The 102,855-nt window shown below is 62.9% G+C and carries 89 protein-coding genes and 19 pseudogenes (1 of these 108 only partly in view); 44 read left to right on the forward strand and 64 right to left on the reverse strand.

Translation table 11 applies throughout. The features are described 5' to 3' along the window. Positions 1-194: the 3' portion of an HU family DNA-binding protein gene (locus GCU53_RS24775; RefSeq protein ID WP_152390207.1), read on the forward strand. The gene continues 79 nt to the left of window position 1, outside the view; the window shows 194 of its 273 coding nt (coding positions 80-273); its start codon lies beyond the left edge, outside the window; the stop codon is at positions 192-194. A gap of 335 nt (positions 195-529) precedes the next feature. Here GCU53_RS24775 and GCU53_RS24780 read toward each other — a convergent pair whose 3' ends face one another. Next, entirely contained in the window at positions 530-1,756 is a 1,227-nt protein-coding gene (locus tag GCU53_RS24780; RefSeq protein ID WP_152390208.1) for a YbfB/YjiJ family MFS transporter, read from the reverse strand. A 129-nt stretch (positions 1,757-1,885) separates the two neighbouring features. On the opposite strand from GCU53_RS24780, the gene GCU53_RS24785 reads away from it, so the two are divergent. After that, complete coding sequence (locus GCU53_RS24785; protein WP_152390209.1) at positions 1,886-2,758, forward strand: LysR family transcriptional regulator; 873 nt, start codon at positions 1,886-1,888, stop codon at positions 2,756-2,758. Between the two features lie 350 nt (positions 2,759-3,108). Here the strand turns inward: GCU53_RS24785 and GCU53_RS24790 are convergent, their stop codons facing one another. After that, positions 3,109-3,843 (reverse strand): DNA-binding protein, encoded by a 735-nt coding sequence (locus GCU53_RS24790; protein ID WP_152390210.1) that lies wholly within the window; start codon positions 3,841-3,843, stop codon positions 3,109-3,111. A 467-nt stretch (positions 3,844-4,310) separates the two neighbouring features. Further along, a pseudogene (locus GCU53_RS24795) lies at positions 4,311-5,225 on the reverse strand (transposase). A 466-nt stretch (positions 5,226-5,691) separates the two neighbouring features. Between GCU53_RS24795 and GCU53_RS24800 the strand changes: the two are divergent. Beyond that, entirely contained in the window at positions 5,692-6,396 is a 705-nt protein-coding gene (locus GCU53_RS24800; protein ID WP_152390211.1) for a ParA family protein, read from the forward strand. Continuing rightward, positions 6,396-6,758, forward strand: coding sequence for a stability/partitioning determinant (locus GCU53_RS24805; protein ID WP_152390212.1), 363 nt, complete (start codon positions 6,396-6,398; stop codon positions 6,756-6,758). The genes GCU53_RS24800 and GCU53_RS24805 overlap by 1 nt, the downstream gene beginning before the upstream one ends. 144 nt (positions 6,759-6,902) lie before the next feature. Here GCU53_RS24805 and GCU53_RS24810 read toward each other — a convergent pair whose 3' ends face one another. The 8 genes from GCU53_RS24810 to GCU53_RS24845 all read right to left on the reverse strand — a co-directional run bounded on the left by GCU53_RS24810 (position 6,903) and on the right by GCU53_RS24845 (position 12,821). Beyond that, complete coding sequence (locus tag GCU53_RS24810) at positions 6,903-7,346, reverse strand: hypothetical protein (protein WP_152390213.1); 444 nt, start codon at positions 7,344-7,346, stop codon at positions 6,903-6,905. A 63-nt stretch (positions 7,347-7,409) separates the two neighbouring features. After that, complete coding sequence (locus GCU53_RS24815) at positions 7,410-7,763, reverse strand: hypothetical protein (protein WP_152390214.1); 354 nt, start codon at positions 7,761-7,763, stop codon at positions 7,410-7,412. A 156-nt stretch (positions 7,764-7,919) separates the two neighbouring features. Then, complete coding sequence (locus tag GCU53_RS24820; protein ID WP_152390215.1) at positions 7,920-9,143, reverse strand: tyrosine-type recombinase/integrase; 1,224 nt, start codon at positions 9,141-9,143, stop codon at positions 7,920-7,922. Positions 9,144-9,419: 276 nt separating this feature from the next. Then, positions 9,420-9,623 (reverse strand): hypothetical protein, encoded by a 204-nt coding sequence (locus GCU53_RS24825; RefSeq protein ID WP_152390216.1) that lies wholly within the window; start codon positions 9,621-9,623, stop codon positions 9,420-9,422. A 60-nt stretch (positions 9,624-9,683) separates the two neighbouring features. Continuing rightward, the gene (locus GCU53_RS24830; protein WP_152390217.1) at positions 9,684-9,881 is read right to left on the reverse strand and encodes a helix-turn-helix domain-containing protein; all 198 of its coding nucleotides are present in this window, start codon (positions 9,879-9,881) and stop codon (positions 9,684-9,686) included. 166 nt (positions 9,882-10,047) lie between these two features. Then, positions 10,048-10,329, reverse strand: coding sequence for a hypothetical protein (locus GCU53_RS24835; protein ID WP_152390218.1), 282 nt, complete (start codon positions 10,327-10,329; stop codon positions 10,048-10,050). A gap of 608 nt (positions 10,330-10,937) precedes the next feature. After that, the gene (gene pcaF / locus GCU53_RS24840; RefSeq protein ID WP_152390219.1) at positions 10,938-12,143 is read right to left on the reverse strand and encodes a 3-oxoadipyl-CoA thiolase; all 1,206 of its coding nucleotides are present in this window, start codon (positions 12,141-12,143) and stop codon (positions 10,938-10,940) included. An 18-nt stretch (positions 12,144-12,161) separates the two neighbouring features. Next, positions 12,162-12,821 (reverse strand): alpha/beta hydrolase, encoded by a 660-nt coding sequence (locus tag GCU53_RS24845; RefSeq protein ID WP_152390220.1) that lies wholly within the window; start codon positions 12,819-12,821, stop codon positions 12,162-12,164. 65 nt (positions 12,822-12,886) lie between these two features. Here GCU53_RS24845 and GCU53_RS24850 point away from each other — a divergent pair, with 65 nt between their 5' ends. Beyond that, a complete protein-coding gene (locus tag GCU53_RS24850) occupies positions 12,887-13,483 on the forward strand; it encodes a hypothetical protein (protein WP_152390221.1) in 597 nt (198 codons plus the stop codon). Between the two features lie 135 nt (positions 13,484-13,618). On the opposite strand, the gene GCU53_RS24855 is transcribed toward GCU53_RS24850, so the two are convergent. The 8 genes from GCU53_RS24855 to GCU53_RS24890 form a co-directional block, all read right to left on the reverse strand. Then, entirely contained in the window at positions 13,619-14,674 is a 1,056-nt protein-coding gene (locus GCU53_RS24855) for a phosphotransferase family protein (RefSeq protein WP_152390289.1), read from the reverse strand. A gap of 507 nt (positions 14,675-15,181) precedes the next feature. Then, positions 15,182-16,594: an MmgE/PrpD family protein gene (locus GCU53_RS24860; protein WP_152390222.1), complete on the reverse strand. Its 1,413-nt coding sequence runs from the start codon at positions 16,592-16,594 to the stop codon at positions 15,182-15,184. Positions 16,595-17,040: 446 nt separating this feature from the next. Continuing rightward, on the reverse strand, positions 17,041-17,808 hold the full coding sequence (locus GCU53_RS24865) for a sodium:solute symporter family transporter (protein WP_152390223.1): 768 nt from the start codon (positions 17,806-17,808) through the stop codon (positions 17,041-17,043). Positions 17,809-17,862: 54 nt separating this feature from the next. Beyond that, complete coding sequence (locus GCU53_RS24870; RefSeq protein ID WP_152390224.1) at positions 17,863-19,521, reverse strand: acyl-CoA synthetase; 1,659 nt, start codon at positions 19,519-19,521, stop codon at positions 17,863-17,865. A gap of 207 nt (positions 19,522-19,728) precedes the next feature. Beyond that, positions 19,729-20,508 (reverse strand): SDR family NAD(P)-dependent oxidoreductase, encoded by a 780-nt coding sequence (locus tag GCU53_RS24875; protein WP_152390225.1) that lies wholly within the window; start codon positions 20,506-20,508, stop codon positions 19,729-19,731. Next, the gene (locus GCU53_RS24880) at positions 20,508-21,680 is read right to left on the reverse strand and encodes an acyl-CoA dehydrogenase family protein (RefSeq protein WP_152390226.1); all 1,173 of its coding nucleotides are present in this window, start codon (positions 21,678-21,680) and stop codon (positions 20,508-20,510) included. Before GCU53_RS24880 ends, GCU53_RS24875 begins: the two co-directional genes overlap by 1 nt. Positions 21,681-21,946: 266 nt before the next feature. Beyond that, positions 21,947-22,342, reverse strand: a complete 396-nt coding sequence (locus GCU53_RS24885; RefSeq protein WP_152390227.1) for a DUF6285 domain-containing protein — start codon at positions 22,340-22,342, stop codon at positions 21,947-21,949. Next, on the reverse strand, positions 22,339-23,394 hold the full coding sequence (locus GCU53_RS24890) for a phosphotransferase family protein (protein WP_152390289.1): 1,056 nt from the start codon (positions 23,392-23,394) through the stop codon (positions 22,339-22,341). The genes GCU53_RS24885 and GCU53_RS24890 overlap by 4 nt, the downstream gene beginning before the upstream one ends. A 575-nt stretch (positions 23,395-23,969) precedes the next feature. On the opposite strand from GCU53_RS24890, the pseudogene GCU53_RS24895 reads away from it, so the two are divergent. Next, positions 23,970-24,940 (forward strand): annotated as a pseudogene (locus tag GCU53_RS24895) (IS5 family transposase). A 176-nt stretch (positions 24,941-25,116) separates the two neighbouring features. On the opposite strand, the gene GCU53_RS24900 reads toward GCU53_RS24895, so the two are convergent. Beyond that, complete coding sequence (locus GCU53_RS24900; protein WP_152390228.1) at positions 25,117-25,377, reverse strand: transposase; 261 nt, start codon at positions 25,375-25,377, stop codon at positions 25,117-25,119. Positions 25,378-25,431: 54 nt separating this feature from the next. Here GCU53_RS24900 and GCU53_RS24905 point away from each other — a divergent pair, with 54 nt between their 5' ends. After that, positions 25,432-26,472, forward strand: coding sequence for an IS630 family transposase (locus GCU53_RS24905; RefSeq protein WP_152385914.1), 1,041 nt, complete (start codon positions 25,432-25,434; stop codon positions 26,470-26,472). Here GCU53_RS24905 and GCU53_RS24910 read toward each other — a convergent pair. Then, positions 26,426-26,977, reverse strand: coding sequence for an IS5 family transposase (locus GCU53_RS24910; RefSeq protein WP_152390229.1), 552 nt, complete (start codon positions 26,975-26,977; stop codon positions 26,426-26,428). The two genes, GCU53_RS24905 and GCU53_RS24910, sit on opposite strands and share 47 nt — an antisense overlap. Positions 26,978-27,097: 120 nt before the next feature. Between GCU53_RS24910 and GCU53_RS24915 the strand changes: the two genes are divergently transcribed. The 6 genes from GCU53_RS24915 (at position 27,098) to GCU53_RS24940 (ending at position 33,197) form a co-directional block, all read left to right on the forward strand. Beyond that, a complete protein-coding gene (locus GCU53_RS24915) occupies positions 27,098-28,195 on the forward strand; it encodes an IS630 family transposase (protein WP_152386009.1) in 1,098 nt (365 codons plus the stop codon). 527 nt (positions 28,196-28,722) lie between these two features. Further along, complete coding sequence (locus tag GCU53_RS24920) at positions 28,723-29,547, forward strand: alpha/beta fold hydrolase (RefSeq protein ID WP_152390230.1); 825 nt, start codon at positions 28,723-28,725, stop codon at positions 29,545-29,547. A gap of 63 nt (positions 29,548-29,610) precedes the next feature. Continuing rightward, positions 29,611-30,198, forward strand: coding sequence for a cysteine hydrolase family protein (locus GCU53_RS24925; RefSeq protein ID WP_244307266.1), 588 nt, complete (start codon positions 29,611-29,613; stop codon positions 30,196-30,198). A 79-nt stretch (positions 30,199-30,277) separates the two neighbouring features. Continuing rightward, a complete protein-coding gene (locus tag GCU53_RS24930) occupies positions 30,278-30,898 on the forward strand; it encodes a cysteine hydrolase family protein (RefSeq protein ID WP_152390231.1) in 621 nt (206 codons plus the stop codon). Positions 30,899-30,983: 85 nt separating this feature from the next. Then, entirely contained in the window at positions 30,984-32,039 is a 1,056-nt protein-coding gene (locus GCU53_RS24935) for an aldo/keto reductase (protein ID WP_152390232.1), read from the forward strand. Positions 32,040-32,096: 57 nt separating this feature from the next. Next, positions 32,097-33,197 carry an alkene reductase gene (locus GCU53_RS24940; RefSeq protein WP_152390233.1) on the forward strand — a complete coding sequence of 367 codons (1,101 nt, stop codon included), beginning with the start codon at positions 32,097-32,099 and terminating at the stop codon, positions 33,195-33,197. A gap of 186 nt (positions 33,198-33,383) precedes the next feature. On the opposite strand, the pseudogene GCU53_RS26835 reads toward GCU53_RS24940, so the two are convergent. From GCU53_RS26835 to GCU53_RS24970, 5 genes and pseudogenes are all read right to left on the reverse strand, one after another. After that, a pseudogene (locus GCU53_RS26835) lies at positions 33,384-33,628 on the reverse strand (oxidoreductase); the annotation flags it as partial. A gap of 29 nt (positions 33,629-33,657) precedes the next feature. Further along, positions 33,658-34,872 carry an L-dopachrome tautomerase-related protein gene (locus GCU53_RS24955; protein WP_152390234.1) on the reverse strand — a complete coding sequence of 405 codons (1,215 nt, stop codon included), beginning with the start codon at positions 34,870-34,872 and terminating at the stop codon, positions 33,658-33,660. 36 nt (positions 34,873-34,908) lie between these two features. Beyond that, a complete protein-coding gene (locus GCU53_RS24960) occupies positions 34,909-35,202 on the reverse strand; it encodes a putative quinol monooxygenase (RefSeq protein WP_152390235.1) in 294 nt (97 codons plus the stop codon). A gap of 13 nt (positions 35,203-35,215) precedes the next feature. Continuing rightward, positions 35,216-36,010, reverse strand: coding sequence for an SDR family NAD(P)-dependent oxidoreductase (locus GCU53_RS24965; RefSeq protein WP_152390236.1), 795 nt, complete (start codon positions 36,008-36,010; stop codon positions 35,216-35,218). An 87-nt stretch (positions 36,011-36,097) separates the two neighbouring features. Further along, positions 36,098-36,811, reverse strand: a complete 714-nt coding sequence (locus tag GCU53_RS24970; RefSeq protein WP_152390237.1) for a type 1 glutamine amidotransferase domain-containing protein — start codon at positions 36,809-36,811, stop codon at positions 36,098-36,100. Between the two features lie 98 nt (positions 36,812-36,909). Here GCU53_RS24970 and GCU53_RS24975 point away from each other — a divergent pair, with 98 nt between their 5' ends. After that, positions 36,910-37,845, forward strand: a complete 936-nt coding sequence (locus tag GCU53_RS24975; RefSeq protein WP_091014019.1) for a LysR family transcriptional regulator — start codon at positions 36,910-36,912, stop codon at positions 37,843-37,845. A 35-nt stretch (positions 37,846-37,880) separates the two neighbouring features. Here the strand turns inward: GCU53_RS24975 and GCU53_RS24980 are convergent, their stop codons facing one another. The 3 genes from GCU53_RS24980 to GCU53_RS24990 all read right to left on the reverse strand — a co-directional run bounded on the left by GCU53_RS24980 (position 37,881) and on the right by GCU53_RS24990 (position 39,749). Beyond that, positions 37,881-38,018: a hypothetical protein gene (locus tag GCU53_RS24980; protein ID WP_233094030.1), complete on the reverse strand. Its 138-nt coding sequence runs from the start codon at positions 38,016-38,018 to the stop codon at positions 37,881-37,883. Beyond that, a complete protein-coding gene (gene tnpA / locus GCU53_RS24985; RefSeq protein ID WP_152390238.1) occupies positions 38,015-38,338 on the reverse strand; it encodes an IS66-like element accessory protein TnpA in 324 nt (107 codons plus the stop codon). The genes GCU53_RS24980 and tnpA overlap by 4 nt, the downstream gene beginning before the upstream one ends. A gap of 379 nt (positions 38,339-38,717) precedes the next feature. Then, the gene (locus tag GCU53_RS24990) at positions 38,718-39,749 is read right to left on the reverse strand and encodes an IS110 family RNA-guided transposase (protein WP_167520133.1); all 1,032 of its coding nucleotides are present in this window, start codon (positions 39,747-39,749) and stop codon (positions 38,718-38,720) included. 537 nt (positions 39,750-40,286) lie between these two features. Between GCU53_RS24990 and GCU53_RS26385 the strand changes: the two are divergent. The 3 genes and pseudogenes from GCU53_RS26385 to GCU53_RS25005 all read left to right on the forward strand — a co-directional run. After that, positions 40,287-40,683: pseudogene (locus GCU53_RS26385) on the forward strand (IS4 family transposase); the annotation flags it as partial. Between the two features lie 113 nt (positions 40,684-40,796). Next, positions 40,797-40,985 (forward strand): type II toxin-antitoxin system HicA family toxin, encoded by a 189-nt coding sequence (locus GCU53_RS25000; protein ID WP_152390291.1) that lies wholly within the window; start codon positions 40,797-40,799, stop codon positions 40,983-40,985. 31 nt (positions 40,986-41,016) lie between these two features. Further along, positions 41,017-41,421 (forward strand): type II toxin-antitoxin system HicB family antitoxin, encoded by a 405-nt coding sequence (locus GCU53_RS25005; protein WP_040107336.1) that lies wholly within the window; start codon positions 41,017-41,019, stop codon positions 41,419-41,421. 488 nt (positions 41,422-41,909) lie between these two features. Here GCU53_RS25005 and GCU53_RS25015 read toward each other — a convergent pair whose 3' ends face one another. Beyond that, positions 41,910-42,962, reverse strand: a complete 1,053-nt coding sequence (locus GCU53_RS25015) for an IS630 family transposase (RefSeq protein WP_244307268.1) — start codon at positions 42,960-42,962, stop codon at positions 41,910-41,912. Between the two features lie 226 nt (positions 42,963-43,188). On the opposite strand from GCU53_RS25015, the gene GCU53_RS25020 reads away from it, so the two are divergent. Next, entirely contained in the window at positions 43,189-43,797 is a 609-nt protein-coding gene (locus GCU53_RS25020; protein WP_152390240.1) for a cupin domain-containing protein, read from the forward strand. Between the two features lie 89 nt (positions 43,798-43,886). On the opposite strand, the gene GCU53_RS25025 is transcribed toward GCU53_RS25020, so the two are convergent. The 4 genes from GCU53_RS25025 to GCU53_RS25040 all read right to left on the reverse strand — a co-directional run bounded on the left by GCU53_RS25025 (position 43,887) and on the right by GCU53_RS25040 (position 49,172). Beyond that, positions 43,887-45,161 (reverse strand): OprD family porin, encoded by a 1,275-nt coding sequence (locus tag GCU53_RS25025; RefSeq protein ID WP_152390241.1) that lies wholly within the window; start codon positions 45,159-45,161, stop codon positions 43,887-43,889. 164 nt (positions 45,162-45,325) lie between these two features. After that, the gene (locus tag GCU53_RS25030) at positions 45,326-46,672 is read right to left on the reverse strand and encodes a cytochrome c (protein ID WP_152390242.1); all 1,347 of its coding nucleotides are present in this window, start codon (positions 46,670-46,672) and stop codon (positions 45,326-45,328) included. Positions 46,673-46,683: 11 nt separating this feature from the next. Further along, positions 46,684-48,459, reverse strand: a complete 1,776-nt coding sequence (locus GCU53_RS25035; protein WP_040107339.1) for a GMC family oxidoreductase — start codon at positions 48,457-48,459, stop codon at positions 46,684-46,686. A gap of 2 nt (positions 48,460-48,461) precedes the next feature. Continuing rightward, positions 48,462-49,172: a gluconate 2-dehydrogenase subunit 3 family protein gene (locus GCU53_RS25040; protein WP_040107340.1), complete on the reverse strand. Its 711-nt coding sequence runs from the start codon at positions 49,170-49,172 to the stop codon at positions 48,462-48,464. A gap of 666 nt (positions 49,173-49,838) precedes the next feature. On the opposite strand from GCU53_RS25040, the pseudogene GCU53_RS25045 reads away from it, so the two are divergent. The 3 genes and pseudogenes from GCU53_RS25045 (at position 49,839) to GCU53_RS25060 (ending at position 51,590) form a co-directional block, all read left to right on the forward strand. Then, positions 49,839-50,884 (forward strand): annotated as a pseudogene (locus tag GCU53_RS25045) (alcohol dehydrogenase catalytic domain-containing protein). Positions 50,885-50,976: 92 nt separating this feature from the next. Continuing rightward, positions 50,977-51,257 (forward strand): annotated as a pseudogene (locus tag GCU53_RS25055) (type II toxin-antitoxin system RelE/ParE family toxin). Positions 51,258-51,290: 33 nt separating this feature from the next. Next, the gene (locus tag GCU53_RS25060; RefSeq protein ID WP_089169988.1) at positions 51,291-51,590 is read left to right on the forward strand and encodes a HigA family addiction module antitoxin; all 300 of its coding nucleotides are present in this window, start codon (positions 51,291-51,293) and stop codon (positions 51,588-51,590) included. Between the two features lie 65 nt (positions 51,591-51,655). Here the strand turns inward: GCU53_RS25060 and GCU53_RS25065 are convergent, their stop codons facing one another. Both GCU53_RS25065 and GCU53_RS25070 read right to left on the reverse strand, forming a co-directional pair. Continuing rightward, a complete protein-coding gene (locus GCU53_RS25065; RefSeq protein ID WP_152390243.1) occupies positions 51,656-54,352 on the reverse strand; it encodes a M10 family metallopeptidase C-terminal domain-containing protein in 2,697 nt (898 codons plus the stop codon). Positions 54,353-54,595: 243 nt separating this feature from the next. Continuing rightward, the gene (locus GCU53_RS25070) at positions 54,596-55,687 is read right to left on the reverse strand and encodes an MBL fold metallo-hydrolase (RefSeq protein ID WP_152390244.1); all 1,092 of its coding nucleotides are present in this window, start codon (positions 55,685-55,687) and stop codon (positions 54,596-54,598) included. A gap of 282 nt (positions 55,688-55,969) precedes the next feature. On the opposite strand from GCU53_RS25070, the gene vapB reads away from it, so the two are divergent. Both vapB and vapC read left to right on the forward strand, forming a co-directional pair. Further along, complete coding sequence (vapB, locus tag GCU53_RS25075; RefSeq protein ID WP_152390245.1) at positions 55,970-56,200, forward strand: type II toxin-antitoxin system VapB family antitoxin; 231 nt, start codon at positions 55,970-55,972, stop codon at positions 56,198-56,200. Next, the gene (gene vapC / locus GCU53_RS25080) at positions 56,200-56,634 is read left to right on the forward strand and encodes a type II toxin-antitoxin system tRNA(fMet)-specific endonuclease VapC (protein WP_152390246.1); all 435 of its coding nucleotides are present in this window, start codon (positions 56,200-56,202) and stop codon (positions 56,632-56,634) included. Before vapB ends, vapC begins: the two co-directional genes overlap by 1 nt. 12 nt (positions 56,635-56,646) lie before the next feature. On the opposite strand, the gene GCU53_RS25085 is transcribed toward vapC, so the two are convergent. From GCU53_RS25085 to GCU53_RS25130, 10 genes and pseudogenes are all read right to left on the reverse strand, one after another. Beyond that, positions 56,647-57,593, reverse strand: a protein-coding gene (locus GCU53_RS25085) for an IS630 family transposase (protein WP_152390247.1) whose coding sequence is annotated in 2 segments (ribosomal slippage) — positions 56,647-57,254 and positions 57,254-57,593 — 948 coding nt in all. Because the reading frame shifts where the segments join, the coding sequence is not laid out codon by codon here. Between the two features lie 201 nt (positions 57,594-57,794). Continuing rightward, positions 57,795-58,261 (reverse strand): annotated as a pseudogene (locus GCU53_RS26870) (M10 family metallopeptidase C-terminal domain-containing protein); the annotation flags it as partial. A gap of 97 nt (positions 58,262-58,358) precedes the next feature. Next, a complete protein-coding gene (locus tag GCU53_RS26395; RefSeq protein ID WP_152390248.1) occupies positions 58,359-58,556 on the reverse strand; it encodes a hypothetical protein in 198 nt (65 codons plus the stop codon). A 174-nt stretch (positions 58,557-58,730) separates the two neighbouring features. After that, positions 58,731-59,132 carry an ExbD/TolR family protein gene (locus tag GCU53_RS25100; RefSeq protein WP_152390249.1) on the reverse strand — a complete coding sequence of 134 codons (402 nt, stop codon included), beginning with the start codon at positions 59,130-59,132 and terminating at the stop codon, positions 58,731-58,733. A 1-nt stretch (position 59,133) separates the two neighbouring features. Continuing rightward, positions 59,134-59,844 carry a MotA/TolQ/ExbB proton channel family protein gene (locus GCU53_RS25105; RefSeq protein WP_152390250.1) on the reverse strand — a complete coding sequence of 237 codons (711 nt, stop codon included), beginning with the start codon at positions 59,842-59,844 and terminating at the stop codon, positions 59,134-59,136. Positions 59,845-59,894: 50 nt separating this feature from the next. Further along, on the reverse strand, positions 59,895-60,740 hold the full coding sequence (locus GCU53_RS25110) for an energy transducer TonB (protein WP_152390251.1): 846 nt from the start codon (positions 60,738-60,740) through the stop codon (positions 59,895-59,897). 88 nt (positions 60,741-60,828) lie between these two features. Then, entirely contained in the window at positions 60,829-61,764 is a 936-nt protein-coding gene (locus GCU53_RS25115; RefSeq protein ID WP_152390252.1) for an aliphatic sulfonate ABC transporter substrate-binding protein, read from the reverse strand. Beyond that, the gene (mgrA, locus tag GCU53_RS25120) at positions 61,761-62,804 is read right to left on the reverse strand and encodes an L-glyceraldehyde 3-phosphate reductase (protein ID WP_152390253.1); all 1,044 of its coding nucleotides are present in this window, start codon (positions 62,802-62,804) and stop codon (positions 61,761-61,763) included. The genes GCU53_RS25115 and mgrA overlap by 4 nt, the downstream gene beginning before the upstream one ends. A gap of 25 nt (positions 62,805-62,829) precedes the next feature. Then, the gene (locus GCU53_RS25125) at positions 62,830-64,158 is read right to left on the reverse strand and encodes an LLM class flavin-dependent oxidoreductase (RefSeq protein WP_152390254.1); all 1,329 of its coding nucleotides are present in this window, start codon (positions 64,156-64,158) and stop codon (positions 62,830-62,832) included. A 74-nt stretch (positions 64,159-64,232) separates the two neighbouring features. Further along, positions 64,233-66,497: a TonB-dependent receptor gene (locus GCU53_RS25130; RefSeq protein ID WP_244307272.1), complete on the reverse strand. Its 2,265-nt coding sequence runs from the start codon at positions 66,495-66,497 to the stop codon at positions 64,233-64,235. A gap of 210 nt (positions 66,498-66,707) precedes the next feature. Between GCU53_RS25130 and GCU53_RS25135 the strand changes: the two genes are divergently transcribed. Together GCU53_RS25135 and GCU53_RS25145 are read left to right on the forward strand one after the other, a co-directional pair. Next, complete coding sequence (locus GCU53_RS25135; RefSeq protein WP_152390256.1) at positions 66,708-67,751, forward strand: LacI family DNA-binding transcriptional regulator; 1,044 nt, start codon at positions 66,708-66,710, stop codon at positions 67,749-67,751. A gap of 867 nt (positions 67,752-68,618) precedes the next feature. Further along, positions 68,619-68,885: pseudogene (locus GCU53_RS25145) on the forward strand (reverse transcriptase N-terminal domain-containing protein); the annotation flags it as partial. Positions 68,886-69,035: 150 nt separating this feature from the next. Here GCU53_RS25145 and GCU53_RS25150 read toward each other — a convergent pair. Next, positions 69,036-70,016: an IS5 family transposase gene (locus GCU53_RS25150; protein ID WP_152385958.1), complete on the reverse strand. Its 981-nt coding sequence runs from the start codon at positions 70,014-70,016 to the stop codon at positions 69,036-69,038. 198 nt (positions 70,017-70,214) lie between these two features. On the opposite strand from GCU53_RS25150, the gene GCU53_RS25155 reads away from it, so the two are divergent. The 5 genes and pseudogenes from GCU53_RS25155 to GCU53_RS25175 all read left to right on the forward strand — a co-directional run. Further along, positions 70,215-71,252: an IS630 family transposase gene (locus tag GCU53_RS25155; RefSeq protein ID WP_152388121.1), complete on the forward strand. Its 1,038-nt coding sequence runs from the start codon at positions 70,215-70,217 to the stop codon at positions 71,250-71,252. A gap of 33 nt (positions 71,253-71,285) precedes the next feature. Next, entirely contained in the window at positions 71,286-72,320 is a 1,035-nt protein-coding gene (locus GCU53_RS25160; RefSeq protein ID WP_152390259.1) for an IS630 family transposase, read from the forward strand. Between the two features lie 22 nt (positions 72,321-72,342). After that, positions 72,343-73,119: pseudogene (locus GCU53_RS25165) on the forward strand (type II toxin-antitoxin system HipA family toxin); the annotation flags it as partial. A gap of 75 nt (positions 73,120-73,194) precedes the next feature. Then, entirely contained in the window at positions 73,195-74,274 is a 1,080-nt protein-coding gene (locus GCU53_RS25170) for an IS630 family transposase (RefSeq protein ID WP_208845541.1), read from the forward strand. A 265-nt stretch (positions 74,275-74,539) separates the two neighbouring features. After that, positions 74,540-75,031: pseudogene (locus GCU53_RS25175) on the forward strand (tyrosine-type recombinase/integrase); the annotation flags it as partial. 86 nt (positions 75,032-75,117) lie between these two features. On the opposite strand, the gene GCU53_RS25180 reads toward GCU53_RS25175, so the two are convergent. Beyond that, the gene (locus tag GCU53_RS25180; RefSeq protein WP_152386438.1) at positions 75,118-75,876 is read right to left on the reverse strand and encodes an IS5 family transposase; all 759 of its coding nucleotides are present in this window, start codon (positions 75,874-75,876) and stop codon (positions 75,118-75,120) included. A gap of 195 nt (positions 75,877-76,071) precedes the next feature. On the opposite strand from GCU53_RS25180, the gene GCU53_RS25185 reads away from it, so the two are divergent. The 3 genes and pseudogenes from GCU53_RS25185 to GCU53_RS25195 form a co-directional block, all read left to right on the forward strand. Next, a complete protein-coding gene (locus GCU53_RS25185; protein WP_152390261.1) occupies positions 76,072-76,527 on the forward strand; it encodes a helix-turn-helix domain-containing protein in 456 nt (151 codons plus the stop codon). Continuing rightward, positions 76,524-77,101: pseudogene (locus GCU53_RS25190) on the forward strand (VapC50 family PIN domain-containing toxin). Before GCU53_RS25185 ends, GCU53_RS25190 begins: the two are co-directional and overlap by 4 nt. 294 nt (positions 77,102-77,395) lie before the next feature. After that, positions 77,396-77,572: pseudogene (locus GCU53_RS25195) on the forward strand (tyrosine-type recombinase/integrase); the annotation flags it as partial. Positions 77,573-77,862: 290 nt separating this feature from the next. On the opposite strand, the gene GCU53_RS25205 reads toward GCU53_RS25195, so the two are convergent. The 3 genes and pseudogenes from GCU53_RS25205 to rhuM form a co-directional block, all read right to left on the reverse strand. After that, positions 77,863-80,232 (reverse strand): TOTE conflict system archaeo-eukaryotic primase domain-containing protein, encoded by a 2,370-nt coding sequence (locus tag GCU53_RS25205; protein WP_152390051.1) that lies wholly within the window; start codon positions 80,230-80,232, stop codon positions 77,863-77,865. Next, positions 80,225-80,770, reverse strand: coding sequence for a hypothetical protein (locus tag GCU53_RS25210; RefSeq protein ID WP_152390050.1), 546 nt, complete (start codon positions 80,768-80,770; stop codon positions 80,225-80,227). Before GCU53_RS25210 ends, GCU53_RS25205 begins: the two co-directional genes overlap by 8 nt. Before the next feature lie 5 nt (positions 80,771-80,775). After that, positions 80,776-81,220 (reverse strand): annotated as a pseudogene (gene rhuM / locus GCU53_RS26400) (RhuM family protein); the annotation flags it as partial. A gap of 628 nt (positions 81,221-81,848) precedes the next feature. Here rhuM and GCU53_RS25225 point away from each other — a divergent pair. After that, positions 81,849-83,123, forward strand: a complete 1,275-nt coding sequence (locus tag GCU53_RS25225) for an ATP-binding protein (protein WP_152390262.1) — start codon at positions 81,849-81,851, stop codon at positions 83,121-83,123. A gap of 465 nt (positions 83,124-83,588) precedes the next feature. Here the strand turns inward: GCU53_RS25225 and GCU53_RS25235 are convergent. The 4 genes and pseudogenes from GCU53_RS25235 to GCU53_RS25250 form a co-directional block, all read right to left on the reverse strand. Beyond that, positions 83,589-83,684, reverse strand: a pseudogene (locus GCU53_RS25235) (type II toxin-antitoxin system mRNA interferase toxin, RelE/StbE family); the annotation flags it as partial. Positions 83,685-83,701: 17 nt separating this feature from the next. Next, entirely contained in the window at positions 83,702-84,763 is a 1,062-nt protein-coding gene (locus tag GCU53_RS25240; RefSeq protein ID WP_152390263.1) for an RNA-guided endonuclease InsQ/TnpB family protein, read from the reverse strand. A gap of 96 nt (positions 84,764-84,859) precedes the next feature. Continuing rightward, positions 84,860-85,054, reverse strand: a pseudogene (locus GCU53_RS25245) (type II toxin-antitoxin system RelE family toxin); the annotation flags it as partial. Beyond that, a complete protein-coding gene (locus GCU53_RS25250) occupies positions 85,044-85,283 on the reverse strand; it encodes a type II toxin-antitoxin system RelB/DinJ family antitoxin (RefSeq protein WP_090624652.1) in 240 nt (79 codons plus the stop codon). The gene GCU53_RS25250 and the pseudogene GCU53_RS25245, both read right to left, overlap by 11 nt. Before the next feature lie 557 nt (positions 85,284-85,840). Between GCU53_RS25250 and GCU53_RS25255 the strand changes: the two genes are divergently transcribed. From GCU53_RS25255 to GCU53_RS25275, 5 genes are all read left to right on the forward strand, one after another. After that, positions 85,841-86,263: a DoxX family protein gene (locus tag GCU53_RS25255; protein WP_152390265.1), complete on the forward strand. Its 423-nt coding sequence runs from the start codon at positions 85,841-85,843 to the stop codon at positions 86,261-86,263. A gap of 48 nt (positions 86,264-86,311) precedes the next feature. Further along, positions 86,312-87,040: a pirin family protein gene (locus GCU53_RS25260; protein WP_152390266.1), complete on the forward strand. Its 729-nt coding sequence runs from the start codon at positions 86,312-86,314 to the stop codon at positions 87,038-87,040. Between the two features lie 106 nt (positions 87,041-87,146). Continuing rightward, on the forward strand, positions 87,147-88,103 hold the full coding sequence (locus tag GCU53_RS25265; protein WP_152390267.1) for a quinone oxidoreductase family protein: 957 nt from the start codon (positions 87,147-87,149) through the stop codon (positions 88,101-88,103). A gap of 672 nt (positions 88,104-88,775) precedes the next feature. Then, complete coding sequence (locus GCU53_RS25270) at positions 88,776-89,039, forward strand: hypothetical protein (RefSeq protein ID WP_152390268.1); 264 nt, start codon at positions 88,776-88,778, stop codon at positions 89,037-89,039. Positions 89,040-89,117: 78 nt separating this feature from the next. Continuing rightward, entirely contained in the window at positions 89,118-89,723 is a 606-nt protein-coding gene (locus tag GCU53_RS25275) for a 3'-5' exonuclease (RefSeq protein WP_152390100.1), read from the forward strand. Between the two features lie 548 nt (positions 89,724-90,271). Here GCU53_RS25275 and GCU53_RS25280 read toward each other — a convergent pair. The 3 genes from GCU53_RS25280 to GCU53_RS25290 form a co-directional block, all read right to left on the reverse strand. After that, positions 90,272-90,568: an HU family DNA-binding protein gene (locus tag GCU53_RS25280; protein WP_152390269.1), complete on the reverse strand. Its 297-nt coding sequence runs from the start codon at positions 90,566-90,568 to the stop codon at positions 90,272-90,274. Between the two features lie 51 nt (positions 90,569-90,619). Further along, positions 90,620-90,889 (reverse strand): transposase, encoded by a 270-nt coding sequence (locus GCU53_RS25285; protein ID WP_244307273.1) that lies wholly within the window; start codon positions 90,887-90,889, stop codon positions 90,620-90,622. Between the two features lie 286 nt (positions 90,890-91,175). Further along, complete coding sequence (locus GCU53_RS25290; protein ID WP_152390270.1) at positions 91,176-91,511, reverse strand: hypothetical protein; 336 nt, start codon at positions 91,509-91,511, stop codon at positions 91,176-91,178. A 422-nt stretch (positions 91,512-91,933) separates the two neighbouring features. On the opposite strand from GCU53_RS25290, the gene GCU53_RS25635 reads away from it, so the two are divergent. Next, on the forward strand, positions 91,934-92,095 hold the full coding sequence (locus tag GCU53_RS25635; protein ID WP_167520131.1) for a hypothetical protein: 162 nt from the start codon (positions 91,934-91,936) through the stop codon (positions 92,093-92,095). Between the two features lie 70 nt (positions 92,096-92,165). On the opposite strand, the pseudogene GCU53_RS25295 reads toward GCU53_RS25635, so the two are convergent. Further along, positions 92,166-92,906 (reverse strand): annotated as a pseudogene (locus GCU53_RS25295) (IS630 family transposase); the annotation flags it as partial. Here GCU53_RS25295 and GCU53_RS25300 point away from each other — a divergent pair. Both GCU53_RS25300 and GCU53_RS25305 read left to right on the forward strand, forming a co-directional pair. Next, positions 92,903-93,082, forward strand: a pseudogene (locus GCU53_RS25300) (SDR family oxidoreductase); the annotation flags it as partial. The pseudogenes GCU53_RS25295 and GCU53_RS25300 overlap by 4 nt on opposite strands. 76 nt (positions 93,083-93,158) lie before the next feature. Continuing rightward, positions 93,159-93,599, forward strand: coding sequence for an SRPBCC family protein (locus GCU53_RS25305; RefSeq protein WP_152390295.1), 441 nt, complete (start codon positions 93,159-93,161; stop codon positions 93,597-93,599). Positions 93,600-93,803: 204 nt separating this feature from the next. On the opposite strand, the pseudogene GCU53_RS25310 reads toward GCU53_RS25305, so the two are convergent. Next, positions 93,804-94,454: pseudogene (locus tag GCU53_RS25310) on the reverse strand (RNA-guided endonuclease InsQ/TnpB family protein); the annotation flags it as partial. 158 nt (positions 94,455-94,612) lie between these two features. On the opposite strand from GCU53_RS25310, the pseudogene GCU53_RS25315 reads away from it, so the two are divergent. After that, a pseudogene (locus GCU53_RS25315) lies at positions 94,613-95,826 on the forward strand (RNA-guided endonuclease InsQ/TnpB family protein). Between the two features lie 101 nt (positions 95,827-95,927). Here GCU53_RS25315 and GCU53_RS25320 read toward each other — a convergent pair. The 3 genes from GCU53_RS25320 to GCU53_RS25330 form a co-directional block, all read right to left on the reverse strand. Further along, positions 95,928-99,101, reverse strand: coding sequence for an efflux RND transporter permease subunit (locus GCU53_RS25320; RefSeq protein WP_152390271.1), 3,174 nt, complete (start codon positions 99,099-99,101; stop codon positions 95,928-95,930). After that, on the reverse strand, positions 99,098-100,336 hold the full coding sequence (locus tag GCU53_RS25325; protein WP_152390272.1) for an efflux RND transporter periplasmic adaptor subunit: 1,239 nt from the start codon (positions 100,334-100,336) through the stop codon (positions 99,098-99,100). The genes GCU53_RS25320 and GCU53_RS25325 overlap by 4 nt, the downstream gene beginning before the upstream one ends. Positions 100,337-100,423: 87 nt before the next feature. Beyond that, on the reverse strand, positions 100,424-101,368 hold the full coding sequence (locus tag GCU53_RS25330; RefSeq protein WP_152390273.1) for a LysR family transcriptional regulator: 945 nt from the start codon (positions 101,366-101,368) through the stop codon (positions 100,424-100,426). Between the two features lie 183 nt (positions 101,369-101,551). Between GCU53_RS25330 and GCU53_RS25335 the strand changes: the two genes are divergently transcribed. Beyond that, positions 101,552-102,574: a zinc-dependent alcohol dehydrogenase family protein gene (locus GCU53_RS25335; protein ID WP_152390274.1), complete on the forward strand. Its 1,023-nt coding sequence runs from the start codon at positions 101,552-101,554 to the stop codon at positions 102,572-102,574. A 42-nt stretch (positions 102,575-102,616) separates the two neighbouring features. On the opposite strand, the gene GCU53_RS26840 is transcribed toward GCU53_RS25335, so the two are convergent. Further along, entirely contained in the window at positions 102,617-102,778 is a 162-nt protein-coding gene (locus GCU53_RS26840; protein WP_425278180.1) for a hypothetical protein, read from the reverse strand. Between the last annotated feature and the right edge of the window lie 77 nt (positions 102,779-102,855).

Genomic DNA, 102,855 nt, shown 5'->3' on the forward strand with positions numbered 1-102,855 from the left:
CCTTTACCGCGACTATCACCAGCGCCCTGCAGCAGGGCGAGAATGTCGCCCTGGTTGGTTTCGGCACCTTCGAGGTGAAGGAGCGCGCCGCCCGCGAAGGTCGCAACCCGCAGACCGGGGCCGCGATCCAGATCGCTGCCGCCAAGCTGCCGGGCTTCAAGCCAGGCAAGGGCCTGAAAGACGCCCTGAACTGACTCCCTGCCGGCATAACCCTGCATTGAGTGCTGGCGCCCAACCGGGGACATCCATCCCTGGATGGGAAGGGCGGGCTTGAACAGAAAGGGCCAGGCGGGCGAGAAAGGTCGGTTACCACTCTGGCTGCGACCCCATGATATTGAAGTGTTGAAGCGCTCACGCGTTGAAGTAATGAAGCATTGAAGCCAATGCGTATTGAAGCATTCATGTGGCCCAATAAACCGAGCCGATATTTTTCGGCTCGATTCGGTAGGGGGCGAGCACCGGTGCACCATTGGCTCCGGACTGACTTGGAAACAAGGGCGAGGCCGGAAAACGGCGGCAGAACGCCCTCCTATGCCTCCGGTGCCACGTCGGCTCCAGTGGAGGGGCGGAATATTTCCTTGAACACCAGCAGCAGATCCAAGGCAAGGGCCAGGCCAATGGCGCCCATGGCGACGGAGAACAGCAGCGCGTAATGGCCGTGGCTGGCGGAGAACAGCGCCGAATAGGCGTAGCCGGCCAGGGCCTGGAAGCTCGCGAAGGACACGGTGGCACGGCTCCAGGTAGCGTTCTGCTGGTGGTGGTCGGCAACCAGCTGGTGTACGCGGGCCAGCGCCAGCGGCACTATGCCGGGCGGAAACGAACCGATCACCAGCGCCGCGACGGCCAGCAGGCGCAGGTCGGCGACCGTCACCAGTACCGCGAGAGCGCCGGCCTGGGTCAGCAGCACCAGGCGGATTGCCGAGCGCGCGCCCAGGCGGTCGGCCAGGAAACCGTACACCACCGGCCCGACGATGGCGCCCACCCCGTACAGCGTCCAGATCAGCGCGCCGCTGTGGCTGCCGGCACCGAGGCCGCGGCTGACGTAATCGACCAGGAACATCATCGGCGCCACCAGGCCGGCGGCCATCAGGGCGTACTGGGCGAACAGCACGTAGAGGCCCATCGAGCTGCGCACGTCGGCTGCGCTCGAGGTGGCCGGCGTACGCGCCTTTTCCAGAGGCCAGCCGAACCAACTGGTGGCAGTCAGCAGCAACGCTACCCCGCCCAGGCCCAGCCAGGCCTGCAACAGACCGAAGGAGAGCAGGAACGGCACCAGGCTGCCCGAGCCGGCGATGCCCAGGCCGACGCCGAGGAAGATCGCGCCGCTGGCCAGGCCGCGACGGTTCGGCGCGACATGCGGCAGGATGGCGCTTGTCGCGAGCACCATGATCACTCCGCCGGCGATGCCGGACAGCAGCCGCCAGCCGAAAAACCAGGCCATGGACAGCGGTACGGCGCAGGCGAAGAACGACAGGCTCACCAGTACCATCATGGCGCGCAGCACCCCGGTGCTCGACCAGCGGGCGGCGAGCGGCCGTCCTCCCAATGCTCCGATGAGGTAGCCGGCGAGATTGGCCGCCCCCAGGTAGACCACTGCCGATGGGGAGAACCAGTGCGCGTCGATCAGCGCGGACACCAGCGGTGTGTAGGCGAAGCGGGCGAGGCCGATGCCGACCAGGCTGGCGCACAGGCCGGCCCAGATCGGCAGCCATGGGGAGGTGCGGTTGGCCGTGAGGCTGGAGCATTCGGCATTCATGATGACCCCTTGCGTCTGTCGAGAAGCGCAGTCAGTGGCGATGGGGGGAATCATAGAAGCACCGAGCAATGAAATAATGCAGCAATTTTCATTCGTACAGATGCAGATTTGCATCATAGGGAGATCGACATGAACTGGGACGATACGCGGATCTTTCTCGCCCTGTGCCGCGAGCAGACCTTGCGGGGCGCGGCCCGGGCGCTGGGCGTCGACCAGGCCACCGTCGGGCGCCGCCTGGCCTCTCTGGAGCACGCTTTGGGCGCTACCCTGTTCCTGCGCACCTCCCGCGGCTACAGCCTGACGGCCGCTGGCGAAGTGGCGATGGCCGCAGCGCTGAACATGGAGTCCTCGGCCGCCGAGCTGCAGCGGCAGATCCTCGGCATGGACGACCGCATGAGCGGCGTGGTGCGGGTCACCACCACCGACTCGTTCGCCATCGATGTCGTCATCCCGGCGATCGCCCGCCTGCACCAGGCGCAGCCCGGCATCGAGGTGCAACTGCAGGCCTCGACCCAAATGCTCAACCTGAGCAAGCGCGAGGCGGACATCGCGGTGCGCACCCTCAAGCCGGAGAACCCCGATCTGATCGTGCGCCGCGTCGCGCGCTGGAGCAGCGCCATCTTCGCCTCGGCGGCCTACGTGCAGGCCCACGGTGTGCCCGAGCCCGGCACGGCGTTCGCCGGGCATGACCTGGTGCTCTATCAACCGTATCTGGACAGCGGCAAGGAGGTGATGCTGGGGTCCGAACCGATCACCCATGGCCGCATCGCCATGACCTGCACTTCCGGCCTGCTGGTGCGCCGCGCACTGATCAACGGTCTGGGCATCGGCGAGGTCCCGCTATCGTTCGGCGAGGCCGACGGTCTGGTGCGTCTGTGGCCCGCACGCGCATGCCCGCCCTACGACATCTGGCTGGTGACCCACAAGGACGTGCGCCATACCGCCAGGGTCCGTGCGGTCATCGACATCATCGCCAAAGCATTCGCTGCAGTATCCGGCTGAGCCTTCGTCACCCGGCTGCCAGCTATACCGGATCGAGGCAGAAAATATCGGCTGGGTTTATCAGGATAGACAGGAGGAGTGGTGATCCTTTGAGGTGAACGACCGCTGGGTTGTCTCAAGTCCGGTAGCCGGCCGGGAATTATCGTGGTGCGCTCGAGTTCGCCCCGGATCTCCTTGGGCTGGAAGGCTCTGCTCCGATCGTATTGTCGCCCTCTATGTAATCCCGGACGGGCAGAGTGCATCCAAACACGGCATTCCCACCCAAGAGATCCTGGGCCCGGGTGGAGGGGCTTTGACCATCGCCCAGCGTCCGGCTCCCCTTGGAGCCACCTGCCGAACCATTTTCCTTCTCACGTACTCGTCGGCGCTCCACCTGATCGGGATGTTTTGCCGGAGGATTTGGAGGGTTTCAATGCCGCCAGCAGGGCGTCGTTCTGCACTCTGAGGGTGTCCAGTTCGCCACGCATCCGGGCCGCCTCCTCGCCCCTGGCCTGAGCCTTCGCCAGTTCGTCCCGCAGCTGCTTCAGCTCGGCGGTGTGCTGCTCGCGGGCCATTCGGGCCGCCTGTTCGGCGGCGTTCAGACGCTCCCGGAGCTGGGCCAGCTCGACGGCCTGGCTCTGGCATTGCGCAAACCCCTCCGTCAGGTGCTCCTGGGTCGCCGCCAACTCGCCCTTTACGCCGTCCAGCTGGTGCTCCAGGTCCTCGACGGTCAGGGCCGCATCGGCCAGCTCCCGCTCGGCCTGCTCGCACTGCTCGCCGGCAGCCCGGACCACCTCTCCCACGCGCCGTTCGGCCGCCTTCACCGCCTTGTCGTTCAGCTCGACCGCCAGGGCCGCCAGGCGCTCGGTCAGCGCTCGGGTGACGGTCGCCAGTTCCTCGGCCACTTCCACCGGCAGTTCGGCCACCGGCGCCGCCTCGGTGACGGACAAGCGGGCCAGGTGATCATCCCAGACCTGTTTCAGCCGGTTGGGGTTGCCGCCGCCTACCTTCTGCCGCAGGGCGAAGCCGGTGACGTTGCGGCCGGCGGCCTGCAGGGCTTCGCCGGCCTGGACGATCTCTTCGAGGGTGTATTCGGCGGGGCGCATGGCGATCGATCTTCAATCGGCTGAGGTTGAACGCAGCATAGCGAATAACAAAACAAACAAATAAACAAATTAAAGACGGAAATCGGCAGGCCCTACACCGGCACCTGACCCTCGATCTGCCGGCGGCGCTTGGCAGGCTCGTCACGGACGGCTGCGCTCAGTCCGGCCTGCTTCTCACCAGAGCTCGAGCCCATAGAGGCGTACCGTTCCAGCACCCGCAGAGGTGTCGGTGATCGGCCTCGTAGCGTGCGGTGCGTTTGAACTGCATGACGGGATTGGGATTCCGAGAAGTCGAACGGGCTTCTGCTGACGGGATGGCCGGGTGGCGGATGCCTGTCACTGGCCAGTCGTCAGAGACACTTCTGGGGCGGGTCAGGCCAACAGCTCTCCCCTGGCTGCCAATGGTATCTATTGATATCTATTGGTAGATATGAGTACCTGTAAAGAGCTATCAAGAGCTATCCATTTCAAGGCCTTTTGCTTTTTGAGGCCTTGATTAGGCGGTCGCTGGAGACATGGGCGCGAGCCGTCGCGGCATCGACCCAGGCCTTGGGCTTATCCACCTTGGGGCCGCGCTTGCTGGTGGCCACCTGGCTGGGCTTGATATGTCGTGCCAATTCCAACAGGCGCTGTGCCAGTGTGTTGGCCGAATCGTCGGCCCAGGCGGACCAGTGCTCCACCGGCAGCGCGATGAGCATCCCCTCGTAACGGCTTCTGACCTGGACCGCCAGGTGGTAGGGGGAAGCCTCCCAGCCCTCGGGAAGCTGTTCGCGATGAGCCTGTTCCACGCTGCGCTTGAGCACCGCCAGGAGGTTGTAGGCCAGCACCGCCACGGCAAACCCCAGCAGCGCCGCCCGGGGATGGCCCAGGCTGCAGCCCTTCGTCCACCGCGATGGCCTGCTCGCGCGTTCGCCCCGTTGCCGTCCTCTCGGCGTCCTGCCAGGTGCCTTGCCGAACGAGGGGGGGATGCTTGGCGTGCTGGCGCACGATGAAATCGGCCCGGGCCTGCTGGAGCGACTGGAGAATCGCGCGCGTGCAGAAATGCCGGTCGGCCATCCACAGTTGCCCCGGCCGGGCACTGTCCAATAGCGGCAGGACGCCAGTGCGCTCGCTCTCGTAGGCGTCCTCGCAGACCGCCAGATCGGTCACCAGGTCGAGGTCGGGGTCGTAGACCACCAGCGAATGCCCCGGCATACGGGCAGGTTGTCTATCTGGCGTGCGGCGGCGTGCAGCGAAGGGCGCAGTCCCAGGGAAACCAGCGACATCAGCCCGACGACGGTGGAAAACAGCAGCTCGCGTGGATACTGGCGTTGCCGGTGGGCCTCGAACACTTCGTCAACCCAGGCGGCTGGCATTGCCCGCTCCAGCGCCAGAGGTGCCATGACGCTGGCCGGGGCCTGCCTCTCGAACCGCGCCAGAACTGCATCCCACATCGCCTTGCTCGCCTGATCGATTATCGGGAGAGTTTACGCAAAGACCTTGAAAGGGCTGCTATCAAGAGCTACCAAGAACTACCATGAGCCATCAAGAGCTACTAATAGCTATCAGTAGCAATCAAAAGATACCAAAAGATACCAAAAGATATCTTTACAGATAATGTTGCTCGGATTGGCTCGTGGAGTGAACGGGCGAGGCGTTGCTCGCGCCATTGGCCCCATGACCTGCTGGCGCCATCCCCGGAGTCCGGGCCTGCCACTTTCCCAGTATCACCTGATAACCTGGCTACGCTAAAGTAGCTCAAGATTTCTTTTGATAGAAAAAGATAACTTTTTATATTCATTGATATTTATAGGAACTCTTATCTATCTTTAGACTGCTTTGAGTAGCAATAACTATCAGGAGATATGAATGCCTACGACGATCTTTGTGAGCCCCAAGGGCGGTGTGGGTAAGACCACCTCGGCGCTGGCGCTCGCGACGCAGCTGGCGAAGAAGGGCGCCGCCGTGACGGTGATCGACGCGGACCCGAACTACCCTATTCAGAAGTGGGCGGAAGGCGGCCACTGCCCGGAAAACCTTCGCGTCATTTCGGGTGTCACGGAGGACAACATCTCCGGCAGGATCCGTGAAGCTGCTGCCATCGACCCGTTCGTGATTGTGGATCTGGAAGGGACCGCGGCGAAGATCGTGATTCATGCGTTGCAAGAGGCAGATTTCGTCGTCATCCCCATGCGCGGATCCTGGCTGGACGCACAGCAGGCGGGCAGGGCGGTCGCGCTGGTTCACGACCAAGAGATGGCGGTGCGGCGACACGTCCCGGGCTACACGCTGCCATACTCCGTTTTATTGACCTGCACCCCACCCGCGTATGAGACGCGCAACACAGCAGCACTGAGGAGGAGCTTGAAGGAGCGCGGCATACCGCTTTTCGCCACTGAGATGACCGAGCGCGAAGCCTTCCGCTCGATATTCTTCTTCAAGCGCCCGCTGGAGGCGCTGGACTCCGCTCAGGTGCCTGGCATCGAAAAGGCCATCGCAAACGCCGAGGCGTTCGCTGCTGAGGTGATCGAGAGACTGTCCGACAAGGTCAAGAGCAGTGAGGTGGCATCGTGATGGCTGGGCATGAACGTGATGGGGACGCCGACCGCGACGACCCGTTCGCCAATCTAACGACGTTCAAGCCGAAGGCACCTAGTGAGGTGCGCCAGGCGAGAGCGCTAGATGAAGATATCCAGAAGATAGCCAAGGATAACAACTTCCCGTCGCGCCAGCCGCAGACCCCAGAGCCGGAAGCGGTTAAGCCCGGCAAGCGCCGTCGATTCAATTCGTCGGGGCCGAAGGCGCAGCTCAACATCAAGGTCCCCCTTGAATGCCATGCGCGCTTCTACCGAATGGCCGAAGAGCGAAATATCCGCGTGCTGGGCGATCTCCTGGAGCAGGCGCTTGATGCCCTGGAGCAGCAGGATAGCCGGTAGGGGGCGTCAAGCGAGAGGGAGGGGAGGATGTCAACCGGCTGGTCTAGGCACCCAGGCCTCAAGCGTCACTATCTGTCGCTGCTACTCGGGGATTTGGCCATGGCGGGTTGGCAGGGCCGGCGAGCGCCAGCCCGGAGGGGGCGATCACTCGAAAGAGGTTTGGACTTGTGCCTGAGCCAGGATCTTCTGGCGTATCCGTTGGGTTTGAGCCTCTCCGGCGGCAATTCTGGCCGCCAAGGCACCATTCAGCTGGTCGACGAAGTAGGCCAGGTTGCCGGGGGTTTTCGAGCCCCAGAAGGCGTGCCATTGGGCCTTGCATTGCGCCTGAAGCGTGGGCGGCAGCGCGTAGTAATCCTTGCGAACCTTGCGCCACTGCCGTGCATACAGGTCACGCATCCTCTGCACACTGCGCCGGTTTCGCTCGTCCCTGAGCCGCTTTTCTTCGTCCCACGAGTGCTGCTCCTGGGCGATCTGGTCGGCGAACAGCGGCATGGCCTGCTGCTCGCGGGCCAGCTTGCGATTGAAGGCGGCTTCCTTGCGGGAGGTGTAGGTGATCGCCTCGTGGCGCTCGGCGCGCTTGAACTGCATGACGGGTTTCCTCGGAGTTGAACGGGCTTCTGCTGACGGGATGGCCGGGCGGTGGAGTGCCCGTCACTGGTCGGTCGCCAACGGGACTTCCCCCAGTACGCACCAGGCGATTTCGTCGTGATCGTTGCTCAGGCGGCCGATGATTGCGCTTTCCCATTCGTCCGGATCGGGAATGCAGAGGCCATCCTCGTTGGTGAGGCGCAGCACGCACCCATCCGGCAAGGTCAGGTCCAGCGCCCTGCAGTCGCCGCCGGTCCAGACCTCCTCGAAGCCGTAGGCGACCACGGGGTCCACTTCGTAGCGGCCACAGGGCGAGAGGTAGGGGTTGCGAATTTCGTCGCCCTTGTGAATGAAGGCCAGCAGGGCGGGATCGTAGGGGGCCTTATCGTTCCGGCCGGATTCGCTGATCAGGTACATGGTTTCGCTCTCGTGACTGGCAGCTACTTGCTGCAGGCCTTCACGTTGCCATGGTCACGGGAGAACCCAAATCGGGCGCGGCGGCCCGGGCGCGATGGGCGGGCAGGCCGGTGGCGCTCGGGCAGTGGAGCCTGCTGCCAGCGGGAAAGATTGTCCTCACTCGCCGCCGGCGGGCTCCGATACCGACAGCGCCTTGAACACCACCTCGCGCTCGAAGGTGCCCAGGAAGGCGGACCACTCCTCCATCAACGCCCGGCGCTTGTCGAGCAGATCGCCGCGGTTGTAGGCCGCCTCCACCTTGCTCTCCAGGGTGTGCGCCAGCGCCATCTCGCAGACCTCGCGCGGATGGTTGGTCTGCTCGGCGGCCCAGGTCCGGAAGGTCGAGCGGAAGCCGTGGGGCACGCAATTCTCGGCCCCGGCGGCATCGAGTACGCGGCGCAAGGCGTTGCCCGGGAGAGGGCCGGTGCGCCGCGAATTGAGGAAAACAAAATCCCGGTGATTGCCCCGCACCTGTTCCAGGACCTCGAGCATGGCCTCGGTGAGCGGAACCCGGTGAGCGCGTTTGGCCTTCATCCGGTGGGCGGGGATGGTCCAGATCCGGGCGTCCAGATCGAACTCCTCCCAGCGGGCGCCGCACACCTCGCCGTTACGGGTGGCCGTGAGGATCAGCAGTTCACAGGCACGGGCGGCCGGGCTCGGCATCCGATCGAGCCGGTGCAGCAGCGCCGGTACCTGCTCGGCCGGCAGGGCGGGGAAGGGCAGGGTGCTGCGCTTGTGGCGCGGCAGGAGCTTGTCGAGGTGGCCACGCCAGCGCGCCGGGTTCTCTCCCGTGCGCAGCTGGCGGGCCTTGGCGGCATCGAGGATCAGCTCGATGCGGTTGCGCACCCGGGTGGCGGTGACCGGCGTCGTCGACCAGATCGGCGCCAGCACATCGAGCACCAGGTCGGTGTCGACCTGCGCCACCGGCAGCTCGCCGATCCGGGGGTAGACGTGGGTGCTCAGGCTGTTGCGCCATTGCACCGCATGGCGTGGGCTCCAGGACGGGGCGTGGGTGCGCAGGAACAGCTCGGCCTCGGTCTTGAAGGTCGTGCCCTTGCGCCGCTTCGCCCGCGCCTCGTGCTGCAACTGGTGACGCTTGCCGAGCGGGTCGATGCCTTGGGCCAATTCCAGGCGCGCTTTATCCGCGGCCAGTCGGGCATCGCGCAGCGAGACCGCCGGGAAGGAGCCCAGCCCCATATCGCGGCGGTCACTCTGGAAGCTGTAGCGGAACACCCAGCTTTTCGTCCCGCCGGCGGTGACCTTCAGGAATAGGCCCCGGCCATCCTGGTAGGTGCCGGGGGCGGTGGTTTCCTTGACGAGCTTCGGTGTCAGTTTGCTCATATGGGTTCAACCGGGTGGGTGAGCGATGGCATCGCTGGAAGGGATTCGCAGGGGGAATCTATTGGTGGCTGGCGCAGATCCAGCCGCACTGTACGCAGATCGTTTATCCTCGTACAAATCACCTATAGGCTGTAGTAATTGGGGATTCTACCCGCTGCCTGCAGGGCAGTCCCACAGTTTCCCCCACGCTGGAAATCCTCGATCGGGACCGGCCCGCTGGCGCGAGAAAAGCACCCAGTCAGGAGGAAGCCCCCGTTCTCCCGCCGGCCTCTTCGGTCAATGGGGCGAGCGCTTGCCGAGGGCTCGGCCGATGCGAAACGCCACCCAGGCCCAGTAGTCGAGAACCGTGTCGTCCTCGCCGATCGAGAACGCCCAGGTCGTCTTGTTGAATAGCGGATGCTCGCTTTTTCCGGCCTGGCAATATTTCTCTTCCAACTGTTCAGCGCCCAGGCCGGCATCGTTCAAATAAGGGGTAATCAACTCGGCCTCGCTCGGAAGTTTCTTTTCACCGATCCGGAAGGCCAGCCAGGCCGGATTGACCTAGATAAAGCGGGCAATCTTTTCGATATCGGGGAGGGTGGGCTGAGTCGAGCCATTGACATAGCCGGAGAGCACTTGCTCGGAAATACCTGTACCCATCGAAATATCCTGCCGAGTGTAACCAGCTCCATAAAGGCAGGCCTTCAGTCGATTGGCGAAACCCGAGCTGGCGCAACTATCAATAATAAGGTGAGACACTTTGAAATCCTCGCTGTCCGTGCGAGTTTCAGTTTCGGTGGCCTAAGGAAAAACCCAAGTTTTTTTGCCTGCTCAGCCCCCAAAGCTATTATTCAATAAAAGATCGCCTCCAATCACCCTGTCTCTATCAAGATAGCTATCTATGAATTTACCAAGTTGCTTTTGATCAAGCATTCAATGCGTAAAGCAAGACACTACCAACCATGCAAACGAAAAAAGGGAGGCTCTTTTCAAATACCACCCAGATAACTATTCCAGTAAGGAACACTATGATCATAGTGATCCTCACCAAAGCCTCTCCAAGCTCAAGCATAAATGCATCTGCAAGTGACACCAAACCCAACGCCGCAATAGCAAAGTACATGGTGTTTGCTTGTTGCTCTTTGAGCATTTTTTGGATTTTCAATTTTATTGACTGCATTTTTGCTTCTTGATTCATACGCTTCAAAGATTTAGTTTCGTTTTTTTTTAAACTGCCACCAAGTATCTTTTTATAGATGTTTTAGATATTGCTGGCGATCACGCAAAATCCATAGCCAAATGCAACTGACCAGCAAACGGGCCTAGTCCACCAAGTTTTAGTGTCGACCTCATGCTTTTCAATTCCTAAATCCCTCAACCTTGATTCATTTATCTCCAGCAGTAGATATGACGCTGCCGCCGGTGCTAGGACTCCAATCCATAGAATGAATTCTTTAGTCTGCATCAGGCGAAGAGAAGCGAGTGCCGAAATCACAAATATTCCGGCCAGCAAAACACTATTAATCCGGCAATACGAAAGCACAAATAAGGCTCATACCAGTATCGGCATATATCCTTGATTTTCAAGGAGAAACCAAAATACAGAAAGTGCCCTATTGTATTGCCGGATTAATACCAGTGGTTTTTTATTCCTGTGTTCATTATTTGCTGCGAGCAGCACCTTTATATTTACCGGATAGGTTCCGGCATGGCATGAAATTATTGAAGGCGGTTTCATTGGCATCGGGCTGTATAGTATGTCCCGCTGGAGAAGTCCCAGCGGGACAAGCCTGCATCAGCAGACAAAATTGTCAATCAACAACGCTCAATAATCATGGCGATGCCTTGGCCTACACCGACGCACATGGTGCAGAGCGCGTATCTTCCCTGACTGCGATGCAGTTGATTAATGGCGGTCCCCACTAGACGGGCGCCACTCATTCCCAGAGGGTGCCCTAAAGCAATGGCGCCACCGTTAGGGTTGATACGGCTATCATCGATATCCAACTTCAATTTTTTCATCACTGCTAGTGCTTGGGCAGCGAAGGCTTCATTGATCTCCAGAACATCCATCTGATCAAGCGTCAATCCAGCTAGCTTTAATACTTTTTCAACCGCAGGTACCGGTCCAATCCCCATGATCCGAGGTTCAACCCCTGCGCAGGCACAGGCAACGATACGAGCTCGCGGCTGTAAGCCATGCTGCTGCACACCCTTCGCCGAAGCCAGTAATAATGCCGCGGCACCATCGTTGACGCCGGAGGAATTTCCGGCAGTGACACTACCGTTTTCCTTGCGGAACGGCGTTGACAGACGCTGCAAGCTTTCAAAGGTGGTGGCGCGCGGGTGCTCATCCTGATCTACAATGACGGTGCCTTTATGCTTGAGCGTAATTTCAACCGGCACAATTTCCTCCGTAAAAACCTTCATCTCGGAAGCATGCGCATATTTCTCTTGGCTACGCAGTGCAAATAAATCCTGCTCATCACGGCCAATTCCAAACTGTAATGCCACATTTTCTGCGGTTTCCGGCATTGAATCGGTACCGTATACTTCCTGCATTCTTGCGTTAATGAAGCGCCAGCCAATGGTTGTATCGTAAATTTCCGCCTGACGGGAAAAGGCGATTTCAGCTTTAGGTAAGACCAACGGTGCGCGCGACATAGATTCGATACCGCCAGCGATCAGCAAATCCGCTTCCTGGGATTTCAAGTAGCGGGCCGACATAGCTAACGCGTCCATGCCTGATGCACATAGACGGTTGATTGTAGTGCCGGGCGTGCGGGTGTCAAAGCCTGCTAGTAACAGACTCATCCTTGCGACATTGCGATTATCTTCTCCCGCCTGATTTGCGCAACCTAAAATTACATCGTCCAGCGACAGCCAATCAAGATTAGGGGTACGGCTTTTCAGCGCGCGCAGTGGTAAAGCAGCCAGATCATCAGCACGAACCGAAGCAAGAGCGCCAGCAAACTTTCCGATGGGTGTACGAATATAGTCGCAGATAAATGCATCAATCATAAATGTTACCGTTTTAGGTCAGACTACAAGAGAGGAAGAAAGTAGTGCTCTGGCAAGCTCGATCTCACGATCGAAAACCAAATGCTCTCTTTGCACAAAAATTTCTTCTGTTACCTGAGCGCCAAGGCGCTCAAAATGACGTGCCGTCTGTCTTACTCGGCTTTCGGGCACCCAACTGTCGGTATCACTCCCAGTGAGCAAAACTGGCATGTCTTGCAAACAATGGCTGGATGGAGTGTCATTAGTAATTTCCGGCCCGAAAAGCCCACCGGTAAACAAGATGGCACCTCCAAGCCGCCGACGAAATTGATAGAAATATTGACTGGCAATACAGGCACCCTGCGAAAATCCCATCAGCCAGATATTTTTGGCATTGACACCAAAATCAATCAGATAATCAATTAAGTGGTTAATATGGGACAGAGCATTATCGAGAAAGGGTTGATTTTCTTCTATTTCACGAAGAAACCCGTGGGGATACCATGTTTTACCAGGCGCTGAAGGCAGCAAATAAGAAATGTCTTCCAGATTCAGTCGCTTTCCGAGCTGGTAAATATCTTCATTTGATTGCCTGCGACCATGCAGTAAAATAACCACTTTGCTGCTTTTGGTTAATTCAGCTCCGTAATGTTTGACAGGATAATCTTTATCAGCAAAATGTTTTTCTACAAAATTCATAGCCTATCTCCTTAAGAAGTATTTCACAGAGAGCCCTGAAGTCATTATGCAACTTGTCGAGCATAATGACTTACAATGACCAAGGTGGCGGCTGCGGCCGGACTGCTCATATGCACAAGGGAGCGGTTGTGGGTTTCGTCGAATTCCAGCGCCTCGGCAGGCAGATTATTGAATTGCACCCCTTGCGCCCAGCGGGCGAGCTGCTCGGAAAAGGCTGTTACGTTACTTCCTTGATGGGACATTTTAACTCTCCTGATGGTGATCGACTGGCCAGCCAGCCGCCGTCGACCGGCAGCAGTGCTGCCAGTGATATCGGTGCCGACTTCGCCGCAAAGCAAGTGATCATAATGAACTACACATTGTTGCAATGTTCGTCTCGAAAGTATCCCAAGTGCGCAATAGGTTTGCCGAACGAGGCCAGTTCCAAAGGTAGAAAGGCAAGAAAAACCGTCCACGCGTTTGCCTTGGGAAGTTGCTGTCATTTCATTTCAACTGCCAAGGTCATTCACCTTCAGAAACAAGCCCAAGAGGTGCGGACGGGTCGGGAAGCCAGTCGTCCCACAAAGATCCTGAAGGTCATTGAGGGCTTTGCGGTCCAGCTTGAGGTGCTGTTCTGTGACCATGAGGAGACGACCCAAAGTATCTCTGGGGCGGGTAACTAGCCGACGCGGCGATGCCGAATGCCAAGGCGACCATGAAGGTTTCATAACGCAATTCTTTGGGGAGGCTCGGCAGAAGCGCTTGCAGCAGGGTTTCGCGCGCGATTTTCAACAGCTCGCTGGCATCGAGTCGGCCATTCATACATGCAATCCTTGAGTCAGTCGGAGGAGGTCGTGTTCCAGTTCCGGAATCAGCCGGCCGGTCAGAGCCAGCTCCAGCGAAGCCTGCTCGCCGGACAGGTGCCGCTGCGCCTGCTGCAGGGCGATGACCGCCCAGCGCAGGTAGGCCATCACCTGCCAATACGTCAGCTCCACGGCTTCCAGGCGTCGGCCCGACTCCTGTTCATAGCCACCCAGGAAATCTTCGAGGCGGCCGATTCCGCCGGCTTGCAGATCGGGCCTGGCGAAACGCCAACAGCGGGCAGTGAACCAGCCGATGTCTTCTCGCGGATCGCCCCAGCCGGTGAACTCCCAGTCGAGAATGCCGCTCAGCTCGCCGTCATGGACCAGATAATTGCCGGTTCGGTAATCGCGATGAATCAGACAGAGGGCCATGGGTTCAGGCGCGTGGCGCTCGCACCAGCGCAGCCCCCACTCCAGCACTGGCAAAGCCTGCGGCAAGGTGTCGAGAAAGCTGCGATAGGACTGGATGGTGGCCAGGGCTGGCGAGCCGTCCGGCATGGGCAGAAAGCCGCCCAGCTCCAGGCGCGGCGGCTGGATACGATGCAGGCGCGCCAAGTTAGTGCCCAGAGCATGGGCCAGCCGGCGATTGCCCTCAGCGCCGCTGGCGGCGCCGGTCAATACATGGCCCGCAGCAATCCCGGGGAGCATTTCCATCAGGAAAAAAACCCGGCCGGTTACGCCAAGGTCCTCGCAGAGCCACAGCGGCCGCGGTACCTTGACGCCCGCCTGGTGGACCAGCGAGAGGACATTGAATTCCTGCGACCGGCTCAGGCTAGCCTGCACCACCGAAGGAGAGTCGGTCCGCAGCACCCAGCGATGGCGCCCCTCGAACGGTCCGCCGTCCAGATGGACCTCGAGCAGCCAGTTTTCCTGAATGGCGCCGCCGGAAAGGCGCCGCTGGGTCTCGATGGAGGCTCGCCTCGCCAAGGCGCTGGCGCAGATGAAGCTTTCTAGGGCGGCCGTCGCCAGCACGCTTTCTTCGACGACGACCGTATTGTTCAAATTGCTCATGAGAGACATCCCTGCCTGCATTCTTTCTGGAAAGACTCGGCTTCCTGCCGTTGCAGCGTTATTAGAGTACTAGACGAACTTTCGGGCTGTCGAGCCAGAAATTCTGTCAAGGGGCAGTGCAGCAATGAAGTGCGACTGATGACCATGACAGGCTAATCTTGCAACTTCATCGTCGCACGAGTGCCTAGCCGAGCGGTTCGCCGAAAGCATGGACTGAGCCAGCCCTGCACACAGCGCCGGGGCTACCAGAAGATGGGCTTTAGGCAGAATTAAAGCGGCGAGAGGGTGAATCTCGCCGTTTTTCGTAATTTCTACGTCTTCTCGTGGGCCATCGTCCTGAGGAGTCGCACTCTGCGAGATCCCTTGGTATTACGCCTGTGCCGATCTGTCGACACAGGCGTAATAAAGGAAAGGGCTTTCCCAGCAAGCGGTCAGTGGGCAAGCGCCCAAATCCATGTAAGCGGTAGCCAACAGCCCCTGATCAGCGCACCCCTCCCATCAGAGGCGTCATGAGTGCACTCCCCCTACGGTCAGGCCGACCAACTGGCCGGCGTCGTTATGGGTGTCCATTTCCATCACCGCGGCGATCAGTGCATCGCGCTGGGACGGGTTCAGCAGGTCCGAGGCGTTGTCGTGGAACTTGCCGAGGATCTCTGCTTCGCTCATGGGGTTCTGCTTCGAGCCGCGGTTGTGCTCCTCGATGGTGCTTACCAGGCGCCCATCACGCAGGAGGATGCGGACTTCCGCCTGGAACCGCTCCGGGCCCGGATAGCTGGGGTCGGGCAGGTAGCGCACGCGCTGGGCGATGGCCTGGACGAAGGGATCGGCCAGGGTTTCCGGCGCGTAGGAGTGACGATCGATGCGGCCTTTCACCAAGGCTTCGGCCAGGGTGAATTGAAGGCTGACGCGGCCGTGGGAATCCGAGCGCGGAAAGTGCTTTTCATCCAGAGGTTCGCAGAAGACGCCCACCTGATAGGGCGCGATGGGGCATTCGATGAATTCCACCTGATCCGCTTCGATGCCGTGCTCCTGGCGCAGGCGCAGAATGGCGTCAATGTAGGGATGGATTACGTGGGCCACTGGATACGGCTTGAACGAGGAACTCTGGCTTTCCCAATGCTCGCCGAGCGCCGCCACAAGCTGCTCGTAGTTTTTCGGCGCCTCGGCCGATTGCAGGTGCGATTCCATCAGGCCGAAGCGGCCCTCGATCACTTGCGCCGGCCCCGTGGTACCACAGCCGGCCAGCATCGCGGCGTGGATGCCCGATTGGGCAGCCCAGCCTGGGTGCAGGAACTTGGTCTGGGTGCCGTCGACCCAGCATGCCAGCAGGCCGGAGGCAAAGCTGCCGCAGATGCCGGCGGCGTTGCGCAGTTGCTGCACATCCAGCCCATACAGCTTGCCGGCCAGATAGGTGGCGCCGAAAGGGGCGAACAGGGCGGTGGGGTGAAAGCCGCGCTTGTGGAACTGCTGCGGCGAGATGCTGCCGATGCGGCAGGAGATCTCGTTGCCGATGGCAAGGGCAGTGATCAGGTCGCGGCCGCTGACGGTGCGCGACTCGGCGATGGCCAGGGCGGCGGCCACAGCCGGACTGCTCATATGCACAAGGGAGCGGTTGTGGGTTTCGTCGAATTCCAGCGCCTCGGCCAGCGCGCCGTTGACGAAGGCGGCGCCGCTGACGGAGCTGGCGGTGCCGCAGCCGAAGAAATGCGCTTCGCCCTGAGGATACAGCGCGGAGATCGCCTGGCGCACCGACCGGCCGAACGGCGTGCCATGTCCGGCCAGGGTCAGGCCGATCACATCCAGTACGCGGTACTTGCTATCGCGCACCACCTCGGCAGGCAGATCATCGAATTGCACCCCTTGCGCCCAGCGGGCGAGTTGCTCGGAAAAGGCTGTTACGTTACTTCCTTGATGGGACATTTTAACTCTCCTGATGGTGATCGACTGGCCAGCCAGCCGCCGTCGACCGGCAGCAGTGCTGCCAGTGATATCGGTGCCGACTTCGCCGCAAAGCAAGTGATCATAATGAACTACACATTGTTGCAAATTCGCCTCGAAAGTATCCCAAGTGCGCAATAGGCTTGCCGAACGAGGCCATTTCCAAAGGTAGAAAGGCAAGAAAAACCGTCCACGCGTTTGCCTTGAGAAGTTGCTATCATTTCATTTCAACTGCCGGTGTCATTCACCTTCAGAAACAAGCCCAAGAGGTGCGGACGGGTCGGGAAGCCAGCCGTCCCACAAAGATCCTGAAGGTCATTGAGGGCTTTGCGGCCCAGCTTGAGGTGCTGTTTTGTGACCATGAGGCGGCGGCCCAAATTAGCCGGAGTGGGTAACGTCCCAGGCTGCGGTAGTTGCAAATATCCAAGTCAATGAGCGGCAGCTACCGAGGCGCCGATGCCAGTCTGTCCGCGGATATACTGGTCATCAAAAGCCGCCTGCTCGGCCTTAGCCCTGACGGAATCATCCAGCCGGGAAACCACAATCGCGCTGAGGAAGGCCAGCGGCATCGAGAACAGTGCTGGCTGGGTATAAGGGAAGACGGCTTCAGCGAAACCGAACACGTCCACCCACACCGACTTCGACAGCACCACGAAGGCAATCGCGCTGACCAGTCCCAGATAACCGCCTGCCAGCGCCCCGCGTGTAGTCAACCCGCGCCAGAACATGGATAGGAACAACACCGGGAAATTAGCCGATGCGGCAATGCCGAATGCCAGGGCGACCATGAAGGAGACGTTGGTGTTTTCGAAAACGATGCCCAGTCCGATGGCGATTACTCCCAGGCCCAGAGTGGCAAATTTGGTGACGCGCAGTTCCTGCCCTTCGCTCGCCGTGCCCTTCTTGATGACCCGCGCGATTCTGTCGAACTCGCCATTTGCCCGGTAGACATAAAGGCCCGCCAGCAGGCAAAAGAAGACGAAAAGGAACATTCCTGCCACGACGCCAAAGGTGAGGTTGGAGGTTTCAGAAAGGCGGCGGCCGATCAGCTCCGGCCATAAAGTCACCAGCCCCATGTAGCCATAGAAGACCACCAGGATGGCCACGAACAGGCGGACCGTGAGTCGGTTGCGCTTGGTCACCAGTTCAGTGAAACGGGAATGACGACGGATACGTGCATACAAGGGATTCGACATGGAAATCTCTCGAAAAATACTTGCTGAAAATTATTATTGGAACGCATGCCAAAATTAATGCTCGGTTTCAGCGGGAGTCTCCCTGGCAGCTTTCGCCCATTCTCGAAGTATGAATTTCTGGATTTTGCCGGTGGCAGTCTTCGGCAGCTCGACCAGCGAGACCTGCCGCGGGGCTTTGAAATGCGCCAGCCGCGAACGACACCAGACGATCAGATCCTCGGCTTGTACCGTCTCGATCGCATCGGCGCGCAGGGTGACGAAAGCGTATGGGGTTTCGCCCCAATGCTCGTCCGGACAGGCTACCACTGCCGCCTCGACGACGCAGGGATGCTGGTAGAGCACCTCCTCGATTTCCAGCGAGCTGATGTTTTCGCCGCCGGAAATAATGATGTCCTTCGAGCGGTCCTTGATTTCTACATAGCCATCCGGATGCAGCACTGCTAGGTCGCCGGTATGCAGCCAGCCGCCAGCAAAGGCCGCCTGGGTCGCCTCGGGACTATTCAAGTAGCCCTTCATCACGGTGTTGCCGCGCACCACCAGTTCGCCCAGGGTGCATCCATCGGCGGGCACCGGCTCCAGGCTGTCGAGGTCGAGCACTGTGGCCTCGTCGAGCATCGGGTGGGCAACACCCTGGCGAGCCATGAACACTGCGCGTTCGGCCAGCGGTAGTTCGTCCATGCCCGGTTGCCAGAAGCAGAGGGTGCTGGGGCCGTAGCTTTCGGTCATACCGTAGGCGTGAGTGATACAGAATCCACGTGCCTCCATGGCCGCGATTACCGCGCTGGGCGGGGCTGCGCCACCGGTGATCAACGCAACCGGCTGGTCGAAGCGGCGTGCGAACTCTTCCGGGGCGTGGATCAGCATGGACAGCACCACCGGTGCCGCGCTCATGTGGGTGACGCCATGCTCGGCAATCGCCGCGTAGATCGGCCCGGCCTGGACCTTGCGAAGGCAGACATGGGTGCCGCCGGACAGGGTCACCGCCCAGGTGTGACTCCAACCGTTGCAATGAAACATCGGCAAAGTCCACAGATAGACGCTACGCGGACCCAACTGAAAGGCTAGTGCACCCGCGCAGGCATTGAGGTAGGCGCCGCGGTGATGCAGCACCACGCCTCTGGGGTCTCCGGTGGTACCCGAGGTGTAGTTCAGGGCGATCGACTGCCACTCGTCCTCAGGCAGCGAGAGCGGCCGTGCCGGATCGCCTTGGACTAGGAAAGCCTCGTAATCCAGTTCACCGATCAGCCTGCCGCCTGCCGCCAGGGAGTCGTCGACATCGATCACCAACGGACGCGTTTGCAATCCGGCCAAGGCTTGCTCCACCGTATCGCTGTATTCGCGGTCGCAGATCAGCACCTTGGCTTCTGAGTGCTGGAGAATGAAGGCGATGCTCTGCGGTTCCAGACGGATATTAATGCTGACTAGTACCGCACCGGCGCCAGGGATGCCGTAATGCGCCTCGAGCATCTCCGGAACGTTGGGGGCCAGCACGGCCACCCGATCGCCGACCTTCACCCCGGCCTGGACCAAGGCACTGGCCAGCCGACGGCAACGATCGTACAGTTGGCGGTAGCTGTAACGGCGTTCGCCATGAATCACCGCGGTGCTCTCGGGATAGATGTGCGCCGCCCGCTTGAGAAAGGAAACCGGCGACAGCGGCACGTAATTGGCAGCATTGCGCGGAAGGTCAGCATCGAGGATCGAGGGGATCATGCGCTTAGCTCTCCTGCAGCAGCGCAAGCCACCGGCTGCACGGTGGCTTGAGTGAGCGCCAGGCTGCAGGCACGCTGGCCGGCATCAAGCACGGGCAAGGCAATCTGAGGTTTATACATGCAATGCTCCTGGCCGTTCAGGCGGTTTGTTCTTGTCTGGAGCTGGCATAGCCTGCTCCGCACATTTAGCAACAGCAGCGATATGGGCTTACAAGCCGCTGCAAAGATGCCCTCTATCCACGACTATTTCGGAACCTGTCATAGCCTTTCCGGCATCGGAAGCAAGGAGCAGCAAGGCGCCGTCGAGGTCGCTGCGCTCGCAGAAACGTCGGCTCGGGATACGTGAGCGCAGCTTTTCTCCCGCCTCGCTGCGTAAGAAGTCGGTGTTCAGTTCGGTCATCACGTAACCGGGAGCGATCGAGTTGACACGAATGCCGTGGCGGGCCAGTTCCAATGCCATGGAGCGGGTGAGCTGGCTCAGCCCGGCCTTGGCCACCGAATAAGGTCCGACGGCGCCGGCGACCCGGCTGGCGAGGATTGAGGTGATATTGATCAGGCTGCCGCCGCGCTGCTCGGCGACCATCTGCCGCGCCGCCTCCTGGGCAACGATCCAGGCGCCCTTGAGATTGGTATCGAGGATCGCGTCCCAGTCTTCGTCCTGATAGGCAAGGGCGTTCTTGGTGTCGCTGATGCCGGCGTTGTTCACCAGGATGTTCAGCGGACCCAGCTCTTCGCGGACTGACGCCAGGCAGGCATTTACCTCAGACCGTCGCGTCACATCGAGAGCGAAGGCTCGCGCCCGTCCGCCGTCGGCCTCGATCTCGGCGACCAGCGACTGCAGCTGATCGACGCGCCGCGCCGCCACCGCCACTTCTGCACCGGCGGCCGCCAGCGTCTGGGCGAAATGCCGACCGAGTCCGCTGGAAGCACCAGTCACTAGCGCACAGCGACCGCTGAGATCGAAGAGCTTGGCAATCGACGGCTGCATCAGACAGCTCCCATATGGCGGTCGAGAATTTTCTTCGCTAGGCTCATGCGATGCACTTCGCTTGGGCCGTCGTATATGCGGAACGGGCGGATGTCGCGGAAGATCCGCTCGACCACGGTTTCGCCGGTCACGCCACGGCCGCCGAGAATCTGCACGCAGCGGTCTACCACTCGCCACAGCGATTCGGCGCTGATCACCTTGGCTATGCTCGAATCGCTGTTGGCGCGCAGCCCTTGGTCGAGGACCCAGGCGCAGTGCCAGATGGCCAGGCGGGTGATGTGCAGGTCCATCTGGTTGTCGGCCAGCATAAAGCCGACGCCCTGGTGCTCGCCCAGCGGCTTGCCGAATGAATCGCGGGTGCGCGCGTAGTCACAGGCGATATCGTGTGCGCGCCGCGCCGCGCCCAGCCAGCGCATGCAGTGGGTCAGCCGCGCCGGTGCCAAGCGCACCTGGGCATAGCGGAAGCCCTTGCCGATCTCGCCCAGCACATCGCTGGCCGGCACCCGCAGGTTGTCGAAGCGCAATACCGAGTGGCCGCCGGTGAAGCAGCTGTCAAGGGAGTGCAGTTGCCGCTCTTGGATGATGCCGGGGCGTTGCATGTCGGAGAGGAACATGGTCGCACTGCCATCGTCCATACGCGCCATGATGATCACGAAACTTGCCCCGTCTGCACCGGTGATCAGCCATTTGAGGCCGTTGATGAGATAGTCGTCGCCGTCCCTGACCGCAGTGGTGTTGAGCATCGATGGATCGGAGCCAGAGCCCGGTGCCGGCTCGGTCATGGCAAAGCAGGAACGACTGAGCCCCTGCACCAGCGGCCGCAGCCAGCGGTCTTTCTGCGCTTCGGTCGCGACCACATCCATCAGGTGGATATTGCCCTCGTCAGGGGCGTGGATATTCATCGCCACCGGGCCCAGCGGCGAGTAGCCGGCTTCCTCGAAGACGATAGCCTTGGCCACATGGCTCAGCCCCTGCCCGCCCATTTCCCTGCTTGCATGCGGGCATAACAGGCCGGCGTCACGGGCCTTCTCGATCAGTTCCCGACGCAACGCTTCAGCAGGACCGTGGGATGTCTGCCGGGCATCGGCTTCCATCGGAATGACCTCGCTTGCGATGAAGCGGCGGGTTTTCTCCTGCAGGGCGAGCAATTCGTCTGTAAGGGTGAAATCCATAGTTGTCTCTTCCCGGCACGCGGCCGTTGTCGATTGAAAAAGCTCCGCTCAACCCGCCACGCCGTCGGGACGGGTGTAAGCCGCGTAGCTATGCTCCATGACCGTTTGTTTGTCTGGCCCAGGGATAGTCCGAACAGACCGCCCGATTGAACGGGACCGAAGACAGCGCTTCGGCCAGTCGCTCCACCTGTTTTACCCCGTCAGCCGATCGCAGAAAGCTGCGCGGATTGCCGGTGCCGCGCTGGCGGGCGGGCCGGCTTCGAGGACTAGAGCGCATTGCCGAGCACCTTCGGATTGCTGATCGAAAGCTTGGCCCTGGTGATTCGTTCGAGCACGCTGAGCAGCGCCTCCTGCCGAGCGTCTGCAGCATCGTAGTGCCCTGCGCGGATGGCCTCGGCAAGCTGTCGGCGAGCGCTTTCCAGCGCCGCATCCGTCGATTCGGCTGAGACAGGAGCCTGTTGGTCGCCCAGGGCCCGCAGTTCGAGGAGTTCCTGACGCTCGGCCGCGGCCCCCTGCTCGTATTCCCGCTGGGCAATAGCCATGGCGTTGGCGACCATGAAGGTTTCATAACGCAATTCTTTGGGGAGGCTCGGCAGAAGCGCTTGCAGCAGGGTTTCGCGCGCGATTTTCAACAGCTCGCTGGCATCGAGTCGGCCATTCATACATGCAATCCTTGAGTCAGTCGGAGGAGGTCGTGTTCCAGTTCCGGAATCAGCCGGCCGGTCAGAGCCAGCTCCAGCGAAGCCTGCTCGCCGGACAGGTGCCGCTGCGCCTGCTGCAGGGCGATGACCGCCCAGCGCAGGTAGGCCATCACCTGCCAATACGTCAGCTCCACGGCTTCCAGGCGTCGGCCCGACTCCTGTTCATAGCCACCCAGGAAATCTTCGAGGCGGCCGATTCCGCCGGCTTGCAGATCGGGCCTGGCGAAACGCCAACAGCGGGCAGTGAACCAGCCGATGTCTTCTCGCGGATCGCCCCAGCCGGTGAACTCCCAGTCGAGAATGCCGCTCAGCTCGCCGTCATGGACCAGATAATTGCCGGTTCGGTAATCGCGATGAATCAGACAGAGGGCCATGGGTTCAGGCGCGTGGCGCTCGCACCAGCGCAGCCCCCACTCCAGCACTGGCAAAGCCTGCGGCAAGGTGTCGAGAAAGCTGCGATAGGACTGGATGGTGGCCAGGGCTGGCGAGCCGTCCGGCATGGGCAGAAAGCCGCCCAGCTCCAGGCGCGGCGGCTGGATACGATGCAGGCGCGCCAAGTTAGTGCCCAGAGCATGGGCCAGCCGGCGATTGCCCTCAGCGCCGCTGGCGGCGCCGGTCAATACATGGCCCGCAGCAATCCCGGGGAGCATTTCCATCAGGAAAAAAACCCGGCCGGTTACGCCAAGGTCCTCGCAGAGCCACAGCGGCCGCGGTACCTTGACGCCCGCCTGGTGGACCAGCGAGAGGACATTGAATTCCTGCGACCGGCTCAGGCTAGCCTGCACCACCGAAGGAGAGTCGGTCCGCAGCACCCAGCGATGGCGCCCCTCGAACGGTCCGCCGTCCAGATGGACCTCGAGCAGCCAGTTTTCCTGAATGGCGCCGCCGGAAAGGCGCCGCTGGGTCTCGATGGAGGCTCGCCTCGCCAAGGCGCTGGCGCAGATGAAGCTTTCTAGGGCGGCCGTCGCCAGCACGCTTTCTTCGACGACGACCGTATTGTTCAAATTGCTCATGAGAGACATCCCTGCCTGCATTCTTTCTGGAAAGACTCGGCTTCCTGCCGTTGCAGCGTTATTAGAGTACTAGACGAACTTTCGGGCTGTCGAGCCAGAAATTCTGTCAAGGGGCAGTGCAGCGTTGAAAAAGCGCTAAGGGCTGTTGATGTTTCGAGCCAGGAACGCTGGTTTCGAGCAGCAACGCTACCGGGCTGGCGGATGAACTTGCCGGTGATCTGGTAGAGCAAGTCACCGACGAGCATCGGCTGGCGGCCAGGAGCTTCGGACGCAGCAAAGTATCCAAGCGTGCGGCTCGTCACAAGGCCAAGCAGGCTTGGGGGATCAAGTGATAACATGCATCCCAGATCGTGTCGAGAGAGGACCCTTCGCCCTGTTCAAGGCCGGCAAGGAGCTGTGGCGGGAGTTTCACGCAACGTGAGATAGTGACCATTCTTGTCCGTGCCTGGCTTCCTTGCCCACGATCATAGCGGTAATGCTGCTGCCAGTGTTTTTCGCTAGGGAAACCCTGAAGAAGACTTTCTGAATCTGATGAAATACGCCGATCCCGTTGCCCGAGTTTGTCGATGAAGTAGATGACCTTTGCCGATGCCGAGTACGCCGGCAAGCGCAAGCAGACCCGCAAGGAGTTGTTCCTGATCGAGATGGATCAGGTGGTGCCGTGGAAGGGCCTGATTGCCCTGATCGAGCCGCATTATCCGAAGGGTGAAGCGGCCGTCCGGCCTATCCGTTGATGGCGATGCTGCGCGTGCACCTGATGCAGAACTGGTTCGGCTACAGCGATCCGGCGATGGAGGAGGCGCTGTACGAGACCACGATCCTGCACCAATTTGCTGGGCTGAGCCTGGAGCGTATCCCGGACGAAACCACCCTCCTCAACTTCCGTCGCCTGCTGGAGAAGCATGAGTTGGCGGCAGGGATTCTGGCGGTGATCAATGGTTACCTGGGCGATCGAGGCCTGTCGTTGCGCCAGGGCACCATCGTCGATGCCACGCTGATCCATGCGCCGAGCTCGACCAAGAACCAGGACGGCAAGCGCGATCCCGAGATGCACCAGACGAAGAAGGGCAACCAGTACTACTTCGGCGCCAAAGCGCACATTGGCGCCGACGATGAATCGGGCCTGGTGCACAGCGTGGTGGTCACTGCGGCCAATGTCGCGGACATCACCCAGGTCGGCAAACTGCTGCATGGCGAGGAAAACGTGGTCTGTGCCGATGCCGGTTATACCGGGGTTGAAAAGCGCCCCGAGCATGAAGCTCGTCAGGTCATCTGGCAGATCGCGGCTCGGCGCAGTACCTACAAGAAACATAACAAGCGCAGCGTGCTCTACAAGCAGATCCGCAAGATCGAGAGAGCCAAGGCACAGGTACGAGCGAAGGTCGAGCATCCGTTCCGGGTGGTCAAGCGCCAGTTCGGTTACGTGAAGGTACGCTTCCGGGGCCTGGCGAAGAACACCGCGCAGTTGGTGACGCTTTTCGCGCTGTCGAACCTGTGGATGGCGCGCCGACATTTACTGGCGAATGCAGGAGAGGTACGCCTGTAATGCGGGAAACGGTCGCTGCGACGTGCTCGCGGTGGCTAAAAAACGCAGAAACGAGCGGGTGATCTGATCGTTTTTGATCGATTCTTCGCTTTCAAAGTCGGCGGGGGCTGAAGTCAGCCAGAAATACATGACTACTTCAGACCATCTCTAGTGGGACACTAGGCCCTGTTGACGTATCAGCGTAACCACAGCAGAGCAGCAGCGAAGGTCAGCATGGACTGGAAATGGCTGGCCTTCTTCTCATACCGCGTAGCGATCCGTCGGTAGTGCTTCAACTTGCCGAACAGGCACTCGATGAGGTGGCGTTCCTTATAGAGATGCCAGTCGCAGGAGCGCTGCTCAAGCCGGTGACTCCGGGGCAGAATCACCGCCTGAATCTGACGCGCCTCCAGCCATGCCAGAAGCTGGTTGGCGTCATAGCCCTTGTCGGCCAGCAGCGCCGACGTACTATTAAGGTGGCCCTTAAATAGACGTCTAGTTAGACTTCAGGCATGGAAAAGATCGACGCCCGCAAACTGACCGCAGAGAGTCGCAAGCTGCTTCGCCAGATAGTGATTCGCCTGCGCCAGCAGTCCAACATGAAAGTCGAGGAGTTGGCCTCGGTCACCGGTGTGCATCCGACCACCATCAAGACTTGGCTGACCCGTGCCAACCGCGAGGGCGCGCAAGCCCTGGAGGAAAAGCGTCGGGGGCGCCCGGCGGGCGCCTGCCGCAAGCTGACGCCGGCCGACGAGCAGTGGCTGCGCGAGCAAATCGTCGAGCAACCCCCGCAGCAGCTGCAGTTGCCGTTTGCCCTGTGGACGCGCCCGGCCATCAAGGCGCTGGCCAGGGAACGCCTCGGGATCGAGCTGCAGGACCGGTTGATCGGCAAGTATCTCAAGCGCTGGGGGTTTACGCCTCAGCGTCCCGTGAAGCGGGCGCAGGAGCAGCGGCCGGAGGACATCGAGCGCTGGCTGAAGCAGACCTACCCCCAGGTCAAGGCGCGCGCCGCTGCCGAAGGAGCGGTGATTCACTGGGGGGACGAAACCGCAGTCAAGGAGGATGCGAACTGGATACGCGGCTACGCCCCCAGGGGCCAGACGCCAGTGCTGGCGACGCCCACTCGCTGGCACAAGCTGTCGATGATCTCCGCAATTTCGCCCCGTGGCGAGGTGGCCTTCCAGATCGTCGAAGGCAGTATCAACGCGCTGCGTTTCATCGACTTCCTGAGCCGCCTCGTTGAAGGGACACCGCAGAAGATCTTCCTGGTGGTCGATAACCTGCGCGTCCACCATGCCAAGGTGGTCAGCGAGTGGCTCAGTGACAAGCAGGACAGGATCGAACTGGTGTTCCTACCACCCTATGCGCCCGAGTCCAATCCCGACGAGTACCTGAATCGGGATTTCAAGACGGCGCTGCGCAGCGGCCCGGTCAGCCATGACAAGGCCAGCCTGCTGGACAAGGCGATGGCTTTCATGAACACACTCGGCAGCTTGCCCGACAAGGTCATGGCCTATTTCCAGCATCCTGCAGCACGCTATGCCATGGCGTGAATTTAAGGGCCTGATTAATAATCCCCTCCAGGAGCGGGACTGCCTGGGTAATATCGGCCGCCTGGCCTCCCGTCAAAATGAAGCGAATCGGCAGACCCAACGCATCGGTCAGCGCATGGATCTTGCAACCAAAGCCGCCGCGTGAGCGCCCCAATGCCTCCTCGGAAGCCGAACTATGGGCCGCTCCTGCCGCGCAGGCATGGGCACGGATAACGGAACTGTCGATGCAGACATGCTGGAGGTCGGCCTCAAGACTGAGTGCCGAGTGGAGCTTGTCCCAGATGCCGAGCCTGCACCAGCGCGAAAAGCGCTTGAAGACGCTGTTCCAAGCTCCGAAGCGGCTGGGAAGCATCCGCCATTGGGCACCGGTGCGCAGTATCCAAAACACCGTTTCGACGAACCGGCGGCAGCTTGGGGCCTTCAGCAGTCGGGCACCCTTCGTGGTGCTCAGCAGAGTTTGTATCCGTGCCCAAGCGTTATCGCTCAGCTGGCTTCTGTCGATCATGGCAAAAGCCAAATTTTAGCGCTGGGCTTACGTCAACAGGGCCTAGTGTGGTGAATCACAACTACTCAGGATAAGACTTGTCTACCGCGGAGCTGACAGAGTTTTTTCGGAGGGCATGCGATGAAAACAGGCCGCCCAGCCGTTCGGATCGAACTGACCGAACAAGAGCATGCCGAACTCACCCGCCGCCGAGCCAGGCACAAGGGGCCTGCCGATATGCAGCTGCGCGCCGAGATCATTCTGTCCTGCGCTCGAGGCGAGTCCGGCTCTTCCATTGCTCGACGGCTCGGCATTACGGCGCAAACCGTTTCGAGGTGGCGCCTTCGCTTCGCCCGTTTGGGCCTGCAAGGCCTCAATGACGAGCCGCGCTCAGGCCGCCCACGCAGCATCAGTGATGAAAAGGTCCAGGAAGTGGTCGACCGGGTGCGGCAGACCCGGCCCGACGATGCCAGCCATTGGAGCTCGCGCCGGATGAGCAAGGCCACCCATATTTCACCGGCGAGCGTACAGCGTATCTGGCGAGCCTTCGGGCTCAAGCCTCACCTGGAGCACACCTTCAAGCTGTCCACCGATCCTGCCTTTGTCGACAAGGTGCAGGATATCGTAGGGCTCTACCTGAATCCGCCGGATAAAGCGCTGGTACTGTGCGTCGATGAGAAAAGCCAGATCCAGGCGCTCAATCGAACACAGCCGGGGCTGCCGCTGGAGCCTGGGTATCCGGCGACCCGTACCCATGATTATCAGCGCCATGGCACGACGTCCTTGTTTGCCGCCCTGGATGTGGCCACCGGCGAGGTGATCGGACGTCTCAAGCGCCGTCACCGCAGCGCAGAATTCCTGGAGTTTCTCAGGGCCATCGAGGAAACGGTCGAGAGCGACAAGGCCATCCACCTGATCATGGATAACTATGCCGTGCACAAGACCGACAAGGTGCGCGCCTGGCTTGTCGCGCACCCGCGTTATCACGTGCATTTCACCCCGACGTCCGCGTCATGGCTGAATCTGGTGGAGCGCTTTTTCTCGATGCTCACCCAGAAGTGGATAAAGCGCCAGGCCCATACCAGCGTGAAGGATCTCGAGCAGTCCATCGAGTATTACCTGGCGACCTACAACCAGAATCCAAGGCCCTTCCGCTGGCGTAAGGGAGCAGGTGAAATCCTGGCCTCTGTCGGCAGGGCTGCTCGAGCCTTGCAAAGAAATAATGAAGCGAACTTGTGATTCACCACACTAGGTCTCATGCCAAAAGCCTCACTGAAAGCCGAACGCAATGTTCGCTCGCTGACGCCTGTCGCCTTGCATAGGTCAGCCAGTCGTAAGGGTTTGCCTTCCCTGTCTGGAAGCAGCTCGAGCACCTTGCCAATGATCGCTTCCCGCGAGGTGTGGCGTCTGCTCATGCGGGATGGGGTAAGCCTGGTTCGAGGTAACGGAACCTTAGCCTTGGTCATGTCCTTGATCGGGTGGGTTGGTATAGGCCTTCAGGCTGCGCCAAGCCTGCTTGGCGCACTACGTAAAACAGGCAAAGAGAAGAGATGACCGACCAGAGGCATACGGAACGTTTGAACCGCCCGGTGCCCAGCCCGGACCATGACGTTCGCTTGCCGATTTTACGTAGCCGCTGGGCAGCAGTCTCCGCAAGAATCCCCCACGACTCGCTATTCGCTGCATCGTCAATCGGCACTCTGGGGGGGCATGGAACAGCCGTTCCCACTCCCGCTCCTCAACGACGCAATGGAGAGAGAAAGATCATGAGTACCATCACCACCCGCGACGGCACGCAGATCTATTACAAGGACTGGGGGTCGGGTCCCGTGGTCGTCCTCAGTCATGGCTGGCCACTGAACGCTGATAGCTGGGAATCCCAGATGTTTTTCCTGGCCTCCAACGGCTATCGCGTGATCGCCCATGACCGGCGCGGGCACGGACGCTCGAGTCAACCCTGGAACGGCAACGAGATGGACACCTACGCCGACGACCTGGCGCAACTCCTCGACACCCTGGACGTCGAGGATGCCTCGCTGTTCGGCTTTTCCACCGGTGGCGGCGAAGTGGCCCGCTACGTCGGTCGCCATGGAACCCGACGTGTCGCCAGGGCGGGGCTGATTTCCGCCGTGCCGCCGCTGATGGTCAGGACCGAGGCCAATCCTGGCGGGCTGCCCATTGCGGTATTCGACGAGATGCGTGCTGCCTCTCTTGCCGACCGTTCGCAGCTCTACAAGGATGTCGCCAGTGGCCCCTTCTTCGGCTACAACCGGCCGGGCGCCAAGCCTTCCCAAGGCGTGATCGATGCGTTCTGGCTGCAGGGCATGATGGCCGGGCACAAGAATGCCTATGACTGCATCAAGGCCTTCTCGGAAACCGACTTCACCGAAGACCTGAAGAAGATCGATATCCCGACCCTGATCCTGCATGGCGACGATGACCAGATCGTGCCGGTGGATGCGGCCGCCCGGGCCGCAGCGAAGCTGGTCAGTCATGCCAGACTGGTGATCTACCCGGGTGCGCCGCACGGCATCACCGATACGCACAAGAAAAAGCTCAACGCCGACATGCTGGCGTTCCTGCAGGGTTGAATATCTGCCCTCCATTCGTGCCGATAGCCTTGTCCATCGGCCCCTCAGCAGCAGGAGAAGATCATGAGTAGCATGAACGCCAGCAGGAAGGCACTGATCGTCGTCGACATCCAGAACGACTATTTTCCCGGCGGCAGATGGACGCTCAGCCATGTCGAGAAGGCCGCCGGTAAAGCGGCCCTGATGATCGACGCCTTCCGTGAAAGTGGGGACCTGGTGGTGCACATACGCCACGAATTCCCCAGCGACGATGCGCCGTTCTTCCGGCCCGGGTCCGAAGGTGCGCAGATCCATCGTGGTGTGCTCAACCGCCCGGGCGAGCACGTGGTGCTGAAGCACCACATCAACTCCTTTCGCGGGACCGACCTCAAGGCAGTGCTCGACCGCCATGGCATCGATGAAGTGGTGGTGGTCGGCAACATGAGCCATATGTGCGTGGACGGCATCACCCGGGCGGCAGTCGACTTCGGCTACCGGACCACGGTGCTGCATGACGCCTGCGCCACGCTCGACCTGGAGTTCAATGGCGTGAAAGTCCCGGCGGCCCAGGTGCATGCCGCCTTCATGGCCGCGCTCGCCTTCGGCTACGCCTCGGTCGTGTCCACCGCCGACTATCTGAAGACATGTGGGTCATCGCATCCGGCGACCTGACCCCAACGGCCATAGGGAGCGCCAAGGACGACCCCTGGGGGGACTGGTGCCCCCCTACCCTGACTTGCAGGAGCACAGAATGAACGCAAGCATCTACTCCAGAGACGATACGGGCCTGCTGCTCGTCGACCCCTACAACGACTTTCTCAGTGATGGCGGGAAGCTGTACAGCTTGGCCAAGCCAGTCGCCGATGCCGTGGATACTCTGGCCAACCTGTGCGCGGTGGTCGGCGCCATGCGCCGGGCCGGCATCCGGATTTTCTATGTGCCGCACCACCGGGCCCGGCCCAACGACTTGCAGAGCTGGAAGCATCCGAGCCCCTACCAGCTGAATGCGAGTCATGCACAGGTGTTCGCTGTCGACAGCTGGGGTGGAGAGTGGCATCCGGACTTTCAGCCCCAACCGGGCGATATCGTGGTCCATGAGCACTGGGGCGGAAGCGGCTTCGCCAATACCGACCTCGATTTCCAGCTAAAGCAGCATGGCATCGAGAAGGTTGTGGTGGTTGGGATGCTGGCCAACACCTGTATCGAGTCCACCGGCAAGTTCGCGGCGGAGCTGGGCTATCACGTGACCTTGGTTCGCGACGCCACGGCGGCATTCAGCGCCGAAGCCATGCACGCCGCCCATGAGATCAACGGACCGACCTACGCTCACGCGATTGTCAGCACTTCCGAGCTTCTTGCCGCATTGCACTAGGATTCAGCGCCCCGGTTTTAAAAATTATGATCGCAATATAAATGCAGGCGCGCCCCGGTGTGCCGACAATCAGGGAGAGAGTTGCATGCGTTACATGACCTTCGGCCGGAACACCGGCCTGCGCGTTTCCGAGCTGGCGCTGGGCACCGGCAACTTCGGCACGGGCTGGGGCTACGGCACCGAGCGCGACGAGGCGCGGCGGGTGTTCGACGGCTACGTGAAGGCCGGCGGCAACTTCATCGACACCGCCGACATCTACCAGTTCGGCCAGGCGGAGACGCTGCTCGGCGAGTTCATCGCCGGCGACCGCGAGCGCTTCGTCGTCGCCAGCAAGTACGGCCTGGGCGCCTCGCCCGACGCCGGGGTCTCGCGCACCGGCAACGGCCGCAAGAACATGGTGCGCTCGCTGGAGGACAGCCTGAAGCGGCTCGGCACCGACTACCTCGACCTCTACTGGGCGCACACCGCCGACGGCGTGACGCCGCTCGAGGAAATCCTCCGCGCCTTCGACGATCTGCTGCGCGCCGGCAAGATCCTCCACGCCGGCCTGTCCAACTTTCCCGCCTGGCGCATCGCCCGCGCGGACCTGTTGGCCGAGCTGCGCGGCTGGGCGCCGCTGGCCGGCATCCAGTTCGAGTACAGCCTGGCCGAGCGCACGGCCGAACGCGAACTGCTGCCGATGGCCGAGGCGCTGGGCCTGGGCGCGGCGCTCTGGTCGCCGCTCGGCGGCGGGCTGCTGACCGGCAAGTACCGCGCGGGCACGACGGAAGGCCGCCTGAGCGGCCTCGGCACCCTGGTGCGTACCGAGAGCTCGCCGCACGAGACGGCGATCCTCGATGCCCTGCAGGCGGTGGCCACGGAACTGGAAGCCTCGCCGACCCAGGTGGCCATCGCCTGGCTGCGCGAGCGGGCGGCCCGCTCGAGCACCAGCCTGATTCCCATCCTCGGGCCGCGCACCCGCGAGCAGCTCGACGCGACCCTCGGCGCGCTGCAGCTCGCCCCGAGCGCGGAACAGCTCGCCCGCCTGGAGGCTGCCAGCGCCGTCGCGCCAGGAACGCCCCACGAGCAGATCGCCGGGCAGCTCCCGGCCGTCCTGGGCGGCCACCCGGACTTCCGGATGTCGACCATTCCCGTCGCCTGAGCAACCTGCGCCTCCATCACTTATCGAAACATCCGTCGACCTCGACAAGGAGCAAGCATGGCCATCGACAAGCTGCTGTCCCCCCTCCGCCTCGGCACGCTGACCCTGCGCAACCGCGTCGTCATGGCGCCGCTGACGCGCTCCCGGGCTGCCCAGCCGGGCGACGTGCCGACCGCCCTCAACGCCGAGTACTACGCGCAGCGCGCCGGCGCCGGGCTGATCGTCACCGAGGCGGCGCAGATCTCCTGCCAGGGCCAGGGCTATGCACTGACCCCGGGCATCTACTCGGGCGCGCAGATCGACGGCTGGCGCCGGGTGACCGACGCGGTGCACCGCCAGGGCGGGCACATCGCGCTGCAGCTCTGGCACGTGGGGCGCATCTCCCACGCCTCGTTGCAGCCCGGCGGCGGTCAGCCGGTAGCGCCCTCGGCGATCCGCGCCAACATGCAGACCTTCATCATCCAGGCCGACGGCACGCCCGCCCATCCGCCATGCGACGAGCCGCGCGCCCTGCGCGGCGAGGAACTCCCCGGCATCGTCGCCGACTACGCCCAGGGCGCCCGCAACGCCATCGCCGCCGGCTTCGACCTGGTGGAGATCCACGCCGCCAACGGCTACCTGCTGCACCAATTTTTAGCCACTGCCACCAACCGGCGCGACGACGCCTATGGCGGCTCCCGCGAGAGTCGCGCGCGCCTGGTGCTGGAGGTCGTCGATGCGGTGGTCGCCGCGGTGGGCGCCGAACGGGTCGGCATCCGACTGTCGCCCTGGATGCCCTACAACGACATCGAGGACGCCGAAGCCGGACCGATGGCGCTGTATCTGGCCGAGCAGTTGGGCCGGCGCGGCCTCGCCTACCTGCACCTGCACGAGGCCGAATGGATGGGCGTGCCGGGCTACCCCGAGGGCTTTCGCGAAGCCGTCCGCGCCCGCTTCCCTGGCGCCATCGTGGTCTGCGGCGGCTACACTGCGGCCCGTGCGGAAGCCCTACTGCAAACTGGACTGGCTGACGCAGTGGCCTTCGGCAGGCCCTATATCGCCAACCCCGACTTGGTGCAGCGCTTCGCCCAGGGTGCGCCCCTTGCCGAGGCGGATCAGGCGACCTTCTACGGCGGTGGCACCGAAGGCTATACCGATTATCCGGCTTGGGCTGGTTGAACTCGGTTACCTGTGAATGCTCCCCTCATCATGCTGCGCATTGATGTGACCGGCATTCCCGGTTTGCCAAGGGAGCTTCTGTCCTCCGGCAACTGCCCATCCTTACGGCGGGTCAGCTTGAGTTTCCAGGCCCAATAGGGGACCGCGATGTTGTAGCTGGCGTTGAGGTCACAGTTGTACCGCTTACCCCTGCCAGCCGGCGACCTGCGCCGGGGTATAGAGGCCGGGGATGAACACAAAGCCCTCCGCCTGCGGGAGATCGGCGTGCCCGCGGTGACAATGAGCCCGGCACTGGCGCGCTGGCTGTGGTAGAGGACATTCAGTGCATTCGGAATGCCGTCCGGATTGCGCACACGGGTCATCGGCGCCATCACGATGCGATTACGCAGGCGCAAGGGGCCGAGGTCGTAGGGCTCGAACAAGATGCTCATGGGATGCACAGGTTCCTGTTCAATAGCCGTCAGGGGGTCTTCGCCGGATGGCCGCTCAACGACAGGCGCCACAACTCGTAACGCTCCTCGCCGCGCTTGACCGATCCTGCGAAGTGCTGGCTCAGGCTGCTGGAGGTGAAGACCAGGTCGCCATCGGGCAGAAACGCGGGCGTATCCGGCCAGTGCACGCCCTCGTCTGAGGCGATCAGCGACATCGTCTTGGTGCGCGGTTCGTACTTGACGATGCCGTTGCGGGTGACGTCGGTGATGTAGAGCCCGCCCTGGGCGTCGGTGACGATGCCGTCAGTATTGCCGCCCACGGCACCGAGATCCTGCACGGCTTCGGCGATCTGCGCGTCGCTGGCATCGGCCTTGCGCAGGATCGCGGTCGGCAACGAATGGGCGCGCGTTCCGGTCGTCACTGTCCAGTACAGGGTGCTGCCGTCCGGCGACAGGCCGATGCCGTTGATGCCGATCAGCAGAGGTTTGCCCGGCCACACCTCGGCGCCGTGGGAAACGACTTTCACGCCGGGTTCGACCTGCAGGCTCGGATGCCGATCCAGCACGCGCCGGGTCTTGCCCGAAGCGAAATCCGCCACGATCAGGCCCACCCGGTTGTTCGGGGCGCTGCGCGAACCGCTGTCGGAGATGTAGGCCACGCAGCGGCGCTCATCGACGACGATGTCGTTGAGGAAGCTGCCCTTGCGGTCGGCCACGCCGTCCAGCGCGATGCGCTTGACCGTGCGTCCGGACTTCAGGTCCAACACCAGCACCTTCTGCGAACCGGCCGGCGCCTCGGCTTCGCCGGCGACGACGCCCATGTCCAGCGCCCACAGCCAGCCGTTCCTGCGGTCCACGTGGAAGCCGAGCACGTTGCGCAGGCTCTGCTCCGGCGCGGCCGTCACGGCGTTGCCCTGCGTGGACGGGAACGCGGTCAGTCGCGCCGGGCCGGTCTTGGCGCTGGTGTCGAGGATGCTCAGCGTCGCCGGCGCACCAGCGGAGACCAGGCGCGGCGTGCTCACGTAGGCCGTGCCCTGGGCGTCGAAGTGCAGGCCGGCGATCGGCGCGTTCACCGATGCGGCGAACGGCGCCGGGTCCGCGCCGTTGTTCGGTGTATCCCAGCTCACGCCGGCATAGCTGCGCCAGCGTTGCAGCGGCAGGGTGTCCGCGGCGCTTGCGCTGTTCGACAGGGTGACGAGGGTCGCCAGCGCGAGGGCGGCGAATCGATGGCTGCGATTGAACATGATGGTGTCCGATGTGATGGATGAAGGGGCGCGCGCTCAGGCCACCTGGTGCAGGTGCAGCAGTTTGAAGGTGCCGATCAAATGCCCCGCGTTGGCGCGGAAGGCGTCCATGTGCGGGCTTTGCATGTGGCGCTCCCAGGAGACGCGGTCGCGCCAGCGTTCGAAGAACACGACCTTGCCCGGCTCGCTGATCGATTCATGCAGTTCGTAGCTGAGGCAGCCGGGCTGTACGCGGGCGATGGCGACCAGTTCCGCCTGGGCCTTGACTAGGGCGGTTTCGTGGCCGGGCTTGGCCTGCACGAGCGCAACGACGACGAGAGGCGACGACATGGCGTTCTCCGGATCAGAGGATGGAGCGGAAGGTGCCGCCTTCGACGCGCACCGCCGCACCGTTGGAGGCGGCGCCGAGCGGGCTGGCCAGCAGCGCGACCATCGCCGCGATCTCGTCGGCCTCGATCATCCGGGCGATCAGCGAACTGGGGCGGTAGGTCTGGAAGAAGTGCGACTCGATTTCCGCATCGCTCATGCCCGGGCGCGGCGCCGTCTGGCGCAGGTACTCGACGATGCCCTCGGAGCGGGTGGCGGCCGGCAGCACGCTGTTGACGGTGACGCCGCTGCCCTTGGTCAGCTCGGCCATGCCGCGCGAGACGGCCAGCTGCGCCGACTTGCTGACGCCGTAATGCACCATGTCCGGCGGCGTGAACGCGCCGACTTCGCTGGAGACGAAGATCACCCGGCCCCAGTTCTTCTCCAGCATGCGCGGGAAGTAGTGGCGCGACAGGCGCACGCCCGACATCACGTTGACGTCGAGCATGCGCAGCCAGTCTTCGTCGCTGATTTCGACGAAGGGCTTGGCCTCGTAATAGCCGAGGTTGTTGATGAGGATGTCGGTGTCCGGCTGCGCTGCGATCAGTTGGGCCGCGCCCTGGGCGTTGCTCTGGTCGGACACGATAGCGGTGATGCGGCTGCCGGGGGCGGCCGCGGCGATTTCCGCCACGGCGGCATCCAGCTTGTCGCGGCTGCGTCCGGTAATGGTGACTGCTGCGCCTTCGCTGGCCAGAGTGCGGGCAATGGCCAGGCCGATGCCGGCGGTGGCGCCGGTGACGATGGCGGTTTTGCCGTTCAGTTGCAGGTCCATGGGATTTCCTCGGGATGTGTTTGCCCAAGCGCCCGCGGTGCGGGCGCTGTCGTGGCGTTGCTTCAGGTCAGGGGCTTTGGTGCCGGATCAGGCCTGCGCCGGCTGGCCGAGCAGCAGGTCGCGGATCGCCGCGCCGACGCCGGAGGCCGATTGCGGGTTCTGGCCGGTGACCAGGCGGCCATCGACGACGACTTTGGCCGTCCAGTCCGCGGCCGGGTGGTGCTGCGCGCCGCGCTGGGTCAGGGTGCTGGTGAGCAGGAAGGGTACGACCTGGTCGAGCTTGACCGCGCGTTCCTCATCGTCTGTGAAGGCACTGAGGTTCTTGCCGGCCACCAGGTAGGCGCCGTTGCTCAGGGTGACGTTGACCAAGGCCGCGGGGCCGTGGCACACCGCCCCGACCACGCCGCCGGCTTCGTAGATCTCACGGGTCACCCGCGCTACGTCGGGGCTGTCGGGGAAGTCCCACATCGCACCGTGGCCGCCGGCGAAGAAGATGGCCGAGTACTTCGACGGATTGACCTCGCCCAAGCGCTGGGTGTGGCGGATGGCGTCGCGGAAGGCGCTGTCGCTCCAGTAGCGTGCGTTGATTGTGTCGTCCAGGTTCAGGCCGTCGACCGGCGGTTCGCCGCCCTGGATCGAGGCGAACTCGACCGGGATGCCGGCGGCTTGCAGTACAGCCAGGGGGTGGGTGACTTCCCCGAGATAATAGCCGGTCGGCTGACCGGTGCTGCCCTTGGTGCCGTGGCTTGTCAACACGAACAGCACGGGCTTCGCGGGGTGATGAGTGGAGGTCTGGCTCATGGCAGTAACCCTGTGGAGAGGAGTGTGGCTACTTTATTCGGCACTTTTCAGGCGATAAACTGCCAGAGCAGAAAAATTTCTGTTCTTTTGAGGACAAGATGGGCCGGAAATTCGATTACCTGGGGGACGTGGAAGCCTTCATTGCCGTGGTCGAACACGGCTCTTTCACCGCCGGCGCCGTGGCGCTCTCGACCACGCCCTCTGTATTGAGCCGGGCCATCACGCGCCTGGAAACGCGCCTGGGGCGGCAATTGCTGCAACGGACCACGCGCCGCCTTGGCCTGACCGAGGCCGGGCGGCTGTACCTGGAACAGGCGCGTTCGGCCTTCACCCTGCTCGACGATGCCGAGCGCGAGGTGCAGGGCCAGGAGGGCGAGCTGGCCGGACGCGTGCGGTTGAGCGTGCCGACCACCTACGGGCACTACCGTCTGCCGCCGTTGCTGGCGCGCTTCGCCCGGCAATACCCGCGCGTCCAAGTGGAGCTGAACATCACCAACCGCAATGTTGACCTGGTTGCGGAAGGCTTCGATCTCGCCATCCGCCTCGGTCATCTGCCCGACAGCGGTCTGGTGGCGCGCAAGTTGGAGGATGCGGCACTGCTCCTGATCGCATCGCCCGAATACGTCCGGCGAGCCGGCACGCCGCAGACGCTGGAGGAATTGCGGCAGCACGTGTGCCTGCCATTCGTGATGCCGCGGACCGGCCGCCTCGCCCCCTGGGTATTCCGCGATGGCGAGCGGGACATCGACTGGCTGCCCAGTTCGTCCATCGAGATTTCGGACGATGTGCTGGGCGTGGTTTCGCTGGCCGAACAGAGCCTCGGCATTTGCCAGAGCTACGACTTCATCGTCCGCGAGCGGATGGAGCGCGGTCGCCTGGTGGAACTGCTGCCGCAGCTACGCGGACGTACGCGCCCCTTCTCCGTGGTGTATGCGCCACATCGTCGCCAATCCGCTGCGACTCGGGCCTTGATCGACCTGCTGACGACGAATGCGATTTCGGATGAGGATAGTGCTGGAAGCATGTTTTCATAGGTAGCCCCTGCGGGAAGACTCGCTATGAGTCCATTTCACGCCTTGGCGAACAGGTAGGCGTTGTGCGGCTTCGCCGCACCAAAGACGGCCACCACCCTGGCCAGCGCCGTTTCCGTACCGGCCCGCATGTCCAGCGGTTCGCTGGCGAGCCAGATGGCATCAACACGGGTCATTGCACTATCTCGCGCACGAACCGGGCATACCCCTCTGCATCGCCCGCAGGCCAGGGAACGGTCAAGGTTGTGCGCCGATGGGGGATATCGATGCGAATGTCCGCGCGGGAGGCATATCCGGCCCGCACAGGCGCATCCAGTGCAAGCGGGATGAACGCCGGCAGGGTCTCAACCTGGCTGCGTGCCGTGCGTATCCATTGATGGACAACAGTGGTGTTGATGCCGTGGCTCAATGCCTCGCTGGCGACGGAGGCGCCGGGCTGGCCACACTCCTGCACGACTTGAGCCTTGAAGGCCGTGGAATAGGAACGACGCTGCATGATTTCCCCGCTTGAAAAGGTGTCCACGATGAATAGGTGGACACCCTCTCTTAGCTTGGCGGGTTCAAGCCAGACGACTTGGCCAGACGTGTATGGACTCCTCCTCGTTTGCAAGCACGATGTTCGATGGTGGCGCAGGTACGACTGCCTACGTGTATCCGGTCTCAATGAGGATGCCGTTTCAGATAGGCATCGGACTCTGATGGGCTATTCGCGCGTCGGTTCCCATTCGCTTACACGAGCTCTTATGCTCCACGTCCGGCAAGGGGTGTCCCGACGTCGGTTCGACCTGTTCGCCATCTCACAGCATGCCCTGCAATCGTGGTGGTGACCTCCTTGCTCTCGGGGGCTCTCTCGGCGGCACGATACCGATCTTCGCTTACCCGGCCGCCAAGATAGGATCGTAGGTCGTCTCGTGTCGCGTTACCGCCCAGGCCACCCGTGCTGTCTTGTTCGCCAGGGCGACAATGGCGACATTGATGTGCTTGCGTGCCGCCAGGGCGTTCAGCCACTGGCTGAGCGCATCGTTTTTGGCGGCTGCATGGCGTAGTACCGCCCGGGCGCCGTGGACCAACAGCTTACGTACATAGCTGTCGCCGCGTTTGCTGATGCCCAGCAGTCGGTCTCGCCCTCCAGTGCTGTGCTGCCTTGGCGTCAGCCCCAGGGATGCCGCGAAATCACGCCCTCGGCGGAAGGCCCGGCCATCGCCCAGTGCGCCGGACAGGGCACTGGCGGTGAGCGGCCCGATGCCCCGCAAGGCCAGCAGCCGCTGGGCCACCGGATCGTCCTTGACGCTCCTGGCAATACGCTCGTCGAGGATGGCGATGCGGTCCTCCAGGTAGCGGAGATCCTCGGCCAGCCCAGCGAGTAGCGCACGGAAAGCCTCGGACAAGCCGTTTTCGGCATCCTCCAGCCAGCGTGGCAAAGCACATCGCAGCCGCTGGACGCCGGTTGGGGCGACGAGGCCGTACTCGCCGACCAGGCCACGGATCTGGTTGGCCTTCGCGGTACGCTGCCCAACCAGTTCCTCGCGGATACGATGCGCGGCCTGGATATCCTGCTGGGTGGCGGTCTTGACCGCCACGAAGCGCATGCTGGGGCGGCTCATCGCTTCGCAGATCGCCTCGGCATCGACTCGATCGTTCTTGTTGCTCTTCACGTAGGGCTTCACGAAATGAGCGGCAACGAGCCTGACGCGATAGCCACGCTGCTGGAGTTCCCGGGCCCAGTGATGCGAGGACGCACAGGCTTCCATGCCGATTTCAGCCTCGGTGGGGACCCGCTTCGATAGGGCTTCCAGCCACGTCTCGCGGGAGTATTTACCCTGCCAATGGACCTGGTCATGGCGGTCCACGCCATGCACATGGAACACTGACTTGGCGATATCGACACCGACCCGGGTAATGTTCATTGGGCTTCTCCTCAACCTGAAGATGGCTGGCGACTCACACCTGCCATCTTGGCGCATCGGCGCCGAGTGGGATGAGGAGGAGTCCATCCCATTGGTTACGGTATTGATGCCGTGGCTCAGGGCCACGCTGGCAACCGAGTTGCCGGGCAGGCTGCACTCCTGCACGACCTGCGCCTTGAAGGCCTTGGAATAAGAGCGTCGCTGCATGATTCCCCGCTTGAAAGCCTTGAAATGGTGTCCACGATAAATAGGTGGACACCATCTCTTAGCCCCGCGGAGTCACGCCAGATGGGATGCTCGGACGGTTACGCCCGGTCTCCTGCGGCGCAGCGTCTTGCCAGTCGCCCTCGGTCCCCCCATGCCACCACGGCTCCACCGCCTCGATCCGGGCCGGCTCGCCCAGCTGTGGCATCACCAGCCCCTCCGAGGCGTGCGCCAGCAGCACATCCGCTGGCTGGGACCATGAGTGCATCGCCAGGTTGAAGGTGCCCCAGTGCACCGGCAGGAAACGCCCGCTGCCCAGTTGCTCCCAGGCCTTCAGCCCGGGCGGCGCTGCTGGGGTTTGCCGTGGCGGTGCTGGCCTACAACCTCCTGGCGGTGCTCAAGCGCAGCGTGGAACAGGCGCATCGCGAACAGCTTCCCGAGGGCTGGGAGGCCTCCCCCTACCACCTGGCGGTCCAGGTCAGAAGCCGTTACGAGGGGATGCTCATCGTGCTGCCGGTGGAGCACTGGCCCGCCTGGGCCGACGATTCGGCCAACACACTGGCACAGCGCCTGTTGGAATTGGCACGACATATCAAGCCTAGCCAGGTGGCCACCAACAAGCGCGGCCCCAAGGTGGATAAGCCCAAGGCTTGGGTCGATGCCGCGACGGCTTGCGCCCATGTCTCCACCGACCGCCTCAATCAAAGCCTCGAAAAGCAAAAGACCTTGAAAGGGGTGCCATTTAAGCCCCGCACGGTGGTTGGCTGTGCTTTGGTGTGTATGGTGTGTGCTCGTTGTGCGCAGGTGTGTATAATGCACACCATGCAGCGCGAGGAGGCGATGATGCGAAGTCGGGAAGTGATCGAGCTGCTGGAGGCGGATGGTTGGTACGAAGTGGCGGTGAAAGGTAGTCACCACCAGTTCAAGCATCCGACCAAGCCGGGGAGGGTGACGGTTCCGCACCCGCACCCGAAATCGGATCTGCCGAAAGGCACCTGGCAGAGCATCCTGAAACAAGCCGGCCTCAAGTGAGGCCGATTACACCACCCAAGAGGGGGCGCACATGAAATATCCCGTCGTCATCCACAAAGAGCAGAGCAGCGACTACGGCGTGACCGTACCGGACGTGCCAGGCTGCTTCTCGGCCGGCGAGACGATGACCGAAGCGCTGGAGAATGTCCGTGAGGCGCTGGAGTTGCATTTCGAGGGGCTGCTGGCCGATGGCGAGCCGCTGCCGCAGCCGCAGGAGATCGATGTGCACGCGGCGAACCCGGACTATGCCGGCGGCGTGTGGGCGCTGGTCGACTTCGATGTGATGCCCTATCTGGGGAAGGCAGTGCGCTTCAACGCCACGCTGCCGGAGCACCTGCTGGCGCGGATCGATGCCTACGTGAAGGCCCATCCGGAGCAGAAGAGCCGTTCTGGATTTCTGGCTGAGGCGGCGCTGCGGGTGTTGCAGCACGCTTGAAGGGAAAGCTCGCCAGCGAGGGAGTGAGGGTGAACCAGACTGCACTTTGAGCGCATCGCCATTCCATAGTGCCGAGCGCCTGCTACCTTCGAGAAAACGAGACGCCAAGGAGGGCGCCGATGGTTATGGAGATCGTTGCTGTGGTCGTGGTGCTGGCATGCTGTCTTGTGGTGTTTCTGCTGCGGCCGGGGGGATGATTCGAGGCGGCAGGATCTTGAGGCCAGCCTGGATGCCGTCGACGACAATGGCCTGTTTTCTGGCTGGGACGAGCTATCGCCATCTGAGCGCACGAGACGCCTGAGCATGTATCAGCGGAGGGTGCTGGTGCGGCACGCCGAGCAGGAAAGAGAGTGGCTACGGGCCGGGTTGAGGGATATTGCGAAGGGATAGCGGGACGCAGGTTGGCTTTGCCGGGCCCGGGCTGCACAGTTCCGCATGTTTTCCTGACTTCTCGTGGCGCTATTTGCGAAGCATCACAAGGTTATTAATCAGGCCCTTAAATTCACGCTATGACATAGCGTGCTGCAGGATGCCGGAAATAGGCCATGACCTTGTCGGGCAAGGTGCCGAGTGTGCTCATGAAAGCCATCGCCTTGTCCAGCAGGCGCCTTGTCATGGCTGACCGGGCCACTGCGCAGCGCCGTCTTGAAATCCCGGTTCAGGTACTCGTCGGGATTGGACTCGGGCGCATAGGGCGGTAGGAACACCAGTTCGATTTTGTCCTGCTTGTCACTGAGCCACTCGCTGACCACCTTGGCATGGTGGACGCGCAGGTTATCGACCACCAGGAAGATCTTCTGCGCTGCCCCCTCCACAAGGCGGCCCAGGAAGTCAATGAAGCGCAGCGCGTTGATGCTGCCTTCGACGATTTGGAAGGCCACCTCACCACGGGGCGAAATCGCGGAGATCATCGACAGCTTGTGCCAACGAGTGGGCGTCGCCAGCACCGGCGTCTGGCCCCTGGGGGCGTAGCCGCGTATCCAGTTCGCATCCTCCTTGACCGCGGTTTCGTCCCCCCAGTGAATCACCGCCCCTTCGGCGTCGGGGCGCGCCTTGACCTGGGGGTAGGTCTGCTCCAGCCAGCGCTCGATGTCCTCCGGCCGCTGCTCCTGCGCCCGCTTCACGGGACGCTGAGGCGTGAACCCCCAGCGCTTGAGGTATTTGCCGATCAACCGGTCCTGCAGCTCGATCCCGAGGCGTTCCCTGGCCAGCGCCTTGATGGCCGGGCGCGTCCACAGGGCAAACGGCAATTGCAGCTGCTGTGGGGTTTGCTCGACGATTTGCTCGCGCAGCCACTGCTCGTCGGCCGGCGTCAGCTTGCGGCAGGCGCCCACCGGGCGCCCCCGACGCTTTTCCTCCAGGGCTTGCGCGCCCTCGCGTTTGGCACGGGTCAGCCAAGTCTTGATGGTGGTCGGATGCACACCGGTGACCGAGGCCAGTTCCTCGACTTTCATGCCGGACTGCTGGCGCAGGCGAATCACGATCTGGCGAAGCAGCTTGCGACCGTCTGCGGTCAGTTTGCGGGCGTCGATCTTTTCCATGCCTGAAGTCTAACTAGACGTCTATTTAAGGGCCACCTTAATAAGAAGATGCCGGCTGATCGCGCAGAACGCGCCGGTGCCGAAGCTCGGCTAAGACCTCGAACGCGGTTCGACTCCGCTTCTCATTAAACGCAGGCAAGCAGAAACTATGGCTCCATTGGTTTGTTTTTCGGACATTGGAGTCTATGTTTTTTTGAAACCGTTTTCATCAAAAGCAGGCAATCCCATGGCCTTCCTATCCCGTCGACATTTCAATCGAATGCTTTCCGGTCTTGGCCTGATGATTCCCGGCCAAGCGCTGTTCGCGGCCGCCACCAGCCCCGCAGGCGGCACGCCCCCCGAGACCTTGCTGCTATCGCGCAATGACTGGATCCCCAACAACGATCGTCTGCCAGTGCTGGTGTACCGTGGCGTATTCGCCGCGAACAGTAGCGATCTGGCGGCGGACTTCGAAGCGCTATTCGAGCGGACAGGCTGGCCGCCGCGCTGGCGCGCTGGCCTCTACGCCTATCACCATTACCATTCGACCGCCCATGAGGTACTGGGCATCGCCAGTGGCTCGGCGCAGCTGATGCTCGGCGGTCCTGAAGGCCGTACTGTGCAGGTCAGTGCCGGGGATGTCGTGCTCTTGCCTGCCGGCACCGGGCACTGCGAGCTCGCCTCGACCGACGATTTCCTGGTCGTCGGTGGCTACCCGCCGGATCAGCGGGTGGACAACTGCCGCAAGGCGCCTTCGCCGGCGGTCCTGCAACAAATCCGCCAGCTGCCATTTCCGGACAGCGATCCGGTCGTCGGCAGAAACGGTCCGCTGACACACCTCTGGCAGCAGGCTTGAGGCGATACAACACAGGTGCTTGGCAGTCGCCACTCTTCCGGTGACGGGTACTTGCCCGAGCCTGCAGGCAGAGCTCTTGTTTCGCGATCTCAGAACAGCGAGAGCGGATAGCTGACGATCAGTCGGTTATCGTCGAACTTGTTGTTGGCGCCCCAGTCGCGGCGCACCGTCGAGTTCCGCCAGCGCAGGCTCAGGGCCTTCAGCGGGCCGCTCTGCACCACATAGCTCAGCTGGGTTTCGCGGTTCCACTCCTCGCCGTCGTCGATGTTGCCGATGTGCACGTTGGTGCCCTTGAGGTAGCGGGTCATCAGGCTCAGCCCGGGAATGCCCAGGGCGGCGAAGTCGTAGTCGTAGCGCAGCTGCCAGGAGCGTTCGCGGGCGTTGTCGAAGCTGCCGTTGTAGGTGTCGTTGGCGGCGCTGCCGCCGCTGGTGCCGTTGACCCGCAGCCACTTGTCGTCGCCGGTGACCCGCTGCAGGCCGAGGTAGAAGACGTGTGCGCCGGTCTTCAGCGAGAACAGCCCGGAGAGCATCTTGTTGTCCAGCTCGCCGGCCTGGGCGCTGCCGTCTTCCTCGCCGTCGAAGTAGCCGAGGTTGGCGCCGAGGCTCCAGTCCTTGCCGAGCGGCTGGGTGTGGGTGAGCTGGAAGTAGCGCTGCTTGTAGATGTCCTCCAGCTGGCCGAACCAGGCGCCGACCAGCGTGCGGTTGTCGTTGAAGGCGTATTCGGCGCCGGCGAAGCTGAAGCGGTCGGAGGTGACCGTGGAATTGCCGACCCAGCTCAGGTCATTGAGGCTGCTGTCGTCGCGCGGGCTGTTGCCGCGAAAGCGCCCGCCGTAGACCGTCAGGTTCTTGATCTCCTTCGAGGTGAGCATGCCGCCCTGGAAGGTCTGCGGCAGCGAGCGGCCGTCGTCGGAACGCAGGATCGGCAGCGCCGGCGACCACTCGCCGGCCTTCACCTCGGTCTTCGAGAAGCGCAGCTTGCCGGCCACCGCCAGGCGGCCGAACTGGTCGGCCGGCGTGCCGTCCTTGCCGACGGGGAGCAACTGGGTGCCGCCGGTGCCCTTGCCGCCGTCGAGCTTGACCGACCAGAGGCCGAGCACGTCGAGGCCGAAGCCGACGGGGCCTTCGGTGTAGCCGGACTGCAGGTCGAGGATGAAGCTCTGGGTCCATTCCTCGGCCTTGCTGCGGGTGGCGCCGTCGTCGACGAAGTTGCGGTGGATGTAGAAGTTGCGCAGGGTCAGGGTGCCCTGGCCATCTTCCAGGAAGTCGGCCTGGACGGGCTCGCCGGGAAGCAAGCCCGCGATAACCAAGGGCAGTGCGGAAGCGAGGAGGCCGGAGCGCGAGGAGTCATTCCTGTTCTTCAGCATTATCGTGATGTTCCAGTGCGGGTTCGATGACGAAAAAAAGCTCGAGCGATCCCCTCCGCGGTGGCGGATATGTCGTGCGGCAGGGAAAGGCCCGACAGTTGCTGCCGGAGCCGTGGTCGAGCGCGAAGCGCTCCGGGCGCCCGGCCGGACGCCCGGAAGCCGCCTCAGTGCTGCGGCGCTAGCGCCGTATGGGGATCGGGGATCTGCCCCAAGGCCGGCACGTCGAGCTCCTCGCGCAGATACCTGACCTGCTCGGCGCTCACCGGCGGCGCCTGGTTACCCCAACTGGTGCGGATGAAGTTCACTACGTCGGCGACCTGCTGGTCGTTGAGCCGCCAGCTGAACGGCGGCATGGTGAAGGTCGAGGGCGCTTGATGGGTGGCCGGCAGGGTGTCGCCCTTGAGCACGATGTGGATCAGCGAGGTGGCGTCGTCGCCGTTGACCACCGGGTTGCCGGCCAGCGCCGGGAACACCCGGACGTAGCCCTGGCCGTCGGTGCGGTGGCAGGCTGCGCAGTTGTCGACGTAGAGCGCCGCGCCGGTCTTGCTGTCGTCGCCGTGATACAGCGCCTTGCTCACCTTGTCGTCGTAGGCGTACGCCGGTTCGCCGGGATTGCTCGCCGGCAGCGACTTCAGGTAGCGGGCGATGGCGGTGAGGTCCGCATCGGTCATGTATTGCATGCTGTGCACCACCACTTCGGACATGCCACCGAACACCGCCGTGCGGTTGGTGCGCCCGGTGCGCAGGAACTGCACCAGCTCGGCCTCGCTCCAGCTGCCGATGCCGGTCCGATGGTCGCCGCGCAGACTCTTGGCGATCCAGCCCTCCAAGGGCGCGCTGCCGGCCAGGAAGTCCGGGCCGTCGCTGGCGCTCAGGGCCTTCTCCTGCATACCGATGCCGCGCGGAGTGTGGCAGGCGCCGCAGTGGCCGAGCCCGTCGACCAGGTAGGCGCCACGCTCCAGCAGCGGGTCCTGGCCCTTGGCAGGCGCCGCGCCTTGGCCCCCGGCCGGCACGAAGTCCTTCACCGCGGGCGCGAAGGCCCAACGCCAGAAGGTCAGCGGCAGGCGCATCGACAGCGGCCATGGGATAGCGCTGTCTTTGTTGGCCTGCCGAACCGGTGCGACGCCCTGCATGAAGTAGGCGTAGAGCGCGCGCATGTCCGGCTCGGTGACCCGCGCGTAGGACGGATAGGGCATGGCCGGATAGAGGGTATAGCCCTGCTTGGCGATGCCGTGGCGTACCGCCAGGTCGAAGTCCTCGAAGCTGTAGGCGCCGATGCCGCTCTCCCAGTCCGGAGTGATGTTGGTGGAATACAGAATGCCGATCGGCGTCTCCATCGGCAGGCCGCCGGCGAACGGCTGGCCGCCCTTGGCGGTGTGGCAGGCCACGCAGTCGCCGGCGCGGGCCAGGTACTCGCCTTTCTTCAGCAGTTCCGGGTCGGCCGTCTCGGCGGCCGCGGCACCGAGCGCGAACAGGGCCGACAGGCCGAACAGGTATGGGGTCAGTTTCATCGTCGCGCTCCTCACGCCTGGACCAGCGGGCCGGGGTTCTTCAGGTACTGCTCGCGGATCGCCTTGGCCGACCAGTAGGCCAGCGCCGCCACTAGGCCGGTGGGGTTGTAGCCGGTGCCCTGGGGGAACGCCGAGGCGCCGATGACGAAGACGTTGTGCACGTCCCAGCTCTGCAGATAGCGGTTGACGGCGCTGGTCTTCGGGTCGCTGCCCATGATCGCGCCGCCGAGCAGGTGGGTGGTCTGGTAGACGCGGGTGTTGAAGTGGTCGCCGAAGTTCTTGACGTGGACGGCGATGGCCTTGGGATTCATCGCCTCGGCAATCTTGCGCATCTGCTCGGTGACGTAGCGCGTCATCTTGTACTCGTTTTCCTTCCAGTCGAAGGTCATGCGCAGCAGCGGCTGGCCGTAGGCGTCCTTGTAGGTGGGGTCGAGGTCCAGGTAGTTGTCGCGGTAGCTCATGTTGCTACCGTGGGCGTCCATCGACAGGGTGTGGGTATAGGCGTCCTTCGCCGCCTGCTTCCAGCCGCTGCCCCAGCTCGGCGCGCCGGGCGGCAGGCTCAGGCCGCGGATCGGCTTGCTGCCGGCCTGGTTGACCCAGAACGGCGAACCACCGACGAAGCCTAGCGGGCCGTGGTCGAAGTTGTCGGCGTTGAAGTCGTCCACCGCCACGCCGCCGCCACCGGTGCCGATGAAGGGGTTGGTATGCACATCGCGGTCGAAGAAGGCCTTGATGGTGGCCATGTTCTGGTAGGCGAAGTTCTTGCCCACCACGCCTTCGCCGGTGCGCGGGTCGTACGGCTTACCGATCCCGGATAGCAGCATCAGGTGCACGTTGTGGAACTGGAAGGCGCTGACGATCACCAGATCGGCCGGCTGGACGATCTCGCGGCCCTGGGCGTCGACGTAGGTGACGCCGGTGGCGCGCTTGCCGTCGCTGTCCAGGTTGACCCGAAGCACGTTGCTGTTGACGCGCAGCTCGAACAGTTCGCTCTGCTTCAGCGCCGGCAGGATGTTCAGGTTCGGGGAGGCCTTGGAATACATATAGCAGGCATAGCCGCTGCAGAAGCCGCAGAAGTTGCACGGGCCCATCTGCACGCCGTAGGGGTTGGTCCAGGGACCCGAGGCGTTGGCCGCGGGCATGGCGTAGGGGCGCATGCCGACTTCCTCGGCCGCCTTGCGGAACAGCTGGGCGGAGTAGACGTCCTTCAGCGCGGGCAGCGGGAAGTGGTCGGAGCGGTCCGGGGCGAAGGGATTGCCATCGCCGACCACCTGGCCCTTGACCTTGTAGGCGGTGCCGGAAGTGCCGAAGACCTTCTCGGCGAAGTCGAAGTGCGGCTCCAGTTCCTCATAGCTGACGCCGTAGTCCTGGATGGTCATGCCTTCGGGGATGAAGCCCTTGCCGTAGCGCTCCTCGTAGTGACTGCGCAGGCGCAGCTCCTCCGGCATGATGCGAAAGTGCACGCCGGACCAGTGCAGGCCGGCGCCGCCGACGCCGTTGCCGGGCAGGAAGGCGGAGAGCTGGCGATAGGGCAGCGCGGTGTCGTTGACTCCGTGGCGGATGCTCACGGTGCTCTTCGACAGGTCCTGGAACAGCTTGCCGCGGCTGTTGTAGGTCAGCTCGTCGAGGGTGTTGGGGTAGGCGCCATCGGGATAGGTGTCCTGGTGCGGGCCGCGCTCCAGGGCGACCACCTGCAGGCCCGCCTCGGTCAGCTCCTTGGCGAGGATCGAGCCGGCCCAGCCGAAGCCGACCACCACGGCGTTCACGGGTTTGAGTGTCGTCGCCATGTTCAGCCCCTCTCTCCGGAAATCGAAACCGGCGGGAAGGGATACTTCTCGCCACGGTCCACCCAGTCCATGAAGTCGGCGCGGGCGCCGGGGAAGCCCACCAGCTTCCAGCCGACCAGGCCGCGGTTGCCGCCGTGGATCGGGTCGGCGAAGAAGCCCTCGCGGGTGTTCTGCCAGAGCTGGCTGAACAGCAGGGTGGACGGCAGATCCTGCAGGTCGAGGTGACCGCCTTCCAGCTGGCGCAGCAGATCGTCCTGGCCGGCCGGCTCCAGCTCGGCGAAGACCTTGCCGTGCTGGCTCTGGCACCAGCGATCCAGCGCGGCGATGCCGATGCGGTAGATGTCACGCGGCACCAGCTTCAACTGGTGGCCGAACTCCGGCGCGGCGTCAGCGGAGAAGGGCGCCTGCATGTACCAGAGGTTGCCGTGGCCGTAGGCGGTTTCCAGCTGGCGGTCGATGAACTCCGGCACGCCGGCCTCGACTGCGCCGGGGCCGTTGGCATCGCTGGGAATCAAGCGGGCCACTGCGGCGTTGACGAAGGCCCACTCGGCGGCGGTGAAGAAGCGCGGCCGGTAAGGGTTCTGCAGGGTGGGGGCGGCCTGGCTGGCGGCCGTCGTCGCTACGCCATAGCCGGCCACGGTGATCGCCGGAATCACGGCCAGGGTTTTACGCAGGAAGTCGCGTCGGCCATTGAAGGCCTTGTCGTCGGGCATGGGACACCTCATTGCTCGCGGTAAATCCCAGTCGCGGTCTGGACTGGTCAAGTTGAACGAACTCGTTGCGCATCCCTGCATGACGAAAGGTTTCAGCCAGGAAACGGCGCGGCGCGGCCCGCTGACCGCGTGCGCACTGTTTCCGATAGAGATCCTTGGAGCTCCGCCGCGCGACGCTCGTTCTGGAAGGAACGGATTGGCCCGGAGGCCCCGTCGGCTAGCTCGCCCACGGCACGCCGCAGCGCTACTGCGCGGTTCTCGCCGCGAGCGTGCCGATAGCCGGGGCGAAAACGGATTTTCCAAGTGGGCCGTACAGCATCCGCAGCGGGCCGTGGCGGATGCCGCGTCGCCAAAAGCGCTCTAGCCGCAGACGAACAGGCGATGATCGTGCATGGATCTGAGCCTCTTCTTTCTGGCAGCGGAGGCTTCGTCCAGGATTGAAACCGATTTCATTGAACAATAAATCGATTTACCAAGCAACAAATTTGCCAAGATCGGCATGCCGCGCATAAATCGGCGGACGTGTCGCCCTACACAGCTAAGACAGCGCTGTCTTTAAAAAATGCTCGGAATACAGCCTTCGGGTAGTGATCGTCTGCAAAGCTGCCGTGTGGCCTGCCCGTCCCCTTATGCTGATGAGAACGAAGAGAAGGGAGGTGATCGCCGATGCGCGCCATGCTGCTCGAAGCGCTCGGTCAACCTCTGATACTGCGTGAGCTGCCCGATCCGCAGCTGGGGCCGGGCGAGCTGCGCGTGCGGGCGCCGCCTGCGGGGTGTGCCGTACCGACTTGCACGTGGTCGACGGCGAACTGCCGGCGGTGCGTGTCATCCCCGGCCACGAGATCGTCGGCCGGGTGGACGCCGTTGGGCCGAGCGTCGAGGGTTTCGCGCTCGGCCAGCGGGTCGGCATCCCCTGGCTGGGGCACACCTGCGGCCAGTGCTGGTACTGCCGGCACGACGCGGAAAACCTCTGCGACGCGCCGCAGTTCACCGGTTACACTCGTCCCGGCGGCTACGCCGAACGGGGGGGTGGCCAACGCCCGCTTCGCCTTCGGCCTGGACGAGGACGGCGACGACGTGGCCCTGGCGCCGCTGCTCTGCGCTGGACTGATCGGCCGGCGCTCGCTGGTCAAGGCCGGCCCGGTCCGGCGCCTGGGCCTCTACGGCTTCGGCGCCGCGGCGCACATCGTCATGCAGGTGGCGCGCTGGCAGGGCCGCGCGGCGTACGCTTTCAGCCGGCCGGGCAGGACTTCGCCCGCTCGCTCGGCACGCTCTGGGCCGTCGGCTCGGACCAGCTGCCGCCCGAGCCGCTGGATGCGTCGATCCTCTACGCGCCGGCCGGCGAGCTGGTGCCGGCGGAGCCTAGCTGTTTGGTCCCGGAAAGCACCAGAAGCCCGGCATCCTGCTTCGTAGCGTCCTGCCAGTCGCCCCGATCACCCCACGTCACCACGGCTCTACTACCTCGACCCGGGACGGCTCGACAGGTTCGCCCAGCTGCCGCATCGCCAGCCCCTCCGAGGCTTGCGCCAGCACCACATCTGCCGGCTGGGACCAGAGGGCATCGCCAGGTTGAAGGTGCCCCAGTGCACCGGAAGGAAACGCCCACTGCCCAGCTGCACCCAGGCTCTTGGCTTGAGTGCCAGCAATCAGCGCCGGTTGCACCTTATCAGTCGGGAGCCTCCCTATCCCTGGCAGGGGAAGAGCTGGCTTGAGCCGCTGCCGCCGCCCGCGCCGATTATAATGACGCATTGCGTCATATGACGTATCGCGTTATATTCTACTCAAACTTGAGCAAGCCTGCGTGATGATCAAAAGCTACAAGGACAAGCAGACGGAAGTGATAGCGAATGGGCTGGCGGCCCGGAAGCTGCCGCAAGACATGCAGAGGGCTGCTCTACGCAAGCTTCGCCAGCTCGGTGCCGCCAAGGTTCTGATGACCTGCGGATACCGCCAGGAAATCGGCTGGAAGCGTTGCACGAGGATCGTGAGGGGCAGCACAGCATTCGCATCAACGATCAATGGCGGATCTGCTTCCGCTGGGTCGATGGTAATGCACACGACGTTGAAATAGTGGATTACCACTAAGTGAGGTGGAGCATGAGGGTCCGTGAAGATTTGATGGCCGAGGCAACCGGCGAACTGTTGCCGAACATTCATCCGGGCGAGATCCTGATGGAGGATTTCATCGAGCCGCTGGGGCTGACCAAGAACGCGGTGGCGACAGCCATCGGGGTTCCGGCCAATCGTATTGGCGAGATTGTGCGTGGTTCCCGCTCAATCACGGCAGACACCGATCTGCGCCTATCACGCTTCTTCGGTACTAGTGAAGGCTACTGGCTGGCTTTGCAGAATGCCTACGATCTGGAGGAGGCCCGTCGGGCAGTAGACTACGACGGAATCCCCAGGCATGCCGCCTGAAAACTGGCAACGGAGTGACAGGAACGCCATCCGCTTCTGCTTCTAACGGACAGCGCCCTACACTTTCAGCTGACCTGCTCGATCTGCGTGGTGCCGATGATTTGGAGCTGGCCGGTCGAGTTGCCCACCGGGGTAAAGAGGAAAGCATCGGTGGAGAGCTGATCGACGTAATCGCCCTGCAGGGCAATCTCGAAGCGCTGTCCTTCGGCATTCGCCTCGAAGCTCTTGAGGTAGGTGAGGGTGCCGGCGCTGTTCACCTGCACCGCCAAGGTGCCGCCGTGGCCGTCGCCCAGGCTGGCGAAACCGAGCGCCGAGAGATCGATGCGGTCCTCGCCGGCGTCGAAGTCGAGGATCCGGTCGCTGAAGCCTTCGCTATCGGTGCGGTAGCTGTCCTCGAGACTCGAAAAGCGGAACAGGTCGGCGCTGCTGCCGCCGGCCAGGGTGTCGCGCCCGAGGCCGCCGTTGAGAATGTCGGCGCCGGCGCCGCCATGCAGATAGTCGTCGCCAGCCCCGCCGGCGAGGCTTTCCGCCGCCGGATGGCCGATCAGGCTGTCACCGGCCTCGGTGCCCTCGATGGCCACAGGTGCGAAGAGCACATTGTCGCTGTCGAGCCGGTTGACGAGGTTGCCGTCCAGGACGATCTCGAAGCGCCGTCCTTCGGCATCTACTTCAAAGCTTTTCAGATAGGTCCGCGTGCCGGCGTCGTTCACCTGCACGGCCAAGGTGCCATCGTGGCCATCGCCAAAGCCGGTGAAGCCCAGCGCCGAGAGGTCGATGCGGTCCTGGCCGGGATCGAAGTCGAGGATCCGGTCGCTGAAACCCTCGCTGTCGGTGCGGTAGCTGTCGTTGCGGGCCGAGAAGCGGAACACGTCGGCGCCCGTACCTCCGCTCAAGGTGTCGCGCCCGGCGCCGCCGTCGAGCAGGTCGTCGCCGCCAGCGCCATGCAGGCGGTCGTCGCCGTCCTTGCCGGCGAGGATCTCCGCCACCGGGCTGCCCTGCAGGTTGTCGCTGTCTTCGGTGCCCTCAAGAGCGACAGGCTCGAAGATCAGATTGCCGCTGTCGAGCAGGCCGGCGAAGTTGCCCTGCAGGGCGATCTCGAAACGCCGCCCCTCGGCATCCGCTTCGAAGCTCTTGAGATAGATAAGAGTGCCGGCACTGTTCTCCTGCACGGCCAGGGTGCCGTCGTGGCCGTCGCCCAGCCCGGTGAAGCCCAGCGCCGAAAGATCGATCCGATCCTGGCTGGGATCGAAGTCGATGATCCGGTCGCTGAGGTTTTCACTGTCGGTGCGGTAGCTGTCGTCGCGGGCCGAGACGCGGAACAGGTCGGCGCCCGTGCCGCCGTTCAGGCTGTCGCGCCCGGCGCCGCCATCGAGGACGTCGTTGCCGCTCTTGCCAAGGAGCCGCTCGTAGGCGTCGCTGCCGATCAGTACGTCGTTGTTGTCGTGGTTGCCCTCGAGCGTTAAGAGCAAATCCTCGGGCAGTGCCCCAAAAGTCTTATCGAGGGTGCCGTCGGCGTTCAGCCGGATCACGCTGAAATCGTACCTGCTCGAGTCGTAACCATTGCCGCTGGGGTTATAGCTATATCCCGACACCAGGATCTTGCCGTCGGACTGCACGGTCAGGCTGTGCCCTTCATCGTTGCCCCACGCGATATCGAAGATGGCCTTGCCGTCGCCGCTGAAGCCGGTGTCGAGCGAGCCGTCGACGTTCAGCCGGATCACGCTGAAGTCATAAGTAGCGTTGTCGGGGTTATAGCTCTGTCCAGCCAGCAGGATCTTGCCGTCCGGTTGCAGGGCCAGGCTATTGATTTGGGCGTAGCCTTTCCCGAGAGCGAAGCTGGCTTTGCCGTCGCTACCGAAGCTGGCATCGAGACTGCCGTCGGCATTCAGTCGAGCCACGCTGAATTCAGTGTCATAGCCAGGGTTATAGCTCCGTCCGGCCACCAGGATCTTGCCGTCGGGCTGCACGAGCAGGCTATTGCCCAGATCGTCGTTCCCATTGATATCGGCGGTGGCCTCGCCATCACTACCAAAGCTGGTATCGAGCGTGCCGTCGGCGTTCAGCTGGATTACGCTGAAGTCGAAATAGGTGCTGTTCTCGGAATAGTCATAGCTGGATCCCGCCATCAGGATCTTGCCGTCGGGCAGTACGGTCACGCTATGGCCTTGGTCGTCGCTATATCCGAGCTCGAAGATGGCCTTGCCATCGCTGCCGAAGCTGGTGTCGAGGGTGCCGTCGGCGTTCAGCCGGATTACGCCGAAGTTGTCATCGCTGCCGTTATCGCTCCGTCCAGTCACCAGGATCTTGCCGTCGGGCTGCATGGCCATGCTATAGACGTAATCGCCCCTCCCGAGATCGAAGGTGGCCTTGCCGTCGCTGCCGAAGCTGGTATCGAGACTGCCGTCGGTATTCAGCCGGATCACGCTGAAGTCGCCATTACTGCTGCCGCTCAGCAGGATCTTGCCGTCGGGCAGCACGGTCAGGCTACGGCCTTGGTTGCTTCCTCCGATATCGACGATGGCCTTGCCGTCGCTATCGAGGCTGGTATCGAGAGTGCCGTCAGCATTCAGCCGGACCACGCTGAAGTCATCATTACTGCTGACGGGGTTATAGCTCTGTCCGGCCAGCAGGATCTTGCCGTCCGGTTGCAGGGCCAAGTCATAGTTGAGATCGCTATGCCCTGCTATGTCTATCAGCATCTTGCCTGTGGCTGTGCGGGAAGTAGGGCTTGGCGCGTCATTGCTCGGTGTCGGGGTTTCCATTCAACAATCCTTTTGGGTTTTGGGGTGTTTTAACGAGCGTTTTAGAGGCGATCCGCTTCCACTTTGTTGCAGACAGAGGGAGAAGAACAAAGCTTTAAATGGCAAGAGGTGAGAGTTCTTGTGAGCCGAATGCTTTTTGTGGTGCTCTACAGGCTGTGTATGTAAGACCTTCGGTATTGTTCAAACGGCCTTTGTTGTTCATGGCAAAAGCCCGATTCGACACTGGGCTTGCGCCAGCAGAACCTATTCCTTCACGGGAAGCACCAGAAGCTCGGCGTCCTGCTCCGTAGCGTCCCGCCAGTCGCCTCCGGCTACCCCTCGCCACCAGGGATCTACCGCCTCGATCCGGGCCGGCTCGACCGGCTCGCCCAGGCGAGGCATGACCAGCCCCTCCGAGGCTTGCGCCAGCAGCACATCCGCTGGCTGGGCCCAGGGGTGCATCGCCAGGTTGAAGGTGCCCCAATGCACCGGCAGGAGACGCCCGCTGCCCAGTTGTGCCCAGGCCTGCAGGGCATTGTCCGGCCCCAGGTGAATATTCCCCCAGGCCGGATGGCAGGCGCCGACCTCGAGCATCACCAGGTCGAACGGCCCGAGCCGCCGGCCGATGTCGGCGAAGGCCGGCGACAGCCCGGTGTCGCCGCTGAAGAACACCGCATGCCGCTCGCCGCGCAGGGCAAACGACGACCACAGCGTCACGTTGCGATCGCGCAGCCCGCGTCCGGAGTAGTGATGTGCTGGCGCGGCGGTGATCGCCAGACCTCCCGGCAGCACGGTGCGTTCCCACCAGTCGAGCTCGACGATACGCTCGGCCGGCATGCCCCAGGCCTCTAGATGCAGGCCGACGCCGAGCGAGGTGACGAAGGGCACCCGCTGCTTGGCCAGCGCTTGGATGCTCGGGTAGTCAAGATGGTCATAGTGATCGTGGGAGATCAGCACCGCATCGAGCGGCGGCAGGGTCGCGATATCGACCGGCACCGGATGGAAGCGCTTGGGGCCGAGGAAGGGCAGCGGCGAGACGCGCGCGCCCCACACCGGATCGGTCAGCACCCGGTGGCCGTCGATTTCCAGCAGCACGGTCGAATGACCAAGCCAGGTGGCCCGCAGCCCGGTTTCGACGGGCCGGGCCCAGCTGGCGCATGGGTCGATGATGGGGAGGGGATTCGCCGGCGTGCGGCCCTCACCACGGAACAGGAAGTCGGCCAGCGTCGGCCGGCCCTCGGGTACGCGCTGCACGCTGGAGGGGTAGGTGTTCGCGAAGCCGCCGCCGGCATACTGCCGGGAGGCCTGTATGCGTTCGAGCCTCAGCCCATCGGCACGTCGAGCAGAAAACGCCATCTCGGATTCTCCTGTTTTTCTAAAAGAGGCTCATTTGGCCTTGAGCTTTGCCGCGTAGCCGCTCTACCAGGGCATGCGGATCATGGAGGATCGGCTGCAGCTGAAGCCGATAAATCTGGTTCGACACCCTTAACATGCGATCCCAGTCACCCCAAGTGTCCTTAAGCTGCTGGACGGTGCTGAAGTGCAAGGTTGCGCTGTAGAAGCATGTATATGCCATTGACATATCCAAGGCAGAACCTACCATGGGATATATGTTTGCCATATCCCACGAGGTGTACCATGGAACAAGGCTCCGTGTTCCTGAGCAATCGTAGTCAGGCGGTGCGCTTGCCAAAGGCTGCTGCACTACCTGACGGCGTGAAGCGCGTCGATGTTGTCGCGGTCGGAAGGGCCAGGATCATCACCCCGGCGGGCGAGTGCTGGGACAGCTGGTTCGATGGTGAGGGCGTCACTGCTGACTTCATGGCTGAGCGGGAACAGCCCGCCAACCAGGAGCGAGAGGCGTTCTGATGCTGAAGTTCATGCTCGACACCAACATCTGCATTTTCACCATCAAGAACCGGCCCCAGCTGGTTCGAGAGGCGTTCAACCGACACCATGGGCAGATGTGCATCAGTACGGTAACCATGATGGAACTGATCTACGGTGCGGAGAAGTCCTCAAATCCTGAGCGCAACTTGGCCGATGTTGAAGGCTTTGCGGCACGCCTGGAGGTGCTGAAGTATGACCAGGATGCAGCCGCACACACCGGTCAGCTTCGCGCGGAGTTGGCCAAGGCTGGGAAGCAGATTGGCCCCTACGATCAGATGATCGCAGGGCATGCCCGCTCACAGGGCCTGATTCTGGTCACAAATAACTTACGCGAGTTTGACCGAGTGCCGGGCCTCCGTGTTGAGGACTGGGTAGCCCCAGTGCTTGACCGTATGGACTCACCGCTTTGCTAGAGCATTTTTACCTTATTCCAATTCATATCCGGCTGCCTCGAAGTAGTGCCTGCAGTCCTGTGCAGAGAACTGCGCAATCGCCTCGCCAATGCTCTGCCACAGCTGCGGCACGGTCCGCGCCGCCGCCTTTCTCAGCAGTGCCTTGAGCTTGGAGAAGGCCATCTCGATTGGGTTCAGGTCGGGGCTATAGGGTGGCAAGTAGCGCAGTGTGGCTCCTGCGCCTTCGATGGCCTGGCGTACCCCCGCTACCTTGTGGGCCGGTAGGTTGTCCATCACCACGATATCGCCGGGCGTCAGCTCGGGTACCAGAACCTGCCCGACATAGGCCAGGAAGGCCGGGCCGTTCATGGCGCCATCGAGCACCCGCGGTGCGCTCAGGCCATCCAGCCGCAGGCCGGCGGTAAAGGTCGTGGTTTTCCAGTGGCCGTGGGCTATCGCGGCCCGGCAGCGCTCGCCGCGAGGGGCCCAGCCCCGCAGGCGGGCCAGGTTCGTCGAAGCGGCGGTTTCGTCGATGAAGATCAGCTTGTGCCAATCGAAACCGGACTGCTCCTCGATCCATCCCTGTCGGGCTGCCTGGACGTCCGGCCGTTGCTGCTCGGCTGCATGCGCCGTCTTTTTTTGAACGTCATGGCGTGCCGGTCGAGAAACGTCCACATCGTCGCCAGGCTGACACGGACGCCACGCTCCCGTTCGAGGGGCGCGGCGAGTTCGGCCAGCGTCAGGTCGGGGGTCTGCTCGAGCAGGCCGAGCAGGTAGTCCGCATGGGGATCGAGCCGCAAGCCCCGGGGCTTACCCTGTCGGCGGGCGACGAGCTCCCCGCCTTCCCGGAAGCGCCGTACCCAGACGATCGCTGTTGCCGTCCCGACGTCGAATCGCTCGGCGGCCTGCCGAGCCGACAGCCCACCCATGGCCGCGTCGACGACGCGCTGGCGAAGATCCGCACTGTATGCCCGAGCCATTCCGGTCCCCTTGTCCGAGGGGGAAAGGAGAACCGGAATGACCAGGAAGAGCAACCCCTGTATGTCGAATTCGTATTTTCTAAAAATGCTCTAGTCCTCAGCGTGAGCCGGTGCCTTCGTACAAAACATTTCCACATCCATTGGTGGAGAGGCGCCCAGTGTCTGGCGGGCACCCCTTCAAGGTTGGATGGAAATCCCCCTTCAGCTAGCCTGTTCAGGCTGCGCGATACCGGCCAACTCGATGGTCGCCGCCGGTGCGGCGAAGAGGAAATCCTCAGTAGAAAGATCGCCATGGCCGCCATCCAGGACGACCTCGAAACGCCGTCCCCCGCGTCCGCCTCGAAGCTCTTGAGGTAGGTGCGCTCGCCGCTCACCTGCACGGCCAGGATGCCGTCGCGGCCGTTGCCCAAGCCGGTGAAGCCGAGCGCCGAAAGGTCGATGCGATCCTCGACGGGGGCGAAGTCGTGGACCCGGTCGGCGAAACTTTCGCTGGCGGTACGGTAGCTGTCCGCACGATCCGAGAAACGGAACAGATCGGCGCCGTCGCCGCCGGTCAGGCTGTCGTGCCCGGCGCCACCGTCGAGGATGTCGTCGCCGCCGAGGAGCAGTTCGTCGATGTCGGCGTGACGGCGGCCGATCAGCTCGTCGTTGCCGTCGCCACCTTCGACGAGAACGATGCCATCGTCCAGATCGCCGAAATTCGTGTCACGACTACCATCGGCGTTTATGCGGATCACGCCGAAATCCCACTCCTCCGAGAGCTCATCATCTTCCAGGGTGCTTGATTCGGGGGAAGTGCCCTTCCGCCAGCAGGATCTTGCCGTCGGGCTGCACGAGCATGGCGTCGATGTTCCGGTCGTTGTCGTTGGGGCTGTAGGCACTCTTGTTATCCACGAGCACCTTGCCGGTGGCCGCGCAGGGCATGGAGGGTGGTACGTTACTGCTCGGTGTCGATGTAGTCATTCAACGGTCCTTGTGTCGTTTCTTGTTGACTTGGTGCTCTGCAGGCGCCTCGAGGCGGGATACCTTGGCGGTGGCCGACTGCGGGCCTGCAGCAGCCCTCCAAGACAGCCGCTCCGATCGTCGAGTTCCTACCCGAAAAATTTCTTACCAGAAAGCGCAAAAAGCCCCATATTTTTAGCGCGCCGTAATGACGGCGAGCTTGGTGATCCCCGCCCGCTCGATGGAGGCCATGGCCCTGGCCACCACGCCGTAGTCCACCTGATCGTCCGCCTGCAACTGCACGCGCAGCCCGGCGTCCGCCGCCTTGGCGGCCTGCAGGCTGCTTTCCAGCAGGTCGGCCTGGATCTCGTCCTTGTCGATGAACACCCTGCCCGTGCCGTCGATGCTCACCACCAGCGGGTCCTTGGTGTCCGGCGGGGCGACCGCCTCGGTCTTGGGCAGGTTGATGGGGATGCTGTTGGTCAGCATCGGCGCAGTGACGATGAACACCACCAGCAGCACCAGCATCACGTCCACCAGCGGCGTGACGTTCATCTCGCTGAGGACTTCGTCGCTTTCCTGGGTGGAGAAGGCCATCTCAGATCGCCTCCTTCACGTGTTGGACACCCTGGCTCCGGCCGGCGCGCGGATGCGGGATCACCTTGAAGGCGCTTTTCTGCGCCAGGCTGTAGAAGTCGTGGGCGAAGTCGTCGAGGTCCGCGGCGGCCAGCTTCAGGCGGCGCAGGAAGTAGTTGTAGACCAGCACCGCGGGCACCGCGACGGCGATGCCCACGCCGGTGGCGACCAGGGCGGCGCCGATCGGGCCGGCCACGGTTTCCAGGCTGGCCGAGCCGGCCGCGCTGATGCCCTTGAGCGCCTCCATGATGCCCCATACGGTGCCGAACAGACCGATGAAGGGAGAGGTGGAGCCGATCGAGGCGAGTACCGCGAGGCCGGACTCCAGCGAACGGCGTTCGCGCTGGATCTGCTGGCGCAGAGCCCGCTCGAGGCGGTCCTGGTGGTTGATCGCGTGGGCCAGGTCGTGCTGGCCGGGCTCCTCCTGGATGGCGGCGAAGCCGGCCTGGGCGAGATGGGCCACGGCGCCGGCATGCTGCTGCACCAGGTCGGCGGCGCTGTCCAAGCTGGGTGCCTGCCAGAAGAGTTTCTGCAGCCGGCGGTCCTGGTACTTGAGACGGGCGAACTGGATGGCCTTGATCAGGGCCAGTCCCCAGGTGACGACGGAAAAGCCGATCAGCACCCAGATGACGATGTGTTCCACCGAGGCGAAGGGATTGCTAAGCAAGTCCATGGTGAAGCGTCCTTGTGGTAAGCGTGATGAAGGAGCGGGGTGGCCGCCGGTTAGTTCAGCTTGAAGTCGATCGGTACGCTGACCCAGCCGTCCTGGGCCACGTCGCCGCGTTTGGCGGGCACGAAGCTCCAGCGCCTGACCGCGGCGACCGCGGCCTCGTCGAGCTGCTCGCGCCCGCTGGACTTCTGGACCCGGATCTCGCTCGGCCTGCCGCTGGCCAGCACGTGCACGCGCAGCAGCACGGTGCCCTGCCAGTTGCGGCGCAGGGCCAGGGCCGGGTATTCGGGCGCCGGGTTCTTCAGGTAGCCGGCGCTGGCCGAGGGCGGGGTGAGCGGAGCCTGAGCGGGCGAGGGCGCTGGCGCCGGAGCCGCCGGGGCGGCCTGTGCCGGCGCGGCGGGAGGTGCCGTTGGCGACGGTGGCGCCTCGGCCTTCGCCGGGGGCGTCGTGGCCGGCTTGGGTTCGGCCTTCTGTTTGGGCGGCTGGGGCTTGGGTTTGGGAGCCGGCTTGGACGGCGCCTTTTTAGGCGCCAGCTCCTCGACCACCGGAACCGGGGGAGGCGGCGGTTCGGCGGCGACCGGCGGCGAGGCGGCGGGCTCGGCCGGCGGTGCCGGGCTGCTGAACTCGATGGTCATGGGCGGGACCTGCACGGGGACTTCCGGCACGGGCGGCGTGGTTTGCTGGCCGAGCCAGTGCAGCGCTCCGGCGTGCAGCAGGACCACCAGCATGCCCAGAACCAGAACTTCGCTCCGACTCCACAAAGATCGATTGGCGACTCTAAAACGTGATGCTTTCAGTACCTGCGGTGGCGCTGCATTGAATGCTGGCGCCTTTTCCGAATGGCGTTCTTCATGCCTTGGCATGTAAGGCGCGCTGCCGGCGCTAAGGGCGTTTCCCATCGTCGAGTTCCATGAATTCAAATGACACGCGCACGAGTCGGGAGGTTTCCGGCCGTCCGGTCGATTGGCCGCCGTCGTACATTGCCGGTCATGGCCGCCAGACAGCCGCGGCGATATCTATCCGTTTCGGCAACAAGCGACTTTCCAGGAAGAGGTCGGCAGTACGCTGTTGGGCGGCGACGATTTCCGTACTCATGGGCAGGACGGACGATGCCGGGCGATGGCTGAACGTCCGCTCGATCACCGCTTCCGGCAAGCCGGTGAACGTGGCGAGCAGCCGGATGCTGCCGGCCCTGTCGCTCTGGAGCCGGCTTTCCGCCTGCCCCAGCTCATCCAGTACGGCTTTCACGAAGTCCGGGTCGGACTCGGCATAGGGGCGCGCCGCCAGATAGAACGGGCCGAGCAGCCCCAAGCCTTCGCCATTGGCCAGCAGGCGTGCGCGCCCCTCCAGCTCGACGGCCGAATAGAAGGGGTCCCAGATTGCCCAGGCATCCACGCGGCCGCTTTCGAAGGCAGCGCGGGCATCGGCCGGTGGCAGGTAGACCGGCTGGATATCCCCGAAGGACAGGCCGGCCGCCGCCAGCGCGCGCAGCAGCAGATTGTGCGCGCTGGAGCCCTTCTGCAAGGCCACCTTGCGCCCCTTGAGTTCGGCGACGCTACGAATCGGGCTGTCCGGCGCCACCAGAATCACCTCGGCCTGTGGCTTGGGCGGTTCGGCGCCGATATACAGCAGGTCGGCACCGGCCGCCTGGGCGAACAGCGGTGGAGTGTCGCCTGTAGAGCCAATATCCAGGCTGCCGATATTCAGTGCCTCGAGCATCTGCGGACCGGCAGGGAATTCGATCCAGTCGATGCGAGTTCGAGGAAAGCGTTTCTCCAGCAGGCCGTGCTGCTTGGCCAGGACCAGACTGCTCGACGCTTTCTGGTAGCCAATGCGCAAGACCGTCGGATCTGCAAGCGACACTTGGGCGAAAGCCAACAATCCAAACAGAAGCATGCTGAATCGGAAAGTCTTCATCTTCATGCCTGCCAGTCGCTCGAGGGCTTTTCCCAGAGATTGATACCGCCTTCGACGGCATGGCGGTCGATTTCGGTCAGCTCCTCGGTGCTAAACGCCAGGTTATCCAGAGCGGCGACGTTCTCGACGAGCTGCTCCGGGCGGCTGGCACCGATCAATGCCGACGTCACCCGGGGATCGCGTAGGGTCCAGGCCAGGGCCAACTGGGCCAGGCTCTGCCCGCGCCGCTTGGCAATGCCGGCGAGTGCCCGGGCGCGCTCGATATTTGCCTCGGACAGGTGCTCGGGGCGCAGCGAGGCGCCGCCGGGGCGGTTGACCCGCGCATCGGCGGGGATGCCGTTCAAGTACTTGTCGGTAAGCAGGCCCTGGGCCAGGGGGGTGAAGGCGATCACCCCGGCGCCGAGCTCTTCGGTGCTGGCCAGCAGGTCTTTTTCCACCCAGCGATTGAACAGGTTGTAGGCCGGCTGGTGGATCAGGAGCGGTACCTTGTGCTCGCGAAGCAAGGCGGCGATCTCGTGGGTTTTACCCGCGGAGTAGGAGGAGATGCCTACATACAGTGCCTTGCCTTGACGAACCGCGTCGGCCAGCGCGCCGGCGGTTTCCTCCAGCGGCGTATCGGCATCGAAGCGGTGCGAATAGAAGATGTCCACGTAGTCGATGCCCAGGCGCCTGAGGCTCTGGTCGAGGCTGGCGAGCACGTACTTGCGCGAGCCGCCACCCTGTCCATAGGGGCCGGGCCACATGTCCCAGCCGGCCTTGGTGGAAAGGATCAGCTCGTCGCGATAGGCGCGGAAATCCTCGCGCAGCAGGCGGCCGAAGTTGATCTCGGCACTGCCGTAGGGCGGCCCGTAATTGTTCGCCAGGTCGAAGTGGTTGATACCGAGATCGAAGGCGGTGCGCAGCAGGGCGCGCTGGGTGTCGAGCGGAGTGCTGTCGCCGAAGTTGTGCCACAGTCCCAGGGACAGGGCCGGCAGCACCAGGCCGCTGCGGCCGACGCGGCGGTAGGGAATGCGCTCGTAGCGGTTCGGCGCGGCAAGATAGGTCATGGGGAAACCTCCGGACGGTGGGCGATCAGGCGAAGAAGGGGTTTTTCGGGCGTGCCAGGCCGAGGTGTTCGCGCAGAGTGCGGCCCCGGTATTCGCGCCGGAACAGGCCGCGCCGCTGCAGCTCCGGTACCACCAGTGCGGCAAAGTCCTCCAGGCCGCCCGGCAGGTGTGGCACCAGCACATTGAACCCGTCGGCGGCGCGCTCCTCGAACCAGGCCTGTAGCGCGTCGGCGATCTGCCGGGGCGTGCCGATCAGGCTGTAGTGGCCGCGCCCGCCGGCGATGCGCCGGCCCAGTTGGCCCAGGGTCAGGTTTTCCGTGCCCGCCAGCTCGGTCAAAAGCTGCTGGCGGCTGCGCTGGCCGCTGTCGGTGAGCGGCAGCTCCGGCAGCGGGCCGTCCAGCGGGTATTCGGACAGGTCGAAGTTACCCAGCATGCGCCCGAGCAGCGCGACGCCCACCTGCGGCTCGACCAGCTCCTGGAAGGCCTCGAACTTCTCTTTGGCCTCGCTCTCGCTCTGTCCGGCCACCACGAAGACGCCAGGCATGATCCGCAGCGCATTCTCGTCGCGGCCGTACTTGCCAAGCCGTCCCTTGAGGTCGGCGTAAAAGGTTTTCGCCGATTCCAGCGAAGCCTGTGCGGTGAACACCACCTCGGCGGTCTCGGCGGCCAGCTCGCGACCGGCTTCGGAGGAGCCGGCCTGCACGACCACCGGGCGTCCCTGCGGCGAGCGGGCCACATTGAGCGGACCGCGCACCTTGAAATGCTCGCCGCGGTGGTCAAGCACATGCAGCTTGTCCGGGTCGTAGAAGCACCCGCTGGCCTTGTCGCGCAGGAAGGCGTCATCCGCCCAGCTGTCCCACAGGCCGGTGACCACGCGGTGGAACTCGCGTGCCCGGACATAGCGTTCGGCATGCCCGAGGTGCTCGTCGCGGCCGAAGTTCTGTGCTTCAGCGGCGGCATCGGAGGTCACCAGGTTCCAGCCGCAGCGCCCGGCCGACAGGTGATCCAGCGAGGCGAATTTGCGCGCCACGTGGTAGGGCTCGTTATAGGTGGTGGTCGCGGTGCCGACCAGGCCGATCCGCTCGGTGATCGCACTGAGCGCCGAGAGCAGGGTGAGGGGCTCGAAATAGGTCGAGCGTGCGGTATGGCTGGCAACCTTGTCGTGGAAGACGGCAACGCTGTCGGCGACGAACAGCGCATCGAAGCAGGCCGCTTCGGCGATCTGCGCGGCGCGCCGGTAGATGGAGAAGTCCAGCGTATCGGCTGGCACATCTGGATGTCGCCAGGCGGCTATATGATGTCCGGTGGCCATGAGGAAGGCGCCGAGATTGAGTTGGCGGGTGGATTGGCTCATGAAATTTCCTTGCCGTAGATTTGAACGAAATGGTAGGGCGCCCAGTGGCGTGGGCGGAAACACTTGAAGAAAGCTCAAAGCTCTTTGCGCAACTGCACGCCGAAGTAGCGCTCGTCGTCGCGTGGCACGAAGCGGTAGATGTAGTTGCCGCCGGAGGCCATCGACTGGGCGTAGGACTTGTCGTTCAGGTTCTTGCCTAGAAAGGCCACGCGCCAGCCGTCGTTGTAATCGGCCAGGGCAACGCTGGCGTTCCAGATGCCATAGGCGCCCTGCTTGGTGTCCGGGTTCTGGTCGAGGGTGAACTGCACCTCGTCCTGCCAGCTGAAGTCGCTGCTCAGCTCGATGTCCAGCCCGTTGCTCAGCGGGATCGTGTAGTCGGCGCGCACATAGCTCTTCCAGTCCGGCGTGAAGGGCAGCGGCTTGCCGTCCACGTCGCAATTGGCGGCTGCGCCCGGCGGGCACTGGAAGCTGTCGATGCGTGCTTCCGTATAGGCCAGGGCGCCGGACAGCCGGAACTGGTGGGTGGCCTGGAAGCTGTAGTCCAACTCGACACCGCGGGTATAGACGCTGCCGGCATTGACCAGACGAGTCACCACCTGGCCAGCTACGGTGTCATAGAAGTTCGCCTGGTAGTTATCGTAATCGGTATGGAAGACCGCCAGGTTGGCGGTCAGGCGGTTATTCAGTGCCGTGGCCTTCAGGCCGATTTCGTAGGCATCGGAGGTTTCCGGCTTGAGGGATTCGGTGTCGCGCGGCTGCATGTTGAAGAACACGTTGTAGGCCGGCCCCTTGTAGCCTCGCGAGTAGGTTGCGTAGCCCATCAGGTGGTCGGTGAAGTCGTACTGCACGCCGATGCGCCCGCTCCACTCGTCTTCGTCCACCGAGCCAGAGCTGGCGGTCGAGGGCTGGATGCCGGTGACCGCGACAGGCGAGGTGGAGACTCGGCGGTGGGTGTACTCCAAGTCGTCCTGGGTCCAGCGCAGGCCGAAGATGCCCCGGAAATTCTCGGTGAAATTGAAGGTGTTCTCGCCGAACAGGGCGAAGCTGTCGCTGGTCACGTCGTAGTCGGCACGGCCCTGATTGGCCACTCCGTCGTTCACCGACAGACGCTGGTAGGTCTCTTCGGTGCGGCCATGCATGTAGTAGACGCCCAGCACGTATTCGAGAAATCCGCCCTTCGGTGAGGTCAGGCGAAACTCCTGGGAGTATTGGTCGTAGTCCACTTCGCCCTTGTCGTGGGAGGCGGTCAGCGGCAGGGCCGCGAGGCGGTCTCCGTCCTGGAGCTGGGTATTGTCCCAGCGGCGCCAGGCCGTGATGGAGGTCAGGGTGAACTCGCCTAGCTGCCATTCGGCCTGTCCGGAGATGCCGGCGTTGGTGTCCTCGACGCGGCTTTTGTAGTCGCTGGCGATGTCTTGGTTGTGTCGGCTCGGCGATACCGGCTTGAGCGAGTTGGCGAAGGCGGCGTTGCTGGTCGAGACGACCACCCCATTGGGGATGTCGTCGTCGCTGCGCGAGTAGTCGCCGATCAGGATGAACTTGAAGTTTTCGCTTGGCTCGAATTCCAGTTTGCCGCGCAGGCCCGTGCGGTCGTAGCCATTGACGTCATCGTTATTGGCAGCGTTCTCCACGTTGCCGTCGTATTTGCCGAGCAAGCCGCTCAGCGAGCCCTTGAGGCTGTCGGTCAAACGGCCGCCGACGCCGAAGCGCACGCGGTTCTCGTTGCCGTTGCCGAAGTGCGAGTAGTCGACGTAGCCCTGGAGGTGTTCCGGTGCTGCCCGGGAGACGATATTGAGCACGCCGGCCGAGGCGTTCTTGCCGAACAAGGTACCCTGCGGTCCGCGCAGCACCTCGATGCGTTCCAGGTCGACCAAATCCAGGGTCGACTGGCCGGGCCGGCCGAACACCACGCCGTCGATCACGGTGGCCACAGTCGGCTCGATGCCCGGCGAAGTAGAGATAGTGCCCACACCGCGGATGAACAGCGAAGTGTCCTTGTTCGAGGCGCCAGTGCGGAAATTCAGTGTCGGCACCTGTTGGACGATACTGGCGACACTGTTGCGGTTGTCGCGCTCCAACTGCTCCCCGTCGATCACCGAAACAGCTACGGGAATCTCCTGTAGGGAGGCCTCGCGGCGGGTGGCCGTAACGGTGATGGCCTGGAGAGTCTGCTCGCTGTCGGCGCTCGATGCTGTGGTTTCGGTTGCCGCTGCGTCCGGCTCCGCCCAAGCGGGGCCTCCCAGGCAGGACAGCAGGACTGCCAATACCAGAGGGTCGCGATAATTTGCAAAGTGCTGTCTGCCGCTGGGTGCGGCGCCGATGTGATGAGTAATTTCTTTCATGCTCTTGCTCTGCCCCGCTGGACCAGATGCGGTCTGCTCGGCTACTGGGTCTGAACGAAGCGCCTGTTCTGGTCCCGTGTGTGCGAGTGGCAGATGACGAGAGACATCTCGTAATGTCAGCGCTAACATCTGCAGTATTGAGAGATTCCATATAGATCGTCAAATAATTAAAAATTACTTTTATATTCAATTTTTGAGAGAAAAGAGCCTGTGAGCGACTCATCGCCTCCCCGCAAACGGCGTACGGCCGGGCGCACCACGCTTAACGACGTCGCCCGTGAGGTAGGGGTTTCGGCGCTGACTGTTTCGCGCTTTTTCAATCACCCCGAGTTGGTGTCGGAGGAGCTGCGCCAACGTATCGGTGAGGCTGTCTCGGCGCTCGGCTATGTACCCAATCTGGTCGCCGGCAGCCTTGCTTCCGCGCGCAGCCGTATCGTCGGCATGGTCATCCCGAATATCTCGGGGCCCATCTTCGCCAATACCATCCAAGGCTTCAGCGACACCCTGAGCCGGCACGGCTATCAGTTGCTATTGGCTTCCAGCTATTTTTCGCCGGAACAGGAGGAAAATGCCGTGCGGGCTTTTCTCGGTTGGTCGCCGGCAGCGTTGGTGGTCACCAGTCATTTCCACAGCGAGGGCACGGAAAGACTGCTTGCCGGAACGGACATCCCCGTAGTCGAGATCTGGGATTATCAACCCGAGCGTGCGCCCATTCAGGTTGGTTTCCAGCACTACGATGTAGGGGAAATGGCGGCACGCCATCTGCTCGGCAAGGGTTACCGGCGCATCGCCTTCGTGCTGAACAGCGCCGCCGGAGACTTCAGCGCCTTGGATCGGCGCGATGGCTATGCGGCCATCCTGGAGGCCGCCGGACTCCAGCCTTGGAATTTCGTCCCCAGCATCGGCAACGCACCTTTCGAGGCAGGCAAGGAGGCCATGGAAACGCTGATGCAGGGCACGCCGAAGCCCGATGCGATCATTTTCGCCAACGACAACCTGGCGGCTGGCGGCCTGCTCGCCGCGCAACGCATGGATCTGAATATCCCTGGCGATTGTGCTGTCATGGGATTTGGCGACTACGCCTTCGCCCACATGCTGTTACCGAGCCTAAGCACCATTCGGCCTCCGTCGCTGGAGATTGGTGAAATGGCTGCGTTGCGGGTATTGGAAAGTCTCGGTGCGATAGCAGTGACACTGCCGGTGCAGCGCTTGAACCGGCTCGAATGCCAACTGGTCGAGCGGGAAAGCACATAAAGGGCGATCCGAGTCCAAAACGAAAGCTGCTCCCATGCACGTGGGGAAACGGCCGAAATTACCAGAAAGCGCGGAAAGCCCCGTACTTTTAGTGCGGGGATGTAGAGCACGGGCGCGAAGCGGCCCTTGGGTTTCCCCAACTACATGGCAACCTGGCCGCATGAAGCACACCAAGACCCTCAAGGTTCGCGTTCGAGACAAGCATGCGCCGCTGCTCCGGCAGATGGCCCGCAGCGTGAATCTCGTCTGGAACTACCTGGTGCGACGTGAAGTCGCCTCTTCGATTGTGGCTGCGATTGCCACCGACTTTCCCATGAGTCGTACCCTAGGTGGGCATGCGGAGCTGGTAACGGCTCGGTGTGAAGCCCCGCTGACAACGTATCCGTGCGCCTCACGGCGTCGGCACGGGCCCGTGAGGGCAAGTGCCGTACTGGCAGCATCAATCCGGTAGCGGGCAAGGGTCTCCGACATGGTCAACGTAAGTGAACACCTGATAAAGACCGTAATCCAGAACAAGCCAAAGATGCTGACAGGCTTGAACCAAAAGGTAAGCGGACAGGCGCAGGAGCTCAAGGTATCTCCTGCCATGGGCGTTGCTCCGCCGGTCGATAGGGTGGACCTAAATCGGATTAAGTCGAAGCTGCGAAACACGGTAAGCCCAACGCTCTCCCTATGGGTAGCACGGCCGCAAGGCAATGCGATGGAGCAGTGGGTAAGGGAAGGTGGAAAAAGCGAACGCCGCTCTGTAATGGGGTGGATAGGGGTTGAGCCGGGAGGCGACATCACCCTGCGCGACAAGCGAGCAGACTTCCACCAGGTCTCGTATTGCGAGAGAGTCTGTAGAACTGCCCGAGGAGGGAATGGCGAATGACGGCGCGTGTTTGTTGTGCTGGCGCACCCTCCGACCGCTCAGTGGACTGGCACAGCATTGATTGGGCCGCATGCCATCGTGAGGTGAAGCGGCTGCAGATGCGTATCGCAAAGGCGACCAGGGAACGCAACTGGCGCAAGGTCAAGGCCTTGCAATGGCTGCTGACCCATTCGTTCTCCGCCAAAGCTGTGGCGGTGAAGCGAGTTACAGAGAACCAAGGCAAGAGCACCCCCGGCATCGACAAGGAAGTATGGTCGACGCCTAGGGATGGTCTGAAGTAGTCATGTATTTCTGGCTGACTTCAGCCCCCCGCCGACTTTGAAAGCGGAGAATCGATCAAAAACGATCAGATCACCCGCTCGTTTCTGCGTTTTTTAGCTGCCGCGAGCACGTCGCAGCAACCGTTTCCCGCATTACAGGCGCACCTCTCCTGCATTCGCCAGTAAATATCGGCGCGCCATCCACAGATTCGACAAGGCGAACAGCGTCACCAACTGTGACGTGTTTTTGGCCAATCCCCGGAAGCGCACCTTGGTGTAGCCAAACTGGCGCTTGATCACGCGGAACGGATGTTCGACCTTGGCTCGTACCTGGGCCTTGGCCTTCTCGATCTTGCGGATCGCTTTGTATAAGGCGCTACGCTTGCCATGCTTCTTGTAGGTACTGCGCCGGGCCGCGACCTGCCAGATGACCTGCCGACCTTCATGCTCGGGGCGCTTCTCTACGCCGGTATAGCCCGCATCGGCACTCACTACGTTTTCCTCGCCATGCAGCAGTTGGTCGACTTGGGTGACATCTGCCACGTTGGCTGCCGTGACCACCACGCTGTGCACCAGACCCGACTCAGCGTCGGCACCAATGTGAGCTTTTGCGCCGAAGTAGTACTGGTTGCCCTTCTTCGTCGAGTGCATTTCCGGGTCGCGCTTGCCGTCCTTGTTCTTCGTCGAGCTCGGCGCATGGATCAGGGTGGCGTCGACAATGGTGCCCTGGCGCAGCGACAGTCCGCGCTCGCCCAGATAGCCGTTGATCACCTCCAGTATTCCCCCGGCCAGTTCGTGCTTCTCCAGCAGGCGACGGAAGTTGAGGAGGGTCGTTTCGTCCGGGATGCGCTCCAGGCTCAGGCCGGCGAACTGGCGCAGGAGAGTGGTTTCGTACAGCGCTTCCTCCATCGCCGGATCGCTGTAGCCGAACCAGTTCTGCATCAGGTGCACGCGCAGCATGGCTGCCAGCGGGTAGGCGGGCCGACCGCCTTCGCCCTTGGGATAGTAGGGCTCGATCAGGGCGATCAGCCCCTGCCACGGCACCACCTGGTCCATCTCGAGCAGGAAGCGCTCGCGGCGGGTCTGCTTGCGCTTGCCGGCATACTCGGCATCGGCGAAGGACAGTTGCTTCATCGGGAAACTCGGACAAGGGAGCGGGTGTATTTCACCAGAATCGGGAAGTCTTTTTCAGGATTTCCTTAGAGAGTGGGGGATAGATATCTAGGAGTAAACCTAACCAACTCACTCTTACTAATTTTATCGAAAGTATTGTCATATTGAGGGATAATATTAATCCAGCAATCCAATAGGGCATAATCGCCATTTTTCCCGATGACCAGTGACGCTAGAAGCCTCAGCCCCTTGGAACAGCGCGAAAAACGCGCCATTGCCCTTCGCATGCGCGAGCAGGGGTATACCTACAGAGCCATCGGCGAAGCCGTTGGCGTTCATCTGCGCACCGTGGCGCACTGGGTCGAGGTGGCGCAGCACCAAGGCAAGTCGGCCGCCATTGAGGGTGGCCAGCGTGGGTCACTGCCAGGAGAGCGCCGCAGCCTCAGCCCGGAGCAGGAGGCACTGATTCGCACGCTATTGCTCGACACCATGCCAGACCAGTTGAAGCTCGCTTTCGCGCTCTGGACTCGGGATGCGGTACAAGCCCTGATCGCCCTGCACTGCGGTCTTCAGATGCCGATCCGGACAGTCGGTGAATACCTCAAGCGTTGGGGCTATACCCCACAACGGCCGCTGAAGCGCGCTTATCAGCAGCAGCCCGAGGCGATACAGCGCTGGTTGAAGAGCGAGTACCCGAAGATCGAGCGGCGCGCCAAGGCCGAGGGCGGCGAGATTCACTGGGGCGATGAAACCGGCTTGCGCAGCGATAGCCACGCGGGGCGCAGCTACGCCCCGGCAGGGCGAACGCCAGTCCGCGAGGTCAGTGGGAGCCGCTTTGCTTCGAACATGATTTCGACAGTGACCAACCGGGGCAAGCTGCGCTTCATGCTGTATCGGGAAACCATGACGGCGACCGTGCTGATCCGCTTCCTGGGGCGGCTGATCCGGGACACCCAGGGGCGCAAGGTCTTCCTGATTCTGGACAACCTGCGCGTGCATCACAGCAAGAAAGTGAAAGCCTGGCTGGATGAGCGTCGAGAGCGGATCGAAGTGTTCTTTCTGCCGGCCTACGCTCCGGAGCTTAATCCGGACGAGTACCTGAATGGCGACCTCAAGCAGCAAGTGCGCAGCGGGCCAAGCGTGAGAAGCCGGGAGGCTCTGGAAGGACGGGTTCGTTCGGTCATGCGCCGCCTGCAATCAAAGCCCGAGCGAATTCGCTCGTACTTCAGGCACCCCAAAATTGCCTATGCGGCATGATTTGAGGTATTGGATTGCCGGATTAATACTCCGATGAAATGCAAACGAAACTCCGACGGTCGAGCAATCGACCACCATTCCCTTCAGGTCATGCGTCAGCAGGCGATCAAGGCCGTTCGCGAAGGGCAGACCGTCCAAAGCGTGGCGGCCGCCTTCGGCGTCAATATCCGCAGCGTCTTTCGCTGGCTGTCCGACTTCGCCAATGGCGGACAGAACGCCCTGCTCGCCAAGCCGGTTCCCGGACGTCCCCCCAGGATCAGTGCCGAGGAAATGCGCTGGCTGGCACAGGCCGTTCGGGACCACTCGCCGCTGCAATACCGTTTCGAGTTCGGCCTGTGGACCTTGTCGCTGATCGCCGAATTGATCCGCCGCCAGTTCGGCAAGACGCTGTCGCTGTCCGCCGTGAGCCGAGTCATGAAGCTGCTCGGCTTCACCGCGCAGAAACCCTTGCATCGCGCCTGGCAGCAGGATGCGGCGCTGGTGCGCCAGTGGGAAAACGAGACCTACCCGGCGATTCGGGCCGAGGCCCGTGCAGCGGGGGCAAGGATCTACTTCGCGGACGAGTCGGGCCTGCGCTCCGACTACCATGCCGGCACGACCTGGGCACCGCAGGGGGAAACGCCGGTGGTCGAGGTGACCGGCCGACGCTTCTCGGTGAACATGCTGTCGGCGGTCGGGACGCGCGGCGAGTTCCGCTTCATGCTGCACGACGGGACGGTGACGGCCAGCGTGTTCCGCGAGTTTCTCAAGCGCCTGCTGATCGGTGCCGAGCAGCCGGTCTTCGTGATCATCGATGGCCATCCGGTGCACAAGGCCCGGCTGGTCAGGGCGTTCGTCGAAGAACAAGCGGGGCGCCTGAAACTCTTCTATCTGCCGCCGTACTCGCCACAGCTGAACCCGGACGAGCAGGTCTGGGGGCACGTCAAGCGCAGTGTGTCCAGGCGTCTTGTGCAGAACCGGGAAGAGATGAAGAGGTTGGCACTGGGTGCGCTGCGCAGAATCCAGAAGTTACCGGAGTTGGTGAAGTCGTTTTTTCGCCACCCGGACTGCCGATATGCAGCAGTATGACATTACTTTAAAAAAGGCTAGTAACACGGCCTTGCAGGGCCAAGACTGGCTGAGGATGCTCATTGCCCCTGGCGGCTCGCTTGGTGGTGCCAGACCCAAGGCAAGCGTCGCAGACGACAAGGGGCGCTTATACATCGCTAAGTTTCCGAGCACCCGCGACGACTACGACGTGGGTGGCTGGGAGATGGTCGTGAATGCCCTGGCCGTCGGCTGCGGCCTGAACGTGGCTGTCGCTGAAGCCCGGAAATTCGCCAGCGACTATCACTGCTTCATGGTCCGTCGGTTTGATCGTACAGAGAACGGCCGGCGCCTTCACTTTGCCTCGGCGATGACAATGACCGGACACGTTGACGGCGATGATGCCTCCACAGGTGCCAGTTACCTGGAACTGGCCGAGGTGCTCATAAAGTATGGCTCCCAGACCAACGCCGACCTGCGCGAACTATGGTCGAGGATTGTCTTCAACATTCTCGTCTCGAACACAGACGATCACTTGCGTAATCACGGATTCATCTTGATCCCAGGCGCCGGATGGCGGCTCTCCGAAGCCTACGATATGAACCCCGTCCCTATCGCCGACGGCCTAAAGCTCAACATCACTGAAGCGGATAACGCCCTGGATCTCGACTTGGCACGCGAGGTTGCCGAGTATTTCCGACTGAGCCTGAAAGAGGCCGACGAGATCATTGAAGATTTCCAGGGCATCGTCAGCCAATGGAGAACAATTGCTAATGGTCTTAGGCTTCCTGCTCGAGAGCAGGATCGCATGGCAGAAGCTTTTCGCCTGGCGGAGGATTGAAGGGGCACGTCTCAGCCCATAAGGGTTTGGCTGGTTGTTATTAACGCGGCAATCAAATTCACGATATAAAGAGGCATGAAAAAGATCGATGCCCGAAAGCTCTCTCGAGAAACTCAGGACCAGATGCGGCGCCTGGCCATGAATCTGCGTGAGCAGCGCGAACTGACTTGGCAAGAGGTTGCCGACGCATTGGGCGTACATCTGAGTACCGTACTAGCCTGGTCCAAACGCTACAGCGAGCAAGGCAGCGAAGGTCTGAAATCCAGGACACGAGGTCGGCGCCAGGCAAGCGGACGGACCTTGACGCTCGCACAGGAGTGGCAGTTGCGCTCGATTCTGGTGGGCCAGACCCCGAACCAGTTGCAACTCGACTTTGCCCTGTGGAACCGCCGGGCCGTCATGCAGTTGATCAAGCACTTGTATGGCGTCGAGATGCCGATCCGGACGGTGGGTCAGTACCTTCAGCGCTGGGGATATACCCCACAGCGGCCGACCCGGCAGGCGCTGGAACAGAACCCGGAGGCGATCGAGCACTGGCTCGAAGAGACCTATCCGGCCATCGTGGCACGCGCCAAGGCCGAAAACGCGACGATCTACTGGGGCGATGAAACGGCCGTAGCTGAAGATGGGCATTGGATTCGAGGCTATGCGCCGGCAGGCGTCACGCCGGTGCTGGTGGCGCCGACTCGGCGTCATGGCCTGAGCATGGTCTCAGCGATCAGCAACCAGGGACTGGTACGGTTCGAGTTCCTGGAGGGGGCCATGAATACCGAGCGGATGATCGGTTTCATGTCGAGGCTGGTGGCGGACAGTGACAGGAAGATCTTTCTGATCCTGGACAACCTGCGTGTCCATCATGCGCGTCTGGTCAGGGAATGGCTCGAAGGGCACAAGGAAGAAATCGAAGCGTTCTACCTGCCACCCTATTCGCCTGAGTGTAATCCGGACGAGTATTTGAACCGCGACCTCAAGACACGCTTGCGCACCAGTGACCGGGCGCGAAACAAGTCGGAATTGCTGGAGAAGGCCGAGGCATTCATGAGCTGGTTGGCCAAAACCCCGGAGCGGGTAGTTGCCTATTTCCAGCATGCGTCGGTGCGTTATGCCACTTATATTGGGTATTTGATTGCCGGGTTAATAATGAGCGAGTTGTAATTTGGGGTTTGGGAAGCAACGGAACAGAAAGTGCACTTAAGCCCGGTGCCGGCCCGCAAACCCTTGTGGCGTCTGGTGAGTTCGGAAAAACCACCGTTTTGCCGAACCAGGCCAGGGGCGTCGTCTTTGCCAGAGAAAGGCGGCGGTAGTCGTGCAGAAAACCCGTTCGTCAAATCAAAGTCCTGAGAACTGCCCGTGTTCACGGCGGCGCCGAACTCTAATCCCGCCTTACGTTGGTTTTTGGTTCCGTTGTTCCCCAAACCCCATCCTCGCCGTGCTGCTCTATCACGGCCTGCGCCGCGAGGAAGCCGCCCGCCTGGCCGTCCACGATCTCCAGGACCGCCGCGGCCTCAAGCATCTGCGCGTCCACGGCAAGGGCGGCAAGCTGCGCTACCTGCCGCTGCACCCGGTCGCCGCCGAGCGCATCCATCTCTACCTGGAGGCCTCGGGTCATCACCAGCAATGGGACAAGGCGCCGCTGTTTCTGCCGCTGCGCGGCAAGCGGACCGGCGCCGGGATCTCTGCCGAGGGCATCTATGCCCTGGTCGGGGCCTACGCCAAGGCGGCCGGCATTATGATCGAGGGCCTCGGCGTCCACGGCCTGCGCGCCACCGCCGCCATCAACGCCCTGGAACACGAGGCCGACATCGCCAAGGTCCAGCAGTGGCTGGGCCACGCCAACATCAGTACCACCCGGCTCTACGACCGGAGACACCTGCGGGCGGAGGATTCGCCCACCTTCAAGGTCCGCTACTAAGCCTATCGACCGATCGGCAAGCTTGCTCCCAGCATCGTTGCCCCGCTCGAAATAATCGATGTAGGGGACTAGGTTCTGTTGACGTATCAGCGCAGCCATAGCAAAACAGCCGCAAAAGCCAGCATTCCCTTGAAATGGCTGGCCCTCTTCTCATAGCGAGTGGTGATCCGCCGGTAGTGCTTCAGCTTGCCGAACAGGCACTCGATCACGTGCCGCTCCTTGTAGAGATGCCAGTCGCAGGAGCGTTGCTCGATGCGGTTCCGTCTGGCGGGAATGACGGCCTGGATCTGGCGCTCCTTCAGCCAGGCCAGAAGCTGGTTGGCGTCATAGCCCTTGTCGGCCAGCAGTGCCGACGTGGCGATCCCCGCCATGAGTGGGATCGCCTGGCTGATATCGGCCGCTTGGCCTTCCGTCAGGATGAAGCGAATCGGTAACCCCAGCGCATCGGTCAACACATGGATCTTGCTGCTGAAGCCTCCTCGCGAATGCCCCAGTGCCTCCTGGGCCGCAGTACTGCTGGCCGCCCCGGCTGCACAGGCATGGGCACGCACGACGGAGCTGTCGATGCAGACGTGCTGAAGGTCAGCGTCCCGAGCCAGTACCGAGTGAAGCCGGTCCCAGACGCCGAGCCGGCACCAGCGGGTGAAGCGTTTGAAAACGCTGTTCCATGAGCCGAGGCAACGAGGCAGCATCCGCCATTGAGCGCCGCTGCGTAGTATCCAGAGCACCGCCTCGACAAAGCGGCGACAGCCGAGAGTACGGGTCAGCCGGATCCCCTTCGTGGCGCTCAGCAGACTTTGGATACGGGACCAGTCGGTATCGCTCAGACGGCTTCTGTCAGTCATGGCAAAAGCCCAGTTTTAGCACTGGGCTTGCGTCAACAGAACCTAGGAGATGGGCCTGATCGAGCGCGAGCCACATGTGCCCTGGAGCAGGGAAACCAGTCATCGGATGCCTCTGCAAGCTTTCGAATAATTCGAAAAATAACAAAATTGCGAAAATTTCGAATATCCTGAATGCGCAAGGAGAGAGGAGCCGCCATGAACCGCCTGCAAGAGACACTGCCCAGCGCAGCAGAGGCTGCCCTGGCCAAATTGTGCAGTCAGGAGCTTTCCGCCATTATCGAAACCCGCGCGGAGACGCAGACCCTGTCCATCAGCGATCCCAAGGGGGGGCGCTCCGTCAACATCCCGGTCAGCGCCCTGCGTCTGCTGGTCGATGTGTTGACCGAACTGGGTGAAGGCAACAGTGTCCGCCTGGTTCCCGTCCATGCGGAGTTGACCACCCAGGAAGCGGCCGACCTGCTGAATATGTCTCGCCCCACCTTGATCAAGCTGCTCGACGAGGAAGCCATCCCCTACCATCGCGCCGGCAATCGCCGGAAGGTGAAATTTGCCGATCTCCGCATCTACCAGGAGAAGCTTGAACAGGAGCGACTGGCGGCGCTAGCCGAGCTCTCTGCCTTGGACCGGGCACTGGGGCTGGGCTACGAGTGAGCTCGAACTACACGGTCATCTACGATGCCTGCATTGCATGATGTATCCGGCACCGCTGCGCAGCCTGCTGATGTACCTGGCGCTATCCGGTCAGTTCCGCGCCCGCTGGTCGGAAACCATCCATCAGGAATGGACGCGGAATCTGCTGGCCGATCGTCCCGACTTGTCGCCTGACACGGTCGGGCGTGTACGAGAGCTGATGGATCGTCATGTGCCGGGAGCCCTGGTGACGGGCTTCGAGAGCCTGATCCCCGGCATTACACTCCCTGATCCGGAGGATCGCCATGTGGTGGCGGCCGCGGTGCAGACGCGTGCCGAAGCGATCGTGACCTTCAATCTCAAGGATTTTCCCGACCAGGATCTGTCTCCCTTCGGTGTGCGGGCCATCCATCCGGACGACTTCATCACGGACCTGATGGAGCTGCACATCGGCGCCGTGCTCGAGGCCGTCCGCCGTCACCGGGCATCGCTGAAGAACCCTCCCTTTTCCTCTCGCGAGTAGCTGGACTGCCTGTTGAAGCAACGCCTTCCGGAAACCGTTTCCCGGCTTCGCGCGTTCGAGCTGCTCATCTGAATGCCTGGTAACGGCGCTCGAAGGCGGTTCACTCCATGCTCAGCCGGTGTCTTGTACGCCGGCAGTCGTTCCGAGCCTATTGGAGGCAGCTTTACAGAGGAACGCGGCCCAAACCCAACGGCCAGCTGCTGGCAGCCATGCAACAGCACAAGGAGGCCGAGGACAGTCGCGTCTACCTGCAGGCTGCCCAGGCCCGCGCCCACGAGATCGAGAAAACCCGCCGGCAGGCCCTCAAGGCGTGCAAAGAAGCAAAGCACGCCGCTGCCGAGCTGGATTGCAATCATTGCTTGTCAACAAGAGGGCCTCGGCCACGGCCTGCGCGCCACCGCCGCCACCAACGCCCTCGAGCACGAGGCAGACATCGCCAAGGTCCAGCAGTGGCTGGGCCACGCCAACATCAGCACCACCCGGCTCTACGACCGCCGGCACATGCGGGCGGAGGATTCGCCCACGTTCAAGGTCCGCTACTGAGCCACCCGGCAACGGAAAGGCTCGCGCCCGACGCCGGAGCGCAGCATGCACGTGGCCTTGCCTTGCGACAGATCGGGGACTGGAAATACTGCCCCCAGGCACACGGACAGTTCAGTGCCGTATCTCGGCGCGCATGCGTCCGTAGATTGACTGAGCGATGCGAGCGACTTGTTCTGGCGTAGGGGCTTGCACATGCAGCACGGTCAGGCGCAAGGATCGGCCCGGGCGTCTGTTCCAGACTGTTGGCAAGTGTGTCAACAGCATGCCGACCAATGTGGTGAAAGCACTCGTCAACTGTCCAACTGGTCGGTTCCCATCCCCATGCGGTACCCCATCGCCCGGTACCCGCTCTGACGTTTCTCCCACATCCGCAGCAGTGCCGGATGCCCAGTATCGACGAAATCGATGATGCGCACATCGGTCTTGCAGGCGTGCTCTCGATGCAGACGACCGGCGTATTGCTGCAGCGTGCCTTTCCAGGAGACGGGCATCGCCAGCACCAGTGTGTCGAGGGGCGGATGGTCAAAGCCTTCGCCGACCAGTTTGCCTGTGGCCAGCAGTACGCGCGGCGCGTCGGGCGCTAAGGCGTCCAGTGCCGTGATCAGCGCTGCACGCTGTTTCTTGGACATCCGGCCGTGCAGCATAAACAGCTCCGGTATTTGTTCTTCCAGTGCAATCCGAATAGCGTCGAGGTGTTCGGTACGCTCGGTCAGCACCAGCACTTTGCGACCCTGCTGAAACGCGTCACGGACTTCGGCGGCAATAGCTTCGGTCCTGGCCTGGTCATCGGCCAGATGCCGGAACACATCCTGGATGCCCGCCTCGTGCGGCAAGTCGATCCGTGAGAAACGTGTTCGCGGCAGCACCTCCAAGTCATGGGGTGCACCTGCCGGCTTAGCCGCTGTGTACCGGATCGGCCCGCACTGCATGAAGATGATCGGTTGTTGACCATCGCGGCGAATCGGGGTTGCCGTAAGGCCGAGCACGAACCTCGCCTTGGTTCGCTTCAGGATGGCATCGAATGACACGGCGCCAACGTGATGGCACTCGTCCACGATCACCTGCCCGTAGTGCTCAACCAGCGGATTGACCTCGCCCTGCCGGGATACCGACTGCATCACAGCGATATCGATCTTCCCGGTGGGTTTGGCCTTGCCACCACCAATGGTGCCGACTACGCCCTTGCCTACGCCGAGAAAGACTTGCAGGCGCTCTTGCCATTGTTTCAACAACTCGGTGCGGTGCACCAGCACCAGGGTGTTCACGCCCCGGCGAGCGATCAGCGCGGCGGCGGTAACGGTCTTGCCGAATGCTGTTGGCGCGCACAGGACCCCGGTGTCGTGATGCAGCATGGCCGAAACGGCAGTTTCCTGGTCAAGGCGCAAGGTGCCAGCGAAGGCCACATCGATGATCTCGCCGCCAAATCGCTCGTCATGCAGATCGCAGGCGATGCTGTTGTCGCGCAGCAAGTCCATTGCCGCATCAAGACAGCCGCGAGGCAGAGCGATGTGTTGGGGGAAGTTTTCAGCATTGCCAATGACACGCGGCTTGTCCCACACCGACATGCGCATGGCCTGGGCCTTGTAGAACTCGGGGTTTTGGAAGGCGGCCAGCCGGATCAGGCGATTGGCCAGCGCTTGGGGGAGTTGCGCCTTCTCGAAATAGATCAGGTTCGCCAACGTCACGGTGAGCGATGGCGGCATCGCACCGGATAGTTTCTTGGGCGATGCGCTCTCGCGCTTCCACGGCGTAGCCAGGTCCTCATCGTCGATGAAGGTGACATCCAAGGGATGGACGCCACCGGTGGCACGCAGGATGGTCGGCTCGATGTCGTGAGCAGGCATCGGCCGGATCGCCGCCAGGAAAGCCCACTGGTCAGGATGCGGGCGCAGATCGGCATCAACGAACACACTGAAGCCGCTCTCCCTGGGCCACTTTTGCAGCGGCAGTGCGATCAGGTTGCCGAAGCCGCCTTTGGGCATCGTGTCCTGGTTGGGGAACAGTCGGTCGTAGGACTCCAGCTTCAGTTGCCGGGTGCGCGTGCAGGTGTGACTGATAATGGCCGTACCCAGTCGCCGGGAATCGCGGGCAGAAACGCGGCTGGCGAAGAATACCCATGCGTGCGCGCCTTGCCCGGAGCGGGAAATTTCCAGCGCAGCCGGCACGCCCAGCTCCTCGCAGGACTGCATGAAAGCACGCGCGTCATCTCTCCAGTCGGCCTCATCGAAATCGACCGCCAGAAAGTAGCAGGTGTCGTCCTCCAGCAGCGGATAGACGCCGACCGTGTGCGCACCGGCCAGATGGTCATAGATCACCGCGTCGGACAGCGGGATCAGCAGTCGCTTGTCGCAGTCACCACACTTGATACGGGGCTTCTCGCACACACCGGCACGCCACTCGTTGGCGCAGGCTGGCGCATAGCCTGACTTGCCCGAGGTTTTGCCTTCCCAGCGAACCGGATACACATCCGTGCGCCCGCGAAACAGCCGCCGGAACAGGGTCACCTTTTCAGTAGTGGACAGCCTGGACGGCTCCGGCGCTGCTACCCCTGGAGCCGGCTGGGACGGCGAAAGGCGCCACTCGATGCCGTGTGATTCAAGCAGCGCGATCAGGCGAGCGTTCTCGGCCTGCACCGCTGCGAGCGTCTCCTGTTCAGCCATCGACTCCGTGCTCGGTCAGCAATTCGTCCATGTCATCGCCGACGCCATAACCAAAATCGTGACTGGTGTGCCTCACCTCATCCAGCCGCCCCCAAAGGGCTGGTCGCTGCCCATCGGGCAAAGTCGCGATGGTCGTCAGCGCTTGCTCAAACATCAGCACCAGCGCATTGAAATAGCCCTCGTCCTGCAGGCCCACGTCGCTACTGAAACCGACCGCTTGCTCGCAATAGAACACCATCAGCTCCGCCAAGCCCTCTGATGGGCCGATGGCCTTCTTGTAGTCCGAAATGGCTTTCTTGGCCTTGGCCACCGAGGTGTCCTGGTTCTTGAATACATCAGGCCACAGCCAGCGGGCTATAGTCGTTTTGTAGGGCTTGAGCACATCGCCGCCGAGTGCGAAGCGCGCGTGCAAGAACGCCTGGTTGTCCTTGTTGGCGGCGTACAGGTCTTGTATAAGCCCGATCAGTCCGGCGCGGTCGAAGTCGGCCAGCTTGGCTTTAACGTCGCTCCAACTCGGGGCGGTTTTCTTGGTGGCCATGGATGTTATTCCCCCTCGTCGCGGGCTGGGCTCCCACCCTCAATCTGTTTGATCGCCCGGTCGAAGTCGCTCTCAAACAAGCGGTCCTGCACGATGCGGTACTTTTCGAACTCGCTCTCGGCATGAGCCTTGGTCATCTCGGCGGACACCTTGCCCGCACCCTTCAGGATGTCGCGCTCGGTGAGCTCCAGAAACGCATCTGGTAGGGCGAGTCATAAATTCGCATGCTGTTTTCGGTATGTAAGTCTTTGTTTCTTCCTGGAAAAATCGCGGCAAATTTGCGACTCACACCACTAGCCGCTTGGCCCAGTCTTCCATCGTCATCGGTATCGTGCGACGGACGCGGTCCTCGGCCAGGTCAAGATAGGCGTTGACGATGCGGCCCAGCGATTCCAACTCGCCCGGGCCAAAGTAATTCTTGGCCACCACCACATCGGTTTTCACGATCTTGAACCACCCCGCGTTTCCGGAGGCTCAAACTCTTGAGAGGATGGGGCTATGAAGACATAGACCAAGTATTTCCCGGAAATCCGAGAGCGTGCTGTGCGCATGTTTTGCGCTTCAGATTTGATCATGCGTTACCGTCCTTCTCGTGCGTTGCATGCTCTATTGCCCTTGATCTTTTGCCTGTGGTCGATAGAAGGCCTTGATTCATTTGGCCTGCACAGGCGTATTGACCAGCTTCTATCGTCCGGCTCACTGATAAGGCGTAAGTTGTCCGATAGCCTGCTCATGACACCGCCCAGTACCGCCGCCAGCGGTTATCGCCTTTGGGGTGGCTCGCGTCCGACGCCGGAGCGCGACGTGCACGTGGCCTTGCCTTGCGCCAGATCGGGAACTGGAAACACTGCCCCCAGGCACACGGACAGTTCAGTGCCGTATCTCGGCGCCTGCCCTCCACCCGGCAAGAGGGCTGCGGCTCAAGCGGCCTTATTAGTCATCTGGACGCGCATGAACTACAAAAATAGACGACAGTAAACCATTAATTTGGACGGAGATGAATCATGCAATTGGACGGATAGCTAAGCCCCTCATTACACTTCGGCCTGTTGATCGATCGCCTCCGACTGGTAGCCCCGTGACGACCGTACACCACCCGCGTTATCTGCAGCAGCAGGTGCTGGATGCCTTGGCCGATACCCCCGTAGTGTGCATCCTCGGGCCGCGCCAAGTCGGCAAGACCACGCTCGCACGTCGGCTGCAGCCGGATCGAACCTACATCTCCTTTGATGATGCCACACTGCTCGCTGCCGCCCGCGACGATCCGATGGGTTTTGTGGCCGGTCTGCCGGCCGCCATGATTCTTGATGAAGTGCAGCGCGTTCCCGAGCTGCTGCCAGCGATCAAACTGTCCGTAGACCGTGATCGCCGCCCAGGTCGCTTCATTCTGACCGGCTCGGCCAACCTGCTGCTGCTACCGGGCGTACAGGAGTCGCTGGCCGGCCGGATGGAGGTGATCTACCTCAATCCCCTTTCCGAACAGGAAAAACACCACAGCACCTATTCGCTGCTGGAAGCCATGATTGCCGGACCGCTCAAGCCGGCGATCACCGGCATTCAGCCACCGGTCGCCGGGGTCGCCGAAGCCGTGGTACGCGGCGGTTATCCCGAGCCCAACACCCGCACCGAGCAGCGTGCCCAGCAGTGGTATCGCCAGTACCTGAACGCCATCATTCAGCGTGATGTCCGGGATATCGCCAACATCCGCGACTCCGATGAGTTGCTACGCCTGCTCAAGCTGATCGCTCTGCGCACCGGTAACCTGGTCAACATCAGTAGCCTGATGCAGGACGTCGGCCTGCAGCGCGACACCATAGGCCGTTACCTGTCGGTACTGGAGCGCCTTTTCCTGATCCGAACGCTGCCCGCCTGGCACCGCAACGCCGCCAAACGCCTGATCAAGGCGCCCAAGATCCATATCGTCGACTCGGGACTGGGATGCGCCCTCACGGGGCTCAAAACAGCAGACTGGCATCAACCGACCAAGCCTTTTGGCGGCATGCTGGAAAGCTTCGTCGTACAACAGCTGATCTGCCAGTCGGGCTGGGTCGACAACGAACTCAGCTTTTCCCATTACCGGGATAAAGACCAGGTCGAAGTGGATCTGGTCATAGAGCAGGACGACCGCCTCTGGGGCGTGGAGGTCAAGAAGGCCGCCTCCATCCAGGCCCGGGACGGCCGGGGACTGGCGCGACTTGCCGAGCAGGCCGGCGGCAGCTGGCAGGGCGGAATTCTGCTCTACACCGGAACCAACACGCTGCCGCTGGCCGAAATACCCAATGCCTTTGCCGTTCCCATGGATCGGCTGTGGCAGAGAGATTCCCTTGCGTCAGACCTGCAAGGTTCCCCATAGACAGTTCGCGCGGGTCGGCCACTACGGCCGGCAGGCCGGAGGCCTCAGGGCACCCTCTCGACGAGCGCAAAGCGCCACTGTTCCTGCCGCTGCACGGCAAGCTGACTGGCGCCGGGATCTCCACCGAGGGCATCTATGCCCTGGTCGGGGCCTACGCCAAGGCCGCCACCAACCGCCCTGGAACACGAGCCAGCCTGTAGGTCGGGGTAGCGCAGCGTAACCCGACAATGCCCCTCCACCACCTGCCAATGCCCACCCTTGTTCGGGCCAATACGGCTCAGGCGGCCGCCAGCCTTGAATGCGGCCAGCTGCTCCACCGCCCGCTGCGACAGGCCCAGCCTATCTTGCCGTCAGGGCGGGATTGGATCTGAGCAGTGCCAACAGCGGTGTTTCTTCCGAACTTTCTTCCGCACTTTGTACCGAACCATCCGCCTTTGATCCCACCCGTTCTGGACAGGATCAGAACTATTTCAGACGCTCAGCTGCTTTGCGATACGCCTGTTCGCGCTCGCGCTTATCGACCGCCACCACAAACACTACCACCTCCTGGTCGATCACTTGTTGACATCCTCCCCGCCCTAAAGGACGGGGATTCCCACTGCTGGACGGCCATGCCCGGCCGCGAGAATGTTCCTGGCCGCGTTCACATCGCGGTCGTGCGTGACACCACACACACTGCAGGTCCACTCCCTCATTCCAAGTCCTGCGATACCTTTCGGCCGCGAATCGGGCAATGCGCCGCAATTCGAACAGGCTTGGGTGGTGTAGCGCTCGTCGACCACCTTGAAGACGATGCCTGCGTGACCGCACTTGTATTCCAGCATCGTCTTCAGTTGGCCCCAGCCGGCATCGAGCACCGACTTGGCCATCCGGGTCTTCACGAGTTTCGTGGACGACACGTCGCCCACCAGGATTTCGCCGTACCGGCTCACCAACTGCCGGCTGAATTTATGCAGGGCATCCCGGCGCCGGTTGGCAATCCTGGCGTGGATCGCCCGGACGCGGGCCTTGTTGCCGGCCCGCTGGGCAGCGGCCAGGGCCGGCTCCAGGTCGCGGTAGAAGCGGCCGTTCTCCAGCCGGGTGCCATCGCTGCAGGTGGCCACGTCCTTCAGGCCCAGGTCGATGCCCAGGGCACCCTGGCCGAGCGACGGCCGTGCATCGACCTCGACGACGACATTGAAGTACCAGCGGCCCCGCGCATCCTCGCTGAAGCTGCCCGAGCGGAACCGGTACCGGCCCAAGCCGTGGCTGTCCCAGACCTTGAAGCAATGGCCGTTGTGACAGATCTGCCCGCTTTTCCATTGAGCGGCACCCGACTTGAAGGGAATCCAGCCCAGCGAGCGCCGGGTGCCGCCCGACCTGCGCCAGTTGAGCCTGGCTTTCCCGAACTGCTTGCGCCGGGTGACATATTCCCGCGACACCTCTTGCAGCGTCTGGGAATGGAGCCCCTGCTCTTTGCTGGAGCCCTTGGTGTAGCGGTCCATATCGTAGGCGGACAGAAACAGACCGCGCTCTCGAATGGCTCGGGAGCTAAGTTCGTTCAGGTAGTTCCAGACGAGATTGACGCTGCGGGCCATCTGCCGGAGCAGCGGCGCATGCTTGTCTCGAACGCGAACCTTGAGGGTCTTGGTGTGCTTCATGCGGCCAGGTTGCCATGTAGTTGGGGAAACCCAAGGGTCGCTTCGCGACCCGCGCTCTACATCCCCGCACTAAAAGTACGGGCTTTCCGCTCATTCCCGGTAAACCAGCCGGTAGCCGTTGCCGCGCAGCTTGATCTTGTAGCAGTCGGGCAATGAATGCAGGCGGTTGGCCTCGATGCGGGGATGCTCCAGGACCTCGATCAGTTTCTTCTTGAACTGCTGCCGGACCGTATCGCCCAACTTGTGCCACTCCTTCAACGCGCGTGCATCGAATTCCAGGCTATAGGTCATCCAGCGAAACCTTCACACGCTGGGGAGCGGCCAGCCGTTCGCGGACAGTGGCGATCAGAGCCTCCTCCTCCTCGGTCATCAGTACCGGGCGGAAGGGCAGCTGGCCGCGCTCGGCCACATATTGCAAGGTCTGGCGCATCAGCTCGGAAGGCGTCACGCCTAGGCGCTCCAACTCGCGATAGGCGCGGTCTTTGAGGTCGTCATCGATACGGATATTGATCGAGGCCATAGCCTTGGCTCCTGTAAATACATTTGTCATTACGGTGACGACCTGTCAGCGGTTTTGCAAGGTGTTTTAGGGCTCCGCGATGAAAGGGTTTGGTCAGGAGATGTTCGACGCCCTGTCGCGGCAGAGCGCATCGAATGGATGCGACCGGTAAGCCTCTGTTCCAGGCTTCTTGGTGAACTGGATGCCGTTGCCAGTCAGGAGCGTGTGGAGGCGATTTGGTGGTGCAGTCGATCGCGCGAAGAGATAGGCCTTGCCCTCAGCGGTACGGGTCTCGGTGATATCAATATGCAGATAGCCCAGCGGATAGTGCTTAAAGGGGTTTTTCTCACGACCTGGCTCCGTGCGAGGCAACTGGCTGACGCCGTGGCGCCGGAAGAGGCGGTGAAACTCCTGCCGTCCAACCCGGCGACAAACCGGCGCAGGTCATCGAGGGGGCTTATTGTCTCTTCTGAGTGGACGATATTGCGCTTTTCGGCCTCTTAATCGAATCGCGAGGAGACACTAGTCTGTGCTCATGGTGCTGAACAAGGCACCCCTACCTACCAGGAGACACGGACATGACCCTTTCGACCTCGACCGCCACCCACACCGCCAGCGCTTTCGCCGGCCGCGCCCTGCTGGGCTCGCTGTTCATCGTCAGCGGCCTGGGCAAGGCCGCCGCCCCGGCCGCCACCCTCGGCTACATCGGCAGCACCGGCCTGCCCTTCCCCACACTGGCCCTGGCGGTCGCGCTGCTGATCGAGCTGGGCTTCGCCGCGGCGCTGCTGGTCGGCTACCGCACCCGCCTGGTCGCCACCGTGATGGCCGGCTTCACCCTGGCGACGGCCCTGGCGTTCCACAACCAGCTGGGCGACCAGAACCAGCTCATCCACTTCCTGAAGAACCTGGCGATCGCCGGGGGCCTGCTGCAGGTGGCCGCCTTCGGCGCCGGCGCCCTGAGCCTGGATGCCTACCGCAGCCGCCGCAGCGCCCACGCCTGAGACTTCCCGCCCGGCTTCGGCCGGGCCGTCCCGATCGAGGAATCCGAGATGAACACCCACGAACTGCGCCGCTCCAGCGAGCGCGGCCAGGCCGATCACGGCTGGCTGCAATCCCGCCACAGCTTTTCCTTCGCCGCCTACCACGACCCCGAGCAGGTCGGTTTCTCCGACCTCCTGGTGATCAACGACGACCGCGTCGCCGCCGGCCAGGGCTTCGGCCGTCACCCGCACCGGGACATGGAGATCCTCTCCTACGTGCTCGACGGCGCCCTCGAGCACCAGGACAGCCTGGGCAACGGTTCGCTGATCCGCCCGGGCGACATCCAGCTGATGAGCGCCGGCACCGGCATCGCCCACAGCGAGTACAACGCCTCGCCCCGCGAGCCGGTGCACTTCCTGCAGATCTGGATCGTCCCGGCTGTCAGGGGCGTGACGCCGGGCTATCAACAGCAGCGCTTCGCCGCCGAGGACAAGCGCGGCCGGCTGCAGCTGATCCTCTCGCCGGACGGCGAGCGGGGTTCGCTGCGCCTCCACCAGGACGCCCGGGTCTACGCCGGACTGTTCGACGGCGCGGAACAGGCCAGCCTGGAACTCGGCGGGCAGCGCCACGCCTACGTGCACCTGGCGCGCGGCGCGCTGAGCGTCAACGGCCAGCGCCTGGAGACCGGCGACGGCCTGCGCATTCGCCACGCCGAGCGCCTGGAATTCGCCGACGGCGAACGGGCCGAGGTGCTGGTCTTCGATCTGCGCCCCAACGAACGTCCGCGCATGCCCTGAACAGTACCCACGGTGGTCCCTGCGGGCAGCGCCGGGTATGCCGCCCGGCGAAAACCGGAACGGCCACCCATCGCTCACTGCCCCCTTGAAGCGTGAAGGAGTCCTCATGAAAGCACTGCAATTTTCCCAAACCGGCGATCTGTCTGCGCTGCGTTACCTCGATCTGCCGACGCCGCTCCCTGCCGCCGGCGAGGTACTGGTGGAGGTCAGAGCCAGCGGACTGAATCCGAGCGACGTGAAGAACGTGCTCGGACGTTTCCCCTACACCACCCTGCCCCGTATTCCCGGCCGGGACTTTGCCGGCGTCGTGGTGCAAGGTCCGCAGAATCTGCTGGGCAAAGCTGTATGGGGGACGGGCAAGGAGCTGGGCTTCTATAACGACGGCGCCCACGCCGCCTACGTGAAGCTGCCCGCCGACGGCGTGGCGCTCAAACCTGCGTCCCTGAGTTTCAGCCAGGCCGCCAGCCTCGGCGTGCCCTATACCACCGCCTGGGATGCCCTGGAGCGTAGCGGCGTGGGCCGTGGCACGCGGCTGCTGGTGATCGGCGCCGGCGCGGTGGGCCGTGCGGCCCTGGCACTGGCCAGGGTGCGTGGCGCGCACGTGCTGGGCGCGGCGCGCCGTGAGGAACAGCGGCGGGCTCTGCAGGCCCAGGGTTTTGAAGCGCTGCCGCTGACCACTCCGGAAGCCCTGCCCAGCCAGGTCGAACAGGTGTTCGAGGGCGGCGCGCAGGTGATCTTCGATACCACCGGCTTTTGGCTCGCCGCCGCGGTCCCGGCCCTGGCGACCTTTGGCCGTATCGCGATTATCGCGGCGCCGGTCGACGGCCAGGTGCAGTTGCCCGCGCTGGACCTGTATCGCCGTGGCGGCTCGGTGGTGGGCATCAACTCGCTGCTCTACGGCTGCGCCGAATGCGCACGGATGCTGGAGCGCTTTGGCCGGCATTTCGACGACGGCACCCTGCCCGCTCCGGATGGATTGGTCGAGTCTCCCCTCGCCGAGGGCTCGGCGCGTTATGCCGACGTCCACGAAGGGCACAGCGAGAAGGTGATCCTGATTCCCTGAGCCAGGACCGGTTGGCGTTCGTCGCCGGTCCTGCGAGGCGCTTCGCGGGCCCGGCGCAGGCGCTTGCCGACCGGAGCGTAAAGGCCTTGGTCGATGCTGAACGCTGATCGGTTGAATGCCCAGCGCCCGTGCATGCAGGAAGGCGGGGCCGATCCCATCGATGTCCTCACCGCTCACACCAGCCACCTTGAACTGTGTCCCTTCCGGCTGACATGCGCTTCACATCAGCAACGCTCGGGAGGCGGCCTGAACGATAAAAAGCCCCCGGCCGACAGGCAGCGGCAGCGGGGGCACACAACGGCAGCAGCAACTGGCGTCCTGCCAGTTACAGCGGCGGGGACCCTAACACCCTTTCGCCGCTTCGTTTATCGCACACCGACCGAGCGGTCGCGCCAGGGGGATGGGCGGTTCGAATGACGAACCTGGATAGAGGGGACGAGCCACTTTCTTCGGCGCCAAACAAAAACGGCGAGGGGGTTAGCCTCGCCGTTTCATGTCGTTCAACCGCATCCCTGGGTTCATCATCCTGATGAAGTCGCCGCATCCTGCGGCGGTCCCCTTGGCCGCCCTCCTTGGTCAGCCTGCGCCGTTCCTTCGGCGTCTTGGTGGGATTCAATCTACGCCGGCAGCCGTTCCGCGCCTATTGGGCGAACGCCCGATCTGCTGTAGGCCATGGCTTACAGCACGGGAGCCGGGGCCAACGCCAACGGTCAGCTGCTCGCCGCGATGCAGCAGCACGAGGAAGATACCAAGCTCAGCGCCGAACTGCGCCGCGACCTGGAAAAGGCGCGCAAGGAAGCCGAGGACGGCCGCGTCCACCTGCAGGCCGCCCGGGCCCGCCTCGACGGCGCCGCCTGCGAGATCGAGGAGACGCGCAAGCAGGCCCGCGACGAAGTGAAACAGGCCGCCGCCAGCGCCGCCGAGCTTGCGTGGTGAGCTGAAAGCCCTGCAGCAGGAGATCGCCCGTATCAAGGACGGCAAGACGTCATCCCAGCCACACAAAGGTCGCCACTGATGAGCCTCGATCGCCAGGAAGCCTCCGCGGTCGTGTGCCGCTGGCTCGCCGAGGACGCCCTGTTCCTCGACACCGAAACCACCGGCCTGCACGCCAGCGCGGAGATCGTCGAACTCTCCCTGATCGACAGCCGCGGCCAGCCGCTGCTCGACACCCTGATCCGCCCCGAGCGACCGATCCCGCCGGCGTTGACCCGCATCCACGGCATCGATAACGCCCTGGTCGCCGACGCTCCGCGCTGGCCGGAAATTCACGAGCCCCTGCTCGAGTTGCTCAAGGGCCGCCAGGTGGTGATCTACAACGCCGAGTTTGACCTGCGCATGCTCGCCCAGGCTGCCAGCCAGCACCGGCTGCCCTGGCCTGAGGTGGTCCGCCGCGCCGGCGCCCTGAGCCGCCTGGAGAACGACACCATCGCCCACTGCGCGATGCTCGAGTACGCCCGCTTCCACGGTGAGTGGGATCCCCGCCGCCGCCAGTGGAAATGGCAGGGCCTGAGCAAGGCCTGCCAGCAGCAGGGCATCGCGGTCGTCGGCGCGCACCGAGCCCTGGCTGACTGCCGGATGACCCTCGGCGTAGTGCGCGTCATGGCAGAATCCGTCGAGTGATTTTCCACGCCAGTGACCGGCCATGAGCCTTCGATGAATAGTGAAGGGATTGGCCTGCGCAGCCGCCGGGGCGTAAACGTGAGTATGCAGCCTCCCGGCCAGGATCCTGGATCAGCGTGCTCTTGCCGGTCTGGCGGGCGCCATTGACCCGCACGACGGGAGGCGCTCCTCGAGCGCCTCAAGGAGAACTGGGCGGATGCTTCGCGGGTATGGTGGTGTAATTTCATCCACTTGTTGGTTGAAATTACACCCTGTAGTGGCTGCTATCGCCAGTCAAGCTTGGCTCTAGGCAGCGAGATCCACGCCATTGTGGACCCGCCCGTGGCGGAGCAGGCGATCTCAAAACGCTCCGCGGTTAGCGCTCAAGCGAGTACCGGTGTTTTCCTGGCGGCCACTTCCGACACTCAACGTGGTGCGCTGACGATCCTCTCCTCGAGCCGCTGCTCGCCGGGCAATATGCCTTCCTGCAACGGGATCGGGGTCTGCCTACCGTCCAGATCTCGGTTTTCCTGCACCACACCTTATTCCGGCATCGTGCCGCAGATCTCTCAGACTGCCGTCTCGGATACGTCCTGATTCACGGCATCTTTCAGCCCCTTGCCCGGCTTGAAGCCAGGCAGCTTGGCGGCCGCAATCTGGAGCGCGGTCCCGGTCTGCGGGTTACGGCCTTCGCGGGCGGCACGCGCCTTCACGGTGAAGGTGCCGAAGCCCACCAGGGATACCTCGTTCCCCTGTTGCAGGGCCGTGGTAATGCTGGCGGTGAAAGCGTCCAGCGCGCGGGCGGCAGTGGCTTTGGGCAGGTCGGTGGCGGTCGAGATGGCGTCGATGAGCTCGGCTTTGTTCATGGCATGTTCCATAGCGGGGGGATGTGAAGGCCTGAAGAGTAGGCCGTGGGGTTATTCGGAGACGTGCCGTACGTCCAGCACGGCCCAGACTTCCCAGCCCTTCTGGCGCACGAGCTTTTCGGCCTCGAGCTGGGCTTCCAGCGTGCTGAGCGAACGGGACCGGTGCTCGAAGCGAAAGGCGGGTCCGCCACTGCCCTTGCGAACACTCAGTTCCACCTGGATGTAGGACGGACGCTGTCCGGACCGTTTGGGCGCGGGTTTGGCGGGCGCCAGTCCCAAGGCTTCGCGCATCTCGGCTTCGAGCAGCTGTTTTGTATCCAAGCGGGCGTATCCGTTACGGCATTCCTTGAAGCCACGCATTATCCCGGAGGTCGCTTCCGGGTGCCAAGGTGCAGTCTAGACAGCCTGAGTCGATTCGCTTTCGCCAAGCCGTTTCTCCTCCAGAGCCGCCAGCGTGGGATCGGACGGCCCGGTCTCCCCCGCGGTAACCCTTGACGACCGCAAGCTCCCGCGGCGAAACAGTCGCCCGGGAGAAAGCCGCCGGTGGCCAGCCTGGGGCGAGGGGCTGGCGAAGGGAGCCACCTTATCGGGGCGGCCCCCTTTGTCCTCACAGAGCCAGCGTCTGGCGGGTCACCCACAGAATACCGAGCAGCAGGGCGCACGAAGTGCCAAACGGCCAGCGGTACCGGGCAATGACCCGCAAGGCCAGGGTCCAGCCGACGGACGCCAGGAGCCCTCCCATCCACAGGGAAAACACCACGACGGCCAGCACACCGGGCGTCAGGCGTTCGGCCGTGCCATAGGCGGCGGCCTCTCCAGCCGGCAAGCGGTCGAGGTACCACCACTCCCAGACGGCGAATCCGCCCACCAGCAGTAGGGCCACGGGCAGGAACGAGAACAGGATCAGGCCGATCGCCTCGGCGCGCAGGGGTACTGGGTTCATGAACAGCCTCCTTGGGTTGAGATGCACCTCCTGGGTAACACCGCTGCCCGGAAACCCAAGCTCGCCGGCATAGGTTTCTGCGCCAGGTCCTCCCGAGGACGCTGCAAGGGTTGCCGCAAGCATCGGTAGGCGGACTACGCCCCCTGCTTGGGTTTTGCCCCAGGGATGAGAGCCTCAATGAGGAGTGGGGCGTCCACTCCCCAGAAAGACCCGTCAGGAGAAAAGATACGGCAGGCAGTCATGTATTGTGCAGACGTTGTAATCGCTGGATGGTGCCACGCGTTATTTACAGCCGTGGTCTCCCAGGCGTTAATGGAGGGAGAATCGGCGGCGGAAAACCCATCTCCAATTGCTGCCCGTTCTGCCTGTCCGAATACTGGGACGAGCTGGAAGAGCCCAGTCCGCTGCGCGGCAGTCTCTTCATGAAACTGCTGAGCATTCCGCTGACACTGATCCTGTTCGCGTTGCTGTTCGGCAGCGTGCTCAAACTTTCCATCTGGCTGGACAGTTCGGAAGTTCTGCTCGCAGGAAATATTCTATCAATTTATAGCGTGTATCGCTTCGGGCGCTGGTTTGTGAACTGAGCGGGCCTCGGCTAGCCAGCAGCTCGCGCTCTGCTTCGAACGAACACCGGCCGGGAACTAGTGTGGTGAATCACAAGTTCGCTTCATTATTTATTTGCAAGGCTCGAGCAGCCCTGCCGACAGAGGCCAGGATTTCACCTGCTTCCTTACGCCAGCGGAAGGGCCTTGGATTCTGGTTGTAGGTCGCCAGGTAATACTCGATGGACTGCTCGAGATCCTTCACGCTGGTATGGGCCTGGCGCTTTATCCACTTCTGGGTGAGCATCGAGAAAAAGCGCTCCACCAGATTCAGCCATGACGCAGACGTCGGGGTGAAATGCACATGATGACGCGGGTGTGCGACAAGCCAGGCACGCACCTTGTCGGTCTTGTGCACGGCATAGTTATCCATGATCAGGTGTATGGCCTTGTCGCTCTCGACCGTTTCCTCGATGGCCCTGAGAAACTCCAGGAATTCTGCGCTGCGGTGACGGCGCTTGAGACGTCCGATCACCTCGCCGGTGGCCACATCCAGGGCGGCAAACAAGGACGTCGTGCCATGGCGCTGATAATCATGGGTACGGGTCGCCGGATACCCAGGCTCCAGCGGCAGCCCCGGCTGTGTTCGATTGAGCGCCTGGATCTGGCTTTTCTCATCGACGCACAGTACCAGCGCCTTATCCGGCGGATTCAGGTAGAGCCCTACGATATCCTGCACCTTGTCGACAAAGGCGGGATCGGTGGACAGCTTGAAGGTGTGCTCCAGGTGAGGCTTGAGCCCGAAGGCTCGCCAGATACGCTGTACGCTCGCCGGTGAAATATGGGTGGGCCGCGGCGCAGAGCCCCGAGGCCATCGGCGAGCAGCGCCGCCGGGGAATTCCGGCAGGCCGCTTCGGGTCCGCCGACGAGTTAGGCGCCTTCTGCGCCTTTCTCTGCAGCGTCCATGCTGGCTACATGACCGGCCAGAACCTGTTGCTCGACGGCGGCCATTATCCCGGCACTTTCTGAGCCGAGCCGATATTTGCGGCTGGAGTCCTGTGATCCTCGTCCAAAATCTCGTCCCAAAAGGAACCGAAAATTGAAAATGATCGAAGTCAGCGTTTCCACGAGCATTGCCTGCCCGGTCGAGCGGGTCTGGTCGCTCCTCGGCGGGTTCGACCTTCTGCCCCGCTGGATCGACTCCATCGTCAGCAGCCGGCTCGACGATGGCGGCCGCCTGCGCCATCTGGAACTGACCGACGGGGCGATTATCGTCGAGCGCCTGCTGGAATTCAGCGAGGGCGAGCGCCACTACAGCTATGCCCTGCTCGAGGGGCCGCTCCCGGTGTCCGACTATGTCGGTCGGGTGGCCGTCCGCGACGATGGCGAGGGCCGCACGCTGGCGACCTGGTCCAGCCGTTTTCGCAGCGAAAAGGCCAACGAGGTCGAGATCGCCACAGACCTCGAGAGCTTTTATCGCACCGGCCTAGAACGGTTGAAGGTGCTAGTCGAAGCGCAGGAGCCGGCGGCCATGGGGGCTTCATGAACGCCTGCAGGCGCGAGAGCCGAAGGACTTTTTCAGCATAATCGTCGGAGCGAACAGCATCACTATTGGCGATCAGCTCGCTGCCATCCAGGTAATGACGCAGCTGTTCCTGGGAGCTGCTGATGGCCACTAGTTGTAGTTCCGTCTGGTTTTGAGAAAGATTGCGATGCGGTTGCTTGACATCCTCCCCTCCCTCTCGCCGCCTCAGGCGGAAAGGACGGGGATTCCCACAACTGGACGGCCATGCCCGGCCGCGAGAATGTTCCTGGCCGCGTTCACATCGCGGTCGTGCGTGCCACCACACTCACTGCAGGTCCACTCCCTCATTCCAAGTCCCGTGATACCTTTCGGCCGCGAATCGGGCAATGCGCCGCAATTCGAGCAGGCTTGGGTGGTGTAGCGCTCGTCGACCACCTTGAATACGATGCCGGCGTGAGCGCACTTGTAGTCCAGCATCGTCTTCAGTTGGCCCCAGCCGGCGTCGAGCACCGACTTGGCCATCCGGGTCTTCACGAGTTTCGTGGGCGATACATCCCCCACGTGGATTTCGCCATACTGGTTCACCAGTTGCCGGCTGAATTTATGCAAGGCGTCCTGGCGTCGGTTGGCGATCTTCGCGTGAATGGTCCTAGTTCGGGCCTTCTTCCCGGCCCTCTGGGCGATGGCCAGCTTCGGCTCCAGGTCACGGTAGAAGCGGCCGCTCTCCAGCCGGATGCCGTCGCTGCAGGTGGCCACGTCCTTGAGCCCCAAGTCGATGCCGACCGCCTCCTGCCCGAGCGACGGTTGCACCTTGACCTCAACGACGACATTGAAATACCAGCGGCCACGTGCATCTTCGCTGAAGCTGCCCGAGCGTAGCCAAGGTCTTGAAGCAGTGGCCGTTGTGGTAGACCTACCGGCCGCCCCGGTGTTGATCCAGTGCGCGGCAAACCTCGCCCTTCAGGGCGGGGAAGGATAGCGTGGGCCGCGTAGCGGCCCTATACTCATGTCTGTATATCCAGACAGCCATTGGCATGCAGCGACTCCAGGCCTTCAAATACGAACTGATGCCGACCGGCGAACAGCAGCGCCAGATGCGCCGCTTCGCCGGCTCGTGCCGGTTCGTATTCAACCAGGCGCTGGCGTTGCAGCAGGCCAATCGGGAGGCCGGTGGCAAGTACATCGGCTATGTGGCGATGGCCAAACAGCTCACCGCTTGGCGCAACAGCGCGGAAACGAGCTGGCTGAAAGAAGCGCCCGTTCACCCCCTGCAACACGCCCTCAAAGACCTCGAAAAAGCCTACAAAAACTTCTTCGAGAAGCGTGCCGACTTTCCGCGCTTCAAGCGCAAGGGCCAGCGCGACAGCTTCCGCTATCCCGACCCCAAGTAGATCAAGCTCGACCAGGCCAACGGCCGGATCTTCCTGCCCAAGCTGGGCTGGCTGCGCTACCGCAACAGCCGGCAAGCGCTGGGCGAGTTGCGCAACGTCACGGTCAGCCTGAGTGGCGGCAGGTGGTTCGTCGCCATCCAGACGCGGCGCGAGGTGGAAATTCCCGTGTCGCAGGGTGGCGCCGTCGGTATCGACCCAGCGGCATCGCCCGCTTCGCCACCTTGAGCGATGGCACATTCTACGCGCCGCTCAACAGCTTCAAGCGGCATGAGGCTGCGCTGCGCAAGGCGCAGCAAGCCATGAGCCGCAAGACCAAATTCAGCAGCAACTGGAAGCAGGCGAAAGCCCGCGTCCAGCGGATTCACGCCCGTATCGGCAACGCCCGCCGCGACTACCTGCACAAGACCTCGACCGCGATCAGCCAAAACCACGCGCTCGTGTTCGTAGAGGACTTGCAGGTACGCAACATGTCCAGGTCGGCAGCAGTCACCACCGAGACACTGGACAAACAGGTGCGGGCCAAGTCAGGGCTCAACCGAGCGATTTTGGACCAGAGCTGGTTCGAGTTCCGCCGCCAGCTGGATCACAAGCTGGCGTGGAACGGTGGCCATCTGGTGGCGGTGCCGCCGCGGAACACCAGTCGCACCTGTCCAGCCTGCGGGCATGTATCGGCGGAGAACCGCCGCACGCAGGAGCGGTTCGCCTGCGTCGAGTGCGGCTTCGAGGAAAACGCCGATGTGGTCGGCGCCATCAATGTGCTAAGGGCGGGACACGCCCGGTTAGCCTGTGAAGTGAGCGGTGCGGTCAGGCCGCCAGCAGCAGGAACCCGCCGAGGTGAGTCAGCCCTGTCGGGCTGAACACGGTAGGAACCCCCTTCCTTTCCGCCCTTGGGCGGCGAGCGTCAGCGAGAGGGAGGGGAGGATGTCAACGGACTCCAGACTGACGGCGCGCTATAGTTTCACTCCCGCGCTCCAAGTGCCTGCCGACTTCTCCGAGCCTCGCGTCGTTCGACAAAAGCCCGTACTAACACAAAGAATACCGGGGTCAACAGCAGGCCGAAGAGCGTCACTCCGATCATCCCGGAGAATACTGCCACCCCCATGGCATGGCGCATCTCGGCACCGGCCCCAGAGGACAGCACCAGCGGCACTACGCCCATGATGAAGGCGATGGAGGTCATCAGGATTGGCCGCAGACGCAGGCGGCAAGCCTCCAGTACGGCAGCGATACGGTCCCGGCCCTCTGCCTGCTGGTCCTTGGCAAATTCGACGATGAGGATGGCGTTCTTGCAGGCCAGCCCTACCAGCACGATCAGGCCGATCTGGGTGAAGACGTTGTTGTCTCCGCCCGCGATCTTGACCCCGACGATGGCCGACAGCAGGGTCATGGGCACGATCAGGATCACCGCCAGCGGCAGGCCCCAGCTCTCGTACTGGGCGGCCAGTACCAGGAACGCCAGCAGCACGCAGAGCGGGAAGACGAAGATGGCGGTATTGCCGGCAAGGATCTGCTGGTAGGTCAACTCGGTCCACTCGAACGTCATGCCGCCCGGCAGTTCCTCACGCAGCAGCCGCTCCATCGCAGCCTCGGCTTGGCCGGAGCTGTAGCCGGGGGCTGCGGCGCCGTTGATCTCGGCGGTGAGGAAGCCGTTGTAGTGCATCACTCTATCGGGACCGGCGCTGCCTTCGATCCTGACGAAGGTCGACAGCGGCACCATCTCGCCACGGTTATTGCGCACCTTGAGCTGGCCGATCTGTGCCGGCTCCAGGCGAAACTGCTGCTCGGCCTGGACATTGACTTGATAGGTGCGGCCAAAGCGGTTGAAGTCGTTGGCGTACAGCGAACCCAGATACACCTGCAAGGTGTCGAAAATGTCGCTGATGGCCACGCCATGGGTCTTGGCCTTTTCTCGGTCGATGTCGGCGTCGACCTGCGGCACGTTCACCTGGTAGCTGGTGAACAGGCCGGCCAGCTCTGGCACCGTGCGGCTCTTGGCGATCACGTTCTGCACCTGCCGATACAGCTCCTCGTAGCCGAGGCCGCCACGGTCCTGGATCTGCACACGGAAGCCGCCAATGGTGCCGAGGCCCTGCACCGGCGGCGGCGGGAAGATAGCAATGTAGGCGTCCTGGATTTCGGCGAACTGGCGATTCAACTCGGCAGCGATGGCATCAGCCGACAGCGACGGATCCTTGCGTTCCTCGAAGGATTTGAGGGGGGTGAAGACGATGCCGCTGTTCGGACTGTTGGTGAAGCCGTTGATCGACAGGCCGGGGAAGGCCACGGTGTCGGCCACCCCCGGATGCCGGCCGGCGATCTCCGACATACGCTGGATCACCGCATCGGTACGGTCGAGGGTGGCAGCGTCCGGTAACTGGGCGAAGGCAACCAGGTACTGCTTGTCCTGCGGCGGTACGAAGCCTGTCGGGGTACTAGAAAAGCCCAGCCAAGTCAGGCCCATCAGCCCGCCGTAGACCAGCAGGGCGATGGCACTGCCTCGCAGCACGTGGCGCACGGTACCGACATAGCCGTGACTGGCACGCTCGAACAGGCGGTTGAAGGGGCCGAACAGCCAGCCGCCGAGCAGTTTGTCGAGCACGTGGGAGAAGCGATCCTTGGGGGCATGGTGGTCCTTGAGCAGCACGGCGGCCAGGGCCGGCGACAGGGTCAGCGAGTTGAATGCCGAGATCACTGTAGAGATAGCGATGGTCAGGGCGAACTGCTGGTAGAACTGTCCAGTCAGGCCAGAGATGAACGCCGTCGGCACGAACACCGCACAAAGCACCAAAGCGGTGGCGATAATGGGGCCGGTCACCTCCTGCATGGCCTGGCGGGTCGCCTCCAGAGGAGGCTTGCCGAGGGCAATGTTGCGCTCGACGTTCTCCACCACCACGATCGCATCGTCCACCACGATGCCGATGGCCAGCACCAGGCCGAACAGCGACAAGGCGTTGAGAGAGAAGCCGAACAGGTGCATCACCGCGAAGGTGCCGATCAGCGATACCGGTACCGCCGCCAGAGGGATGATCGAGGCGCGCCAAGTCTGTAGGAACAGGATCACCACCAGCACTACCAGGACGATCGCCTCGAACAGAGTATGCACTACCGCCTCGATGGAGCCGCGTACGAACACAGTCGGGTCGTAGACGATGGAGTAGTCGACGCCCTGCGGAAAGCTCTGCTTCAGCTCGGCCATGCGCGCACGCACCGCATCGGAAATCTCGATGGCGTTGGAGCCGGGTCGCTGGAAGACCGGCATGGCCACGGCCGGTCGGTTGTTCAGTTGCGAGCGCAGGGCGTACTGGCTGGAGCCCAGCTCGATGCGGGCGATGTCCTTCAGGCGGGTAATCTCACCATCTTCACCCGTACTGACAATGATGTTTTCGAACTCCTCTTCGCTGACCAGGCGGCCCTGGGTGTTGATCGACAGTTGGAAGCCGGTGTCGCCCGGTGTAGGCGGTGCGCCGAGGGAGCCGGCGGCGACCTGGCGGTTCTGCTCGCGGATGGCGTTGACCACATCCATGGCGGTGAGGCCGCGCGAGGCTACCCGGTGCGGGTCGAGCCAGACGCGTAGGGAGTAGTTGCCGAGGCCGAACAGTTGCACGTCTCCCACGCCGTCGAGGCGCGCCAGCTCGTCCTTGACGTTGAGCGCGGCGTAGTTGGACAGGTAGAGCATGTTGTAGCGCTCGTCCGGCGAGGTCAGGTGAACCACCATGGTCAGGTCCGGCGAGGCCTTGTCGACGGTCACGCCGAGGCGCTGCACCTCGGTGGGCAGGGTCGGCATGGTGCGGGTCACGCGGTTCTGCACCTGCACCTGGGCGTTGTCCAGATCGGTGCCTAGAGCGAAAGTGATGGTCAGCGTCAGCTTGCCGTCGGAGGTTGCCTGGGACGACATGTAGAGCATTCCCTCGACGCCGACGATGGCCTGCTCCAGCGGCGAGGCGACCGTTTCGCCGATCACCTTGGGGTTGGCGCCCGGGAAGTTGGCGCGCACCACCACAGTGGGCGGCACCACTTCCGGGTATTCGCTGATCGGCAACTGGAACAGTGCGATGGCGCCGCCGATCAAGGTCAGCAGCGAGAGCACGGCGGCGAAGATCGGCCGGTGGATGAAGAATTGCGAGAAGTTCATGGGCGTCCGTCCTTGACTGCAATCGTGCGACTTGCCACACGGGATGCGGCATCGCCATCCACCGCCTGACGCTGGCGGGCCAGGGCGGCAAGGGTATCAGCATCGGCCATGGGCACGTCCTGCGCCTCCACGGTGACGCCGGGCAGGGCGCGCTGCAAGCCGTTGACCACGATCCGCTCGCCCTTGGCCAGGCCTTGGCGCACGATGCGTAGACCTTCCAGCTTCGGTCCCAGCTCGACAGCGCGGTAGCTCAGGATATTGTCCTCGTCGAGGACCAGGACGAATTTCTTGCCCAGATCGGTACCGATCGCGGTGTCCTGGATCAGGGCGGCGGCGTAGGTATCGCTGCCGACCAGCCGGATGCGTGCATACAGACCGGGCGTGAAGCGGCCATCGGCATTATCGAACACCGCACGCCCGCGGATAGTGCCGGTGCGTGGATTGACCTGGTTGTCGAGAAAGTCCAGCCGGCCCAGGTACGGGTGGCCACTCTCGCCGGTCAGGCCAAGGTACACCGGTGCGGCGGCGCGGGCATCGTCGCCGTTGCGCCGGGCCCGCTCGGCATATTTGAGGAATATGCGCTCATCGGCATCGAAATAAGCGTAGATACGATCGGTGGATACCACCGTGGTCAGCAGGGCCTGGCCGGCGTTGACCAGGTTGCCGGCGGTGATCTCGGCACGACCGACGCGGCCGTCGATAGGCGCGACGACACGGGTGAAGCCAAGGTCCAGACGGGCGTTGTCCAACTGTGCCTGGATCGCAGCGAGCGCCGCGCGAGCCTCTTGGGCGGCGCTGGCTCGAGCATCGGCCAGCTCGGTGGAGATGGCCTTGCTGGCACGAAGGCGTTCGCCGCGCTGGGCCTCCTTGGCGGCGCGGGCAAGACTGGTACGGGCCTGCTGCAGTTCGGCTTCCAGACGCTTGACTTCAGCTTCGAAGGGACGCGGGTCAATCTGGAACAGCAGTTCGCCTTTCTTCACCAAACCACCTTCGGTGAAGGCTACCCGGTCGATGTAACCGGACACCCGCGGGCGGACCGCCACTGACTCCGGAGCCTCGAGGCGTCCCGAGAGCTCGTCCCATTCGTTGATCGGCTGTTCGATGACCTCCGCGACGCTGACCTTGACAGGCGGCGCCGACGGGGAGGTTTCCGGGGCTTTGCGGCAAGCGTTCAGGGTCAAAAGGACAATGATGGCCAGAGCGAGATGCCGGGGCCGGGATAGGAACGGTTCCATGTATGATTCCGCCGGTCGTATGTATGCGTGTGCGGAGTCTGGGACGCGTGCCCGGCGGCGACGAATCGAATGTCGCGAAGTTGATTATCAGTCGGAGTGATGGGGCGGGTCTGTCTGGGCCAAGCTGTCCGGGTCGCCGCAGAACATCTGGATGCGCGAGCGCAGCCAGCGCTCGGCCGGGTCGTTATCCTGAGCGCTCCGCCAGACCATGTGCAACTCGAAGGCGGGCGTCGCCAGGGGCAGCGCCTCGGCACGCAGACCGCCGACAGCAGTCAGGGCCGCGGCGGTGTAGTCGGGCACGCTGGCGACGATGTCGGTGCCGGCGAGCAGAGTGCCCAGACCATTGAACTGGGGAACGGCCAGCACCACGCGGCGCGTACGACCCAGTTTGACTAACTCGTCGTCGATGAAACCGCAAAGGTCGCCGGCGAAGGACACCAGCGCATGGGGCCGCGCGCAGTAGTCATCCAGGCTCAGCGCACCGGGGATGGCATCGGCCCGCAGCAAGCGCGGCATGCTCCGGCGCAGCACCCGGCGTTTGGCATTGGCCGGCAGCGCCTCCGTGTAGCCGACACCCACCGAGATCTCGCCCGAAGCCAGTAACTGCGGCATCAGCAGGTAGTTGGCACGGCGCACCACCAGAGTGATGCTAGGTGCTTCGGCGCGCAGGCGGCGCAGTAGCGGTGGCAGCAAGGCGAACTCCACATCATCGGAGAGGCCGATGCGGAACACGGTCGTACTGGTCGCCGGAGCGAAGTCGGCCGCCCGGCTGACGGCAGTGGAGATCGAGTCGAGAGCAGGGGAGAGCAGGGCGAAGATTTCCACGGCCCGGGTGGTCGGCTCCATGTTGCGGCCGGTACGGACGAAGAGCGGATCGTCGAACAGGTTGCGCAGGCGGGCCAGGGCTGCACTGATCGCCGGTTGGCCGAGAAAGAGCTTCTCCGCCGTGCGGGTCACACTGCGCTCGTGCATCAGCGTCTCGAAGACAATTAATAAGTTCAGATCGAGGCGGCGCAGATCGTTACGGTTCATAAGTCTCGTCCGTTAGGCTGGGGCAAAGGTGCAGGCCAGGCCGGCACGCGTCAAGGGTGGGGCCTGCCGGTACGGGAGGGGTGTAGATCAGCGGCGTGCATGTCGACTATCGAGGTGAGGTAGGTGGAGTTGCCTGGCCAGCCCCGCTAGAGTCGGGGTGATGACTTCGAGATGAGGTAGGCGATGTCCCGCATGATCCGTTTCCACGCGTTCGGCGATGCCGACGTGCTGCGTCTGGAGGAGGTGCCGACCCCGCGGCCGGGACCAGGCGAAGTGCTGGTGCAGGTGGAGGCGTTGGGCCTTGGCTGGCAGGACGTGCTGTGGCGACAGAACCTCGCTCCGGAATGGGCGCGACTGCCGGCCGGCCTAGGTTATGAACTGGCCGGGCGCGTGGCGGCAATGGGCGAGAGCGTTGTCGATCTTGCGCCGGGCATGCCGGTCGCCAGTTTTCCAGCACATTCGCCGAACCGTTATCCGGCCTGTGGCGACTTGGTACTGATGCCCCGCACCAGCCTGACGGTCTATCCCGAGGTACTCTCGGCGCGAGAGGCAGCGGTGCACTACACACCTTACCTCTATGCCTTCTTCGCCTTGGTCGGCCTGGCCCGGCTGCGCCCCGGCCAAAGGCTGCTGGTCACCGAGGCCGGACACTGCCTGGCGCCACAGGCAGTGCAACTGGCCAAGGCCCTTGGTGCCGAGGTGATCGCCGCCACCAGTCAGTCAGCGAGCCGGGAGTTTATCCGCCGGATGGGGGCCGATAAGGTCATCGTCACCGAGGAGCAGGATCTGGTGATGGAAGTGCAGCGCCATACGTGTGGTACGGGTGTCGAGGTGGTGCTGGATCAGTGTGGCGGGCCGCAGATGAAGCTGCTCGGTGATCTGGCCGCACTGCGCGGCAAACTGATTCTCTATGGGCTCAATGGCGGCAACGATGCGAGCTTCCCGGCCTGCGCAGCCTTCCAGAAGCACCTGCAGTTCTTCCGCCACTGCATCCTGGATTTCACCGGCCATCCGGAGCTGGGCATAGAGCCCGACCGTGAGACCGTCCGGACAGCATTGCAGCAGATCGACGAGCTGACTACGCAGGGATTGCTGCGGCCGCCCATCGACCGGGTATTCGCCTTCGAGGATTTCGTTGCAGCATATCGCTATCTGGAAAGCTGTCCTGATCGTGGGCGTGTGGTGCTCGAGTTGCCAGTTAGCTAATCGGGCATACCGGCAAGTTCTGCAACGATCAAGGGAGTACTGTCATGTTGTTGGCAGGTTGACCCAGTGGAATGGCACGTTCCATGCCCCGCTCAACAGCTTCAAGCGGTACGAGACAACCTTGCGCAAGGCGCAGCAGGCAATGAGCCGCAAGGTGAAGTTCGGCAGCAACTGGAAGAAGGTGAAAGCCCGCGTCCAGTGCATTCATTCTCGAATTGGCAACGCCCGCCGCGACTACCTGTACAAGACCTCGACCACGATCAGCCAAACCACGCGATGGT

The organism is Azotobacter salinestris, from assembly GCF_009363155.1.
GTDB lineage: Bacteria > Pseudomonadota > Gammaproteobacteria > Pseudomonadales > Pseudomonadaceae > Azotobacter > Azotobacter salinestris.

Bases quoted from the DNA above. Each gene is read 5' to 3' on its own strand.
- GCU53_RS24780 (WP_152390208.1), bottom strand. From the start codon at position 1,756: ATGAATGCCGAATGCTCCAGCCTCACGGCCAACCGCACCTCCCCATGG.
- GCU53_RS24785 (WP_152390209.1), top strand. From the start codon at position 1,886: ATGAACTGGGACGATACGCGGATCTTTCTCGCCCTGTGCCGCGAGCAG.
- GCU53_RS24790 (WP_152390210.1), bottom strand. From the start codon at position 3,843: ATGCGCCCCGCCGAATACACCCTCGAAGAGATCGTCCAGGCCGGCGAA.
- GCU53_RS24800 (WP_152390211.1), top strand. From the start codon at position 5,692: ATGCCTACGACGATCTTTGTGAGCCCCAAGGGCGGTGTGGGTAAGACC.
- GCU53_RS24805 (WP_152390212.1), top strand. From the start codon at position 6,396: ATGGCTGGGCATGAACGTGATGGGGACGCCGACCGCGACGACCCGTTC.
- GCU53_RS24810 (WP_152390213.1), bottom strand. From the start codon at position 7,346: ATGCAGTTCAAGCGCGCCGAGCGCCACGAGGCGATCACCTACACCTCC.
- GCU53_RS24815 (WP_152390214.1), bottom strand. From the start codon at position 7,763: ATGTACCTGATCAGCGAATCCGGCCGGAACGATAAGGCCCCCTACGAT.
- GCU53_RS24820 (WP_152390215.1), bottom strand. From the start codon at position 9,143: ATGAGCAAACTGACACCGAAGCTCGTCAAGGAAACCACCGCCCCCGGC.
- pcaF (WP_152390219.1), bottom strand. From the start codon at position 12,143: ATGATTGATGCATTTATCTGCGACTATATTCGTACACCCATCGGAAAG.
- GCU53_RS24845 (WP_152390220.1), bottom strand. From the start codon at position 12,821: ATGAATTTTGTAGAAAAACATTTTGCTGATAAAGATTATCCTGTCAAA.
- GCU53_RS24850 (WP_152390221.1), top strand. From the start codon at position 12,887: ATGACTTACAATGACCAAGGTGGCGGCTGCGGCCGGACTGCTCATATG.
- GCU53_RS24855 (WP_152390289.1), bottom strand. From the start codon at position 14,674: ATGAGCAATTTGAACAATACGGTCGTCGTCGAAGAAAGCGTGCTGGCG.
- GCU53_RS24860 (WP_152390222.1), bottom strand. From the start codon at position 16,594: ATGTCCCATCAAGGAAGTAACGTAACAGCCTTTTCCGAGCAACTCGCC.
- GCU53_RS24865 (WP_152390223.1), bottom strand. From the start codon at position 17,808: ATGTCGAATCCCTTGTATGCACGTATCCGTCGTCATTCCCGTTTCACT.
- GCU53_RS24870 (WP_152390224.1), bottom strand. From the start codon at position 19,521: ATGATCCCCTCGATCCTCGATGCTGACCTTCCGCGCAATGCTGCCAAT.
- GCU53_RS24875 (WP_152390225.1), bottom strand. From the start codon at position 20,508: ATGCAGCCGTCGATTGCCAAGCTCTTCGATCTCAGCGGTCGCTGTGCG.
- GCU53_RS24880 (WP_152390226.1), bottom strand. From the start codon at position 21,680: ATGGATTTCACCCTTACAGACGAATTGCTCGCCCTGCAGGAGAAAACC.
- GCU53_RS24885 (WP_152390227.1), bottom strand. From the start codon at position 22,342: ATGAATGGCCGACTCGATGCCAGCGAGCTGTTGAAAATCGCGCGCGAA.
- GCU53_RS24890 (WP_152390289.1), bottom strand. From the start codon at position 23,394: ATGAGCAATTTGAACAATACGGTCGTCGTCGAAGAAAGCGTGCTGGCG.
- GCU53_RS24905 (WP_152385914.1), top strand. From the start codon at position 25,432: ATGGAAAAGATCGACGCCCGCAAACTGACCGCAGAGAGTCGCAAGCTG.
- GCU53_RS24910 (WP_152390229.1), bottom strand. From the start codon at position 26,977: ATGATCGACAGAAGCCAGCTGAGCGATAACGCTTGGGCACGGATACAA.
- GCU53_RS24915 (WP_152386009.1), top strand. From the start codon at position 27,098: ATGAAAACAGGCCGCCCAGCCGTTCGGATCGAACTGACCGAACAAGAG.
- GCU53_RS24920 (WP_152390230.1), top strand. From the start codon at position 28,723: ATGAGTACCATCACCACCCGCGACGGCACGCAGATCTATTACAAGGAC.
- GCU53_RS24925 (WP_244307266.1), top strand. From the start codon at position 29,611: ATGAGTAGCATGAACGCCAGCAGGAAGGCACTGATCGTCGTCGACATC.
- GCU53_RS24930 (WP_152390231.1), top strand. From the start codon at position 30,278: ATGAACGCAAGCATCTACTCCAGAGACGATACGGGCCTGCTGCTCGTC.
- GCU53_RS24935 (WP_152390232.1), top strand. From the start codon at position 30,984: ATGCGTTACATGACCTTCGGCCGGAACACCGGCCTGCGCGTTTCCGAG.
- GCU53_RS24940 (WP_152390233.1), top strand. From the start codon at position 32,097: ATGGCCATCGACAAGCTGCTGTCCCCCCTCCGCCTCGGCACGCTGACC.
- GCU53_RS24955 (WP_152390234.1), bottom strand. From the start codon at position 34,872: ATGTTCAATCGCAGCCATCGATTCGCCGCCCTCGCGCTGGCGACCCTC.
- GCU53_RS24960 (WP_152390235.1), bottom strand. From the start codon at position 35,202: ATGTCGTCGCCTCTCGTCGTCGTTGCGCTCGTGCAGGCCAAGCCCGGC.
- GCU53_RS24965 (WP_152390236.1), bottom strand. From the start codon at position 36,010: ATGGACCTGCAACTGAACGGCAAAACCGCCATCGTCACCGGCGCCACC.
- GCU53_RS24970 (WP_152390237.1), bottom strand. From the start codon at position 36,811: ATGAGCCAGACCTCCACTCATCACCCCGCGAAGCCCGTGCTGTTCGTG.
- GCU53_RS24975 (WP_091014019.1), top strand. From the start codon at position 36,910: ATGGGCCGGAAATTCGATTACCTGGGGGACGTGGAAGCCTTCATTGCC.
- GCU53_RS24980 (WP_233094030.1), bottom strand. From the start codon at position 38,018: ATGACCCGTGTTGATGCCATCTGGCTCGCCAGCGAACCGCTGGACATG.
- tnpA (WP_152390238.1), bottom strand. From the start codon at position 38,338: ATGCAGCGTCGTTCCTATTCCACGGCCTTCAAGGCTCAAGTCGTGCAG.
- GCU53_RS24990 (WP_167520133.1), bottom strand. From the start codon at position 39,749: ATGAACATTACCCGGGTCGGTGTCGATATCGCCAAGTCAGTGTTCCAT.
- GCU53_RS25000 (WP_152390291.1), top strand. From the start codon at position 40,797: ATGCGAAGTCGGGAAGTGATCGAGCTGCTGGAGGCGGATGGTTGGTAC.
- GCU53_RS25005 (WP_040107336.1), top strand. From the start codon at position 41,017: ATGAAATATCCCGTCGTCATCCACAAAGAGCAGAGCAGCGACTACGGC.
- GCU53_RS25015 (WP_244307268.1), bottom strand. From the start codon at position 42,962: ATGGAAAAGATCGACGCCCGCAAACTGACCGCAGACGGTCGCAAGCTG.
- GCU53_RS25020 (WP_152390240.1), top strand. From the start codon at position 43,189: ATGGCCTTCCTATCCCGTCGACATTTCAATCGAATGCTTTCCGGTCTT.
- GCU53_RS25025 (WP_152390241.1), bottom strand. From the start codon at position 45,161: ATGCTGAAGAACAGGAATGACTCCTCGCGCTCCGGCCTCCTCGCTTCC.
- GCU53_RS25030 (WP_152390242.1), bottom strand. From the start codon at position 46,672: ATGAAACTGACCCCATACCTGTTCGGCCTGTCGGCCCTGTTCGCGCTC.
- GCU53_RS25035 (WP_040107339.1), bottom strand. From the start codon at position 48,459: ATGGCGACGACACTCAAACCCGTGAACGCCGTGGTGGTCGGCTTCGGC.
- GCU53_RS25040 (WP_040107340.1), bottom strand. From the start codon at position 49,172: ATGCCCGACGACAAGGCCTTCAATGGCCGACGCGACTTCCTGCGTAAA.
- GCU53_RS25060 (WP_089169988.1), top strand. From the start codon at position 51,291: ATGGCCGAGGCAACCGGCGAACTGTTGCCGAACATTCATCCGGGCGAG.
- GCU53_RS25065 (WP_152390243.1), bottom strand. From the start codon at position 54,352: ATGGAAACCCCGACACCGAGCAATGACGCGCCAAGCCCTACTTCCCGC.
- GCU53_RS25070 (WP_152390244.1), bottom strand. From the start codon at position 55,687: ATGGCGTTTTCTGCTCGACGTGCCGATGGGCTGAGGCTCGAACGCATA.
- vapB (WP_152390245.1), top strand. From the start codon at position 55,970: ATGGAACAAGGCTCCGTGTTCCTGAGCAATCGTAGTCAGGCGGTGCGC.
- vapC (WP_152390246.1), top strand. From the start codon at position 56,200: ATGCTGAAGTTCATGCTCGACACCAACATCTGCATTTTCACCATCAAG.
- GCU53_RS26395 (WP_152390248.1), bottom strand. From the start codon at position 58,556: ATGACTACATCGACACCGAGCAGTAACGTACCACCCTCCATGCCCTGC.
- GCU53_RS25100 (WP_152390249.1), bottom strand. From the start codon at position 59,132: ATGGCCTTCTCCACCCAGGAAAGCGACGAAGTCCTCAGCGAGATGAAC.
- GCU53_RS25105 (WP_152390250.1), bottom strand. From the start codon at position 59,844: ATGGACTTGCTTAGCAATCCCTTCGCCTCGGTGGAACACATCGTCATC.
- GCU53_RS25110 (WP_152390251.1), bottom strand. From the start codon at position 60,740: ATGGGAAACGCCCTTAGCGCCGGCAGCGCGCCTTACATGCCAAGGCAT.
- GCU53_RS25115 (WP_152390252.1), bottom strand. From the start codon at position 61,764: ATGAAGATGAAGACTTTCCGATTCAGCATGCTTCTGTTTGGATTGTTG.
- mgrA (WP_152390253.1), bottom strand. From the start codon at position 62,804: ATGACCTATCTTGCCGCGCCGAACCGCTACGAGCGCATTCCCTACCGC.
- GCU53_RS25125 (WP_152390254.1), bottom strand. From the start codon at position 64,158: ATGAGCCAATCCACCCGCCAACTCAATCTCGGCGCCTTCCTCATGGCC.
- GCU53_RS25130 (WP_244307272.1), bottom strand. From the start codon at position 66,497: ATGAAAGAAATTACTCATCACATCGGCGCCGCACCCAGCGGCAGACAG.
- GCU53_RS25150 (WP_152385958.1), bottom strand. From the start codon at position 70,016: ATGAAGCAACTGTCCTTCGCCGATGCCGAGTATGCCGGCAAGCGCAAG.
- GCU53_RS25155 (WP_152388121.1), top strand. From the start codon at position 70,215: ATGACCAGTGACGCTAGAAGCCTCAGCCCCTTGGAACAGCGCGAAAAA.
- GCU53_RS25160 (WP_152390259.1), top strand. From the start codon at position 71,286: ATGAAATGCAAACGAAACTCCGACGGTCGAGCAATCGACCACCATTCC.
- GCU53_RS25170 (WP_208845541.1), top strand. From the start codon at position 73,195: ATGAAAAAGATCGATGCCCGAAAGCTCTCTCGAGAAACTCAGGACCAG.
- GCU53_RS25180 (WP_152386438.1), bottom strand. From the start codon at position 75,876: ATGACTGACAGAAGCCGTCTGAGCGATACCGACTGGTCCCGTATCCAA.
- GCU53_RS25185 (WP_152390261.1), top strand. From the start codon at position 76,072: ATGAACCGCCTGCAAGAGACACTGCCCAGCGCAGCAGAGGCTGCCCTG.
- GCU53_RS25205 (WP_152390051.1), bottom strand. From the start codon at position 80,232: ATGGCTGAACAGGAGACGCTCGCAGCGGTGCAGGCCGAGAACGCTCGC.
- GCU53_RS25210 (WP_152390050.1), bottom strand. From the start codon at position 80,770: ATGGCCACCAAGAAAACCGCCCCGAGTTGGAGCGACGTTAAAGCCAAG.
- GCU53_RS25240 (WP_152390263.1), bottom strand. From the start codon at position 84,763: ATGAAGCACACCAAGACCCTCAAGGTTCGCGTTCGAGACAAGCATGCG.
- GCU53_RS25250 (WP_090624652.1), bottom strand. From the start codon at position 85,283: ATGGCCTCGATCAATATCCGTATCGATGACGACCTCAAAGACCGCGCC.
- GCU53_RS25255 (WP_152390265.1), top strand. From the start codon at position 85,841: ATGACCCTTTCGACCTCGACCGCCACCCACACCGCCAGCGCTTTCGCC.
- GCU53_RS25260 (WP_152390266.1), top strand. From the start codon at position 86,312: ATGAACACCCACGAACTGCGCCGCTCCAGCGAGCGCGGCCAGGCCGAT.
- GCU53_RS25265 (WP_152390267.1), top strand. From the start codon at position 87,147: ATGAAAGCACTGCAATTTTCCCAAACCGGCGATCTGTCTGCGCTGCGT.
- GCU53_RS25270 (WP_152390268.1), top strand. From the start codon at position 88,776: ATGGCTTACAGCACGGGAGCCGGGGCCAACGCCAACGGTCAGCTGCTC.
- GCU53_RS25275 (WP_152390100.1), top strand. From the start codon at position 89,118: ATGAGCCTCGATCGCCAGGAAGCCTCCGCGGTCGTGTGCCGCTGGCTC.
- GCU53_RS25280 (WP_152390269.1), bottom strand. From the start codon at position 90,568: ATGAACAAAGCCGAGCTCATCGACGCCATCTCGACCGCCACCGACCTG.
- GCU53_RS25290 (WP_152390270.1), bottom strand. From the start codon at position 91,511: ATGAACCCAGTACCCCTGCGCGCCGAGGCGATCGGCCTGATCCTGTTC.
- GCU53_RS25635 (WP_167520131.1), top strand. From the start codon at position 91,934: ATGAAACTGCTGAGCATTCCGCTGACACTGATCCTGTTCGCGTTGCTG.
- GCU53_RS25305 (WP_152390295.1), top strand. From the start codon at position 93,159: ATGATCGAAGTCAGCGTTTCCACGAGCATTGCCTGCCCGGTCGAGCGG.
- GCU53_RS25320 (WP_152390271.1), bottom strand. From the start codon at position 99,101: ATGAACTTCTCGCAATTCTTCATCCACCGGCCGATCTTCGCCGCCGTG.
- GCU53_RS25325 (WP_152390272.1), bottom strand. From the start codon at position 100,336: ATGGAACCGTTCCTATCCCGGCCCCGGCATCTCGCTCTGGCCATCATT.
- GCU53_RS25330 (WP_152390273.1), bottom strand. From the start codon at position 101,368: ATGAACCGTAACGATCTGCGCCGCCTCGATCTGAACTTATTAATTGTC.
- GCU53_RS25335 (WP_152390274.1), top strand. From the start codon at position 101,552: ATGTCCCGCATGATCCGTTTCCACGCGTTCGGCGATGCCGACGTGCTG.
- GCU53_RS26840 (WP_425278180.1), bottom strand. From the start codon at position 102,778: ATGCACTGGACGCGGGCTTTCACCTTCTTCCAGTTGCTGCCGAACTTC.